The organism is Bacillus sp. SG-1 (assembly GCF_000181495.1).
Taxonomy (GTDB): domain Bacteria; phylum Bacillota; class Bacilli; order Bacillales; family Bacillaceae_B; genus Rossellomorea.
In genome coordinates this window covers 1-102,719 of record NZ_ABCF01000005.1, presented here as the reverse complement: position 1 = coordinate 102,719, position 102,719 = coordinate 1, and the positions used below count along the sequence as shown (strand labels likewise).

The 102,719-nt window shown below is 42.1% G+C and carries 94 protein-coding genes, 1 pseudogene and 5 riboswitches; of the genes and pseudogenes, 28 read left to right on the top strand and 67 right to left on the bottom strand.

What is annotated here, in order from left to right:
* From BSG1_RS06175 to BSG1_RS06155, 5 genes are all read right to left on the bottom strand, one after another.
* Positions 1 to 1,086: glycoside hydrolase family 32 protein (locus tag BSG1_RS06175; RefSeq protein ID WP_083802853.1), on the bottom strand; the 1,086-nt coding region annotated here is incomplete at its 3' end.
* Between the two features lie 285 nt (positions 1,087 to 1,371).
* The gene (locus BSG1_RS06170; RefSeq protein ID WP_006836088.1) at positions 1,372 to 2,589 is read right to left on the bottom strand and encodes a M20 family metallopeptidase; all 1,218 of its coding nucleotides are present in this window, start codon (positions 2,587 to 2,589) and stop codon (positions 1,372 to 1,374) included.
* 220 nt (positions 2,590 to 2,809) lie between these two features.
* Entirely contained in the window at positions 2,810 to 3,637 is an 828-nt protein-coding gene (locus tag BSG1_RS06165; protein WP_006836087.1) for a MetQ/NlpA family ABC transporter substrate-binding protein, read from the bottom strand.
* A gap of 15 nt (positions 3,638 to 3,652) precedes the next feature.
* Positions 3,653 to 4,303: a methionine ABC transporter permease gene (locus BSG1_RS06160; RefSeq protein WP_006836086.1), complete on the bottom strand. Its 651-nt coding sequence runs from the start codon at positions 4,301 to 4,303 to the stop codon at positions 3,653 to 3,655.
* Positions 4,293 to 5,324 carry a methionine ABC transporter ATP-binding protein gene (locus BSG1_RS06155; RefSeq protein WP_006836085.1) on the bottom strand — a complete coding sequence of 344 codons (1,032 nt, stop codon included), beginning with the start codon at positions 5,322 to 5,324 and terminating at the stop codon, positions 4,293 to 4,295. Before BSG1_RS06155 ends, BSG1_RS06160 begins: the two co-directional genes overlap by 11 nt.
* Before the next feature lie 89 nt (positions 5,325 to 5,413).
* A riboswitch (SAM riboswitch) is annotated at positions 5,414 to 5,515 on the bottom strand.
* Between the two features lie 141 nt (positions 5,516 to 5,656).
* A riboswitch (SAM riboswitch) is annotated at positions 5,657 to 5,758 on the bottom strand.
* A gap of 356 nt (positions 5,759 to 6,114) precedes the next feature.
* On the opposite strand from BSG1_RS06155, the gene BSG1_RS06150 reads away from it, so the two are divergent.
* Positions 6,115 to 6,459, top strand: coding sequence for a MerR family transcriptional regulator (locus BSG1_RS06150; RefSeq protein WP_006836084.1), 345 nt, complete (start codon positions 6,115 to 6,117; stop codon positions 6,457 to 6,459).
* Positions 6,456 to 6,920 (top strand): SRPBCC family protein, encoded by a 465-nt coding sequence (locus tag BSG1_RS06145; protein WP_006836083.1) that lies wholly within the window; start codon positions 6,456 to 6,458, stop codon positions 6,918 to 6,920. Before BSG1_RS06150 ends, BSG1_RS06145 begins: the two co-directional genes overlap by 4 nt.
* A gap of 55 nt (positions 6,921 to 6,975) precedes the next feature.
* Here BSG1_RS06145 and BSG1_RS06140 read toward each other — a convergent pair whose 3' ends face one another.
* The 3 genes from BSG1_RS06140 to sda all read right to left on the bottom strand — a co-directional run bounded on the left by BSG1_RS06140 (position 6,976) and on the right by sda (position 9,714).
* Complete coding sequence (locus tag BSG1_RS06140; protein ID WP_006836082.1) at positions 6,976 to 8,076, bottom strand: PQQ-dependent sugar dehydrogenase; 1,101 nt, start codon at positions 8,074 to 8,076, stop codon at positions 6,976 to 6,978.
* A 189-nt stretch (positions 8,077 to 8,265) separates the two neighbouring features.
* Positions 8,266 to 9,141: a Cof-type HAD-IIB family hydrolase gene (locus BSG1_RS06135; RefSeq protein WP_006836081.1), complete on the bottom strand. Its 876-nt coding sequence runs from the start codon at positions 9,139 to 9,141 to the stop codon at positions 8,266 to 8,268.
* A gap of 438 nt (positions 9,142 to 9,579) precedes the next feature.
* On the bottom strand, positions 9,580 to 9,714 hold the full coding sequence (sda, locus tag BSG1_RS20185; RefSeq protein ID WP_006836080.1) for a sporulation histidine kinase inhibitor Sda: 135 nt from the start codon (positions 9,712 to 9,714) through the stop codon (positions 9,580 to 9,582).
* Positions 9,715 to 10,058: 344 nt separating this feature from the next.
* Here sda and BSG1_RS06130 point away from each other — a divergent pair, with 344 nt between their 5' ends.
* A complete protein-coding gene (locus BSG1_RS06130) occupies positions 10,059 to 11,435 on the top strand; it encodes a YjiH family protein (RefSeq protein WP_006836079.1) in 1,377 nt (458 codons plus the stop codon).
* A gap of 250 nt (positions 11,436 to 11,685) precedes the next feature.
* Here the strand turns inward: BSG1_RS06130 and BSG1_RS06125 are convergent, their stop codons facing one another.
* From BSG1_RS06125 to BSG1_RS06115, 3 genes are all read right to left on the bottom strand, one after another.
* Positions 11,686 to 12,624 (bottom strand): L-threonine 3-dehydrogenase, encoded by a 939-nt coding sequence (locus BSG1_RS06125; RefSeq protein WP_044022495.1) that lies wholly within the window; start codon positions 12,622 to 12,624, stop codon positions 11,686 to 11,688.
* 246 nt (positions 12,625 to 12,870) lie between these two features.
* Positions 12,871 to 14,061 carry a glycine C-acetyltransferase gene (locus tag BSG1_RS06120; protein ID WP_006836077.1) on the bottom strand — a complete coding sequence of 397 codons (1,191 nt, stop codon included), beginning with the start codon at positions 14,059 to 14,061 and terminating at the stop codon, positions 12,871 to 12,873.
* 211 nt (positions 14,062 to 14,272) lie between these two features.
* Complete coding sequence (locus tag BSG1_RS06115) at positions 14,273 to 15,301, bottom strand: TIGR00341 family protein (protein WP_006836076.1); 1,029 nt, start codon at positions 15,299 to 15,301, stop codon at positions 14,273 to 14,275.
* 155 nt (positions 15,302 to 15,456) lie between these two features.
* On the opposite strand from BSG1_RS06115, the gene BSG1_RS06110 reads away from it, so the two are divergent.
* Positions 15,457 to 16,839, top strand: a complete 1,383-nt coding sequence (locus BSG1_RS06110) for a tetratricopeptide repeat protein (RefSeq protein ID WP_044022494.1) — start codon at positions 15,457 to 15,459, stop codon at positions 16,837 to 16,839.
* Between the two features lie 446 nt (positions 16,840 to 17,285).
* Here the strand turns inward: BSG1_RS06110 and BSG1_RS06105 are convergent, their stop codons facing one another.
* From BSG1_RS06105 to BSG1_RS06070, 8 genes are all read right to left on the bottom strand, one after another.
* Entirely contained in the window at positions 17,286 to 18,467 is a 1,182-nt protein-coding gene (locus tag BSG1_RS06105; RefSeq protein WP_006836074.1) for a MalY/PatB family protein, read from the bottom strand.
* Between the two features lie 203 nt (positions 18,468 to 18,670).
* Entirely contained in the window at positions 18,671 to 19,768 is a 1,098-nt protein-coding gene (locus BSG1_RS06100; RefSeq protein WP_006836073.1) for a PRK06851 family protein, read from the bottom strand.
* 254 nt (positions 19,769 to 20,022) lie between these two features.
* Positions 20,023 to 20,703: a DNA alkylation repair protein gene (locus BSG1_RS06095; RefSeq protein ID WP_044022493.1), complete on the bottom strand. Its 681-nt coding sequence runs from the start codon at positions 20,701 to 20,703 to the stop codon at positions 20,023 to 20,025.
* 135 nt (positions 20,704 to 20,838) lie between these two features.
* Positions 20,839 to 21,315 (bottom strand): DinB family protein, encoded by a 477-nt coding sequence (locus BSG1_RS06090; RefSeq protein ID WP_198008199.1) that lies wholly within the window; start codon positions 21,313 to 21,315, stop codon positions 20,839 to 20,841.
* Positions 21,316 to 21,459: 144 nt separating this feature from the next.
* On the bottom strand, positions 21,460 to 22,104 hold the full coding sequence (locus BSG1_RS06085; RefSeq protein ID WP_006836070.1) for a YczE/YyaS/YitT family protein: 645 nt from the start codon (positions 22,102 to 22,104) through the stop codon (positions 21,460 to 21,462).
* A gap of 73 nt (positions 22,105 to 22,177) precedes the next feature.
* On the bottom strand, positions 22,178 to 22,528 hold the full coding sequence (locus BSG1_RS06080; RefSeq protein WP_006836069.1) for a VOC family protein: 351 nt from the start codon (positions 22,526 to 22,528) through the stop codon (positions 22,178 to 22,180).
* The gene (locus tag BSG1_RS06075; RefSeq protein WP_006836068.1) at positions 22,525 to 23,556 is read right to left on the bottom strand and encodes an S-adenosylmethionine:tRNA ribosyltransferase-isomerase; all 1,032 of its coding nucleotides are present in this window, start codon (positions 23,554 to 23,556) and stop codon (positions 22,525 to 22,527) included. Before BSG1_RS06075 ends, BSG1_RS06080 begins: the two co-directional genes overlap by 4 nt.
* Complete coding sequence (locus BSG1_RS06070) at positions 23,556 to 24,284, bottom strand: SDR family NAD(P)-dependent oxidoreductase (protein WP_044022491.1); 729 nt, start codon at positions 24,282 to 24,284, stop codon at positions 23,556 to 23,558. Before BSG1_RS06070 ends, BSG1_RS06075 begins: the two co-directional genes overlap by 1 nt.
* 229 nt (positions 24,285 to 24,513) lie before the next feature.
* Positions 24,514 to 24,603, top strand: a riboswitch (ZMP/ZTP riboswitch).
* A 101-nt stretch (positions 24,604 to 24,704) separates the two neighbouring features.
* On the opposite strand from BSG1_RS06070, the gene BSG1_RS06065 reads away from it, so the two are divergent.
* Together BSG1_RS06065 and BSG1_RS06060 are read left to right on the top strand one after the other, a co-directional pair.
* Positions 24,705 to 25,550 carry a bifunctional 5,10-methylenetetrahydrofolate dehydrogenase/5,10-methenyltetrahydrofolate cyclohydrolase gene (locus BSG1_RS06065; RefSeq protein ID WP_006836066.1) on the top strand — a complete coding sequence of 282 codons (846 nt, stop codon included), beginning with the start codon at positions 24,705 to 24,707 and terminating at the stop codon, positions 25,548 to 25,550.
* A 428-nt stretch (positions 25,551 to 25,978) separates the two neighbouring features.
* Positions 25,979 to 27,514 (top strand): FAD-dependent oxidoreductase, encoded by a 1,536-nt coding sequence (locus tag BSG1_RS06060; protein WP_006836064.1) that lies wholly within the window; start codon positions 25,979 to 25,981, stop codon positions 27,512 to 27,514.
* A gap of 365 nt (positions 27,515 to 27,879) precedes the next feature.
* Here BSG1_RS06060 and BSG1_RS21525 read toward each other — a convergent pair whose 3' ends face one another.
* The 8 genes from BSG1_RS21525 to BSG1_RS06025 all read right to left on the bottom strand — a co-directional run bounded on the left by BSG1_RS21525 (position 27,880) and on the right by BSG1_RS06025 (position 33,665).
* Positions 27,880 to 28,014, bottom strand: a complete 135-nt coding sequence (locus tag BSG1_RS21525) for a hypothetical protein (RefSeq protein WP_006836063.1) — start codon at positions 28,012 to 28,014, stop codon at positions 27,880 to 27,882.
* A gap of 46 nt (positions 28,015 to 28,060) precedes the next feature.
* Positions 28,061 to 28,537 carry a hypothetical protein gene (locus BSG1_RS06055; protein ID WP_232214200.1) on the bottom strand — a complete coding sequence of 159 codons (477 nt, stop codon included), beginning with the start codon at positions 28,535 to 28,537 and terminating at the stop codon, positions 28,061 to 28,063.
* A 160-nt stretch (positions 28,538 to 28,697) separates the two neighbouring features.
* Positions 28,698 to 30,248 carry a polyamine aminopropyltransferase gene (locus BSG1_RS06050; protein ID WP_006836061.1) on the bottom strand — a complete coding sequence of 517 codons (1,551 nt, stop codon included), beginning with the start codon at positions 30,246 to 30,248 and terminating at the stop codon, positions 28,698 to 28,700.
* 339 nt (positions 30,249 to 30,587) lie between these two features.
* Complete coding sequence (locus tag BSG1_RS06045) at positions 30,588 to 30,983, bottom strand: DUF350 domain-containing protein (RefSeq protein ID WP_006836060.1); 396 nt, start codon at positions 30,981 to 30,983, stop codon at positions 30,588 to 30,590.
* A 24-nt stretch (positions 30,984 to 31,007) separates the two neighbouring features.
* Positions 31,008 to 31,610, bottom strand: coding sequence for a DUF4247 domain-containing protein (locus BSG1_RS06040; protein WP_044022490.1), 603 nt, complete (start codon positions 31,608 to 31,610; stop codon positions 31,008 to 31,010).
* A 292-nt stretch (positions 31,611 to 31,902) separates the two neighbouring features.
* Positions 31,903 to 32,289 carry a hypothetical protein gene (locus tag BSG1_RS06035; RefSeq protein WP_006836058.1) on the bottom strand — a complete coding sequence of 129 codons (387 nt, stop codon included), beginning with the start codon at positions 32,287 to 32,289 and terminating at the stop codon, positions 31,903 to 31,905.
* 176 nt (positions 32,290 to 32,465) lie between these two features.
* A complete protein-coding gene (locus BSG1_RS06030) occupies positions 32,466 to 33,137 on the bottom strand; it encodes a PspA/IM30 family protein (protein WP_006836057.1) in 672 nt (223 codons plus the stop codon).
* An 18-nt stretch (positions 33,138 to 33,155) separates the two neighbouring features.
* Positions 33,156 to 33,665 carry a DUF4178 domain-containing protein gene (locus BSG1_RS06025; RefSeq protein ID WP_006836056.1) on the bottom strand — a complete coding sequence of 170 codons (510 nt, stop codon included), beginning with the start codon at positions 33,663 to 33,665 and terminating at the stop codon, positions 33,156 to 33,158.
* A gap of 388 nt (positions 33,666 to 34,053) precedes the next feature.
* On the opposite strand from BSG1_RS06025, the gene BSG1_RS06020 reads away from it, so the two are divergent.
* Positions 34,054 to 34,554 (top strand): DinB family protein, encoded by a 501-nt coding sequence (locus tag BSG1_RS06020; protein ID WP_006836055.1) that lies wholly within the window; start codon positions 34,054 to 34,056, stop codon positions 34,552 to 34,554.
* A 35-nt stretch (positions 34,555 to 34,589) separates the two neighbouring features.
* On the opposite strand, the gene BSG1_RS06015 is transcribed toward BSG1_RS06020, so the two are convergent.
* Both BSG1_RS06015 and BSG1_RS06010 read right to left on the bottom strand, forming a co-directional pair.
* Complete coding sequence (locus tag BSG1_RS06015; protein ID WP_006836054.1) at positions 34,590 to 34,787, bottom strand: DUF378 domain-containing protein; 198 nt, start codon at positions 34,785 to 34,787, stop codon at positions 34,590 to 34,592.
* A 187-nt stretch (positions 34,788 to 34,974) separates the two neighbouring features.
* A complete protein-coding gene (locus tag BSG1_RS06010; RefSeq protein WP_006836053.1) occupies positions 34,975 to 35,976 on the bottom strand; it encodes a Gfo/Idh/MocA family protein in 1,002 nt (333 codons plus the stop codon).
* Positions 35,977 to 36,263: 287 nt separating this feature from the next.
* Between BSG1_RS06010 and BSG1_RS06005 the strand changes: the two genes are divergently transcribed.
* Positions 36,264 to 37,784, top strand: a complete 1,521-nt coding sequence (locus tag BSG1_RS06005; RefSeq protein WP_006836052.1) for a UDP-N-acetylmuramoyl-L-alanyl-D-glutamate--2,6-diaminopimelate ligase — start codon at positions 36,264 to 36,266, stop codon at positions 37,782 to 37,784.
* Positions 37,785 to 37,864: 80 nt separating this feature from the next.
* Here BSG1_RS06005 and BSG1_RS06000 read toward each other — a convergent pair whose 3' ends face one another.
* Positions 37,865 to 38,410, bottom strand: a complete 546-nt coding sequence (locus BSG1_RS06000; RefSeq protein WP_044022489.1) for a GNAT family N-acetyltransferase — start codon at positions 38,408 to 38,410, stop codon at positions 37,865 to 37,867.
* Positions 38,411 to 38,682: 272 nt separating this feature from the next.
* Between BSG1_RS06000 and BSG1_RS05995 the strand changes: the two genes are divergently transcribed.
* From BSG1_RS05995 to BSG1_RS20775, 3 genes are all read left to right on the top strand, one after another.
* On the top strand, positions 38,683 to 39,990 hold the full coding sequence (locus BSG1_RS05995) for an alkaline phosphatase family protein (RefSeq protein ID WP_044022488.1): 1,308 nt from the start codon (positions 38,683 to 38,685) through the stop codon (positions 39,988 to 39,990).
* 73 nt (positions 39,991 to 40,063) lie between these two features.
* Entirely contained in the window at positions 40,064 to 41,347 is a 1,284-nt protein-coding gene (locus tag BSG1_RS05990) for an MFS transporter (protein WP_156791419.1), read from the top strand.
* Between the two features lie 53 nt (positions 41,348 to 41,400).
* The gene (locus BSG1_RS20775; RefSeq protein WP_156791415.1) at positions 41,401 to 41,562 is read left to right on the top strand and encodes a hypothetical protein; all 162 of its coding nucleotides are present in this window, start codon (positions 41,401 to 41,403) and stop codon (positions 41,560 to 41,562) included.
* 240 nt (positions 41,563 to 41,802) lie between these two features.
* Here the strand turns inward: BSG1_RS20775 and msrB are convergent, their stop codons facing one another.
* The 3 genes from msrB to BSG1_RS05975 all read right to left on the bottom strand — a co-directional run bounded on the left by msrB (position 41,803) and on the right by BSG1_RS05975 (position 44,176).
* Entirely contained in the window at positions 41,803 to 42,762 is a 960-nt protein-coding gene (msrB, locus tag BSG1_RS05985; RefSeq protein ID WP_044022486.1) for a peptide-methionine (R)-S-oxide reductase MsrB, read from the bottom strand.
* 154 nt (positions 42,763 to 42,916) lie between these two features.
* Positions 42,917 to 43,333 (bottom strand): VOC family protein, encoded by a 417-nt coding sequence (locus BSG1_RS05980; RefSeq protein ID WP_006836045.1) that lies wholly within the window; start codon positions 43,331 to 43,333, stop codon positions 42,917 to 42,919.
* A gap of 33 nt (positions 43,334 to 43,366) precedes the next feature.
* Positions 43,367 to 44,176 (bottom strand): aminoglycoside N(3)-acetyltransferase, encoded by an 810-nt coding sequence (locus BSG1_RS05975; protein WP_006836044.1) that lies wholly within the window; start codon positions 44,174 to 44,176, stop codon positions 43,367 to 43,369.
* Positions 44,177 to 44,425: 249 nt separating this feature from the next.
* Between BSG1_RS05975 and BSG1_RS05970 the strand changes: the two genes are divergently transcribed.
* The 3 genes from BSG1_RS05970 to BSG1_RS05960 are packed head-to-tail and all read left to right on the top strand — an operon-like array spanning position 44,426 to position 46,949.
* Positions 44,426 to 45,307: an ABC transporter permease subunit gene (locus tag BSG1_RS05970; protein ID WP_006836043.1), complete on the top strand. Its 882-nt coding sequence runs from the start codon at positions 44,426 to 44,428 to the stop codon at positions 45,305 to 45,307.
* Entirely contained in the window at positions 45,304 to 46,341 is a 1,038-nt protein-coding gene (locus BSG1_RS05965) for an ABC transporter permease subunit (protein WP_006836042.1), read from the top strand. Before BSG1_RS05970 ends, BSG1_RS05965 begins: the two co-directional genes overlap by 4 nt.
* A complete protein-coding gene (locus tag BSG1_RS05960) occupies positions 46,335 to 46,949 on the top strand; it encodes a hypothetical protein (RefSeq protein WP_006836041.1) in 615 nt (204 codons plus the stop codon). The genes BSG1_RS05965 and BSG1_RS05960 overlap by 7 nt, the downstream gene beginning before the upstream one ends.
* A gap of 325 nt (positions 46,950 to 47,274) precedes the next feature.
* Here BSG1_RS05960 and BSG1_RS05955 read toward each other — a convergent pair whose 3' ends face one another.
* The 3 genes from BSG1_RS05955 to BSG1_RS05945 form a co-directional block, all read right to left on the bottom strand.
* Positions 47,275 to 48,207: an HD-GYP domain-containing protein gene (locus BSG1_RS05955; RefSeq protein WP_006836040.1), complete on the bottom strand. Its 933-nt coding sequence runs from the start codon at positions 48,205 to 48,207 to the stop codon at positions 47,275 to 47,277.
* Between the two features lie 89 nt (positions 48,208 to 48,296).
* Positions 48,297 to 48,995 carry a hypothetical protein gene (locus BSG1_RS05950; RefSeq protein ID WP_006836039.1) on the bottom strand — a complete coding sequence of 233 codons (699 nt, stop codon included), beginning with the start codon at positions 48,993 to 48,995 and terminating at the stop codon, positions 48,297 to 48,299.
* An 80-nt stretch (positions 48,996 to 49,075) separates the two neighbouring features.
* Positions 49,076 to 49,164, bottom strand: a riboswitch (cyclic di-GMP riboswitch).
* Between the two features lie 229 nt (positions 49,165 to 49,393).
* Entirely contained in the window at positions 49,394 to 50,098 is a 705-nt protein-coding gene (locus BSG1_RS05945) for a Dps family protein (protein ID WP_006836038.1), read from the bottom strand.
* Between the two features lie 197 nt (positions 50,099 to 50,295).
* On the opposite strand from BSG1_RS05945, the gene BSG1_RS05940 reads away from it, so the two are divergent.
* Both BSG1_RS05940 and BSG1_RS19750 read left to right on the top strand, forming a co-directional pair.
* Positions 50,296 to 51,189 (top strand): vanadium-dependent haloperoxidase, encoded by an 894-nt coding sequence (locus tag BSG1_RS05940; protein ID WP_006836037.1) that lies wholly within the window; start codon positions 50,296 to 50,298, stop codon positions 51,187 to 51,189.
* 146 nt (positions 51,190 to 51,335) lie between these two features.
* Positions 51,336 to 51,881, top strand: a complete 546-nt coding sequence (locus tag BSG1_RS19750; RefSeq protein ID WP_006836036.1) for a LysM peptidoglycan-binding domain-containing protein — start codon at positions 51,336 to 51,338, stop codon at positions 51,879 to 51,881.
* A gap of 45 nt (positions 51,882 to 51,926) precedes the next feature.
* Here the strand turns inward: BSG1_RS19750 and BSG1_RS05930 are convergent, their stop codons facing one another.
* Both BSG1_RS05930 and folE read right to left on the bottom strand, forming a co-directional pair.
* On the bottom strand, positions 51,927 to 52,694 hold the full coding sequence (locus BSG1_RS05930) for an SDR family oxidoreductase (protein ID WP_006836035.1): 768 nt from the start codon (positions 52,692 to 52,694) through the stop codon (positions 51,927 to 51,929).
* Positions 52,695 to 52,717: 23 nt separating this feature from the next.
* On the bottom strand, positions 52,718 to 53,356 hold the full coding sequence (gene folE / locus BSG1_RS05925) for a GTP cyclohydrolase I FolE (RefSeq protein WP_006836034.1): 639 nt from the start codon (positions 53,354 to 53,356) through the stop codon (positions 52,718 to 52,720).
* Between the two features lie 310 nt (positions 53,357 to 53,666).
* On the opposite strand from folE, the gene BSG1_RS05920 reads away from it, so the two are divergent.
* The 4 genes from BSG1_RS05920 to BSG1_RS05905 all read left to right on the top strand — a co-directional run bounded on the left by BSG1_RS05920 (position 53,667) and on the right by BSG1_RS05905 (position 58,435).
* Complete coding sequence (locus BSG1_RS05920; RefSeq protein WP_006836033.1) at positions 53,667 to 54,545, top strand: dimethylarginine dimethylaminohydrolase family protein; 879 nt, start codon at positions 53,667 to 53,669, stop codon at positions 54,543 to 54,545.
* A gap of 226 nt (positions 54,546 to 54,771) precedes the next feature.
* Positions 54,772 to 55,479 carry a 23S rRNA pseudouridine(2604) synthase RluF gene (rluF, locus tag BSG1_RS05915; RefSeq protein ID WP_044022485.1) on the top strand — a complete coding sequence of 236 codons (708 nt, stop codon included), beginning with the start codon at positions 54,772 to 54,774 and terminating at the stop codon, positions 55,477 to 55,479.
* A 549-nt stretch (positions 55,480 to 56,028) separates the two neighbouring features.
* Positions 56,029 to 56,811: an HAD-IIB family hydrolase gene (locus BSG1_RS05910; RefSeq protein WP_006836031.1), complete on the top strand. Its 783-nt coding sequence runs from the start codon at positions 56,029 to 56,031 to the stop codon at positions 56,809 to 56,811.
* Between the two features lie 133 nt (positions 56,812 to 56,944).
* Positions 56,945 to 58,435 (top strand): glycine betaine uptake BCCT transporter, encoded by a 1,491-nt coding sequence (locus BSG1_RS05905; RefSeq protein ID WP_006836030.1) that lies wholly within the window; start codon positions 56,945 to 56,947, stop codon positions 58,433 to 58,435.
* A gap of 373 nt (positions 58,436 to 58,808) precedes the next feature.
* On the opposite strand, the gene BSG1_RS05900 is transcribed toward BSG1_RS05905, so the two are convergent.
* The 4 genes from BSG1_RS05900 to htpX form a co-directional block, all read right to left on the bottom strand.
* Positions 58,809 to 60,362 carry a glycine betaine uptake BCCT transporter gene (locus BSG1_RS05900; protein WP_006836029.1) on the bottom strand — a complete coding sequence of 518 codons (1,554 nt, stop codon included), beginning with the start codon at positions 60,360 to 60,362 and terminating at the stop codon, positions 58,809 to 58,811.
* 656 nt (positions 60,363 to 61,018) lie between these two features.
* A complete protein-coding gene (locus BSG1_RS05895; protein ID WP_006836028.1) occupies positions 61,019 to 61,696 on the bottom strand; it encodes a YdeI/OmpD-associated family protein in 678 nt (225 codons plus the stop codon).
* A 4-nt stretch (positions 61,697 to 61,700) separates the two neighbouring features.
* Entirely contained in the window at positions 61,701 to 62,930 is a 1,230-nt protein-coding gene (locus BSG1_RS05890; RefSeq protein WP_442852153.1) for an ATP-binding protein, read from the bottom strand.
* A gap of 762 nt (positions 62,931 to 63,692) precedes the next feature.
* Positions 63,693 to 64,574, bottom strand: coding sequence for a protease HtpX (gene htpX, locus BSG1_RS05885; RefSeq protein WP_006836026.1), 882 nt, complete (start codon positions 64,572 to 64,574; stop codon positions 63,693 to 63,695).
* Positions 64,575 to 64,778: 204 nt separating this feature from the next.
* Between htpX and BSG1_RS05880 the strand changes: the two genes are divergently transcribed.
* Positions 64,779 to 65,540, top strand: coding sequence for a DUF1836 domain-containing protein (locus BSG1_RS05880; RefSeq protein ID WP_044022484.1), 762 nt, complete (start codon positions 64,779 to 64,781; stop codon positions 65,538 to 65,540).
* 77 nt (positions 65,541 to 65,617) lie between these two features.
* Here the strand turns inward: BSG1_RS05880 and BSG1_RS05875 are convergent, their stop codons facing one another.
* The 4 genes from BSG1_RS05875 to BSG1_RS05855 all read right to left on the bottom strand — a co-directional run bounded on the left by BSG1_RS05875 (position 65,618) and on the right by BSG1_RS05855 (position 69,881).
* Positions 65,618 to 66,502 (bottom strand): YitT family protein, encoded by an 885-nt coding sequence (locus BSG1_RS05875; RefSeq protein ID WP_044022500.1) that lies wholly within the window; start codon positions 66,500 to 66,502, stop codon positions 65,618 to 65,620.
* Between the two features lie 29 nt (positions 66,503 to 66,531).
* The gene (locus BSG1_RS05870; RefSeq protein WP_006836023.1) at positions 66,532 to 68,004 is read right to left on the bottom strand and encodes a potassium/proton antiporter; all 1,473 of its coding nucleotides are present in this window, start codon (positions 68,002 to 68,004) and stop codon (positions 66,532 to 66,534) included.
* A 177-nt stretch (positions 68,005 to 68,181) separates the two neighbouring features.
* A complete protein-coding gene (locus BSG1_RS05865; protein ID WP_006836022.1) occupies positions 68,182 to 68,733 on the bottom strand; it encodes a tyrosine-type recombinase/integrase in 552 nt (183 codons plus the stop codon).
* Positions 68,734 to 69,104: 371 nt separating this feature from the next.
* Positions 69,105 to 69,881 carry a TerC family protein gene (locus BSG1_RS05855; protein ID WP_006836020.1) on the bottom strand — a complete coding sequence of 259 codons (777 nt, stop codon included), beginning with the start codon at positions 69,879 to 69,881 and terminating at the stop codon, positions 69,105 to 69,107.
* Positions 69,882 to 70,279: 398 nt separating this feature from the next.
* Between BSG1_RS05855 and BSG1_RS20770 the strand changes: the two genes are divergently transcribed.
* From BSG1_RS20770 to ahpF, 3 genes are all read left to right on the top strand, one after another.
* Complete coding sequence (locus BSG1_RS20770) at positions 70,280 to 70,417, top strand: hypothetical protein (protein ID WP_006836019.1); 138 nt, start codon at positions 70,280 to 70,282, stop codon at positions 70,415 to 70,417.
* Between the two features lie 346 nt (positions 70,418 to 70,763).
* Positions 70,764 to 71,327 (top strand): alkyl hydroperoxide reductase subunit C, encoded by a 564-nt coding sequence (gene ahpC / locus BSG1_RS05850; protein ID WP_006836018.1) that lies wholly within the window; start codon positions 70,764 to 70,766, stop codon positions 71,325 to 71,327.
* Between the two features lie 13 nt (positions 71,328 to 71,340).
* Entirely contained in the window at positions 71,341 to 72,870 is a 1,530-nt protein-coding gene (gene ahpF / locus BSG1_RS05845; RefSeq protein WP_006836017.1) for an alkyl hydroperoxide reductase subunit F, read from the top strand.
* A gap of 188 nt (positions 72,871 to 73,058) precedes the next feature.
* On the opposite strand, the gene BSG1_RS05840 is transcribed toward ahpF, so the two are convergent.
* The 6 genes and pseudogenes from BSG1_RS05840 to BSG1_RS05815 form a co-directional block, all read right to left on the bottom strand.
* Positions 73,059 to 74,603: a malate:quinone oxidoreductase gene (locus BSG1_RS05840; RefSeq protein ID WP_006836016.1), complete on the bottom strand. Its 1,545-nt coding sequence runs from the start codon at positions 74,601 to 74,603 to the stop codon at positions 73,059 to 73,061.
* Positions 74,604 to 74,933: 330 nt separating this feature from the next.
* On the bottom strand, positions 74,934 to 76,364 hold the full coding sequence (locus BSG1_RS19745) for an HD-GYP domain-containing protein (protein ID WP_006836015.1): 1,431 nt from the start codon (positions 76,362 to 76,364) through the stop codon (positions 74,934 to 74,936).
* Positions 76,348 to 77,616 (bottom strand): GGDEF domain-containing protein, encoded by a 1,269-nt coding sequence (locus tag BSG1_RS05830; protein ID WP_006836014.1) that lies wholly within the window; start codon positions 77,614 to 77,616, stop codon positions 76,348 to 76,350. Before BSG1_RS05830 ends, BSG1_RS19745 begins: the two co-directional genes overlap by 17 nt.
* A gap of 112 nt (positions 77,617 to 77,728) precedes the next feature.
* Positions 77,729 to 79,207, bottom strand: coding sequence for a S8 family peptidase (locus tag BSG1_RS05825; RefSeq protein ID WP_006836013.1), 1,479 nt, complete (start codon positions 79,205 to 79,207; stop codon positions 77,729 to 77,731).
* A 157-nt stretch (positions 79,208 to 79,364) separates the two neighbouring features.
* Positions 79,365 to 79,455: riboswitch (cyclic di-GMP riboswitch) on the bottom strand.
* A gap of 402 nt (positions 79,456 to 79,857) precedes the next feature.
* Positions 79,858 to 80,535 (bottom strand): GGDEF domain-containing protein, encoded by a 678-nt coding sequence (locus tag BSG1_RS05820; RefSeq protein ID WP_006836012.1) that lies wholly within the window; start codon positions 80,533 to 80,535, stop codon positions 79,858 to 79,860.
* Between the two features lie 149 nt (positions 80,536 to 80,684).
* Positions 80,685 to 81,568: pseudogene (locus tag BSG1_RS05815) on the bottom strand (EamA family transporter).
* Positions 81,569 to 81,805: 237 nt separating this feature from the next.
* Between BSG1_RS05815 and BSG1_RS05810 the strand changes: the two are divergent.
* From BSG1_RS05810 to BSG1_RS05800, 3 genes are all read left to right on the top strand, one after another.
* Complete coding sequence (locus tag BSG1_RS05810) at positions 81,806 to 82,201, top strand: hypothetical protein (RefSeq protein WP_044022483.1); 396 nt, start codon at positions 81,806 to 81,808, stop codon at positions 82,199 to 82,201.
* A 22-nt stretch (positions 82,202 to 82,223) separates the two neighbouring features.
* Positions 82,224 to 84,071: a diguanylate cyclase gene (locus BSG1_RS19740; RefSeq protein WP_052302363.1), complete on the top strand. Its 1,848-nt coding sequence runs from the start codon at positions 82,224 to 82,226 to the stop codon at positions 84,069 to 84,071.
* 276 nt (positions 84,072 to 84,347) lie between these two features.
* Positions 84,348 to 84,893 carry a manganese efflux pump MntP gene (locus BSG1_RS05800; protein ID WP_006836006.1) on the top strand — a complete coding sequence of 182 codons (546 nt, stop codon included), beginning with the start codon at positions 84,348 to 84,350 and terminating at the stop codon, positions 84,891 to 84,893.
* 113 nt (positions 84,894 to 85,006) lie between these two features.
* Here BSG1_RS05800 and BSG1_RS05795 read toward each other — a convergent pair whose 3' ends face one another.
* From BSG1_RS05795 to BSG1_RS05775, 5 genes are all read right to left on the bottom strand, one after another.
* A complete protein-coding gene (locus tag BSG1_RS05795) occupies positions 85,007 to 86,278 on the bottom strand; it encodes a TRAP transporter large permease (protein WP_006836005.1) in 1,272 nt (423 codons plus the stop codon).
* On the bottom strand, positions 86,256 to 86,765 hold the full coding sequence (locus BSG1_RS05790; protein WP_044022482.1) for a TRAP transporter small permease: 510 nt from the start codon (positions 86,763 to 86,765) through the stop codon (positions 86,256 to 86,258). The genes BSG1_RS05795 and BSG1_RS05790 overlap by 23 nt, the downstream gene beginning before the upstream one ends.
* A 48-nt stretch (positions 86,766 to 86,813) precedes the next feature.
* Positions 86,814 to 87,845, bottom strand: coding sequence for a TRAP transporter substrate-binding protein (locus BSG1_RS05785; RefSeq protein WP_006836003.1), 1,032 nt, complete (start codon positions 87,843 to 87,845; stop codon positions 86,814 to 86,816).
* Positions 87,842 to 89,164 carry a M20 family metallo-hydrolase gene (locus tag BSG1_RS05780; protein ID WP_006836002.1) on the bottom strand — a complete coding sequence of 441 codons (1,323 nt, stop codon included), beginning with the start codon at positions 89,162 to 89,164 and terminating at the stop codon, positions 87,842 to 87,844. The genes BSG1_RS05785 and BSG1_RS05780 overlap by 4 nt, the downstream gene beginning before the upstream one ends.
* A gap of 120 nt (positions 89,165 to 89,284) precedes the next feature.
* Positions 89,285 to 91,054: a helix-turn-helix domain-containing protein gene (locus BSG1_RS05775; RefSeq protein ID WP_006836001.1), complete on the bottom strand. Its 1,770-nt coding sequence runs from the start codon at positions 91,052 to 91,054 to the stop codon at positions 89,285 to 89,287.
* Positions 91,055 to 91,191: 137 nt separating this feature from the next.
* Here BSG1_RS05775 and BSG1_RS05770 point away from each other — a divergent pair, with 137 nt between their 5' ends.
* Positions 91,192 to 91,839 (top strand): alpha/beta fold hydrolase, encoded by a 648-nt coding sequence (locus BSG1_RS05770; RefSeq protein WP_006836000.1) that lies wholly within the window; start codon positions 91,192 to 91,194, stop codon positions 91,837 to 91,839.
* Positions 91,840 to 91,964: 125 nt separating this feature from the next.
* Here BSG1_RS05770 and BSG1_RS05765 read toward each other — a convergent pair whose 3' ends face one another.
* From BSG1_RS05765 to BSG1_RS05725, 10 genes are all read right to left on the bottom strand, one after another.
* The gene (locus BSG1_RS05765; protein WP_006835999.1) at positions 91,965 to 92,828 is read right to left on the bottom strand and encodes a DegV family protein; all 864 of its coding nucleotides are present in this window, start codon (positions 92,826 to 92,828) and stop codon (positions 91,965 to 91,967) included.
* Positions 92,829 to 93,069: 241 nt separating this feature from the next.
* Positions 93,070 to 93,549, bottom strand: coding sequence for a 23S rRNA (pseudouridine(1915)-N(3))-methyltransferase RlmH (gene rlmH / locus BSG1_RS05760; RefSeq protein WP_006835998.1), 480 nt, complete (start codon positions 93,547 to 93,549; stop codon positions 93,070 to 93,072).
* 94 nt (positions 93,550 to 93,643) lie between these two features.
* Entirely contained in the window at positions 93,644 to 93,802 is a 159-nt protein-coding gene (locus BSG1_RS20175) for a CxxH/CxxC protein (RefSeq protein ID WP_083802849.1), read from the bottom strand.
* Positions 93,803 to 93,922: 120 nt separating this feature from the next.
* The gene (locus BSG1_RS05755) at positions 93,923 to 95,143 is read right to left on the bottom strand and encodes a S1C family serine protease (RefSeq protein ID WP_006835996.1); all 1,221 of its coding nucleotides are present in this window, start codon (positions 95,141 to 95,143) and stop codon (positions 93,923 to 93,925) included.
* A 204-nt stretch (positions 95,144 to 95,347) separates the two neighbouring features.
* Complete coding sequence (locus BSG1_RS05750; protein WP_006835995.1) at positions 95,348 to 96,142, bottom strand: MBL fold metallo-hydrolase; 795 nt, start codon at positions 96,140 to 96,142, stop codon at positions 95,348 to 95,350.
* Positions 96,143 to 96,147: 5 nt separating this feature from the next.
* On the bottom strand, positions 96,148 to 96,957 hold the full coding sequence (locus BSG1_RS05745; protein ID WP_044022481.1) for a two-component system regulatory protein YycI: 810 nt from the start codon (positions 96,955 to 96,957) through the stop codon (positions 96,148 to 96,150).
* The gene (locus BSG1_RS05740; protein ID WP_044022480.1) at positions 96,944 to 98,272 is read right to left on the bottom strand and encodes a YycH family regulatory protein; all 1,329 of its coding nucleotides are present in this window, start codon (positions 98,270 to 98,272) and stop codon (positions 96,944 to 96,946) included. The genes BSG1_RS05745 and BSG1_RS05740 overlap by 14 nt, the downstream gene beginning before the upstream one ends.
* Entirely contained in the window at positions 98,269 to 100,092 is a 1,824-nt protein-coding gene (gene walK, locus BSG1_RS05735) for a cell wall metabolism sensor histidine kinase WalK (RefSeq protein WP_006835992.1), read from the bottom strand. Before walK ends, BSG1_RS05740 begins: the two co-directional genes overlap by 4 nt.
* 4 nt (positions 100,093 to 100,096) lie before the next feature.
* The gene (gene yycF / locus BSG1_RS05730; protein WP_006835991.1) at positions 100,097 to 100,807 is read right to left on the bottom strand and encodes a response regulator YycF; all 711 of its coding nucleotides are present in this window, start codon (positions 100,805 to 100,807) and stop codon (positions 100,097 to 100,099) included.
* A gap of 278 nt (positions 100,808 to 101,085) precedes the next feature.
* On the bottom strand, positions 101,086 to 102,522 hold the full coding sequence (locus BSG1_RS05725; RefSeq protein ID WP_006835990.1) for a peptidoglycan DD-metalloendopeptidase family protein: 1,437 nt from the start codon (positions 102,520 to 102,522) through the stop codon (positions 101,086 to 101,088).
* Positions 102,523 to 102,719: the final 197 nt, after the last annotated feature.

Sequence of the window (102,719 nt, the reverse complement as noted above, 5' to 3'; positions counted from 1 at the left end):
GACGCTTTCTCCCTCGACCCTTATATTGCTATAGCCTTTATGATTCTTACGCCTTTTTTCCAATTCCGGAACAGGTTTTGATTTCAGTTTGCCATTTTCCAAAATCAATTCGCGCGGGATGGTCATGGCACCTGCAAACCCCTCTTCCTGTTCAGGCATGTGGCTCTCCCACATATTCATCCAGGCAATCATGATCCTTCTTCCCCAAGGGTCTTCCATTGTTTGCGGAGCGTAAAAGTCAAAGCCATGGTCAAGCAGCTCAAACTCCCCATGCTTCAGGTTGCCCGTCTCATAATCAAGCTGACCGACGACATATCCAGCCTGATGAAGATTATGATAAAGACTGCCTTCAGGCTCCATCCCCTGGGGAGACATCATGAGGATAGTTTGTCCGTCTATCTCAAAAAGGTCGGGACATTCCCACATGAAACCAAAGTTGCCTTCCCCTTTGGCTGCTACATTTACGAACTCCCAATGATAAAGGTCTTCCGAGCGGTATAGAAGTACCTGTCCTGCATGTTCCTTTGTACGTGAACCAAGGACACAGTAGTAATGATCTCCTTTTTTCCAAACCTTTGGATCCCTAAAATGATAGGGATGGATATCGCCTTCAGGAGCTGGATCTATGACCGGATTTTCAGGTACCTTTTCAAACGTAATTCCATCCTCACTGACAGCAAGGGCCTGCACCTGATAAAGATCCTTATCATGATCTGGACCTGTCCACTGATTTCCTGTATACATCAAATAGAGCTTTCCATCCTTTTCAATCGCACTTCCGGAAAAACAACCGTCTCGATCGTACTCTTCACTTGGAGCCAGTGCTATCGGGGCTTCCTCCCAATGGGCTAGATCCCTGCTCTTGAAATGCCCCCAGTACATAGGACCCCAATCCGGAGAAAACGGATGGTGCTGATAAAAAAGGTGGTACTCACCATGGTAGTAACTGAATCCGTTCGGGTCATTCATCCAATAGGCTGGCGGTGCCAGGTGGTAAGATGGCTTCCATGGGCTCTGGTTGACTTTATCGCGCATTTCCTTCACTGAGGCTGCGGCCTCTTGGATCAATTTTTGATGACGGTTCATATCATTATCCTCCTGAAATATCACTTGGTTTCCTTGAGTGTCGGGATTTTCTGACCTGCTGTAGATGCTTTTACATGTCGATCGTCTATAATCCTTCCAATCACCCTTAATCTTCTATCTTTTTCACTAGACAAACCAAAGCTCTTTTATTTATCTCTATAATAAATAAGGCTTTCTCAATAAACAAGATGACCTCTATCTGGAAGGATAGGAGGCCATCTTGAAACTACGTTATAGAAAAAAGCAGAACCCCAAGAGATTCTGCCTTCACTCAATCCACCTATATTATTTACCGTCTTGTTCCTGCTTTCTTTCCAGAAATTCTTCCTTAATAGCTGATAGGAGCTGGTGATCGGTCAACAGTTTAAGACCTGTGAGAGCAAGAGCTTTTGCCCCCTTAATCAGCGCTTCGTCTCCTTGAGGGGAGGCAGCAGCTTCCCTGAACGGTACCGTGTGACCAACCAAGTTTTCAGGACCTACTTTAATGAATGGGTGGATTGTCGGCACTACTTGGCTGATATTGCCGGCATCCGTGGAACCAAGACCTTCCCTGTCGTTCAGGTCGACCGTCTCCCCAAATTGTTCAATAGCTTCTATAAAGACACGGTCAAAAGTTTTATTCAAAAGAAGGTTATCCACTTCGTTTTGGAATGCAATGACATTCAGTTCGGCTCCTGTTGCAAGTGCTGCTCCTTCTGCCACTGCTTTAACTTTCTTCGTTACTTCATTCAGGGCCGACCTGGAAGCCGCCCTGATGAAGAATCTGGCTTTGGCATACTCAGGAATTATGTTGGGGGCATCTCCCCCGTGAGTGATGATGCCATGAATTCGGACGTCATCCGTCAGCTGTTGTCTCAGCGCATTGATCCCATTGAAAAGCTGGATGACCGCATCCAATGCATTGACTCCTTCATGCGGTGAAGCGGCCGCGTGGGCAGGCACTCCACGATATTCAAAGTCGAGCGGATCGACTGCAAGGGAGGTGGATGTCACTCTTGTTGAATTTGCTGGATGGACCATCATCGCGGCATCAACGCCTTTCAGCAAACCGTGTTTCACGAAGCTGCCTTTCGCACTGCCGTTTGGACCGCCTTCTTCTGCCGGCGTTCCAAGTACAACGACTTCTCCCCCTGTTGTATCGAGCACTTTGCTCAGGGCAATAGCAGCTCCGACACTGGTTGTACCGATAATGTTATGACCGCAGGCATGACCCAGTCCAGGGAGAGCATCATACTCGGCCAAATAGGCGATTACCGGTCCGGGAGTGCCTGATTTCTTTCTGGCCAGGAAGGATGTTTCATGACCAGCAACGGCTCTCTCTACCTCAAAACCTTCTTCTTCTAAAATACCGGAAAGAAGCTTTGATGCGAAAAATTCTTCGTTACCTATTTCCGGTTTTTGATGGATACTGTGACTTGTGGAAATGTACTTTTCCCTTTGGCTTTCAACGTTCTCGATAATTACGTTTGTTAATTCTGTATGGACCTCTGTTACTGAAGACATGATAGTTCCTCCTGTTCATTTGTTTTGGCTTGTCATGCTGGAAACTGCGAATTGGCTGATATTCGACACGCTTGGGTCGATAAACGACAAAGTTTGATCGTTATTCGACAAGGAATGGCCGATATTCGACACAGTTTGATTGTTAAACGACACGATTCTGTCGATACGCTGACTTTTTATAGGAGACTTTTAAGCTGGTCTAACCAAGATCCGGAAACGATCATTCTCCAATATGGCTTAACGGAACAAACGTCGGGATGACATTTCCCTTGTATTCTTTTTCGATGAACTCTTTTACATCGTCTTCCTGATAGATTTCAGCAAGTTTTTTAAGTGTTTCATTGTTTTTATCTTCGCTACGTACCGCAATGATATTGATATAAGGTGTTGCTGTTTCACTTTCATGGAAGATGGCATCTTTTGTAGGTGTGAATCCGGCATCGACGGCAATACCATTGTTGATGATTGAAGCCGCGACATCAGGGAGTACCCTTGGAGTCTGGCCTGCTACGACAGGAACGATTTCAAGGTTTTTCGGATTGCTTACGATTTTCTCTACTGCGCCATTTCCGTCAAATTCTTCCGGAAGGGTAATCAAGCCTGCTTCCTGAAGCAGCAGCAATGCTCTACCCATGTTGGTCGCTTCGTTCGGTACCGCAATTTTGCCGCCTTCCGGAATGTCTTCTACGGATTCATATTTTTCAGAGTAAATTCCCATCGGAGCAATGACAGTGGTGGCGATTGGTGCTAAATCCAGGTCATGCTCTTTCTTGAAAGCATTGAAGTAAGAGATTGTTTGGAATGCATTCGCATCCAGTTCACCTTCTGCAAGAGCGATATTCGGTTGAACGTAATCAGAGAAACGAACGATTTCCACTTCGATGCCTTCTTTCTCAGCTTTTTCGGAAACATAATCCCAGATTCGGTTATCCGATCCGCTTACACCGACCTTTACTTTCACTGTTTCTTCCCCGCTTGTGGAGTTGGAGCAGGCCGCCCCTGTGACTGCAAGTGCCAAGATTAATACTGCTAAAAATAGTTTCTTCATAGATGATTCCTCCTGTTATCTTCTTCTGATTTTTTTAGATGAAATGTTTCCAAGTGTTTGAAGCCCCTGGACCATAATGACCAGTATCCCGACGGTAATCAGCATGACGGTTGTGTCAAAACGCTGGTAGCCGTATGTAATCGCAAGGTCTCCAAGCCCGCCGCCGCCGACTGCTCCGGCCATTGCAGATGCACCTACTAGCCCGACGGTTGCAATCGTGAAGGCGAGAACCAATGAACTGAGGGCTTCCGGGATCAAAAATTTAATGATGATCTGCCATGGGGTAGCCCCCATGGACTCCGCTGCCTCAATGACCCCCGGTTCGACTTCCAGCAGAGAGTTCTCTATCAATCTGGCAATATATGGACCCGCATAGAATACTAACGGGACGACTGCTGCCGCCGTGCCGATCGAAGTCCCGACGATGAGTCTCGTTACCGGAATGATGGCGACCATTAGAATGATGAATGGAATGGACCTGAACACATTGATGATTCCGTTCAAGACGTTAAACACCGGCAGGTTTTCCAGCAGATGGCCTTTCCTTGTTACAACCAGCAGAATTCCCAGCGGCAAGCCGAGAAGGGCTGAGAATAACAGCGAAAAGGCGACCATTTGGATTGTTTCAATGAGCGCTTCGATTATTTGCGCCTGATCAACTAGCATTTGCTTCGACCTCCTTGATTCCGACTTTCTCTTGATTGATGTACATTAGCGCCCGGTTAATTTCACTTTCACTGCCGATGAATTCGACAATAAGGTTGCCAAACGGCACTCCTTGTAATTCTGTGATATTGCCGAACAACACATTTGTATCAATATCGAACTTCTTGGCAATTTTCGAAAGAAGCGGCTGTCCCGCAGATTCCCCGACGAAATTGATTCTGAAGATTTTTTGCAGTCCTGCATTTTTCCTGACGATTTCCTTGATCGATTCCGGCAGGGCATCGTTCATCACCGTGCTGACAAAGTTCCTTGCTGTGTTGGTTTTTGGCGTTGAAAAGACATTGAAAACCGAACCTTCTTCGATAATTTTTCCTGCTTCAATCACCGCCACCCTGTCACAAATCTCCCTGATGACTGTCATTTCATGGGTGATAATCAATACGGTTATGTTGTATTCCTTGTTGACTTTCCGAAGAAGCTGCAGTATAGAGTTAGTGGTCTGCGGATCCAGAGCGGAAGTAGCTTCATCGCAAAGCAGCATGGACGGCCTTGTAGCCAGCGCCCTTGCAATCCCGACCCTTTGTTTTTGTCCGCCCGAGAGCTGGTCTGGATAATAGTCCGCTTTATCTCCCAATCCAACAAACTCAAGTAGTTCTGTTACCCGTTCCTTGATCGCATCCTTTGGAACTTTTGCGAGCTTCAGGGGCATCGCTACATTGGCAAACACTGTCTTGGAGTTTAATAGGTTGAAGTGTTGGAAAATCATCCCGATGTTTCGTTTGACTTCCCTGATCTCTTTTGGAGTCAGTCGGGTAAGGTCCTTCCCATCGACAATTACACTTCCGGATGTCGGCTTTTCCAGCCAGTTGACACAGCGGATCAAAGAACTTTTCCCTGCACCGCTGAAGCCGATGACCCCGAATATTTCCCCTTCATTTATCTTCAAATCTATGCCGTCCAATGCTCGGACAGGCTGATCACCGCTCTCATAAACTTTTGTCAATCCTTTAAATTCAATCATTTTGCGGCTCCTTTCTTTAGATGTACTACAAAATTAAAAACCTCTCCCAGGAGTTGGAAGAGGTTTTTACACGCAGGCAAAAAGGACTCTTCTTATCTCCCAAGACATGCTTGCTGGATTTGGCACGGTACTATAAATAGTCCGCTGCCGAGGCTTCACAGGGCCAGTCCCTCTGCCTCTCTCGATAAGAATCACTTATTTTTTATATTGGTTTACTCAGATTTACTGCCAAGAAGCTACAACTATTCCTCCTTTTTGCCCTTTTTTATGAAAACAAAATAAAAAACCCTCTTCTTGAAAACGAAGAGGGCATGATTATGTAATCCGTCCTCTTCTCATCTCTCAAGCGTTGCTTGCTGGATTTGGCACGGTACTATAAATAGTCCGCTGCCGAGGCTTCATAGGGCCAGTCCCTCTGCCTCTCTTGATAAGAAGTATGGAAATTTATTCTGTTTTTTAACTTGATTTACACTTTACAACGGCATTTCAAAAGTGTCAATACATTTATTTCAAATTTTTAAATTAATTTTATGTAAGCCCTTTCTTTGTTCGAGGCGGTTTTTGGCTTATACTTCTCTATATTATGAGGCTGCTCAGAATATATGACCTGTTGAATGCGAGGATTATGTAGTATGTGCAACCATTGATTTCCTCTTCAGGCGTGCGACTCGGCTCCAATCGAACAAAATAGTAACATCACCATCAACTAACAAAGCCGAAAGAAAATTTTAAAATCATTTGACCATGTGGTGCACCCCATAGTTTATGATAAAAATGACGGAGGGGAGATATGTATAAGATTAGTGAATTTTCCGAGCTTACAGGGCTAAGTAAAGAAACCTTGCGATATTATGCTGAAATAGGATTGCTTGAACCTGCTTATATCGATCCGACCAATAACTATCGCTATTATGATGACGGGTCTTATTTCCTGGCCGTACTGCTCAGCAAACTGAGGAACTTTGGATTGACGATTCAGGAAATGCAAGGTGTGATGAACGATGAATCTTTTTTCAACCTGAAGACACTCCTGCTGCAAAAAAGACAAAATATTGTAAAGCAAATAAAAGAGTTACAGCAAAAACTAAGCGATATCGACGAATTTATAGAGTCCGGAAGGGAGGACATAGAATGATTCAATGGAAAGAAGAAGCAATCATTTCTGCAAATATCGAAAAGGTGTGGAATTTATTCCTGGAAGAAAATATGCCCAGAATCATGCCAAAGGTGATTGAAAACAAACCTGTCCACCTGACAGAGGAAGTAACAGGGTCAAAGTATCAGCAAAAATACCAAGAAGGAAAAAGGATTGAAACCTATATTGTCGAAACCCTTGGGTATGAAAACACCGACACCAGAAAATATAAACGCATAGGATTTGTCCTGGCTAAAGCTTTTGAAATTGATCTCTCCTTCACTTTTGAAAAAGTAGATGAAAGGCATACCAGATTTATTTATGAGGGGCATAACAAGGGCAAAAATTTTGTTGGACGTGCCATGTTGAAACTTGGAGGAGAAAAGAATAACAAGAAAGTCGTCGAGGATTTCCTTGAGTTAGTAAAGAAAGAAGCCGTGAAACAGGAAACTGCCGAATGAACCTTATCTCATTCGGCAGCCTCATCCCCAGGGAATTTTTCACAAAACAAACTCGCTATTCCTCACTTCGTCCGCTGTTCAATTCTGTAAGCGAGACCTTGTAAAGCTTATCATCATCCTCAGCAGGATTTCCCCGCCCATCTGTATTATTGCTGACAAAGTATAGCGTTTCGCCGTCAATATGGACGTCCCTTATCCTGCCATACCCTGAAAGGACTTCCTCGACCTTTCCTGTGTCTAAAGAAAACCGTTTTACCCCTTGACCTCTAAGCGCCGCAAAGTATAGGTAATTTTTATGAAAATCAGCTCCAGATGGCGCCCACGTCGTATCTCCCGAATGGACAACCGGGGGCTGCATTCCTTCACGTTTTTCATCTCCTGTTATCAGCGGCCAGCCGTAATTATTTCCTGCACTAATCCTATTTATTTCATCCAAGCCGGAGGGACCGTGCTCGGTACTGTAGATTTCGCCGCCCTCATTCCAGGCAAGCCCTTGCGGATTACGGTGGCCATAACTGTAAACAAAAGAATTTTCAAACGGGTTATCAACAGGAAGTGAGCCATCAAGGTTCATTCGGAGAATTTTACCGCCCAATGAGTTTAGATCTTGTGCGATTTCCTGCTCAGTGGCATCACCGGTCGTAATATAAAGCTTGTTGTCCTGCCCAATCTCCAGACGGCCGCCATGATGATATTGCCCGCTCGGAATATCATCCAGCAAAACATTTTTCTCTTCCCACACATCACCGTCAAGGTTCAATACCATTAACCGGTTATGAGGGCTGCTGCTATTTTGATATGTATAGTAGGCATATGCAGAAGGTGTCTCAGGAAAATCAGGGTGCAGAACGAAGCCAAGGAAACCCGCCTCAGGAACTTGCGCCAAAGGTTCTTTCAAGTTCACCTTCATCCGCGTGATTTTCCCGTCGGATACCTTTACAATACCTCCTGTCCGCTCATTGATATAAAAGGCATTTCCTTTCTTATTAATCGACCACGGCACTTCCAAACGATCGGCTAACACTTCAACATCAGGATTTCTGCTGCCTCCCGTTTCCTGGCTTTCAGGAGGGTGCGCAGATTCTGAAGGTGTATCAGAACAAGCAGCGAGCAGCAAGAGACATAAGATTGTCATCGTTTTGAACTGTTTTTTCACGGGAATACCCCTTCCTATACTTTAATAAGTGTTTGCCCATTAGATATATCGAGACCTGAAGAAGGCTAAGTATAAACACAATTTGCTAACATCTGCTATGCTTAAGAAAATCAAAAGAAAACACCTCCTATGTTTAGTCCAATCTCAGGAGGTGCTTGTCATATCCATTATGTACCCGTTAAAACGAGTTTAATCAACTGCTGCAGACTTCTCCTCTAAGGCTTCGTATATTGCTTTGGCGACACCATCTTCTTCATTGCTTGATGTCTTGTATCCGCAAAATGCCAGGATTTCTTCTGCTGCATTTTCCATAGCCACCGGTCTTCCGACTACTTTCATCATTGAAAGGTCGTTAAGATTATCGCCTACTGCCAAGGCATCTTCAGCGTTAAGACCTTTTTCTTCAATAAGGTTCTTTAAGGCAATGCCTTTTTGGGCATCTTCACTCGTCACTTCCAGGTTTTCACGGCCTGAAGCACTAATGGCGAGACCGCCCGCATTTTCAAGTTGGTCTTTTGCCTTTTTTAAAAGATGATCGTCAAACGAAAAGACCAGAAATTTATATACAACATTACCGTTTGAAAAGGCCTCGCTGTAATCCTCGACAACCTTGATATGGCCTTTCTCAAAACGCTCCTGTGCTGAGTCCCTGATGGCCTGCTCGGACGTCTCCGGATTGGCCGTCTTGAAAATATCAATGATGGATTGGATGCCTCTCTCAAAATCCTCCGTATATACACCTTGGTTTGTGTATAATTCATAATAAATACCAAGATCCTTCAAAATCCGCATGACTTCAAGGGCCTTCTCTTCTTCAATCGCATTCGTTTTCACCACTTGCCCTTCCTCATTGCGGACTTCGGCTCCATTCACACAGATAATCGGGCATGAAATTCCCGCTTCTTTTAGAACATATTTTGCTTCTTCATAAGATCTCCCTGTCGCAACGACCACCTGGACTCCTTTTTCCTGAGCCTCCAGAATAGCCTTACGGTTTGCTTCGCTTATTTCCTGCTTGCCGTTCAAAAGCGTCCCGTCCATGTCACTTGCAATAATTGAAATCATTCGACATTACCTTCTTTCTAAAAGGGTATTTACTCCTTAGTTGCATGACAGGAACTGTTCCTGTCTAAGGGCATTTTAACACCCAAATACTAATTTTTTGTAAAGATACACTCACGGTTATTTTACCCTTGCTCGCTTTACTTAACTAATAATCGCAAAGAATTTTATTTTATATTAGGAGTTGCCTGATTTCCGCTCCAATCAACCGTTGTTTCTATATTCCCTTAAACCTTGAGTTCTTATAAGAATCGTGATGACTTGAACGAATAACAGGGAGTAGTTGACCACGGCTGTTGATTTTCACCCAGCACACGCTTCTACCAGCAGGCGGCGGCCTTCCAGTAGTTGTTGCCATCTGTTTCAAACATTGTAGCAAAAAAACAACATTAAGATTTAACAGAGCTTCAAATAAAAAAGAAGCCCCATTAAGGCAGCTTCCTATGCTGATAACAGACCGCGTCTGTTCAATTCCTGCTTTACCATCTCTATAAAATCTTCTACAACATTCTGTTCAACTGATCGCTCATAAATTTCCAGTATTTGTTTATCCGAAAGTTTAAAAAGAGAATTCATACAGACCCACCTACTAATTCAATACTTTTTTATATGGTAGGCAATATACCCCTTTCGTCTCACCTATAAACCTATTTTCCTATTTTTTTTGAAGTTTATTTCCAAAAAAGTATCGAGGCTGCTGCTTGGCGCCCGAGAAGTAAGACTTAAATCTCTATAAAATCTGTTTGATTTATTATAAAATTTTGAATATAAGTGCTTTTGTTTCTATAATAGAAGATAGGGGAATGGGAAGGGAGGAAGTTTGCTTGGCAGCTTGGTAGCTTCATAGTTTTAAGTATTTCTAGATAGTTGAATAAATATGAATTATCATGTATTATATTACGTCGTTGAGGTGAAGTTTTATGGACAATGGAAAATCTAATGTAAAAGGTAATGTTAGCGCGGGAAATGTGCTTCTGTTTCTTTTCCCGTCGCTGTTAGGTATATTTTTATTTATGATTCCTATCCCGCAGGGTGATGGAGTGACGATTCCAATAGCGGTCCTTTCCGGGATTATCCAGGATAATATCGGTGCATTCGTTCCTTCTATTATGACTGGTTTAATCATCGTGACCGTATTGGGTTCTTTTACAGCAAAATTTTTTAAACCTGACTTTATTATGAATAATGCCTTCTTAAATAATTTATTCGCTGTAAATATGGTATGGCTTATCATTCGTCTTTTCGGCGGGATCTTTGCCGTCATGACACTGTTTCAAATCGGACCGGAATGGGTCTGGTCAGATGCTACCGGAGGGTTGCTGTTAAGCGTTGATGGATTATTGACAATCCTTTTCTCTGTTTTCCTTTTTGCCGGACTGTTTCTGCCTCTGCTGCTTAACTTTGGTTTGCTGGAGCTCTTGGGGGCACTTCTGACAAAAGTAATGCGCCCTTTATTCGGGTTGCCTGGACGCTCCTCCATTGATGCTCTGGCTTCCTGGCTTGGTGATGGAACCATCGGTGTCCTTTTGACAAACAAGCAGTATGAAGATGGTTACTATACAAAGAAAGAAGCTGCCATTATTGGAACGACATTCTCTGTTGTTTCGATTACATTCAGCCTTGTGGTCATAGCTGAAGTCGGTCTGGGGAATTACTTTTTACCTTTCTATGGAGCTGTAGTGCTGTCAGGGATTGTAGCAGCCCTGATCATGCCCCGTATCCCGCCGCTTTCCCGGAAGCCAAATACGTACTACAACGGCCAGGAAGGTCAGGATACGATGGATGTGATTCCTCAAGGGTACTCACGTTTGGGTTATGGCTTCGAACAGGCTTTGATACAAGCACGCAAAAATAACAGTTTCAAAAAATTCTTCAAAGATGGCTTCAAGAATGTACTGGATATGTGGCTCGGAGTGGCTCCGATTGTCATGGCCATCGGTACAGCTGCACTGATCATCGCCGAAAACACGCCTGTGTTCGGCTGGATCGGAACGCCGTTCATCCCGATTCTTGAATTATTGCAAGTACCCGAAGCAGCTGAAGCTTCCAAAAGCATTCTTGTCGGTTTCGCTGACATGTTCCTGCCGGCCATTTTCGGCTCCAGCATTGAAAGTGAACTGACACGCTTTGTCATTGCCAGTCTTTCCGTCACACAGTTAATTTATTTATCCGAAGTCGGCGGATTGCTGCTTGGATCGAAAATCCCCGTAGACTTTAAAGACCTGGTCATCATTTTCTTGGAAAGAACCCTAATCACTTTGCCGATTATCGTTCTTATCGGACATATTGTTTTTTAATCGATATAACTAAAACCCGCAGGTCACTGCGGGTTTTAGTTATATCGATGGAATTTTCGTTTGAGGTAATTTTATCTAGAATTAGACGCAATAATTTCTAAATCGACGCAAGATTATTTTGTCTTAAATGCAAATATTCCAGAATAGCAATTACTCTGGATTTTAACGCAATTCCACATTCTGCAGTATTTCCCACTACAAAAGCCACTAAAATAAGCGGATGCCCTATTGGCACCCGCTCATCTCATCTTTACTTTTTCAATTTTTCCAGCATATCTTCCGTCATACGGGCAAGATCATACTCTGCCTTGAAGCCCCACTCTTCGGACGCTGCTGAGGCGTCAATGGAGTTTGGCCAGCTATCGGCAATTCCTTGTCGGACTGGATCTACGTCATAGTCCAGCTTGAAATCAGGAATATGCTTTCGGATTTCAGCCGCTACCATTTCTGGCTCAATACTCATGGCAGTCACATTGAATGAATTTCTATGCTTCAACTTAGTCGGATCGGCTTCCATCAGATTGATGATGGCGTTCAGAGCATCAGGCATATACATCATGTCCATGTATGTCCCTTTATCGATGTAAGATGTATAAGAGCCATTTTCAATGGCTTTATAATAAATATCAACTGCATAATCGGTTGTGCCGCCGCCCGGTGGTGTTGCATAAGAAATCAGTCCCGGGAAACGCAAACCGCGGGTATCAACGCCGAATTTGTTGTAGTAATAGTCACAAAGCAGTTCACCGGATACTTTGTTGACACCATACATAGTTGTCGGACGCTGGATCGTGTCCTGCGGTGTATGATCCTTCGGTGTGGAAGGACCGAACGCACCAATTGAGCTCGGGGTAAAGAACTTGCAGTCAAGCTCTCTTGCCACTTCAAGCGCGTTGACAATCCCGCCCATATTCAGGTTCCAGGCTAGCAGCGGTTGCGCTTCTGCAGTTGCTGATAAAAGAGCAGCTAAATGGATTATGGTATCCACTTCATGCCTTTTAGCGATTTCCATCATTTTTTCTGCGTTCGTTACATCAAGGATTTCAAATGGACCCCCTGTTACCACTTCACAGTCGATTTCACGGATATCTGTGGCAATGACATTGTCTTTGCCATAGATACCGCGCATTTTGATGACAAGCTCTGAACCAATCTGCCCAAGAGCTCCTGTTACTAAAATCTTCTTCATCTTTTCCAACCTCCCAATAAAAAGCGTAAGCGGCCGTTCAGCGCCGTACAGATTGGAGGGCTCCCGCATGAGATAAAGGAAACACGACGAACTAGTGGGTCGATGTTGACTTATCGCAAGGAGGAAGACCGAAATCTGCTAGGCGCTGGCCGCTGGAGCTGGATTGATCCCGGGATCTAATCTTCCTCTCCAACCAACCCTTTATAAACCTTTTCTTTTTATAACTAGTACCACCGATGAATTCTCTTAGATCAGTTCCATTTCTTTGCCGACTTTTTCATAGATTGCAAGAGCCTCATCAAGCATCTCTTTTGTATGAGCTGCAGTCGGCATGTTTCTTACACGTCCTGTTCCGCGAGGCACCGTTGGGAACACGATCGATTTTGCATAGACGCCCTCCTCATTCAGGCGCTTGCTGAACTGCTGAGTCGTTTTCTCATCGCCAATGATACATGGCGTGATCGGTGTTTCACTTTTACCAATGTCGAAACCAAGTTTTTCTAAGCCTTCTTTCAGGTAATTGCTGTTTTCCCACATTTTATCCTGAAGTTCTGTGCTGTTTAAAATCAGCTCGATCGCTTTTGTTGTTGCTGCAACATCCGCTGGGGTCAACGCAGTAGAGAACAAGAAAGGTCTCGACGCCACTTTCAGCCAGTCAATCAAGTTCTGCTTACCGGCTACATAGCCTCCGATTACACCGATTGCTTTTGACAGTGTACCGATTTGGAAATCAACACGGTCAGACAATCCGAAGTGTTTAACTGTACCGGAACCTTTCCCAAGGACACCTGAACCGTGAGCATCATCCACATACGTCATGATATCGAATTCTTCAGCGATTTCGACGATTTCCGGAAGCTTCGCAACATCTCCGTCCATGGAGAAGACTCCGTCCGTGATGACCATTACCTTATTGTATTGACCAGACTCAACCGCTTCTTTTGCTTTCGCACGCAGGTCCTCCATGTCAGAGTGGTTATAACGGATGACTTTTGCACGTGAAAGGCGGCATCCGTCGATGATGGAAGCATGGTTTAATTCGTCGGAAAGGATGGCATCATGCTTGTTCATGACAGCAGAAATGGCCGCCATGTTACAGTTGAAGCCGGATTGATACGCGATGGCTGCTTCTGTTCCTTTGAATTCGGCAATTTTCCTTTCTAGCTCAAGGTGGATATCAAGAGTCCCGTTGATGGTACGCACTGCACCAGCGCCGACACCATACTTATCTACTGCTTTGATGGCTTCTTTTTTCAGTCTTTCGTCTGTTGCCAGTCCAAGGTAGTTGTTGGAAGAAAGATTGATTAAATCTCTTCCGCCGATTTTGATGATCGGGCCATTCGCACCTTCAACCGGATCGATTTCGTTGTAAAGTCCACGGTCTCTTAAGTCATTCAGGTTTTCCTGTAAAAATTGATCTAATTTTTTGCTTGTCATATCACGTAACCCTCCATATGTAATAGTGAGAATTTGTAAGCGCTTCAGAAACAAATGTACACGTCAGGTGTACATAATTTAAATTATTTAAAAGCTGTTTGCTATGATTACTACTTATATATTTTAACATGTTTACGTGTGACGGACAAAATTATTGTGCTGTAGTGTCGATTATATTGGCATCCGCGGTTCCCCGGACTTCCTTAGTTACTTAGGAGCCTACATTCGTCGAGTATGCATGGTTATTGAAAAATATCGTCACAATCAAGATTAAGAAGATAATACTGACAAATATCAAAGCGAATTTTCTGGAGTTGTTCGCCCTTTGGATTTCATCATACTTTATTGGGCGGATTCCTGAGAGGTTGAAAACGACTACCGCTGAAAGCAGAACACTGTTGATATTCACGGATAACAGCAGCAGGGACGGGAGGACATGCTCCCATAAGGCAGCCCCGATGGTGACTCCGAGGACAATGGTCGGAGGAAGCAGAGCGACTGCAACCATGACTCCGACAAGAGAACTTGGGGAGCCCCTCAAAATCGCCAGCGCTCCTGCTGCACCGGAAGCAAGTGCCAGGATTCCGTCCATGAAATCGACTCTCATGCGAGAAACAAATTCTTCACTTTCTACAGGGACCGGTAATACAAGACTCGATAGAATGGCAATGAGCAGGGAAATCCCTACTCCAGCCAGCACGGTTAACAGGGCCTGTTTTACGAGCTTGAAATCTCCAAGGATCGACCCGAAAGCCAAGGCAATGACCGGGCCGAGCAGCGGGGCAATCACCATCCCGCCAATGACGATGGCAGAGCTGTTCTTAATGATACCGATGGTCACGACTATGGATGACAGAATCACGAATAATAGATAATTCATATGAATATTGCTCATCGATTCAATCTTCACATATAACTCATGCCGGCTTGCCCGTTGGATCGACTTACGTTCATCCTCTTTCTCTTTTTTTTCGTTCTCAATCTCCTCTGCCGATTTCCGCCTGATATGGCTCTGGACAGGAAATAACGTCGCTTCGAACCCATCCACGACATTGATGATGCTCTCCAAATAGTTCAGGATCTCTTCTGAGTCACTCGTATTCACGATCATTCTGACAAGACACTTCTCTTTAGAATGATTGCGGACCACATATGATGTTGAATAAAACTTCTGCAGCTTCTCATCGACTTTGTCAAAATGCTTCTTTGGAATATATGCTTCAATCAGCTGCAATGACATATGCTCACCCTCTATCGGCAAAAACTTATTTGCAAATAGTATTGCTAAAACAAGGAAAGATTACTCTGTTTTGCGGGTGGCTTGCCTGGATACATAACGGATTGTGATTGTTTAAGGAAAGTATGTTATACTGAGGGCAAAAGGAGGCGGTAGGCATGACCACTAATAAAACCTTAATGGAACCTTGGAAGTTTACCCCTGAACGAATTGCGTTTTTCAGAGATCTCACTTTTGTAGAAGCCTTGGATTCACAGCGAGAATTACATTACCTATTTTTCTATAAAGAACAATTCCTGACATGCAAAAAAGCCTTGAAGCTTAAACGAAGCTCCTTTATCGAACAGGCTTTCAAAGAGGGAATTGTTTTTTTATGCCCACATCCACTGGCAGCCGTCCTGATGGAGAGGAACACACCATTTAAAATGTCCAGCTTCAATGACCTACATAAAAAACTGCTTAATACTATGACGAATCAGGAAACAGCCTATATTTTCCGGGCACTTGATGCCTTCTTGTCAAACGAGAAACTCTTCCGCCTGATCCGGAATCTTTATTACGAATACCGCCGGAATGGTCAATTCCTTCACGCTTATAAAATTCTTTGGATACTAGCTGAAACTTTCCCTAATCACTCCTGGGTCCGCCAGACAAGTGCCGATTTGAATTTTCGCTCCTATGAAAAACTTTATAACCAGCGCCCAATCAACCTTCTCGAAAAAGATCCGCTTTATGCTGCTTCAGAACTTTGGAAACAGAGACACGAAAAAGAAAACAACGAAGCCCTTCAACAACTTTTACTTCAGCAGAAACAAGCATTGACCACCACCGCTTTAATGATTGAAAGCTTCCTTAAGAACCCTTGCGGTGAAAATCTCCAATCCCTAACCCTATGGATACGTACACATTTCAGTGCAGACGAAGAAAGAGATATCCTATTCCAACTCGCAAAAGCATTGCCTGATAACACAGGAATCTTCCAACAGTTCCTTCAAGCATCAATTGAATCGGGAGAGTACGAGAAGGCATTGGATTTGCTTAGCCAATCTCCTGCCGGCCTCAAGTCGATCGATGCGAATCTATTATCCGGCATCATTGAAGCGGTTCAATGGCAAAAAACTGACATCCCATTAGAGAAATTAAACACTTTAATCATCTCTGTCCTGCAGGAACAGCCAGCCAAGCTGGATAAAATACTGAAATCCTGTGTCCAATCACTTCTTAAAGGGTACGATGTCCCGTTTATTGTGAAGTGGATGACTCCCCTGAAAACCCAAAATATATCGCTGCCGATCGCTGCGAAAATCAGCAAGATGCTTGCCCTCCTGGATGATCCTGAACGGCAGTCACAATTGGGCGAACACTACTATCAATTGGATAACATCGACCGTGCCATAGACTGCTTCAGCTGGGAGATGGAGCTGCGTCCTGATGATCCGCAACCTGTCAAATGGCTGTCCCGGCTGTACCAGGAAAAAGGAATGGCGAATGAAGCCAAGGCATATCAGCAGGTTTTGGTGGAAATGCAAAAAAGAGCATAACAAAAGGGCTGCTTCTTTAGAGAAGCGGCCCTTAGCTTGTTCTTCAGGAGTTTGATTATGTTATGCAAAGACTAATTGCAGTCGGTAACCCAGGAATCTTACCACTATAAGTGGTCTTACTCTTTTATAATGGTATGCTCAGCCTCTAATCTACCCATATAACCAGCATTTCCCTCTTATAATGGTATGCTTAGCCTCTAATCTATCCAACATCAACGGCTTTTCCCTTTTATAATGGGATGTTTAGCCTATAATCTATCCAACATCACTGGCTTTTCCCTCTTATGATGGTATGCTTAGCCTCTAATCTACCCAACATCAACGGCTTTCCTTCTTATGATGGTATGCTTAGCCTCTAATCTATCCAACATCACTGGCTTTTCCCTTTTATGGTGGTATGTTTATCTCCAAATTTATCTACTGGGCATTGGATTTACCCCATAAAACTACACAGAACCCGCCCCATCACGCACCTGCTTTCGCAAGACAGCTTCTTCCATTCTTCTCAAAGCCTCATTCAATCGTTCTCGTGGACAGGCGATGTTCATCCTGACAAAATTGCTGCCGCTTGAGCCGAATTTGTATCCTTCGTCAAATCTAATCTTGGCTTCTACAAGAAAGAAATCAAACAGCTCTTCTTGATTCAATCCTAGTTCTGAACAATCTAGCCAGATGAGATGTGTTGCTTCCGGCACGACCGGTTTCACGGAAGGGATGTTTTCCTTCAAATAATTGATAGCCAATTGGCGATTTTCTTCTAAGTACATCAGCAATTCATCCAGCCAGGGTTCTCCCTGTCCATATGCCGCAATTGTTCCTTCGACCCCAAAGGCGTTTGGCCGGGCCAGACCAAAGTTCTGCAGTTTTTGCTCATATTTTTCTCGCAATTGTTGGTTAGGGATCATTAGAATCGAAGTCTGCAGTCCGGCGATATTGAAGGTTTTACTTGGAGCTGCACATAGGATGCTTTTCTGTTTGATTTCCTCATTAATACTGAATAACGGAAGATGAGTGTTTCCTTCATAAGTCAGATCGCCATGCATTTCATCGGAAATGACCCAAACATTATGCTTTAGGCAAATCTTAACGACCCTCTCAAGCTCTTCTCTTGTCCAAACCCGCCCCACAGGATTATGTGGACTGCAGAGAATCAGGACCTTCGTGTTGGGGTCCTTCGCTTTTGACTCCAAATCTGTAAAATCCATCTGATAACGGCTATCTTTATATGTAAGTGTATTTTTTAAAACTGTACAGCCATGGTTTTCAATAGAGCTGTAGAACGGATAGTAAACAGGATCCTGTACGATGACAGCGTCTCCCGGTTCGGTTAAAAGTCCCAATAAGATGTTTATCCCAGGAATGATTCCCGGGCTGAATGAAATCCACTCTCTTTTAACCTCCAGACCATGTCGGTTTTTCCACCACGTAAGGATTGTCTGGAAGTATTGCTCACTAAACGTTGTATATCCGTAGATACCGTGTTTTGCCTTTTCTTTCATTGCCTCTGTGATTGCGGCTGACACTTGAAAGTCCATATCAGCAATGCACATAGGGATGATTTCTTCGTCTGAAAAGGACCATTTGACTGAGTGGGTATTATGCCTCACAATGCAATCATTCCAACTCATTGATATTCCCCCTTATTCTCCCTCTAATATTCTTATCCCCCGTTTCCCACTATACCATGAAAATAAGAACTCAATTCGATGAAATTTAAGTTCCAGCAGCAAGTCCTTTAGTGCTTTAAACCACTAAGAGGGACTGTCCCTTTTAGTGGTTTAAAGCGCTAACGCAAAAGGATAACCCGCCTTCCGGGTTATCCTTTCTTACTTTATTCTCTTTGAGATAAACCAGCCAGTTCTGCCTGGATGTTATTTTTCAGCTCTTCAACGACTTCAAAGTTCATGGCACTGATATAGTACGCTTCCAGATCATCGTGTAGTGCTTTTGCTTTTGCCAGGTAAGATGTTGCCTCTTTCATTGTATCTGAATAGCGCTTGCTGATTTCCTTAATGGACTCCGCATATTTTTCGTCAGTTCCCGGCGTGACAGCCCGTTCATACACATCGACGATTTCATCCCCATCCCGTTCTGGAAAATACTCATGGGGAGCCGTACTGTCAAAGATCGCGAAACCGAGCTCACGTACAATCACCATGTCGAGGCTGTTCGGATCAAAGCCGCAATGATAGATCTCTACATCCAGACCCCTGTCTTCCGCCGCCTGAGCGAGCTTTTTGAGCATAGTGGATTTTCCTGTCCCCGGTCTGCCTTTAATGAAGTAGCGCCTCGGCAGCTCTTCTGTCAGGTTGCCGATGAAATCACGCGGCCCCTTTGGAGTAGCGGCGCCCAAAAACCGGTGCCTTACCTCAGCCTTTTTGTTTAAGTATATATGTGAATAGAATTTCTCCATCAGCTCTGCAGTCAGCGCATCACATTTTTCAAAGCTCATATTGTCTATATAGATTTTTTCCCAATCATCGTGAATCTTCAGCGCTTTTGCAAAAGTACTATACGCTGTTTGAAAAGCCTCCGTAATTTCGGACGTCAAAGCTGTTATCTCGTCTTTATGATTTCTTAAAATCCCTGAATCCCAAGCAGCACCAAGATTAATATATTCTTCAACCACACCCGGCAGATTCGGCTCGATGACATGAGGGGCCGTTCCATCCACAATTCCTGCCTTTAAAGCGGGAATGATCAATCCGTCTATGCTATCGTTATCGGATGAACAGTGAAGATACTCGACATCCCAGCCCTTGTTATTCCAGTAGCTGCCGATTGCTTTCATCAAAGACGATTTCCCTGTTCCCGGTCCACCCTTCAAGATGAATAGGCGATCCAGCCCCTGCAGGTTGGAAGCATATAAACTGTGAAAACCCCTGGCTGTATTTCCGCCGGCATAATAATTACGAATTCTTCCGCTCACTAAAAACACTCCTTTTCGGATACTGATAAATAGGAGAACACATTCTATCTTATGCAGCAAAACCGGTTGGGTGAATGCCCAATAAGAAATATTACAAGCGGTTATTCATCGGCGTACGGAATGGGAGAGATTAATATATGTGGTTTGATTCCGGGGGCTTGACGCTCGAAGTCACATATCTTCTGCTGGAATCAGCTCTATTCCGACCATTACAAAAACAGCTTTCTCCAAGCCGAAGCTCAGTCAAGAAAAGACTATATTAACTTTTTATTCTTCAAGTACTTCAACCCTTCCCGTTTGCTCAGCGGACGAAGGTCTTCCTTTTCAATAAAATCCACCACGGTTTCCGGTGCTGTTTTCGAATACTCCCTCAGTGACCATCCTATCGCTTTTTCGATAAAAAACTCCCTGGAGGAAGAGTGCTGCTTTATATAGGAAAACAGTTTTTCTTCATCGGTATCCCCTTTGTAAGTAAGCTGGTGAAGAATCGCTGTCCGGTTCAGCCAGAAATTGTCGGAAGAAATCCATCTATCCAAATAAGCTTCTCCTTCTTCCGGGTACTTATTAATCACAAATCCTGCAAGCCGCGAAGCAATCGAGTCAATTGTGTCCCACCACGATTTCGTGACAACGAGTTCCTCCAGCAGAGAAAGATGCTCCGGCTGCAGCTTTCTTCTTTGCTTATCGAGCAATGTTATAGCCACATACTGGAACTCACGCTGAGGCTGCTCCCAAAGTGTCCTGACCGTTTCAGGAAGCTCGTTAAGGTCCGGGTTCCCATGTTCTTTAATGAGTGCACTCAACAGCGCTTTTCTCTCCGGTGTTTTGATTCCGAGAAACTCAAACTGATTCCTCATATAAGCTTCCATCGGACCTGCACTTTCTTCATTTTTATGCTGTCTGAAGAGTTCGATTACCTTTTGCGCATACGTCATTTTCAACCTCCATTTGTGACTCTGTACAGTTAAAACATATAAGTTTTTTCGTAACGGAGTCATGAATGCCATTGAAAAAACCATCCAGGCAATACAGGGGTTTCCTGCAAATCTGACATTCTCCAATATATTCCTTCATCGTTCCATCTCTCTCAAAAAATAGATATAATCCGTTGAATGTCCTGGACATCCCTGCTGGCGCAGCATGGCACTGATATTTCCCCGGTGATAAGTGCCATGATTGACAAGGTGCTGAAGAAGATCTTCCAATCTATTCGTGAACTCTTCTCCAGAGGAAGTTTGATAGTGAACCAGTCGGGTGAGATCCGGACTGTCGGCAATGAAACTCTTGATTCCCTCGTGCAAGTCTTGAAACGTCATCCGGTATTCTTTCAGTGTCAAAAGCTCTTTTCGGTCGTCTTGAAACCCCGTATTCATCCTGCCATACCACAAGCAATCGACTTCATACTGATGTTGGATTGTTTCTGCAATTGATGGAAATACACTTTTGATCTGCACTGAAAACGTGTGAGGCACCTCTTTTTCGATATAAGCAAGCAGCTTGTCTGTCGCCCATGCGTGATAGTTGAATAATTGAGCTATTTTCTCCATCCCGTTCCTCCTGTAATAGGTTTTTCTATTCTCTTCTTCAACAACGAGCGTAGTTTTACCTTCTTCTCTCATGAAATGACCAATCAAATTTCCATTGTGCAATAAAAAAAAGACACACCACCTGGGCATGCCTTTTTAAAAACTTTATATTTTGGTAGAAGCTGTTTCTGCTTCTCTTTCTCTCTCCGCCAATGTACGGAGCAGGCGCTGGCATTGAGGCAGCGATACACCGACAACCGATCCAAGAAAGAAAGCGATAATGATTGTTCCGATGCCGACAGGACCGCCTAACATCCAGCCCAGAAGGAATACGGCGACTTCAATTCCGTTTCTCACCCATTGTATCTTCCAACCGGTCTTTTCAACAATGAGGAGCATTAAGCTGTCACGGGGACCCGCACCAAAGTCGGCGGAAACATAGATTCCTATTCCGTATCCGATAATGATCGTCCCAGCCGCAAATAATATGCTTTGTATCACAATTGAAGAAGTGTCAGGAATGATAAAGTTAAAGAAATCTATAAATAATCCAATTAATAGCATGTTAAGGAAAGCGCCGATTTTAGGAAATGTCTTTGTTGCCAGACCGGTTATGAGCAAGAGGATAAGACCTGCGATAATGGACCAGGATCCGATCGTCAGCCCGAACTTTAAGAACAATCCATAGTGGAAAACATCCCATGGCCCGATGCCAAGGTCTTTCCCTTTTATTGTTAAAGTAATTCCGAATGCAAGTACCAATAGTCCGATGGTAAAGAACGCCCAGCGCAACCTGTATTGTCTGTTCATGAAATCCCATCCTATTTGTTAGTTTGCCACTCGAAATACTTTATCATAGAATGGAAGTTTAATAAACACCTCTTCACTGGGAAACGAGCTCAATCACTTCCCCATCAGGTCCTTTGTAAAAAATGACAGTCATTCCGCTGTCTAATTGATACGGACCTTCAATTGGCTGCAGTCCGCAATTTTCCAAGCGCTCTATCCACCAGGAGAGGTCCTCCACCTCCCAAGCAAAATGGAGGGAGGAAGAGCGGGCCTGGCTTTCCGGGTTCTCAATCAGCTCGACTACGACAGACCCCCGGCTCATGAAAATGATTTTTTCCTCCCCCAACATGAGGCAGCTCTGCACTTCAAACTGGAAGTACTCTTCATAGAATGGGACTGACTTCTCCAGGCTGCTTACCTCAATACCGGCGTGATGCCACTTCATGACTTCAATCTTTCTGCAAAAATTAAATTCATATCCCCGAACTCATGCCACAGATATCCTTTTTTCAATGCCTGTCTGTATGCATCAAAGAGATGGTGTTCATACGTAAATGCTGCCAGCATTTCAAGGTGGGTCGCCTCAGGTTCATGCAGGCCTGTAACAAGACCGTCGATGGCTTTCAGCTGATAGTCTTTCTGGATGTAAAGGTTCGTGATGCCTTTTGATGCGGAAACATAACCTTTTTCATCAACTGCTGTTTCCAAGGCTCTTACCACAGTCGTACCCACGGCAATCACACGCCCCTTTTTTTCCCGAACAGCGTTGATAAGCTTGGCTGTTTCCTCCGGTATATGAAACGCTTCCGGATGCTTTTGCGGATTCGGCCAGCGGTCGTTTCCATAGTAACTCAATCCGGTGTGAAGCGTCAGAAAGGCTGTCCGGACTCCTTTTTCCTTTAATTTTTCGAACATCCTCCAGGAGAAAGCCCTCCCGGCAGATGCCATTTCAACGGATCCAGGAACGGAAGCGTAGGCAGTCTGATAGACATCCAGCGTCCAGGGGGAATCAATATATTCATATCGAATCGGTTCTCCATAGCTGTAGATATAGTCGATCAGATCAACTCCTCCTATAGAAAAGTCGATAGTGACCAACGGTTTCTCATTGCCGGTCCCCGTGATAACCGCCTTCACCCCGTTTTTCAGCTCCAATTCGTCTCCTGCAGAAAACAGCCCTCCCCAAATTAGTGCCTCCCAGCGCTGGTCATCCAGCTGCCTTGACAACCTGATTTCCATTTCCCTATTGCATGCCTTCCCTTTCAGGACCGCAGGAATAGTACGGCTGTTGTTAAACACGAGAAGGTCTCCTTCTTCCATGAAGTCAGGGAGGGAGGAAAAACGTTCATGATGAATTTCTTCACCGTTCATGACCATCAAGCGGACATCATCCCTTCCCGCACCTCTTTGTTCTGCCGGAACCTTTGCGTTAAGCGACTGCGGAATTTCGAACGCATTATTGATCGCCGTCATCAGATCTCCTCCTCCCTTACATTAAAATTTTGGGCTTCAAATCTCTGACCGTTTATCTGTGATGATTCATCTGAAGCCAGATATAAGAAAACATCTACGACTTCTGCAGGATTGGCAAGCTCATAGTCACAGTCAGGAACAGCCCTATCATGCATTTCCGTATCCATCTCTCCCGGATCGACCATGTTCATTCGCACACCCGTTTCACTCAGTTCATCCGCCCATGTCTGCGTCATTCCTTCAACCGCAAATTTACTGATTCCGTATGCCCCCCACTCAGCAAATCCGGTTTTGCCCGCTTCCGAAGTCAAATTGATGACCGAACCCCCTCCGCGTGAAAGCATTCCAGGCAGGACCCGTTTTGTCATCATCAGCGTATTCATCACGTTGACTCTCAGCACGTCTTCAAACTCTTCATTTAGATAATCCAGCAGCAGGCATGGCCCCTTACCAAATACAGAAGCATTATTGATTAGCACATCGACTCGTCCGTAGACCCCTTCTGTAATTGAAACAAAGCGGTCGACATCTCTCTGGTTCGATACATCGGCTGCGACCGCCAGTACCTCTGCACCTATTCTTTCCAGGTCACGTTGTACCTCCTTCAACTTTTCCTCTCCGCGGGCACAGATCGCAAGCTTAGCCCCCTCTTTTGCAAAAGCAAACGCCAGCTCTCTCCCCAATCCTTTGGAAGCTCCTGTAATCATAACCACTTTATCTGAATTCATTTTAAAATCCCCTTTCGTTTCAGTTGTTACATTCATTATATTGGGGAGGCTGTTTAAACTAATCGGGTATTAGAGAGAGATTGCTTTCACTAATTAGCATGAGTCTGGTCTGCGACTTTTGACCGAAGCATGAAGAAGTTTTATGTTCAGTAGCTTTTCTTTAAAAACCGAACATTAATGTTGGAATTACACTTTACATTCGTGTTATACTAAGACCAACAAACATAACGACAAAAGCAGTAACTGGCGAAAACTGTGGAACCAACCACAAGGGAGCTGCTTTTCTTACGCTTAATAGCCGTTCGCCTGGGCTGAGGCTGATTTACAGAATCCACTCTGAAGGAGAGGTATGTTCTGTGAGTCAGTCTCTTTTCTTGTTCTCAAACCAAAATCAACTGACATTAACCAGGAGGGAATAAAATGATTGTGAAAGAAAAATTAATTCTGGATGGTAACCGTGTCGCAACTGCCGTAAAAGAGGATTTGAAGCCGCGAGTCGAAAAACTTAAAGAGAATGGAATCACTCCTTGTCTTGCCACTATCCTTGTCGGAGAAGATCCGTCTTCCGCCACTTATGTAAAAATGAAAGGAAATGCGTGCGAACGCCTGGGCATCCGTTCTAGAAGAATACATCTTCCAACCGACACCACAACGGAAGAATTACTGGAAACCATACAATCATTGAACGAGGATGAAGGGGTCCACGGAATCCTTCTGCAGCATCCTGTGCCCCCACAGATAGATGAACGGGCTGCATTTGAAGCGATTGCGATTGAAAAAGATGTGGATGGTGTAACGTCTTTAGGATTCGGCCAGACTTCACTCGGTTTCGGCACCTATCCTTCCTGTACCCCTGCGGCCATTCTGGCGATTATGGATCATTACGAGCTGCCTATTCAAGGAAAGCACGCTGTCGTCATCGGCCGCAGCCCTATCTTGGGAAAACCTGTTTCCATGATGCTCTTGAACCGGAATGCAACCGTGACGACCTGCCATTCATATACTGAAAACCTTGAAGAAATCGTGAAAAAGGCAGACATCGTCGTGGCGGCCGTCGGCAAGCCGAACTTCGTCAAAGGTTCCTGGATCAAAGAAGGCGCCATGGTATTGGACGCCGGTTATAACAAAGGCAATGTCGGTGACGTCGACTATGAAGAATGCCTTGAACGCGCAGATGCCATCACCCCCGTTCCCGGCGGAGTCGGTCCGGTAACCATTTCGATGCTATTGAAACAAACCGTTGAAGCGGCGGAAAAATTAATATGATTATGGGGGCTCTGCACATGTGCGGAGTCTTTTTTTATTTATCGGAAGTTGCTTGGCAGCGGGGACGGGGGACAACGCCTGACTGTTGTGCCTGACATACTTTATTTTTGAGACCAGGCAACACCTCCCAGCCCGGCCAATCGACACAATCCGGGTCGCGCCTGGCACCGAAGTATAATTTTCCTCTTTTTGAAAAGCTATTTCCGCACAAATGGTTGCTTTCGGAAAAATCCCAAGGGCCGGATTTTTCCTCTGGGTACAGGGAATTCCTTCTGAACAGAGTGGGTAGCTCTTTTCTTCCATGCTTATCCGGATATCTCGTGTGTGATGTCTATATTTTTCGAAATTCATATCAAATAGCAACAAAGTTTAAGAAAAGAGCCTTTTGGAAAGCATAGGCATATCAGCTTAATGCTAGGAGGAGTATTATGTCAGCAGAGGATAAAAATCAGGCTATGAATCAACCGCCGGAGCCCTACTGGAGGGAGTCGGTCAGCTTTACCAGCTATCCGGCACTAAGTGAGGACGCGGAGGTAGATATCGCTATTGTCGGTGGAGGTATTGCCGGCATTACAGCAGGCTATGAATTGGCCAAGCAAGGGAAAAATGTAGCCATCATTGAGGCAAACAGCATCCTCAATGGCACAACCGGCCATACGACGGCCAAAATCACCGCACAGCATGGGCTTATTTATGATGAACTCATTCAGCATTTTGGCGTCGACCTCACCAAAACGTACTATCAGGCAAATGACGATGCGCTTCAATACATAAAAAAGAACGTCAGCGACCTGAAGATCGAGTGTGATCTGACTGAAGAAGATGCCTACGTCTATGCCGTAACTGAAAAATACGACCAAAAGGTTCGGAAGGAATTCACTGCTTACAGCAAACTCGGCATTGACGGCGAGCTCGTTGAACAGCTGCCGATCAACCTCGAGATCAAATCTGCTGTCGTCATGAAAAAGCAGGCTCAGTACCATCCATTAAAATATTTGAAAGTGCTTGTTGAGGAGTTTACTAAGAACGGGGGCACCATTTATGAAAACACGACCGCCGTGGATATCCAGGAAGGAAACAATCCTGTCATTGTGACGAGAGATGGACACAAATTGACCTGCAACAATGTCCTGATCTGCTCCCACTTTCCTTTTTTTGATGGAAAGGGCTTTTATTTCACGAAAATGTACGCAAGCCGGTCCTATATACTTGGAGTTAAAGCAAAACAAGAATTCCCCGGCGGCATGTACCTAAATGCTGAAAACCCAACGCGTTCGCTTCGTTATACCGACGTAAATGGCGAAAAACTGATTCTGGTTGGCGGCGATGACCATAAAGCGGGTCAGGGTAAAGATACCGTCAAGCACTATGAAGCTTTACAGGAATATGTTGAGTCTGTTCTTGGTGTGGCTGAGATTCCTTACAGGTGGTCAGCCCAGGATTTAATCTCGGTTGATAAGGTTCCATACATCGGACAACTTACATCCAATCATAAAAATATCTTTGTGGCGACCGGTTTTAAGAAATGGGGGATGACATCAGGAACTGCGGCTGGGATGATTCTTTCGGATCTCATCATAAAAAAGGCCAGTCCGTATGAGGAAATATTCAACCCATCCCGGTTCGCAGCCGATCCGAGCATCAAACATTTTCTTCAGCAGAATGGCGATGTCGCCAAGCATCTTATTAGGGGGAAAGTAACCCCAGCTTCCAAATCACCGGATGACTTGAAGATTGGGGAAGGCGCCCATGTATCCGTCAATGGCCAAAAAGGCGGTGGCTACAAGGATGAAGAAGGCAATCTTCACCTCGTTGATACCACCTGTACTCATTTGGGCTGTGAAGTCAACTGGAATCATGGGGAACGCACTTGGGACTGCCCGTGTCATGGCTCCCGGTTTTCCATTGATGGAGATGTTTTAGAAGGGCCTGCTAAGAAGCCTTTGAAGAAATTGGGTTACTGAGGTATTTGCTTTTCCGGTTATTGGCTGGTGTTTTGTCGAATAACGCCCTTAGTTTGTCGTTTTTCGGCCGCTGCGTGTCGAATATCAGCCGCTCTTTATCGATTAACAGCCAAGCCTTGTCGAATATCGCCCATTTGAATTTTAGAGCGCACCCCGTAAGACTTTTTATCGGCGATTACTCAGTTTTATCAGCGATTTTTGAGATTTATCGGCGATTACTCAGTTTTATCAGCGATTTCCCAATTTTATCGGCGGAAACCTATAACTTATCGACCATTCTACATTTTTCGACAAATGTAACAACAAACTCAAAAAGCAGAATATCACACAAAAAGGGCACCTCATAAAGAGAGATGCCCTTTTCATTAATCCTGGAATCGGTTCTTATTCTTCTTCACGTCACCTGTCGTGAATTCGACCATTTCACTACTCGTTCGGTTTCCTTTTTTCTGGTTGTCATTACGCTGTGCGTTAGCGTTGCCAGACTTTGTGCGTCCCATGCTCATCTCTCCTTTAAATTGTTACACTTATAGTATGAAGAGAGCATCATGGAATTATGCAGGCAGGTACAGAGACGGTTTCTGTCTTGACTTGGTCGCGATAGGAGAGCAATGATTCCTGTATGATTTGGCGCGTGAAATTACTGTCAATTTCAGGAATCAGTTCTTTGGCTATGCACCAGGCATTCTCTTCAATCTGCAAGGCCAGTTTCTTTCGTTCATAGTCATCTGCTGTGTCCATTCGCTCCGCCAATGCCTCAAGCTCCTCGTCTTCCGCATGACCTAGTTCATGAGCAAAGACAACTGCAAAATATTCATAAAAGTTTTCCAGTGAAGAGAACAGCATTTTACACTGTCTCTTGATTTCGTCAATATACATCGTAATTGTATGTGTGCCCATATTGTACTTTCCGCCAGCAATCCTTTTTCCGGGAAAGTTTTTTTCCAGGATCACATTGACGCTGCTGCCCGCTCTTGCTTGTAAGGTACTTGTGATTTGCTGCAAATTGCTGTCTATTTCCAAATCCAAACACACCTTTTTTTAAAATTTTTCAGGAATAACCTGCGTTGTTGTCACACTTTATTGTATTCATTATTTAGTGGAACATGCCCTTGGACATAATGCTGTGTCTTATTACATTATCCGTTTTTGAAACAAAAAAACGTATTAGGCAGTTGGGTGCCTAATACGTCGACCATGCTCTCTCATATTTTTGAATCAAAATGGGGTTGATGAGGGTGTTCACTTCAAGCTCCACTTCATTGCCATCCTGATCGGTTATCAAAGCGTCGGTATCTTTTCCAAAAGCCCCCAAGCCTTTGAGGACTTCATCTGTTAAGAACTTTGTTTCCACCTGGAGAGTCAGTTCAGATAGTGATAGTTCATCCCGGGCAGCGAGAACGAATCCCCAATCCCCGAAACTCGGAACATCTACATGCAGGTTCTCTGTCTGTAGCCCTGCTGCTTTGATTGTTTTATCAATCGTCCAGTATACTTCGGTCGCAAACGTCGGGCTTGTACTCTGCACCATCATAGTCCCGCCGGGAGGAAGATGATTACGAAGCAGCTGGTAAAATTCAAGCGTGTAAAGCTTATTTAGTGATTCGTTATTCGGGTCAGGCAGATCAACCAAAATGACATCATAAAACTCATCCGATTTTTCCATAAAGGTAAAGGCATCTTGATTGATGACTTCCACCCTTTCATCCTCAAAGGCATGTCCATTCAATTCGGCTATCGCAGGGTTGGTACGTGCAAGCTCAATGACCCGGGGATCAAGGTCCACCAGCGTAATATGTTTGACCTCGTCATATTTCCTCAATTCCCTGATGGCAAGGCCGTCACCTCCGCCTAATATGAGGACATTCTCTTTTCTTTCAGCCGCAGACAGTGCAGGGTGAACGAGGGTTTCATGATAACGGTATTCATCCGAGGAGCTGAATTGCAGTTGACCATCCAGGAACATTCGCAGATCTCCCTGTTCCTTGGTCAAGATGATCTGTTGATAGTTGGTGTTTTCGGAGTGGACAATAGGGTCCCGGTACAGCTTTTGTTCGAATGTAAAAGCCATTTCCTCTCCCCAAAACACGCCTGACAATAAAAAGATCAGTACGAAAATGCCGGCGGCTCCATGTTTTTTTACAGATTTGATTTCGTCTCTAAAGTAAAACATGAGCCAGAGAGCGACGATGACATTTACCAATGCAACAATGAAAGCTGTTTTAACAAGCCCCAACTGCGGTCTCAGCAAAAAGACAAACAACAGTCCGCCGATCAAACCCCCGGCATAGTCTGAAAAAAGAACCCTGGCAGTACTTCGGTTCAGGGTCTCACCTATTTCATTGGCTTTCCGGATCAGGATCGGCAGTTCGACACCAGTCAATGCTCCCACAATGGCTGTCACTGCATAAAGGAAAAATGCATCCGTCCCTTCACTGAAGAAAGCTGTTATTCCGAATAAGGTGAAGATCGAAAGTCCGCCAATCAAACCGATGAGCAGTTCGATCCAAATAAATGAAACAATGAGGTGCTTTGTCACCTTCTCACTGACCGAAGCCCCGATCCCCATCCCGGTTAAGAATATCGAGATGGTCAGAGTATATTGCTTCACGCCGTCTCCGAGAATATAAGATCCGGCTGCACCAAACAAGACTTCAAAGATGATCCCGCAAATCGAGACAATCCCTGAAGCCCAATAAATTGCTTTTGTTTTTCGAATTCCGTCATTCTCCACTAATAGGTCCCCTTTATAAAGCTTTCGGGTTTTTTTATTGAAAATGCTTAGTTAAAAGTGATGTTGTTTTTATGCACGTTGCTGCCTGATTGGCGGCTACAGGGGGTATCTCCAATCAATCGTTATTTCTAAATCTGAATCCTTAAGTGATGTCTAGATGGATTCCAAAACACCTATTTAAAAATAAAGAAGGAAGATCAAAGGCTAAACTGATAATGGATCCAATCTTCCGTATTTGAACCTAAAAATAACAGCATCAGTTAACTAACAAAGCCAATGAAAAAGATCCGCCAAACTATATTGTTTAGCGGTCCAATCCATAATTACTGTGCGGCCGCTTTATGTAATCGAAGCACCTATGACGAACGCCAATCCCACGGACACGGCAAAAGTGATGATTCCTACAGCAATGTTTCCTTTTTGGAGCTGCTCTTCTACTGAGAATTTTCTAGTCAGCAGTTCAAACAGCAAGTATGCAGCCATTTGTAAGACGACACCGAAAACTCCCCATATCAATGTGTCAGTAACCGCTGAACTATGGTAAATCGAGAAAGCAAGGATAATACAAATCCCGATGATTTTACCGCTGATTGAAAGGGCCACTGCGTTATTTCCTTTCAATACCTCATCCCAATCCTTATACTTGCGGGTAAGCAGTTCAAAAATATAAAGCCCGAATAACACGATAATGATTGCTACTGCAAAGTACATAACCGTTAAAATAAATGGTTCCATCTTTTCTTCTCCCTTCTAATTTCCCTATTTGCCGGCTCCTGGACCGCCGCCTCTTACTGAGGAGGATCCGCCGCGGATCGGCGATTTATTATAGCCTTTGAATGCCCCGCCTGAGGAGCTGTAGCCGCCATAGCACAGGGCAGGATTATTGCTGCATTTCAGCCGCTGTTTCTTGCCCCAGTCATCGACATCAAGGACTTCATCCAATACCCAGAGGAGCAGCAGACCATCAAAGAAATCCGGACTGTAATTGTTTTGGACAAACTGATCATTCGCCACTTCAATCATGGTATTGGCACCATTTTGCTCATCCGCTGTCATGATGACAAACATCTGGTCATAGACGAGCACCTGCTTATTGTCTTTCTTCTCACTTACCCTCACCGGTTCCTGATGATTCTGGATTGCCTGTGCCACTTCGTCTATCGACTGATTCTCCGCTATGTATATCTCGGAATAATTGCTGTTATCTTCCGCGCTTGCTACTGTGTCGGTAAAGGTATAGTTATTATTAATAAAATCGACTACACTTTCTTTAAAAATCGATCCGCCTCCAGAATCAATACCCGGACCGCATCCTGCCAGCGTAACCATCGCAAGGATCAAGACCGCTAACGACTTCTTCATTCTCTCACCTCTTTCGTCTTGCACTTTTCTATTACTTATAAATAGGTTGTTTGCAGATTTCCTTTAGGCGGTTTACCTAACATTAGCCGGGTGACTCCCTTAAAGGACTGTAATTTTGCTTTTGCCATTTTAATGTCCTTTAGAAACCTTTTATAGGACTTTAATTTCGCTTTTGCCTTTTTAATGTCCTTTAGAAACCTTTTATAGGACTTTAATTTCGCTTCTGCCTTTTTAATGTCCTTTAGAAACCTTTTATAGGACTTTAATTTCGCTTTTGCTTTTTTAATGTCCTTTAGAAACCTTTATAGGACTTTAATTTCGCTTTTGCTTTTTTAATGTCCTTTAGAAACCTTTTATAGTACTTTAATTTCGCTTCTGCCTTTTTAATGTCCTTTAGAAACCTTTTATAGGACTTTAATTTCGCTTTTGCCTTTTTAATGTCCTTTAGAAACCTTTTATAGGACTTTAATTTCGCTTTTGCTTTTTTAATGCCCTTTAGAAACCTTTTATAGGACTTTAATTTCGCTTTTGCTTTTTTAATGTCCTTTAGAAACCTTTTATAGGACTTTAATTTCGCTTTTGCTTTTTTAATGTCCTTTAGAAACCTTTTATAGGACTTTAATTTCGCTTTTGCTTTTTTAATGTCCTTTAGAAACCTTTTATAGGACTTTAATTTCACTTTTGCCTTTTTAATGTCCTTTAGAACTTTTTTTATAGGACTTTAATTTCACTCCAGGCATAATAAAGCCTTTTGCCTTTGTTAAAGAATATTTCTTTAGTTTCAACTATCAAAAGACTCGGAAAAACCGCATAAACATCAGCAGGAACCGCGGTATTGGCGGCTCCTGCTAAACATTATTCTTTGCCCATTTGTTTCTTTAAGGCTGCCAGCTCATCGTCTATATCGTTATTCTTATCCAGGGCATCCAGTTCATCATCGAGGCTGCGGCTGGAGGATCTCATATCGTCGCTTGTTTCTGCTTCGGCTTCATATTGGAGCACCTTTTCTTCCATTCGTTCGAAGCCTTTTTTTGATTCGTCTCCGCCAATAGATGACATGGCACGATTCATTTTAGTACGCGTCTTTGCCGACTCTGCACGGGCTTTTAGGGAATCTTTTTTGAGCTTCATCTGGTTGTATTCAGCTTTCATTTCATCAAGCTTGGAGCGCAGGTTATTTGCATCCGCCTTTGCCCTTTCATAGGACTCCCGCATAGTGTCTGCCTGGTTGCTATGAGTCTTTTTATCTTCCAGGGCTCTTCTTGCCAGGTCATCGTTTGCTGCTTCCAATGCCTTGACTGCCTGCTGCTGTCTTTTCTCGACCATTTTTTCTGCATCTTCCAGCTTTCTTTGAAGCATTTTTTCATTGGCGATCTGCTTTGCCACTGCCGCCTCGGCGTCACGGATATCCGCTTCCATTTCGCGCATGAATTGGTCCAGCATTTTCACCGGATCTTCAGCTTTATCAAGCATGGCATTCAATTCAGAACCTACTACTGTCTTTACTCTTTTAAATAATTGAAACATCATTTGACCTCCTGAATATTATTTACTTGCAATGATTTTGATTTCATATTCATTGATTTCATATCCCCTGCTGACTTCGATTTCACTTCCCCAAATTTCAACGGATAGATACTTTTCTTCATCTTCATCCTCATAATCAAAGTAACGGCAATTTATACCATTCACATTTTGCCCGCGGCCGTCCCCTTTTACTCTTGCTTCACCTGACTCATCAAGAAAATAGCGGGTGCCTTCAAACTCGATTTCTTCCGGCAGGGGTTCACTCAGTTTCAGCTTCACTTTTTCATAGATACCCAGGTAGACCTGGTCATCCATCTCGGCACTGAGCCATACTGTCCGTCCTGGGCTTTCCAGCTGATAGGCAAGCCATTCAAACCCGTGATCATTATATGTAAGCTTGCTGACCACTTCATAGTCCTCCAGGTCATATGCCACAATGTCCCCGACTTCGATGGTGAAAACATTCCTGTCTTTCACTACCGGTATATCTTTCTCTTTTTTTCCAAAGAGCCTTTTTAAAATACTCATGTTTTCACCTCCGCCTTATTGATTCTTGTTCTTATTAACATATACGTAATATGGTCTGAAAAGTTTCAATCAATCACAAAATACATTTACTGTAAAAATTATAATGTCTGTTTACTAAAAGAGATCTTCTTCTAATAGTTGCCCATTTAATCGGGGCATCTAACCTGATAGTTATTAGTAAAAAACGTCTGCTCTAAAACATGATCTATTTACCTAAAGAATAATGGAACTGGCCCGCTCTTCACAATTATAATTACCAAGTGAATTAACCCACTTAAATAACTTCAAGTCCTCTGCTCGGATTCCTCTATTTTTCCATAAATAAAAGGATTTTTTTCATTATATAGAGAAGTAGGGAGGAAAAGATTATAGGGGGCTGCGATATTATATGGAGGATTTACAGCTTTTCAAACAGATGGATTTTATCCGGATGAGAACCATTGCTGCATTGGATAACACTACAGAAGAAATGGCAGACATTGTTCCGCCCGGCTTAAAAAATTCAATTCGATGGAACTTGGGACATATCTACCTTTCTCATGAAAATATCATCCACTCTTTCGTTGGGGAGAAAGGAAATATTCCCGAAGGTTTCAAGGAGTTGTTCGGCTTTAACACAAGTCCTGATCAATGGGAAACAGATGCTCCTTCCCTGTCCCAATTAAGAGAATTACTTTCCGGCCAGCCCAAAAGATTAAAGGAAACGTTCGTGGGGAGGTTATCTGAAAAAGGAGAGAAACCTTTTCAACTGACAAAAGACATCGCTTTTGAAACACTGGACGAGGTGGTTTCGTTTGCCAATTGGCATGAAGGACTCCACCAGGGCGCGATCACAACACTGAAGCGCGTCCAGGGGATTGACAATCTGTGGGAACCTGTAAATAAATAAGTAAAGCCATTCCGCTTTCGGAATGGCTTTCTTCATTAATCTTTAATTCTGCCAAAAAGTTTAATGCAGTAGATGGCTGAAAGTCCGACTAAGATATAAACGATTTTAGATAAAACAGCTGTTTGTCCACCGAAAATAGCTGCCACCAAGTCGAATTCGAATAGTCCGACAAGAAGCCAGTTCAAGCCTCCGACAATTAATAGAATCAGTGCGATTGAATCCAATGCTTTCATGATTTCCCCTCCTTAAAGAGTTATATTCTCTTTCATGCTTTACTATATGCCCACATCAAAAAATCCAAAACATTTGGATGTGCTGGTGTTGTCAAAATTTTGTTGAATAGTTGTTGAAAGTGAAGTTATAAGACGAAAGAGGAGAGGTTAACAAAAAACTGCCCCCAACGGAGACAGTAAATAATTTTTACAGCCGGACAGCGGCGCTAGTGTCCATTGACTGATAGCATGCCTGAATGGCTTGTACATTTTTAATAGTTGCTTCAGGTGAATAGGCTGGCTCACTGCCGTTCAAAATACAATCACTGAAATGGGAAACCTGGATTTCATAAGGGTTTCCTTTCAAGGTTTCGCTTCGCTCTTCGCCTTTTTCACCAATGATTTTAATTTGGACTTCTCCAGCTGGGAAGCGGTCCGGCCGGTAAGCAAATGGTACCTTGATCGTACCCTTTGTCCCTGATATTTCATATAGGTCCTTCATTGGCTGCTCAAAACTGCATTCAAAGCTCGCCGTTATTCCATTTTTAAAGCTGAGGATGCCTGCAGCTTTTGTATCGACCCCAAACCCCTCATGTCTCTCTCCTTTGACGAATACTTCGGAAGGTTCCTCGTTAAGAATGTAACGGGCGGAATGAATGCAATAACAGCCTACATCCCATATGCTTCCCCCGCCAAGTTCTTTGTTCAGGCGGATATTCTGTTTATTTTTCTCAAAATCCAGCTTAAAAGTAAAGGCTGAACGCATTTGACGGACTTCTCCTATCGCACCTTCGGCAATCAGCTCTTTTACCCTGCTATTCTGGGGATGGAACTGGTACATGAAAGCCTCCATGAACAGTACATTGTTGGAACGGCAGACATCGGCCATTTCCTTTACATCCTCAGCAGTCAACGCAGCCGGCTTCTCACAAAGCACATGCTTTCCTTTTCTCGCAGCTTTCGTTACCCATTCTTTGTGAAGTGTATTGGGAAGCGGAATATAGACTGCCTGAACTTCCTCGTCATCCAGCAGTTCCTCATAGCTTCCATAGGCCTTAGGAATTGAAAACTCCCCCGCTATTTCACCTGCCTTGCCGCTGATGCTTGCTATAGCTGAAACTTCCGTATTTTTACTAGTTTGAAGAGCCGGGATAATTGCTTTCTTTGCAATATTGGCCGTGCTTAGAATTCCCCATTTGACTATATTCACTTTTGCCCCTCCTTCGTTTATAAATGGACATATTTGTAAATATCATTACATACTACCTTGTTCTATTCCTTCCATTCTGTCAACCGCAATTCCTCCTATTTTGATGTGCTTAAAGAAATTTTTTCCAGAATATTTTTCAGAAAAGCGGGTATAGACGGATAGAAATGAACCAGAAAGTATTCGGATGCATGACAAGCTTTCATTCCACTTGTATATGCTCGCTGCTGTTACGGTCAAACTATATATGAATCAGTATAACTGACTTTCATATCAAAGGGAGAGAGCCAATGAATATTGACTTTACACAACAGGAACAGTTGGGAATCAAACGCCTCTGGGGACAAACAAAGAGAGTGATATCAAATGTAAATTATGACTCTAGAAGAGTGCAGAAAGATGCTGCGTTTGTTTGCATAAGCGGGGAAAAACATGATGGACATTCATTTCTTGAAGATGCCATTCGGAATGGAGCGGCTGTATTGGCTGGAGAGAGTGCTGAGGTACTGGAAAAAGCGGGCAGAAAGTATCCTGACAGGACTTTTATTCTCGTAGAAGACGCCAGGGCCTTTCTCGCACAGTTGTCCATTTTATTTTATAAAAGAGCTCATGAAAATCTAACGACAATCGGAGTGACGGGAACGAACGGGAAAACCACTGTCACTGCCTATGTAAAATCATTATTGACTTTACTCGGTACACCTACGGGCTCCATCGGGACAACCGGCATTATATCTTCTACAGGTACAATCAACTTGAAGAAAAGTACACCGACGACACCTGAGGCTTCCGATTTACATTACATCTTCGACCAGTTCAAAGAACGCGGTGATGAAGCGGCGGTCATGGAGGTATCCTCGGTTTCCACCGTTCAAAAACGAGTTGAGGGAATAGAATTTGACATCGCGATACATACCAACCTTTCCCCCGAACACCTGGAGTTCCATAAAACATTTGAAAACTACAAGGAAGCTAAGCTGAAGCTTTTCAAACAGGCTAAAAAAGCAGTAGTGAATATTGATGACAGCGGTATGGCAAAGGATATCCTCAAAATTCACTCTGGAGATGTTTTAACGTACAGTTTGGATAAGCGGTCTGATGCCGATGTGAAAGCATCTAATTTAAGAACTATCGGGCATGAGACATTCTTTGAGTTAAAGTTTCAGAAGGAATCCTATATCGTGAGGGCTCCGGTTATTGGAGATTATAACGTTGCTAATATCCTCGCTGCTGTATGTACAGCGTTGCATTCCGGCTATTCCATTCATCAAATACTCCTGGCCTTGACTTCAATTGAAGGGCCAGAAGGAAGATTTGAATTGCTTACCGAATATGGAAATCGGAAAATCATGCTCGACTATGCTCATACACCAGCTGCTCTGGACAACCTGCTGCGGGAAGTAAAGAAGCTGGAGTATAACCGTCTGATTGTCCTTATTACCGGTATCGGACTAAGAGATAAATCAAAGATGCCCCTCATGGCGGAAACAGTGGAAGGCAGAGCCGATGAAATAGTAGTGTCCGTCGATCACCCGGACTTCAATGATCCCGATGAAATTATCAGCAATGTCCTGGCAGGCTTTTCAAATCCTTCTGCTGATAACATTTATACAGAAAGGACCCGGGCAGAGGCAGTACTGTCCGCGCTCGCCCTCAGTAATGAGAACGACCTGGTCCTGCTGACAAGCGGTTGTATCAACGGTGCCCAGATTGTAGAAGGAAAAGAAATCCCCCATTCCGACAAAGACTTGATCAAAAGCTACTTCAATGATGACAGCGTTAATTACGATTATGGCTATATTCAGGCATGATTGCTTAACTTGCTAAACGCTCAGATAATGTTCTGAGCGTTTTTACTATATCCAGCTTAATCAACCAGCAGCTGAAGGTTCTATCTCTTAGTAATGCTGTAAACATCCATCTTAATGGTCCCGCCGTTAGAGGCCGGTTCCGTAAAAGAGGACGAATAATTAAAATGATTCCTTTTCAATAGGTATATGGATTTTTGATTTAAAGTGTTCGTACAAGCTTCAATAGTGTTTAGTCCTATTTCATTAAATCCGTAATCAAGCACTTTTACTAACGCCTCACTCATTATCCCCCTTCCGACATTTCCAGGAAATAACCCATATCCCAAGTCCGCTGTTTCTAAATCATTTGAAATATTCCAAATGGAGATGGTGCCCAAGATACTATTCGTTTTGTTGTCAGCGATGGCCCATATGACCCATTTCTTATCCTTAATTCCTGTATTCATCTTTTCAATATAAGTTTTCGCTTCAGCAATATTTGTATAAATGGGCATGTCCACATACGGGAAATTTTCTTTATTTGACTGATAAGCAAAGATAGCTTCAGCATCGTTAGATTCAAGTTGCCTTAATATTAATCTGTGCGTTTCCAATGTTGGAAACGGACTAAAACATAACCGTTTCATTGTATAAACTGCCTCTCTGATTAAATTTCAAACATGAAGAGCACCTTTCATTGTAATCCAACCCGGTTTGTTATATATGAATTATCACGAACTGGAAGGTGTATGACCGCCTGCCATGCGGAGTCCCTCACCTAAGCGGAAAACAGCTTTAAACAAAAGGAATTTGTATATACTCAGTCTAGCATATACAAAACATGTATAGTCTGTCAGGTTTTCTGTTATATTTAATACATATGTTAATTTTAAAAACATTTTGACAATTGGAGGCTTTCATGAAACGACTTACAGACCACCTGATTGTGATTTCATTTGACTGTCTTTCATCTCTAGATTTTCCTGCGATAAAAGATATGCCGAATTTTAAAGATCTTTTGGTAAAAGGTTCCCATTGCCCTAACGTAAAGTCCATTTACCCTTCCGTTACGTACCCCTGTCATGCCACTATCGTAACTGGCAACTTCCCCAATAAGCATGGGGTCATAAACAATACACACCTACAGCCCGGAAGCTCTTCTCCAGATTGGTACTGGCACAGGCATCATGTAAAGGGCACCACACTATATGATGAAGCAAAGAAAGCAGGCATGACGACTGCAGCTTTATTATGGCCGGTGACCGCTAAAGCAGAAATTGATTACAATATGCCCGAAATCTTTGCCAACCGGCCATGGCATCACCAAATTGCCGTTTCCCTTTGGAATGGAAGCACCTCTTTCCAGCTTGAAATGAACCGTCGATTTGGCCATATCCGCAACGGACTTCATCAACCGCAGCTAGATGACTTTGTTTTGGAATCAGCCGTGGAAACTATCCGCAAAAAGAAACCGAACCTGATGCTCATCCACTTTACAGACCTTGACTCCCACCGCCACTATCATGGCTTCTCTTCCGAAGAGGCGCGTCAAGCTTTAAGGCGGCATGACCAGCGGCTTGGCAGAATTACAGCGGCCCTAAGAGAAGCAGGAATTTATGAAAATTCAACAATCGTTGCACTCGGCGATCACAGTGCCCTTGATGAATCAAAGGCCATTAAACCGAATGTCCTTTTAAAAGAGGAAGGGCTGGTCAGCGTTAATTCCCAGGGCCGTGTGACTGATTGGAAAGTCTACTGCAAGAGCTGCGACGGCTCGGCATATATATATCTAAAAGATCCCAATGATCATCAAAGCCTGCAGAAAGCTGAACAAATTCTAAACAAGCTCCAAAAAGATGAAAAGAATGGTATTGAAAGGATTCTGACTGGAAAGGAAGCCGGGGAAAGAGGAGCTGATGAGACTTGTGCATTTATGATAGAAGCCTCACTGGGCTATTACATCACAGAAGGAATTCAAGGAAAGTATCTGGATGACATCACCCCAGAAGATGTGAAAACCGGCAAGTACACCTATGCCTCTCACGGATATTCACCGGAAAAACCGGATTATCACACGATTTTTATGGCTGCCGGCAAGGGAATCAAAGAGGGAGCTGTCATCCCTTCCATGCATCTTACAGATGAAGGTCCCACCTTTGCCAGACTGCTTGGTCTTCATCTGGGTGATACAGACGGCGAGGCTGTACAGGACCTTTTTCAGCTGTAAAAAGTATGTAAAGTGACGTGCACTTAATTTTTCGCCCTTCTTCAAAAAAATGAAATCGTTCGGGGAGGTTAGACTGATGAAGGCTTTCACTAAAGAAGAAAACAGCTGGATGTACTATGATTGGGCTAATTCTGCTTATACCATCATCATATCCACTGCTGTTTTTCCGTTGTTTTATAAGGCTGCGGCCACCAAAGCTGGAGTAAGCGCCTCGGATTCCACTGCCTATTTAGGATATACCATTGCCATCGCTACATTTATATTAGCCATGCTTGGCCCGATTCTCGGAACCATCGCTGACTATAAAGGCTTTAAAAAGAAGTTCTTTACCTTCTTTTTTATCCTGGGTGTGAGTTTCACTGCCCTTTTGGCTTTTATCCCCAGCGACCAGTGGCTCCTTCTGTTGATTTGCTATACCTTTGCCGCCGTCGGTTCTGCAGGGGCCAATGTATTTTATGACGCCTTCTTGACTGATGTCACAACAGATGAAAAGATGGACAGAGTTTCCTCGAGAGGCTTTGCCCTTGGGTATATCGGAAGCACCATACCTTTCTTCATCAGCATCGCCATCATCGTCCTTTCCCAAAGCGGGATCATCCCTCTTTCCACTACGCTGGCGAGTAAGATTGCCTTCCTGATCACTGCTTTATGGTGGGGACTATTTGCCATCCCGATGTTTAAGAATGTCCATCAGCGTTATTATATCGAGCCCGAACCGAAACCTGTAGTCAACAGCTTCAAGCGTCTTGGCAAAACGTTTAAGGAAATCAAGAAATATCGTCCGTTATTTTTGTTCCTTCTTGCATACTTCTTTTATATTGATGGAGTGGGAACCATCATTACGATGTCCACTGCCTATGGATCAGATCTCGGCATCTCATCCACCAGCCTGTTGATCATTTTGTTTGTCACGCAAGTCGTGGCGGCTCCATTTGCCGTTCTTTACGGAAGGCTTTCGGAGAAGTTTACTGGGAAGAAAATGCTCTATGTCGGCATTATCGTTTATATTTTTGTCTGTATCTACGCCTACTTCCTTGAAACCACCCTGGACTTCTGGATATTGGCGATGCTTGTTGCCACATCCCAAGGGGGCATCCAGGCATTGAGCCGGTCTTATTTCGCCAAGCTGGTTCCGAAGCAGAATTCGAATGAATTCTTCGGTTTTTATAATATTTTCGGGAAGTTCGCCTCGATCATGGGGCCTTTACTTGTCGGGGTGACTGCCCAGGTGACAGGCGATTCAAGCACCGGTGTTTTCAGCCTGGTCCTTCTCTTCATCATCGGAATCATCATCCTTTCCCGGGTGCCTGAGCCGAAACAGCATATAGCTGCAGTGGATATAAATCAGAAATCATAATAAATATTTAAGTTTTGACAGAGCTAATACCATGTTGCATAGGGGGAGATAGGTTGTTCATTTATGGATGCATCGTTCTGCTGGGTATATCAGCGGCAATTCTAAAAAGGTTCGGTATTCCCAATCCTTATTCCAAAGGAGTAGGTCTCACTATAGCGTTTTCCCTTTTGGCAGCCATCAGCCTCGGACAGAACTATACCCAGAGCCTTTCCTGAAGCTAACGATGGAGTAGGCATTTCAAACCAATTAGCCTATTGGATTATCGGGGAAGACGGGTGGTCTCAAGAAAAGTTTAAAACTTCATTTGAGAGATCCACTTACATTTCCCTGTTTTTGATTGCTGCATATCCAGTTGTGCTTCTCTTTGAATCAAAAGGGCGCAGAAACACTGATTAAATAGAAATGGCTCAGGGCCCTGAGCCATTTTCATATTTCCTGATAATTTCAGAGGATATCTACTTTCCAGGAAAGAGAATCTTAAAGTCCCCATATCCCTCTTTTTCAAAATTTTCAACAGGGATGAACCGCAAAGCAGCTGAGTTGATACAGTACCTTAAACCATTTTTTCCGGGGCCATCCTCAAATACATGACCCAAATGAGAATCGGCCTCCCGGCTGCGCACCTCCACCCTTGTGCTTCTGTGGCTTAAATCATACTTTTCTTTAACACTGGCAGACATGACAGGCTTGGTAAAACTCGGCCAGCCGCAGCCGCTGTCATATTGATCCTTGGAGGTGAACAGCGGTTCACCGGATACGATATCGACATAAATCCCATCACGTTTGTTATCCCAATATTCGTTTTCAAAAGGTGGCTCCGTTCCATTTTCCTGAGTCACATAATACTGCAAGGGCGTCAGCTTTTCCCTAAGATGAGAAGTATCTTTCGGCCAGTACTTTTTCAGGAAATCTCGTCTCCCCGAACCTCTTTGATACAGTTCGTACCTGAAATTATTTTTCTTGTAAAAGTCCTGATGATATTCTTCTGCGGGATAAAAAGGCTGGGCAGGCAGGATTTCGGTTACGATAGACTTGTTGAACCGCCCGCTCCCTGCAAGCTCCTCTTTCGACTTTTCCGCTTTTCTCCTTTGTTCCTCACTGTGATAATAGATTGCGGTCGTATAAGCTATCCCCTTGTCACTGAACTGGCCTTCCGCATCTGTGGGATCGATTTGCTGCCAGTACAACTCCAGAAGCTTTTCAAAAGGAAATATATCAGGATCAAAGGTGATTTGTACTGCTTCCCTGTGTCCTGTGACTCCTGAGACCACTTCTTTGTAGGATGGATTTTTTTTATCTCCGCCGATGTAGCCCGAAACAACTTCTTGAATGCCTTCCTGCTCATCAAAAGGAGAAACCATGCACCAAAAACAGCCCCCGGCAAAAGTCGCTTTTTGATATTGTGGTTGGGTCATTGAGATCTCCTCCTGTTTGTTTTTTTATGATTTTATAACAATGATGTACCTATTCCGTCCCTTTTACAGCATCATTTCTGACTTTCTCTCCAAATGATGTACCAATCGGCCCCATTCGCCAATCCCTTTAAAAAGGCCGTTTCACGTGAAACAGTCACTGAACGGTATATTTCTCTTTGAAATCAGGACTTAGCTCGCTCCAGGCGTCGAATTTATTGCCATCCATATCCCAGAAGACAAAATTTTTGCCAGCGTGGCCCCTGTCTTCAATATCGCCGACTTTCAGCTTCTTCTCTTTGAAATCTTTATGAAGATCTTTCAATGCAGACAACCCGTTGACTTCAAATGTCATTGAGAAATGCTCTTTGCCATTTTTGTCAAAGAAATTGGCTGATTGATTGTTTCCTGCCTGTACGAGGAAGAAGCTCTGGTTGGCTAAGTCCAAAATTGCCTTATCCTCATCACTATAGTTAACTTTCGCCCCAAGATTCACGGTATACCATTCAGCGGCCGAAGCGACATTCCGGACAGGAAGATATGTAGTCCCTACTCTTAACAGTTTTTCACTCATATTGGTCGCCCATCCCTTTCTATGTTCAGGTAGCTATTTGGATTGATTTTGCTGAAGCCAATTTCTCGCAAAATCAACTGCCGCCCGCTGTTTCATCAATCTACAGTCTGCATTCCCGATCACTGCGGACTTTACAGGCTGTTGTTTCTCAAATTCTTTTCCCAGTTTTTCAAAAGGATCGGAATCATACAGAATCTCTTCATAGGTGTTCCATACCCGATTGCCGTTCTCTTTCATCGCGGCTCCTTTTTGGACTTTTTCACGATGGGGAATGCTGTGTTCGGCAAAATGCAGGGACGTATTGCTGTCATGCGTGACGCCCAGTAAGAGGACGTCTCCATCCAGTTCATATATTTTAGCCAGTGGCGACCGCGGACCAAATCCTTCCTCAAGAGGTTGTTCACTCAGTATATACTCAGCATGTTTTCCCCAGGCGGTAAATGAATACATCGGATGTAAACTTCTTTTTACACCTGGGAAACTTCTAAATGTTTCTGCTATTACACCCATGCCTCTTGCAGGAGTGGTATCCGGGTCGTATGCCGGCATTTTGTCACGGATAGTCGGCCACCATGCTTCAGGAACGGGCGGTTGCTGCCACTCAGCCGGATCAGAGTTGTCAGCCGATTGAGAGGGCATAATCAGTGTTCCCTCTTTCCCTACTGCTTCCATCAATGCTGTCACCACGGAAACGGCACCTCCACAAACCCAGCCCAGTGAACTTAGAGAGGAATGGACAATCAGTGTCATTCCTTTTTCTATACCCATTCGTAGAAAATCATCCATTAAGCTGGAGGTTGTGTTCGGTGTTTGTAATTGTTGAATCGCTTTTAATTCAGTCATATTTATCCCCTTTATTCTTATCTACTAACCTTTTATCTAAAATAACATAAGGTACCCTTCCATTATATATACTTTCCAGTTATCACTCTGGCAAGTTCTGCTCTTAAAAAGCAATCGGAAAATCAGGCCTTTCTTGAAGGAATAAATTGTAAGTGTTATAGTATAAAATGAAATAATCTGAAAAATTCAAAATAGAACTGTATAAAACAACGATTCTTAATTTACTTTACATGCTTGAGGAGGCCTTTCATGAAGCAGGTCATATGGCTGCCCGTTCAGTTTCTACTCACGTGCGCAGGTCTTTTTTTATTCAGTGCTGCGGGTTCTTTGCTTTTTTACGATCATGAACTTGTTATACATATCGCCAAATATTTTCATACCTTAAAACAAATCTTCCATGATTTATTGAACCCCGGCTCTATTTTCATTACGGTCGGGCAAGACGAAAAAACCTATCCTATCTTCCCTATGCTGTTGAAACTGTTTGGGTATTCGTTCCTCCTGTTAATCACAGCATTTGCCATTGCCGTTGTTGTTTCGGCTGCCATCAGCTATCTGATTATGTTCCTTCCAAGATGGGCCTACCGGATTTGCATGAGGGTACTGGATGTATTTGATTCTCTACCGGACGTTTTGATTGTCGTCTCTTTACAATTATTCATCATTTGGCTTTTCAAACAGACGGACATCCTTTTGTTTGATATTTACAAGCTGGGTGAAGATAAAATTTATGTGCTGCCGATTGTCTGCCTGTCTGTACTGCCCATTGCTTTTCTCACCAAGCAATTTCTTTTCCAAATCAGGGAAGAAGAAGACAGGCCTTATGTTGAATATTCTTTTTCAAAAGGCTTTTCGAAGGCTTATACCCTTTGGGTCCACCTGTTCCGCAATGTCTGGATCCAATTCTATTATCATATTAAACCGATTTTTCTTTTGATGCTTTCTAATCTGCTGATCATTGAAATCCTGTTTAATATCCATGGATTTATGTATGTCATGCTGGCAACCGCCACTGCCAAGCCAAGTGCTTTCTTTATAGGGATGCTCCTGATATATATTCCATTCTTTATCATCTTCAGCATCGGCCGGATTCTTTTGACAAAAATGATTGGAGGGGAGTTTGAGGTATGAGTGTATTTAGATCATTCCGTTTTTGGATTCCATTTGTGATTATTGCTGCGATGATTATCGGAAGCTTTCTCGTGCCCGTTCTCTACCCTGATTTATCAGAGTCAGGGCCACCTTATTTAAAAGATCCTGAAACTAACAAGGTCATTGCTGCACCTCCATACTCGCCATCTGAGATGCCCCCTTTGGGAAGTGACAAGATTGGGAGAAACATTTTCCTCATGCTCATGGATGGTGCTAAATATACGCTGCTAGGTGCATTGGCCATCGCATTGCTGCGCATGGCCGGCGGGTTCATCACAGGGCTTATCTATGCATTCATGCCGAGATGGCTTCGTTCCGGATTCAAAGGCTTTTGGGATACGTTTAATTTCATTCCCCTGGCCATTGTCGGTTTCATCCTGCTTCATCCGCTTCAGCTCGCCTACGAAAACGACGCGCTGACCAGCTTCCGCTTCACTGTCATTGAAGTCATCGTGATAGCGCTCATCGTCATTCCGTCTCTCGGTATGTACGTAGGCCAGGGAATGAATGATTTTATGAAACAGGAGTTCATTGATGTCTCCAGACAAATGGGAGCCAGCCGTTTTCACTTGATCAGAAAACATTTGATGCCTCACTTCGGCCGTCATTCCATTGTATTGTTCTCTGAACAACTGTCACAAACGCTCCTTCTCTTAATCCAGCTTGGCATCCTGCATATCTGCCTTGGCGGATTAATGACTTCTAACTTTGGAATCCTGGAATTTATTCCAGTTTATTTTTCTGCTACCAATGAGTGGGCTGCAACCATTGCGATTAATATACAGCAAGTATTCATCCGACCGTATATTGTCCTGGGGCCACTCTTATTCTTCGCGCTTACCATCTTCTGTGTAAACGAAATCAGTGCAGTATTGAGATCTGTATTGATTGAAGGAAACCATATCGGCTTCAAACGCAAAAAGAAGAGCAAACTAAACCCGGCTCGTGCAAACCGCGAACCTGGCAAAGAAGATTTCACTTTCATTAACCGCAAAGAGGAAGAAGCATGTTAAAGAAGACTATTAAACTCGTACTGTTTTTATTTGTCCTGCTTCTCTTAACAGCTTGCCGGGTTGTCTGGGTAGATGAAACGCTAGAGCAGAAAAAGTCTCCGGAAGTGGCTAGAGGAAAGGAAACCATCCTCTTGGAAGCCACTGTTCAATATAACCGCAACAGGCTTGTCATCCGCGGTCAGACCAATCTTCCGGAAGGAGCCGTCATCCATTCAGGCGTGAAACAATACCCAGATGGCGCTGAGCAATTAGATGTCATCAATGGCGTTATTGAACCGCTGGATGAGTATATACTGGAGAAAACAAGCGAAACCTCGGAGGATGGCAGCTTCCTGATTGTTCTTGAACGGCCTGATACCGAAAAACAATATCAGTTATCTGTTCGATTCCTTCCAGAACTGCAGCCTGCAGCCATTCAAAATACGTATGGAAAAACAGGTGAGAACATCGGCTCCAGTGAGGGAGTATTTAAATATGAAGCAAACGGTATCACTTCCACAGGAATGGCGTTATATTCACCAATCGGTTCTTCCTTGGATGGCGGTTTCTGGTACTTAGGTAAATATAAGATGCAAGCAAATCAAAAGGATGCCATGCCGGCCCGGTAGGTAGTGACGATTAATTTAGAGAGGCTCCTGACATATGTCAGGAGTCTTTTTGGTGGTTCATGGACATTATCGTTGAAGGCTTGTGGTTCTAACGATGAGTTTGGGTATTCTATCGACGGCTTTAGATGTTCTATCATCAAGTCTGGAATTTCTATCAACAACTTACTCGATTCTATCAATGACCGCTACTTACACAGCACTATTGCCAGTCACCTGCCACCCAGAAACCCTTAACCAAGAAGTCCAAGCAATAGGCCCTGCAGAAAAGGATTTAATAGATGACATAAAAGCAAAAAACCTGCTTCCTTCTCGAGGAGCAGGTTTTTTATCCAGTATTTTCGGAGTCTTGTTTACCTACAAGGCCTTCTTCGATCAACACTTCTTCAAAAGCCTTCACAACTTGCGGGTCATAATGGGTACCCGAGAGCTTTTTTAACTCATCCAATGCAAATTGGGCATTAAAAGCCTTCCGGTATGCCCGGTCTTCAGTCATCGCATCAAACGTGTCACTGACCGCAATGATTCTTGCTTCAAGAGAGATTTCATCACCTTTTAATCCTTGAGGATACCCGGTCCCGTTCAACCTCTCATGGTGCTGCTCGATAATTGGGTGGATTTCTTCATAGTAAGTACCCTTAATCATCTCCGCTCCATCCCCAGGATGCTTTTTGATGATGGCAAACTCTTCATCTGTCAGACGTCCTGGCTTGTTGAGGATTTCTTCAGGGACGTTGATTTTTCCGATGTCGTGGAGGCTGGCTGCAATATTCAAATTATCCAATTGAGATCTATTTAGCTTGAGTTTTTTTGCAATTCTCATTGAATAATTTGCAACCCTATCACTATGCTTGAAAGTATAACGATCTTTTAGCTCAACTTGTTTTGCAATTTCATATAAAGAGTTAATCTCTTTACTGATATGAAAAAAAGTCTGCTCGGTAAAAATACAAAGCAATTTAACTTCAGATATCACTTTAAAGAAAATTGTTTCTTTTAACCCTTCTGCTGAAAAGTAATCTTCGGTTCCTAGTGTACAGTTAACACCTTGATCTTCAAAAGTTATTTCCCCTGATAGGATAAAATAGAATTCAAAGGCATCAGGATTATCACTCGGGTAAAGATACACCATTCTGCCTGCTTCAATTCGCTGTGTTATGACTTCAACACCTTGACCACGTGATATTAAACTTAGTTCTAACGGGTCAAGAACCACCTTTTCAAGTGAGGATTCTTTGGAACCTATTTTCAAACCTTCCATCTTTACACCCACTTATAAAGAAAATAAGAACAAGTCTTTTTAAACTTGTTCTAAATTTTACTAAAATTCCGTATTTTTAGCATTAAAAATTAAATGCCTACCACTCGAAGTGGATCAATCCAAACCCATCTGTCAGCAAAACGCACAAGCTTCCAGCTACACTCTGCCTGTACACCCAATTTTGCTGCTTTCTCTATTGTCTCAGCTGACATTTCCAATGTTTCGTTGAATACCTTGTCAATGACATCTTCAAGGTCTTCCGTATATTTAGCAGTCTTTTCTTCTGCCGCTTCATTCTTTTTATTTAGTTTTTCTCTCAGCTTAGCAAGCTTTTTATTTAATTTGTTTTCCTCTTTGTCTTCTGCTTCAACTAATTGAGTTGTTAATAGAGTTATTTCATTATTTAATTCCGATATCTTCAGATCAATTTTTTCTCTTTCTTTAATAATTTTCTCATCAATCTTAGCCAATTTCTTTACCAGCTTCTTGAATTTTTTTGCATCATGGCGGTTCATTTCAAGCTCTATTAAAACCTCTCCATGTTCCTCGGTGAGTTCCAGTATCTCTTTTCCTTCTTCGATTTCACGTACTTCCATTAGATATTCTTCCTGAAGCTCATCAGCCTTTTCTACCGCTTTTTCAATCTTTTTATCAATATCCCTATTTGTTTTTTCAATCATTTCCATTGCTTTTGCCTGGTCTTCAGCCTTATTTTCATTAGCTAACGCATTAGAACCTAATCCAAAAAACATAGCACTTGCGATTAACATCGAAAACAGTTTCTTCATCCAATAATCTCTCCTTTAGAGTTTTTATACTTTATCGATAGGCACAAAAAAAGCCCTATCAAAATCTAAAGGGTCCATTGTTCTGCAACTGGCTGGCATTGTATTTATGTACGTTAGCCCCTTTAGCTTTGCGTCCAATTCCTTTCGGAAGAGGTTGCCTTTATTTACTATTCTCTTGTTAATCTTAGTATATAAGGACTTAAGACCTAAGTCTAGTGAAATGATTGTAATATTCTGTCTAGTTTTGGTGAATATTAAAATATTAAAAAATTCACTTCTTAAAATTCCTTTAAGTATACAATTTGTGCAAACTAAAAACCCAATAACTGCTGAAAATCAGCATTATTGGGTCTGGAGTTACGTTTATACCTTTACAGCTATCTCATGGCACTCCATGTCTAATTCGGCAGATTATCATTCAAATGACGATTATTAGCAATATCCTGATTGCCATCTAATAAATGCGTCATACCGCGAACCAGTGAATCATCTTCAAGAAGACTCCAAAGGTGATAGCCAAGGTCTTCTCGCTTCAGTAGTACTTCTTCCAGAACCTGAACCGTTCCGAAGTCATTCAGCTCATGAGCACGTTTAATGGTCTTTCTCATCATGCCCTGGATTTTGATTTCATGTTCCAGGTCATTGCGTAAGAAATCCCTCATTGTATAACGGCCTTCCACTTCATGTTTGATATAAGAAATTTCATGTTGTGTCACAGGATGAGCAGTTGGAACGACCCCCAGCCTTGCCACCCTCTCGCCAACCTCATCAATATGCTTTTCAGTAACATCGATATGTTCATCCAGAATGTGATGGAGACTTCCAAATGACTCAGCTCCTTCCGTCAACCAGTGATGCTTTGTATATTGATGAAGCGCCACATTCAGAGCACAAAGATGCTCATCAAGCATCAACCCCATCTCCAGGCGGGTTTCATAAGGAAGGCTGATACCGCTCCCTTCTTTTCGTGCTGTTCTTGGTTCTTGTCTGAGAATCATTTCATTGGAATGTTGATTTTGATGTCCCGGCATTTTCGGATCAAAACCTGTTTTAGAAAGCTTGAATTCGTCATGCGAGAATCCCTGGTTATCATGCTGTTGCATATCTTATGACCTCTTTTCTGGAAAAATTCACTCCTTTATTGTCCTTGTTTTAAGGCTGTTTTATTCGTTAACTCATGAATATTTTTTTCAATCCTTAGCTTACTTGCCGCCCAATATAAAGTGGCGGGTGATAGCCTAGTCCCTTTTTCTGTGCAAGACATAAAATAAAGGAGAAAGACCGAGGGAGGTGAATAGAGATGTCGAACTATCTAAAGTGGTCAGAGGTCCCATATGCAGGTGAACAGTTTCCCCCTGCAGATCCTGTCACCCCTCTGGCAGGTTCCTGGCCTTTACTTTTTTTACAAGCAGACAAGAAGGGGAACTTTTTTAATCCTAGAGGGAAAAAGCTGAAGCTTCCCATTACACACCCGGAGCAAATTGACTTCGAAAGGGAATTAAAAATTGTTCAAAGAACTTTAACAACACTAACCCCCGCCCAAAAGGAAATAGCTACTTATTATGGCACGGGAGTTCCTACCAAGCAGTGGACTCCTGTCATTGATCGCTTGATTGATGCCTATAATGTAGGACCTACTCAGGCAGCAAGAATCTTGTCTATCTATCACGGAGCGATAAATGATGCTATGATCATTGCCTGGCACTTGAAATATGATTGGGATGTCGCAAGACCCGATCAATATGATGAAACACTTGAAACGCTTCTATGTACTCCACGTTTTCCCACTTATCCTTCTGGTCACGCCGTTATGTCGGGATGTTCTGAAGCTGTATTAAGTTATTTCTTTCCAGGTGAAACAAGAAAATTGCGTAAGATTGCCAATGATAATGCGGTTGGAAGACTATATGCCGGAGTCCATTTCCCTTCGGATAATGACCAGGGGGTTAATCTTGGACGGTACATTGGCAAGGTCATTACAGAAGATATTCAAAAACAAATAAATTCCGATTTCAGGCAAATAGACAAACCTTATAGACACTTTCAAGATGCAGATATTTTCCCTGTGGATTTCAAGCAGTTCATTCCTTATGACTTTGATGACTCTTGTTCTTCACTTTTGCTTAGTGATAATGCTGAAAGAACCGGGCCTGATTATACTTCCAGTGTTCCTAAGCCTTTTTTGACATTTTGATGCTAATAATGGAGGGCGCCGTCCACACAGCGGTTCTTTCCTTTTTCCATATCTTAAACGTGGACAAGCTTTTCTCCTTATTATGTTTGAGACTTTTTTTAACAGGAAGATAAATACTGTAAGACTAAAAAGGGAGGAGAAAACAGATGAAGAAAACTTCAAAGATTTTAGCCCCTGCTTTAGCCTTAGGAATGATAGCTGGAGGAGGTGCAGCTTCAGCTGCCGGTACCTCTGTCACAGTTGAAAAGGGAGACACTTTATGGGGAATTGCACAAAACCATGATAATGTGTCAGTAAACAATTTATATGATTGGAATCCCGGTCTCGATGCCCGCAGCCTGGAAATCGGTTCAGAAATCATGCTTCACGATAAACCTGAATACCCTAATGAAACTTTTCACACGGTAACTCCCGGAGAAACCCTTTGGAGCATCGCCAACCTCCATGCGGGACTAACCTTAGAAGAATTATATGAATTGAATCCTGAAGTTGATCCTTATAGCCTTGTCATCGGTTCAGATGTAAAAGTAAGCCCAAGCTCACGAGAGGTTTTCCATACAGTAAAACCTGATGAGACACTCTGGAGCATTTCAAACCTCCATGCCAATTTGACTCTCGATGATCTTTACGATTTAAACCCTGATATCGATCCTCGCAGCCTTGCCATCGGTTCCGAAGTAAGAGTCCGATAATATAAAAAACCCTGCATCACATTGGATGCAGGATTTTTCATTTCATTAGAGAATAACACCATTTCGGTTCACAACATTTATTCCGCCAGAAGCGGAGATGATACTCCCAGTGATGAGATCAGAGTTCTCATCGCATATAAACCCGATAAGACGGGAAATGTCCTCGCCTGTACCTGATCTTCCAATCGGGGTCCGGTCATCCCTAATCCCTCTTGCCTCTTCGATGGATGACTCTTTCATCTCCCCCCTGATATCTCCAGGGCAAATCATGTTGGCCGTTATACCGTGTTCAGCTTCTTCCAATGCAATGGATCTCGTTAAAGAAACCAAACCAACCTTTGCTGCACTGAAAGCTGAGCGGTATATCCAGCCAGGAGAGTGCTCAGCATCCTGGAAGCCATAATTAACGACCCGGCCGAATTTTTGTTTTCTCATGATCGGAATGGTCAATTTCAAGAAGTGAAAAACAGCTGTCAAATTACCGTTGATCATCTCCTCCCACTCCGCATCGTCATAGTCGATCAGCTTCTTGCGCTCAAAAATATACGGACCGGCATTATTGATCAGATAATCAATACGGCCAAATCGGTTCATCGTCTGCTGGATAATGTTGACGATATCTTCTTTTCTGGTGATATCACCTTGAACAAATAGGAGCTGGTCAAGATAAGGAGCCCACTCCTGCTTTAATTGTTCGACCCTCTCAAAGTCACTTCTGTAATTGACCGTGACCGAACAACCTTTATTGAGAAAATGCTCTGTTACCTTTTTTCCAAGCCCTTTGGAACCGGCAGTGATCACTGCATGTCTCATTTTTCTCACCTGCACTATCGACTTTATCTATTTAGAAGGGTTAGAAATTCCATTCTTGCATCTGCTTTATCAGCATACAATCCCCTGACTGCTGTCGTTGTCGTGGAGGCATTCGATTTCTTGATGCCACGGCCGCACATACACATATGTTTTGCTTCAATAACAACCATCGCGCCTTGAGGTTCTAGAATATCTTCAACAGCTTGGGCAATTTCATTCGTCAGCCTTTCCTGAACCTGAAAACGCTTGGCGTACCCTTCAACCATGCGGCCGATTTTGGATAACCCTGTAATCTTCTTGTCAGGGATATAGCCGACATGGGCTACACCAAAGAATGGCGCAAAATGATGTTCGCACATGGAATAGAACTCGATATCTTTCACCATCACCAGCTCTTTATGCTGAACATCGAATACTTTCTCAAGGTGCGCTTTCGGGTCTTCCCGATAACCTTCTGTGTATTCCATGAAAGCTTTCAGCACTCGGAACGGTGTTTCCTGAAGGCCATCACGGTTTGGGTCATCGCCGCAGATTTCAATCAGGCTTTTGATCCCATCCATATACTGTTGTGCTTTAATAATATCTGTATCTATATCTCCAGAAGTCCCTTTGAACAACTCCTGAAGTTTTTGAATCATGAATTGATTTTCGGTCATTAACATAATAAACCTCTCACTCTCTATTATGAAATAAAACCACAAGCAGAAAACTTACGGTTTCATGTTATACATACTATATCACAAATTAATTCATCCTTTTATACCTTGAGCACTCTTGAAAATCATTTCCAGCTCTATTTACTATTCAGCTGCCTAATCGAAATTATTTTTCCTCTTTAAAGTAACCCTTTAGCCCACTAAAAGGGACTGTCCCTCTTAGCGCGTTAAAGCGTTAAAGACAACTGAAAAAGGTAAATATTATCGGCTCGAACTGTTTATCCTAAAGATAACTTGATTGATGAGGAGAGTTCTTATGAGTACAGATTCTCAAGAGACATACAGAACCTTTTGCAACAGCGAATATGACACCCTGAAGCGAGTCATTCTTTGTGAGCCGCACTATATGACGATCAGGGATGTCATCAATGAGACGCAGAAAAAGTTCAAGGATGAAGGCATACATATAGAAAAAGCCGTCGAACAGCATGGTGAGTTTGTCAAAACATTGAGGGAAAACGGAGTAGAAGTTGCGCTATTACCTTATCATAAAAAATATCATGAGCAGGTATTTACCCGTGATATCGGCTTCACTCTTGGGCAGACAGTCTTTGTCGCCAGAATGGCCAGCCAGGCGAGAAAAGGCGAAGAAGAAGTCTTGAAGCAATGGCTCGACGATGAAGAATTGTCTTATTACAATTTAGCTGAAGACAAGATTGAAGGTGGGGATGTCATCATCGACCGAAACACCATCTATATCGGACTTAGTGACAGAACAACACAAGATTCCGTCGACCATTTGCAAAGCCTCCTTCCAAACTTCGATGTAAAGGGAATCAAATTCAAGGAAGAGTATCTGCATTTGGATTGTGTCTTCAATGTCATCTCACCGACAGAGGCTATCATCTTCCGCGATGCCATGACAGAAGAGGACATTGAATTTTTCAGCTCCCGCTACGAATTAATAGAGGTAACCAAAGACGAACAATTCACCCTCGGAACCAATGTGCTTTCCATTGGAAACAAGAAGGTTTTCAGTCTGCCGGTTAACAAAGAGGTGAATAAACAACTCCGCGACAGGGGCTATAACGTTTTAGAAGTCGATATTACTGAAATCATTAAGTCAGGGGGGTCCTTCCGTTGCTGTTCTCTTCCTATTTTAAGGGAAATCAACCACGACGCCATGGGACATTAAGAACGAAGAGCAGGTTCCTATTCACCTCTATCCAATTCACGACCAGCTGACAGTTGTAATTGAGTATTTAATTCCGCACTCCCTTCTTAAAAAGGGGGTGTTTATTTTGTTGAATTGCACAAAAGGAGGCTTTGTAGAAGATGTCTCTTAAGGCATTTCTTGAAAACATAACGTTAATTGGATATTCTTAAAGCTACAATGATATAAATGAAGGTGTGTGTTCGAATTGCGTATAAATAAATTTATCAGTGAAGCCGGGAAAGCTTCAAGACGAGGGGCAGACAGGCTGATTGAAGAAGGCCGAGTTACCATCAATGGCAAAAAAGCTAAAATCGGCGACCAGGTTGAGCCAGGTGACGATATCAGGGTAAGCGGGCAGCAAATCCGGGTAGCGCGGAATAACGTTTACCTCGCCTTGAATAAACCGGTGGGCATCACCAGTACTACGGAAAAGAATGTAAAGGGCAATATTGTGGACCTCGTGAACCACCCATTAAGAGTATTCAATATTGGCCGTCTCGATAAAGACTCAGACGGGTTGATCCTTCTGACAAACGATGGTGATATTGTCAATGAAATCCTGAGGGCGGAAAACCAGCATGAGAAAGAATATATCGTTTCCGTCGACAAGCCGATCACGCCTGAATTCTTGACTCAAATGTCCGAAGGGGTCAAAATCCTTGGGACCAAAACCCTGCCATGTAAGGTAGAGCAGCTTTCCAAATTTGATTTCAAGATCATCCTGACACAAGGCCTGAATCGCCAGATCCGCCGCATGTGTGAGGCGCTGGGCTACGAAGTGTTCAGACTTCAGCGTGTCCGCATCATGAATATCCATTTAGGGAATCTACCTGTCGGCCAATGGCGGGACCTGACAAAGAAAGAAAAGCAGCAATTATTCCGCGAACTGGATTATGAGCCAAAAGAATGGTGAGCCTTTAAAAATAAATACTATGAAGGTCATGGGCGTTTCATTTCTGTTGGGGATGTACGCAACAAAATGAACCAACCTCTCCGGCCGACAATCAAAAAAATGGTCTATTCTTTAGCGGAGTAGACCATCTTTTCGAAGACCGTTTGAAGTGTGGACCATTCTTAAGGAGAATGAACCATCTTCTCCTGGCATCCTCTAACAATAGGACTATTTCTTAACGAAACGAACCACATTCTTCGGGATTCTGTAAAAATCGGATCATTTTTCTGTGGATATAACCAATTCCTCGGAGCACCCTCGAAAATTTGGGCTATTCCTCTGAGAAATAAACCACCGCCTCAGGACACCCTATAAAACTTAGAACACTCTCCCAAGATGTCCTAGAAATCAGGACCCTCCACAGTATGAATTATTATCCACCGGCCAGCGCCAAAACTACCAAACAATAAAAACTTTCCGAATTTCCTTGCTCCAAAACTTTTTATTCTCCTAGAGGCCTACTTTTTTGGAAAATCGGGTATAGTGGTTTAGGGAAGAAAGGAGGATACTATGGCATTCTTTATGTTTGATGTGGACGGCGTCCTGACGGATGAGCATGCCCAACCGAGCGAGAAAGTTTTACATATCATCGAAAAGCTTTACCAGCAAAACGAACAGCTGGCCTTCATTACAGGCCGGTCAAGAAAGTGGCTGGCAGAAAACATTTTTTCCTCCCTCGATAAAGAGGAGGATTGGTCAAGACTGTACTGTGTTGCTGAGCATGGTGCAATCAAAGGAAAAGGACATGATATCAGCAACTGGCAGCTTGATGAAGATTTTATTATTCAAGATGAGATAAAAGACAAACTGCAAAGAATCAGCAAAAAACCTGACTACAAAGGCCTTATTGAATGGGATGAAACAAAGGAATCCATGGGCACAGTTGAGGCGGTTCACGGTGAGCCGGGAGACGAAGAGCACCTTAAAAAGACAAGACAAGCATTAAAGGTGTACGCAGAAGAAGCTAAAAAAGTCGCCGAAATGCATAACAAAAAGGTCGTTGTCTCTACTTATGGAGTCGATGTAGTCCCGCCTGACCTTTCCAAAAAGATCGGAGCACAGTGGATATTGGAGCAACATTCTGTTTCAGAAGAAACGGTTTATGTGTTTGGGGACAGCCAGGGGGATTTCATCATGGCTGAAACAGCCAGGCAATACGGTGCAAAAGATATAACGTTCTTCTGGGTGGGAGACGGTGATTCCCCTGAAAAAAAGGATGATACTATTACCATTAAAAGCGCCAGTGAGAACTTTGCAGCAGGAACAGAAATTATATTAAAAAAACTATCATAAGAAGGATAGTTATCGCCTTTCATCAGTCCGATAGCCTTTCGATACTCTGGGATTGGAAGCGCTATTCCGAATATTATGTTATAATAATAGAGTTGGATACTCTCAAACTCTAAATTTTTTTGAGAGGTGAAGTATGAGTAAAGCGACACATGTATTTTGGTATGCTTTGGCTATCTCCTTGATAGTCGTCATTTGGGGAGCTGTTGCTCCTGAGAATTTGAATAACTTTTCTTCTAATCTAACTGGCCGTATTTTAAGTGATTTTGGCTGGTTCTACTTGCTGATTGTTATCGCCATTCTTCTTTTCTGTGTTTTCCTCATGTTTTCTAAATTTGGTAAGTTAAAACTGGGAAAGAAGGATGACGAGCCCGAGTTTAGCAAAACTTCTTGGTTTGCCATGCTCTTTAGTGCCGGAATGGGGATTGGTCTTGTTTTCTGGACAACTGCAGAACCTATTTCGCACGCATTTATCAGCAGTCCTATGAGTGACGAAGGATCAAACGAAGCAATAAAAGAAGCGTTAAAATATTCCTTTTTCCACTGGGGCGTCCATGCCTGGGCAGTCTATGGAATTGTCGGACTGATTCTCGCTTATTTCAAGTTTAATAAGGGGGCTCCCGGCTTGATCAGTGCCACTCTTACTCCTTTATTCGGCGAAGAGATGATGAGAGGGGCACTTGGGAAAATCATTGACGTACTTGCTGTATTTGCAACAGTTATCGGTGTCGCTGCAACCCTGGGGTTCGGTTCTGCCCAAATCACAGGCGGACTTTCCTACTTATTTGGGACTCCGAATAACTTTACTGTTCAAATCCTTGTACTGGCCATCGCAACCGTGTTGTTCATCTGGTCTGCCTGGTCAGGAATCGGGAAAGGAATCAAATACTTAAGTAATATTAATATGGGATTAGCGCTATTTCTGCTGATTCTTCTATTCATTGTCGGACCAAGCATGTATATCCTCAATATGTTCACCGATACCCTGGGAAGATACATCTCGGATTTCTTTGATATGAGCTTCAGACTGGCTCCATTAAATGAGGATAATCGCAGCTGGATCAACGGCTGGACAATCTTCTATTGGGCTTGGTGGATCTCCTGGGCGCCATTCGTGGGAATCTTTATCGCCCGTATTTCTAAAGGACGTACAGTTCGTGAATTCCTATTCGGTGTCTTACTGCTTCCATCCGTCGTATGTTTTGTTTTCTTCGCTGTTTTCGGTGTCTCCGCTCTTGAGCTGGAACAACTTGGAACTGCGGCGATCTCTGAACTTACCCTGGAAACATCGACATTCGGTGTACTCGCAGAGTATCCATTAGGATTCTTCATGTCTGTTCTCACCATTCTTGTCATAGCAATTTTCTTTATCACTTCCGCAGATTCTGCTACCTTCGTGCTAGGTATGTTAAGCACAAACGGACAGTTGAATCCTGGTAACTCAGTGAAAATTGGATGGGGATTGATTCAATCAACCATCGCAGCAGTCGTGGTCTATTTTGGCGGAACGCAAGGTTTACAGAACATGCTGATCATCGCAGCCCTGCCATTTGCTGTTGTTATGATTTTAATGTGCGTGTCTTTCTTCAAAGACATTCAAAAAGAAGTCCGTTCACAACGTAAATAAAAATAACAGAAGAGTATCCAATCAAAGCACTGTTTCTACTATTAGGAACAGTGCTTTGTCTTGTAGACGAAGTTTAAGATATAGACCATGCCTATAAGCTTTTGTATATTTAAATTGGGTACTGCCTAGTCAAAAATTGGAGTGGTTATTAGAAATAATTGATTTCGCTGCATGCGCACAACTTCACGTGGCAGGCGGTGCGTCCCCGTTGCAGTACTCCTTCTCCATTAGCTGATTTTGATACGTAAACACTGATTTAAACAAACCCCCACTCCGCTCATAAGGTCGGGGTGGGGGTGTCTATTGTCAGAATGCAGAACCAGTTGGTTCTCGTATTCTGACTAGTTAAATACAATCCTAAAAACTGGGTTAGCTAAGGTGTAATTTTTGGTTTTCTCTCCAAATGAGAAATTTCCTCAGCTTTCTTTTCCTTCGTTTTAAAATGATTCATTTGCATGTCATATTCTTTTCCAAGCTCCTTGACCAATCCATAGCACATGACAAGCACGACAAATGTAAGCGGAAGTGCACTTACGATGATTGCTGTCTGCAGTCCTGTCAGACCACCGGACGCCATCAGCACAAGTGTGGATGCGACCAGGATAATACCCCATACCACTTTAACACTGTTAGCAGGGTTTAATTTCCCGCCTGTTGTGAGCATTCCAAGAACAAAAGTCGCTGAGTCGGCTGATGTGACGAAGAAAGTCGTAATCAGTGCCACAGTCAACACCGATAGAAGCGCTCCGAACGGTAGTTGTTGATAGGTAAAGAATAGAGCCGTTTCTAAGCTTTGGCCTGAAACATCCAAGCCCTCGGCGATCTGAAGGTTTATTCCCGTTCCGCCGAACACAGTAAACCACAAGGTACAGACAAGGGTTGGAACTAATAGGACCGCAATCGTGAACTCACGGATGGTACGTCCTTTTGATACACGCGCAATGAACATTCCCACAAATGGAGTCCACGAAATCCACCAAGCCCAATAGAACACAGTCCAGCCTTGGGTCCATGCAGCTTCATCCGCATTGAAGGGAGATAAACGCAAGCCCATTTGAACGACATTTTGCAAATAGCTGCCCATGGTGGTGGTAAACATGTTCATCAAGAATAACGTAGGACCAAGTATAAGCATGGCAATAAATAATATGACAGCTAACGACATATTGATATTACTTAATAACTTGATTCCTTTTGAAATGCCTGTAGTCGCTGAAACAATGAAAAGTACAGTAATGATCATCATAATGATGAACTGGACAAAGAAGTTGTTCGGAATTCCAATCAGATACTCCAGTCCAGCGTTAATCTGTTGAGATCCCAATCCTAATGATGCAGCAACGCCAAATAATGTTGCAAACACGGCGACAACATCAATTGTCTTACCGATTGGGCCTTTCACCTTTTCACCAATTACAGGATGAAGAGTGGCGCTCATTAATCCAGGCGCACCCCTGTTAAACTTCTGATACGCAAGTGCCAAAGCAACGATTGCATAAATCGCCCAGGCATGCAATCCCCAATGAAGCCAGGTATATCGCATTCCCGTAATTCCCGCTTGTGCCGTCCCGCCATCTCCTAAAGGTGGTGAAGAAAAGTGGGAAATTGGCTCAGAAACGCCGTAAAACAATAAACCGATTCCCATTCCGGCCGAAAATAGCATAGCAAACCAGGTCGGTCTGCTGAATTCGGGTTGTGAATCTTGTTTTCCTAATTTGATTTTTCCATATTTACTGAAAATCATAAACACGGCAAATATGAGGAAAAAGGTGGCGACCAGCTGATAAAACCAGCCGAAATTCTCTAGTACAAATCCTTTTGCTACGTCCATTGCCGATCCCAATTGTTCAGGTAACAACACCCCAATTAGGACAAAAACAACGGAAATTCCTACCGAGATCCTAAAAACGGACCTGTCCATTTGCATCAATCCTTTACTACTTTAATAAATAATCCTATGTACCTAGTACAAATATCTATTAAATCATAATCTGAACAAATAGAAAAACACCTGTAGCTTTCATATTTCGTCAAATTTCGCAATTTTCAACATAGAGATCAGTTTACCCATGTTAGATATACAAATCCTAAGAGATGGTTATGAATGCGCCTTCATTCCCCTTCACAGCTCATTAACTAGCACAATCCAGTATCCTTCTAACGCCAAGGTTTCCAATTATTCTTTTTTTGTTCTTTTCGATATGTTCCAACCTGTTATTTCTCATTTCCTCATTTTCATACTGTATCGGTTATCTGCGTATGTAACTGACCGATTGGAGGTTAGAGTTCTTCATATTCTGAGAGTAACGGACTTCGCCTAATGCTTTCGCTGCCTGTAAATGGGGAGAAGTTCACGCAAGCCAGCTCTATTTTGAGGTGAAAGATATTAAGCTAGCTTTTGAAGCGCTAACAGAAAAGGACGCAACACTTATGGATGAGCCCCATGTCCTCGCTTAAAGGGGACAGCTGAAACGTGGATAACCTTTTATATGGAAATAGAAGGTAATAAGCATCTCTGTGGAGCGAAGTGTTTGCATAACAAAAATAGAGAGGCAGGCCTTAAAGGACCTGCCTCTCTATTACTTATCTTTTCTGCTGTCTGTACAAATCCATCGACTTATATCCTTCCGCTAAGACCGCTTCCATCTGCTGCAGTCGTTTTTCCTGAGTCTCTTTTCTCTTAGCACTGTAGACATAACGGGCCCAATCCTTTTGGTAGCCGTAAGTCAAGTCATTGTAGGCCTGCAATATTTCCACGTTGTTTCTCAAATACTGCTTCAGATCCCCTATGTTCTCAATGTAGTCATCCACACACTGGCTCTTTTTGATGGCAGCTTTTTTCTTTGGAGGCTGTGCTTTCATTCCGATCACGGTAAAAACCTCATTCAAGCTGACCATCCTTGAAAACTTCAAGTTGCTTCCATGAGCGAAGCCTTCTTCATTAAAGTGGTCTTGATTATAGAGACTGTCACGCTCTATATACTGATCATAAACGGGGTTGTTTTTCTTGGGATAGGCAAAATATAAATAACCTTTATCCTTGATCAGCTGTTTATTCACAGCTTCCTTCAAAACCTCATTGAACTCCTCCAGGCTGAAAACAAACGTAAACACCAGGTCGTACTGTTCTTCCTTGACAGCCGAGTCATAAACCAGCTCTTCAAAGTCGTTAACGTCTTGCGGGATATTAAGAATGGCTTTAGATGAGAATTTGTTTAAATTTAACTTCTCAATGATACTTTTCTGCGAATTCGCGTTCATTGAATTACTCCTTTTCTTTTACTCGAGGGAAGCGAAGGGTGACAGTGGTTCCGACTCCCAATTGACTGGTAAATTGAATGGTACCATTATATTTTTCAACAATGTTATAGCAAATCATTAATCCAAGGCCGGTCCCTCTGCTTTTCAAAGAGTAGAAGGGGGTACCCAGAAGGCTGATTTCTTCCTTCGACATCCCTTGGCCTTTATCTTCCACTATGATTTCCACCCTGTCCTTTTTCTTTTCTGCTTTTACCAGAACCGTGGACCCATGTGGAGATGCTTCAATCGCATTCTTAATCAGGTTGATGAGCAGCTGCTTGAATTCAATTGAATTCGCAAATACATAACACTCTTCCTGAACTTGCAAGTCGATATGATTATCATGGAGCAGTCCGTATGATTTCAATAACTCTGTCACATCATCCAATACCACCTGCACTTCCACTCTGCTCAAATTACTTTCCTTCTCAGGTTTAGCAATTGAGAGAAACTGAGAAATCACATGTTCAGCGGTATCCAATTCGTCTATCATAAGAGAAAAGTTCCTCTTATATTGTTTATTCAATTCATTATCTTCTACATAATATTGTAAAAAACCTTTTACGACCGTAAGGGGATTCCTGATTTCATGGGCAACAGCAGCAGCCAGTTGTCCTGTTGTTTTCAGCCTCTCTGCATTCTGAACCTGTTCATAATACACGCGCTGTTTTTGAATCCGCACATTGGTTAAATAGAAAATGAAAGAGATGATCATTTGGCTGCCGATAAAATTGATAATATTGCCTATCATATCCATTTCGATATGAGCGTAGTTCTTCCCCTGGTCAACGAGATAAATATAACTAAAGGTCAAGCTGATAAGAATCCCATTCATAATTATAGAAAAATAAAATAGCTTTTTATCAAAAAACAGGATGGATATAGCTGGTATAAAGCAGAGGAAAATAAACGTCGACCATGTTTCAGGATAAATGAAAAACAGAAGATAAAAATAGGCAGTCGTCACTAATATCAGTAAGATTCTTAAAATCCGGCCCTCAAATTTTGGATACAGAAGCAAACATAGGGCCAGAAGGACAACAAGGGCTGCATGCAGCATATAGCCTGTATCAAAATTTTCCTTCCTTGGATTCGCGACCAATAACCCGGAGGCCATTAGGATAATAATCATTAAGGAAACGCCATAGTATAACTTTTTATTGAAATGAGTATAAAATTCCTTCAATCGTCTCACCGCCTAAATACCGTGATATATGTAACTATCTTACAAATCCAACCTTTAGTCAAACGCTTAAATATTCACTATTTTCTCCCTTCCTAAAAAAAGAAGGACACTCCTTTTTACAATGATGTTGTAATAAAAAAACATAATAAATCCATTAATTGAGAAAGTCACCAAGGGAAGAGGAAAGGTGCTTAAAATAAGGGGAATTTTTTCCGTTAAACTGCAGAATTTAGCTGGGAAGAGGTAAATAAGGGAAGAATCTTCCGTTAAACATGCTCAGTAACCCCATTTTCATGTTTTTTAAGTTAATAGCGGAAAACTCTTACCCTATTTGACCTATTTTTCTCGACTTTTCTTTAATAAGGGACATTTCTTCCCTTATTATATAAGCTCATGGTAAGAAAACTTTTATGGTCCTTGATTTATTGTGGAGGGTGCCAGGTATAAGATTTATCCAACTAATGAAGGGCTTGTTTTATCATTTTTCAATCAGTGTGAAATGCTAAGAACCAGTTAACCATAATGGATATAATTCGTTAAGATTTATTTATACCATTCCCATGTGAATTCCCCACGTAAATCAAAGTACTGTAATTCAGTGCTGCGATTATAGAAACAAGAGATGCTGTAAAAATCCATAAAAAAAGCATACGAATAATGGTGCAGATTCGTATGCTAAAGACTATAAATTTTTATGGTCTGTACCTCTAAAGTGAACTACTTACATTTTACCAGGGGTGTCCTTCTTTTTTAAAACATTTGCACAGATTATTATCTGCCTTCCAGTCTGCTGATGCGGTCATCCAAATCAGGATGTGTAGAGAAAATAGGGGATTTTCTTCTTCCGCTGATTTTTAATGTTGCGACGGCTGTATCCCTTTCCTCAACAACACGGTTGGAGTAAGCTTTCAGCATACGCAGGGCATGCACCATTTTATCCTTCCCGGCAAGGTCTGCCCCGCCCCTGTCAGCATGGTATTCTCTGTGACGGGAATAGGCGAAGACAACTAAGCTTCCGAGGATCGAAAAGACAATCTGGAATACGATCACGGCGATGAAATGGACGATTGGCGCCATATCTTCTTTTACAAAACGGGATGCAATCCAGGCTGCAATTCTCGCAAGGAAAACCACAAATGTATTGACGACCCCTTGCAGTAAGGTCATCGTTACCATATCACCGTTTGCAATATGTGCAACTTCGTGGGCAATGACACCTTCCACCGCATCGTCATCCATTTCACGCAACAGTCCTGTTGAAACAGCAACCAAGGAGCGCTTCTTTGATGGGCCTGTAGCAAAGGCGTTTACTTCTGGTGAATCGTAGATACCAACTTCAGGCATATGCATTAAGCCAGCCGCCTTGGACAAGCGGTGAACTTTTTCAACTACCTCTTGTTCATGAGCTGATAAAGATTTATTCGGATCCAATACCCTTACATTCATCATTTTTTTGGCCATCCAACGGGACATAGCCAGTGAAATGAATGATCCAGAGAAACCAATAATGGCACTGAATACAAGCAACGCTCCTAAGTCGATGTTGCCTTGAGGATCAATATAATTACCTGCTCCTGTGACAGAGAAGATAATGCTAATCGTTAGCAATACGAGTATATTCGTCAAAAGAAAATAGAAAATTCGTTTACCCATTGTATCTCCCTCGCTTTTTCAAGTTCAAATGAACTTGTATATGAACCTATTATACGATTTTCTCATTTGAATATCAATCTTATTCTTTCTTCAGCAAACCACTACTGTTGCCGTCCTTATGACTCTGAAGGATTGACTGAAGCCCTCTCAACCATTACGATAAAGGGACATTGGAGAAAATTTGGAAGGGCAGGAGTGAAGAACGTGGAAGCCTTCAAACTATCCAGAAAAAATATGGCCGATTTACTTTCCTCATTAAATCGCTCAACGGAGATTACACCTTTGATGGTGCTGCAGGAAGCATGGTCCTCCGCCCATGAAGAAGAAATGAAGAATGGAAAAGCATTAAAAGCATTTATCTCAACAGAAATGCCGTCCATATTTCAAAAATTTTTTAAAACAGAAAGCGTGGAATTTGGATTCTCTATTAATGAGATCGTTTCCCTGGGAAACCAGATAGAATTTACCAACCTATCACCAAGCGCTGTCCAAAATTGGGTGAAACGGGATATTAAAGAGCTGATAGGTTCACCCCAACTTGGGAGGAAGTATACAATTGACCAGGCCGCAATCCTCTTTATCGTCGAGGACCTTAAAGCCGCTTTGGACTTTGAATCAATACGAAAACTCCTGACGTTGATATTCAACAACCCCGAAGACCGGACTGATGACATGGTTAGTCCAGTAGATCTATACTCCGCCTATGCATCCGTTTTTGATAAATTGCATCACCATACAAAACCTGGCATTATAGATACCTCCCACAGGTCGCTGAATGGATGTACCGACAAAATAATTAAAGAAGAGTGCCTCGAATTAATACCTCTTTTCAACGGTTTGAGTAAAGAAAACCAAGACATCGTTCTGAATGTCCTGATAGCCTCTGCTCTTACTGTACAATCCGCTTATTATCAATCACTCGCAAAAAAATATGTTGGGGCAGCCTTGTTTTTGACAGGGCTCTAAAAAAGAGCCGTCCTGAAAGAGGCTGGGCATTTGCCCAGCCTCTTTTCTTTGTTTCCAGCAATTATAAATGTTCCTTCTTAGTGGATATCCCTCTTCTTAAACCTTCCTCCGCGGACCTCATTAATATCTGCTACTGCCAGGAACGCCGTCGGATCAAGTTCTTCGACTATGGATTTTAATTTGGCCTCCTCAAGTCTCGTCACGATGCAGAAGATGACTTTCTTATCATCCCCTGAATATCCGCCTTCTCCTTTAAGGTACGTGACACCGCGCCCCAAACGGGCAAGGATGGCATCGCCGATTTCCCGGTCTTTATCGCTGATGATCCAGGCGGATTTTGATTCGTCAAATCCATCTATAACAATATCAATTGTTTTAAAGGCGATGACATACGCTAGAACCGAATACATTGCCCTGTCCCAGCCGAGCACAAAACCACCCCAGGCAAAAATGAATACATTGAACAGCATGATGAACTCGCCAACTGAAAAAGGAAATTTTTTATTCAAAAGGATTGCGAGGATTTCACTTCCGTCCAGCGCCCCTCCAAAACGGATGACCAGCCCCACTCCTGCACCCAGTACGATTCCGCCAAACACGGTGGCAAGCAAAACATCCTGTGTAAATGCCGCGACCGTATGGAGATAGTTGGTGGCAAGCGAAAGAACCGCAATCCCGAAAACAGTCGATATGGCAAATGTCTTTCCAATCTGTTTATAGCCTAAAAAGAAAAACGGGATATTCAAAAGGAAAATGAATACACCAAGTTTTATGCCGGTGAGATTATATAGAATAATCGAGATCCCGACAATTCCCCCATCCATGATCATGTTCGGTACCAAAAATACTTCAATTCCCAAGGCCATTAATATAGCACCTAATAGAATGAAAAAGGTTCGTTTAATCACTTTCTTTGTACTTAACTTCTGATGTTTGAGTTCTGTTTGTATTTGCTGTTTTATGGATTCATCGTTCAACTTCTACTCCTCCATTATTCATTAATGTGTAGCATTTCCTTCAGTTCCCTTTTGCTGTTTCTTGAAACAAGGATATACAGGATGTCACCTTTTTGAATGACCGTTTCTCCATAAGGGGTAACCAGGTCGGCACCGCGAATGACTGCGTTGATTAAGACGTCTTTTGGAAATGAGATATCTGCAAGGCTCTTGCCAACAATCGGCATTTCCTCATTCACTTCAGCTTCCAGGATCTCCGCGTCTGCTTTTCCTATGGATATCAGTTCAAGTGAATGGGCAGGTTCCGCCTTAGTGGAACCCGTTAATCCCAGTTTTGCTGCAAACTTGGAAATGGTAGATCCTTGGATCAAGGCTGAGGTCAATACGACGAAAAAGACGACATTAAAGATCATCTGGGAATTTTCCAATCCCGCAATCAACGGAAAGGTTGCAAGGACAATCGGAACAGCACCCCGGAGGCCAGCCCATGATAGAAATATCTTCTCATTCAGCTGATAGTTCATCTTGATCATAGAAACAAAAACAGCTATCGGTCTTGCCACGAAAATTAAGATGGCAGAAAGCAATAATCCTTTTCCGACAACTTCCCAAGTAAACAACTGTGCAGGAAAGACGAGCAATCCCAGGATGACAAACATCAATATTTGCATCATCCACGCAAATCCTTCATTAAACTTAAAGATTGAATGCCTGTAGGTCAATTCTTTATTCCCTATTACCATTGCCGCCACATAAACAGCCAGTAGGCCGCTGGCATTTAAAAGGTCGGTGATACTATATGCCAACAGTGCGAATGCCATAGTGAAAACAGGATATAAACCGCTGGAGTCCAAGTTGATTCTGTTAATAAAGAAAGATCCTGCCTTTCCAATAATTATTCCGAGCAGAAGTCCTATCCCCATCTGCCAAAAGAACGAGCCGGCTAATAGGAAGTAGACGGGTTTATCAACCGTCAATAATTCTATAAAAAAGATTGTCAGGAAAACAGCCATTGGATCATTGGTTCCAGATTCAACTTCTAAGATCGAACCGAGTTTCCCCTTGACGTTCTTACCCTTCAACACAGCAAAGACAGCCGCTGCATCAGTGGACCCCACAATTGAACCAAACAGAAATCCCTCAAGCCAGGAAACCCCCAAAATCAATTTAGCAGCAACAGCCACAACGGTGGTGGTAATCAAAACACCTGCTGTAGCAAGTGATAAAGCTGGCTTCGCTACTGCTTTCACTGTAGAAATCTTTGTTTGGAGTCCTCCTTCAAAGAGGATGATAATGAGGGCAAGTACACCGATCATCTGAGTAAGCCGTGCATTATCAAAATAGATGAACCCTAAACCGTCACTTCCTGTAATCATTCCAACTAATATAAACAGAACAAGGGCCGGGACTCCCAGGCGGGTTGAAAACTTGGTGGTTATAACCCCTGCGCACAATAACAAAGCGGTCAGCAGAATAAAATAGTCTGAGTTTACCAATAATTCTTCCATATTGGTTGTGACTCTCACCTCTTTCTTGTATAGATGGCTTTTCGTATAGGTTGCTGCTTTCGGAAGATCACAAGAGGCGGATTTTCTGGGAAAGCATCTCGACTTATAAGGGTTTTCTCTGTGAATTTTGCTTATACTTTTGAAATTCAGTCAGCAACAAAGTTTTTAACGATAGTCTTATAAATTCACGTCCACTTTAATTGGACCTTCAGTGTATGGATCAATATCAATATAGTTCAGGGTGTCTGATGGTGTAGAATGATTGAAGATGTTCTGCAGGATGGATAAGGCAATTCCTTTTTTATAAGCGTGATATCCAAATGTCTTCCGTAGTGTATGGGTGCCTATTTTCCCCTCTATTCCTGCTTCCTGTGCCGCTCTATTGATAATACGGTAGGCTTGCTGGCGGGTGATGGGCTGATTGTTTTTCCTGGATCGAAACAGGTAGTCCTCTTCGTCCAATAGACAGTTGTTCAGGTAGTCTATCAATGCGTGTCTGACGATCTTATTTAAGTAAAAGGCCGTATCTGTTCCCGGCGGAGCAAAAAACTCTTCTACCGTACCTTCTTTATGGATGTCTTTCACTTTTACATAAAGCAGGTCACTTATGCGCAGCCCCGTGTTTATTCCAAATATAAAAAATAGGTAGTCTCTCTTTGAATGTTGATATAACCATTTTTTTATTTTGATAATATCTTCCACATCTCTGATTGGCTCAACAAACTCCATAGAAATCCTCCATAATGTTACTTAATATATATTATAGAGCTATTTAGTTACATGACAAAATAATATGATTTCTGCCGGACTAATAGAACTTGCAGTCAGCTGCTTCTGATGAGGCCAAAGAAAAGAGGCCGTTATACCGGCCCCTCTTTTCAAATTATGGTTTAATCTTCTTCCAGCTTTCCACATCAGCGGAAATGTGCGATCTCCTGCAGGACGTCCGATTTCAGTACTCAGCACAGCGTGACGGGCAACTGGAGAGAAAATAACTATCTTATTCGGATAGCAAGAATACAAATGAAGATCCATACAGAAATTGTTTCACGTGAAACAAGAAACGGACCCTTTAGTCAGAGTCCGTTTCTTAATGAAAATTATTCATTACCTTCTTGTGGAGATGAGTCCTTAGCAGGAGCAAACCATCCAAGCAGTGCAATCGCTATTAAGATTCCGTAGAAGGTAATCGTCCAGCCTGCACTATGAGGGAAATGGTAATCAAGTACCCCAATGTCCTCATGGGCAAGGGTAATGACAGCTAGCTTCACACCCACCCATGCCACGATCGCATAAGCTGTTGTTTCCAAAGCCGGCCGTTTCGAAAGTAACTGTACAAACCATGTGGCTGCATACTTAATTAAGACCAGTCCGGCAATACCTCCTAGGACGACGACGATGAACTTACCGGCATCCATGCCTCCAAAGTCACCAAGGCCTGAAGCAGGCAAGCCAAGAGCTAGGGCAACAGCCGCAAGGATAGAATCAATGGCAAACGCAAGGTCGGCTAAACCAATTTTACCAACTGTCGGCCAAAAGCCTTTCCCTCTTGCTTCCTCTTCTATTTCCTCTTCAATATTCTCATTTTCTTTACCGAATTTGGCGGTAATCAGGTGTTTACCTCCAAGGTAAATCAGGTAAGCAGCTCCGATGGCCTGCACCTGCCATACATTTGCGATAAATGAAATGGCGAAAAGCGCTCCAAACCGGAAAACGAACGCCATAATGATTCCGTAGCTGATTGCTTTTTTCTTCTGGTCATCCGGTAAATGTTTTGCGATAACCGCGAGAACAAGTGCGTTGTCAGCAGAAAGTAATCCTTCCAAACCAATTAAAATTAATAATGCCCAAGCATATTCAAGCCAGATCGACTCCAAAATACCTCTCCTTCCTCTAAACCAAAGTATTTGCAGTAAAGGTCTGGCTAACAATGTAAATTGCCAATAAAGCCGGAGGTTGTCCCTCGTGATGACGACATTTATTGTACAGCTACTCCCCTTTACTTCTATATAATGCTAATAAATTTTTCAAAAGTCAAAAAAGAACTGATCTATCATGGAAAATTTCTTATCTACGCTTTTTGCTCCGCTTATTTTAACCTTGGGCTCTAGTATCTATTCCTTTTTTCCGTTGTTGTTAAACTACAGGTATAGCGGCACGACCCTGAAAACAGCCTTTCCCTCGTCTCCAAAATTAGGCTCATTTCTTTTGTATACTCAGTGGGATCCAGGGAAAAATGAAGCTATCTTGAATGTCTGAATAAAGGAGAATCTTTATGGAAAAAGAAAAGGATCCTGGATGTCAGGAATTCGATTACATGAATCACTTCCTGATTGACCAGATCAACAGGATTTCAGTGCAGGATCAAGAAAAACAGATGAGGGAAGAATTAGAAAATAATGACTCCTCCTGAAGAAAAGAACCTTTTATCTTTTGGGGAGGTGTTATCTACAGGGTATAAGTGTAATGTGAATTGATTTACATTGTCACAGCAGGAAAGTATTGTTTTTTATCATTTGAGACCTTCTCTTTTGAGAAAAATACCGTTTTCTGTTATTTTAGTTGTGTGAGGAAAATCTTTCTTAATTTTTCAATAGTTTAATCACTTAACAAGGCTAAATGGCTTAAAGTCTATGACTATCATTGAAAAAATTAAGAATCAGGTTTCATTCTTGACAAAGTAAACGGTCTATATAATAATTTATATTTGATTAGAATTATTATAAAAAATTAACTATATTCAAGGAGGAAGATTTACTATGTCTCTTATCGGTTCTGAAGTAAAACCATTCACAGCACAAGCTTATAAAGATGGAGAATTCATCGAAGTAACAGAAGAAAGCCTGAAAGGGCAATGGAGCATTTTCTGCTTCTATCCTGCAGATTTCACATTCGTTTGCCCGACTGAGCTTGAAGATCTTCAAAATAACTATGATGAACTTAAATCACTAGGTGTAGAAGTTTACTCTGTTTCTACTGATACACATTTCACACATAAGGGCTGGCACGACAGCTCAGAAACAATCGGTAAAATCAAATACGCGATGATTGGTGACCCTTCTCAAAAAATCACTCGCAACTTTGAAGTACTGAACGAAGAAGAAGGTCTTGCTGACCGCGGAACATTCATCATCGATCCAGATGGTGTTATCCAAACGGTTGAAATCAATGCTGGCGGCATCGGCCGTGATGCAGATATTCTAGTAAGCAAAATCAAGGCTGCACAATATGTAAGAAAGAACCCAGGCGAAGTTTGCCCGGCAAAATGGCAAGAAGGTTCTGAAACACTTAAGCCAAGCCTTGACCTTGTAGGTAAAATCTAAGGAGTTGGATTAAATGTTACTCGATGCAGATATTAAAGCACAGTTAGCCCAATATCTTGAATTGCTGGAGGGCGACATCCTGCTTAAAGTGAGCGCCGGGTCTGATGAAACTTCCCGTGATATGCTTGAGTTAGTGGATGAACTGGCTACCATGTCATCACACATCAAAGTGGAACACGCTGAGTTAGAGCGTACCCCAAGCTTTAGTGTGAACCGTATCGGAGAAGATACCGGCGTAACCTTTGCTGGTATCCCTCTTGGACATGAGTTCACTTCATTGATCCTAGCCCTTCTGCAAGTGAGCGGAAGAGCTCCTAAAGTCGATGAGAGTGTGCTTGAACAAGTTAAGAACCTTAAAGGTGAGTATCACTTTGAATCATACATCAGCTTGAGCTGCCACAACTGTCCAGACGTAGTGCAGTCCCTTAACCTGATGAGCATTTTCAATGAAGGTATCACGCATACCATGATTGACGGTGCTGCGTTCAAAGATGAAGTAGAGAGCAAAGAGATTATGGCCGTACCGACTGTTTTCCTTAATGGAGAAGAATTCGGCAGCGGACGCATGTCACTTGAGGAAATCCTCGGCAAACTGGGAGGCGGTCCTGATGCGGCTGAGCTTTCCGGCAAAGATCCCTACGATGTCCTTGTAGTAGGCGGAGGACCTGCGGGTGCGAGTGCTGCCATTTACACAGCGCGTAAAGGCATCCGTACCGGTATTGTCGCTGAGCGCTTCGGCGGGCAAGTCATGGACACGTTAGGCATTGAGAACTTCATCAGTGTCAAACAAACAGAAGGACCTAAGCTTGTTGCCAGCCTTGAGGAGCATGTTAAAGATTATGGCATCGACGTCATGAATCTCCAGCGTGCAAAACGTCTTGAAAAGAAAGATATGATTGAGCTTGAACTGGATAACGGGGCTGTCCTTAAGAGTAAGACCCTTATCCTTTCAACTGGGGCACGCTGGCGCAAAGTCGGAGTACCTGGTGAAGAAGAGTTCAAGAACAAAGGCGTCGCTTACTGCCCTCACTGTGACGGCCCGTTATTCGAAGGAAAACACGTTGCGGTAATCGGCGGTGGAAATTCCGGTGTCGAAGCGGCAATTGACCTGGCCGGTATCGTTAAGCACGTAACAGTGATTGAATATAATTCTGAGCTGAAAGCGGACGCTGTATTACAGGACCGCCTGTACAGCCTTCCGAATGCAACAGTTATTAAAAACGCTCAAACTAAGGAGATTACAGGTACTGATAAAGTAAATGGTCTCACTTATATTGATCGTGATACAGAACAAGAACAGCACATCAACTTAGAAGGTGTCTTCGTTCAAATCGGCCTTGTCCCGAACACAGATTGGTTAGGCGATGCACTTGACCGTAACCGTATGGGTGAAATTGTAGTCGATAAGCATGGTGCTACAAGCATGCCTGGAGTATTTGCCGCAGGAGACTGTACGGACAGTGCTTATAAACAAATCATCATCTCTATGGGATCGGGTGCAACTGCAGCCCTCGGTGCATTTGACTACCTAATCCGCAATTAATAATTAAAAGCCGCTTCTGGAATTCCAGAAGCGGCTTTTTTGTCCCTATATACAAATGTTGCTTTTAATCTTTGTATCAATACCTTTTATGCAGTCCACAAGTACTCTGGAATCCAGCTTCTACAAAAAAGAATCTTCAACCTGAAAACAGATCAAAGATTCCCTATTTGTTTATGATGTTGAAATAATCAGCTTGTTACCTTTTCATTAATGGATTCTTTGTCCAGGGATTCAACTAAAGAAATTCTGTTTTCATCCAGTTTAAGTGTTTCTGCAGTGGAAGCATGGATCTCCCTGAAAAACTCTGGATTTTCCACCAGCGATACGCCATAAGATGGCACCATCTCTTTAATTTTCGGTGTCCACTTGTCCATATGCTGCGGGAAGCACTTTTCCAGCACCTCTAACATGACATGGACCGCTGTAGATGCTCCTGGAGAAGCACCTAGTAAAGCTGCGATAGACCCATCTTCAGCACTTACCACTTCCGTACCAAACTGAAGAGTCCCTTTTCCGCCTGCCTCTGTATCTTTGATGACTTGGACTCGCTGGCCAGCTACGACAATATCCCAGTCCTCATTCTTCGCATCTGGAATGAATTCTCTTAATTCATCCATGCGCTGTTCATGAGATAATGTTACCTGCTGGATCAAATATTTTGTCAATCCCATCTCTTTTGCACCTGCCGCCAGCATCGTAAGGACATTATTTGGCTTAACAGAGCTGATTAGATCCATATTTGAACCTGTTTTCAAAAACTTCGGTGAGAAACCTGCAAATGGACCAAACAGCAGGGATTTCTTGTTATCGATATACCTTGTATCAAGATGGGGAACAGACATTGGAGGTGCCCCGACCTTGGCTTTACCGTACACTTTCCCGTGATGAAGAGCGGCAATCTCAGGTTTGTTACATACTAAAAATAGGCCGCTAACCGGGAAGCCCCCGATACGCTTCGACTCTGGAATTCCTGTTTTCTGAAGTAAATGCAGACTTCCGCCTCCGCCACCGATAAAGACGAATTTAGCTGTATGATATTCAATGCGGTTATTTTCCATATCATGAACTTTCACTTCCCATGAACCATCACTGGTGCGCTTGAAATTCTCCACACTATGCTTGTAATTGACCTCTACATTCTGATTCTTCAAGTGATCGAACAGCATGCGGGTCAAAGCACCAAAGTTAACATCCGATCCGGAATCGATTTTGGTAGCCGCAATCGGTTCTTCCGATTTTCGTCCGTTCATGATGAGCGGGATCCATTCCTTCAGCTTTTCAGGATCATTCGAAAACTCCATCCCCTGAAACAGCGGGTTATTTGAAAGCGCTTTAAAACGATTTTTTAAAAAATTGACATTACTTTCCCCTTGAACCAGACTCATATGAGGAATTGGCATGATGAATTCCTGCGGGTTCTGAATCAGGTTGCTGTTAACAAGGTAGGACCAAAACTGTCTTGAAAGCTGAAACTGCTCATTGATTTTTACTGCTTTCGTGATATCGATCGATCCATCCGCTTTTTCAGATGTGTAGTTAAGCTCACATAATGCGGCATGTCCTGTACCTGCATTATTCCATTCATTCGAACTTTCTTCACCTGCACTGGCAAGCTTCTCAAAAACTTTAATTTCCCATTCCGGAGCTAATTCCTTCAATATCGACCCTAGTGTTGCACTCATGACTCCGGCACCGATTAAAATAACGTCTGTTTTCTTCTGCACGCTGCTCATGATTACTTCCTCATCCCCTATATTTGAAAAATGATCAAGGCGCTATTGCTTAAGTGTTCCATAAACATGAGCGCCACCGTTTCACATACCTATACTCTATCCATCTCAATTATATCTTATTCTATTATAATAATTTTTCAAATTAAAAAAAATACTATTGTCTGATAATTATAAACTATTTTAGGCCGCTTGTAAAAAGATGATAAATTTAAAAGTGTCTTTCTAATGATAAAAACTAAGATATACATACACAAGATTCTTACCAGTTATAAAAGGACGGTTTCACTATTCCAGGAAGCGAATAAAAAAGGACTATTTCTAGCCCTAACATTACTGAGCCCTGGTTAATATTAAATTTTGCTTTTTATTTATATTATTATATAGATAACCCCGATTAGTTTTTATTTTCCCTTTGATGAGTGATGAATCTATTAGTGTTGCGGAATTTAAAAATGCTTCATCTCCCGCCCTAGTTCTTAGCTTGAATAAAGCGTCCACGACAGTTGGATGGAAATCGGTACCTCTGCAACGGCTGAATTCAGTCATCGCTTCTTCGACTGTCCGCTCTTTCTTGTAAGATCGGCTGGAAAGTATAGCATCAAGAGTGTCTGCAACCCCTAATACGTGAGCACCCAATGGGATTTGCTTTTCTACCAGGCTTCTAGGATAGCCGGAGCCATTATATCTTTCATGGTGCATCCCTACCAACTCAGCTACCTTAGACAGCTTTGGAATGTCTGAAAGGATTTCTTCCCCTATCACAGGGTGTTTCTTCATAATTTCATACTCTTCCGAAGTGAGTCTTCCTTCTTTGAATAAGATTTCTTCAGGAATAGAAATTTTTCCTATATCGTGCAGGAGACCAGCTATCCTAATTGTCTCAATTTCTTCCTCATTAAATTTTAGCTCTGTAGCCAAAGCTACTGCATAGTTGGACACCTGCAAAGAATGACCGTAGGTATACGGATCTCTTGCGTCTATCGTAGCCGTTAAAGTCATGATAAACTCATCCAGCGTTTGGTCTAATGCTTCTGCTAATTTTTCCATATTTCTATTGCTGCTTTCCAACTCCATAATTCGTTCATTAGCATAATGAGCATTATTCCTAAAACTGTATAGAACAATACCTATTAAAATAGAAGTGGGTATAAAAGCAAATATTCCATTTTCCTTATAAAAATATCCCTGTATACCTCCGATAAAGGAAAATAAAATAAAATGGTGCAGATGCGGCATTATCATATTATTGACTAATTGCATAAAGTTCTTTTTAGTGACAAGATTTAATAAGACTAGGTTAATAGTACAGTTTACGATTAAATATATGAGGGGAATTACGAGCAGCTCAAATAGATAGCTGCTACCAGAAAGGATATGCACTTCTTTTAATGATTTATAAAACAAATAGGTGATAGTCATGGATGATAAATAAGAAAAAATATTATAGAAAACTTTAATTAGAGGTAACCTTTTCGGATATAATGAGCAAATTATACCTCCAATTAAATTAACAATAATGGCATCTGTAATACCACTTCCCGCTAATACCGAAATACTCACTACAAGAGACCATGAGATTTTCACATACTCTTTAGAATCATAAAGAATGACTGGTATTTTATACGCTTCTCCTAAAATCATTAATAAGATAAACAATGGTAAAGTAAGCATGTGCATGGATGAGGGGTCAAACCAAAGGAGTGAGAAGGAGATAGATATTGCAGCCAGTATGAATATATAGATTTTAATAGACAGTTGCATTACTCTCTCCCTTTCTATTCTCTATAGGCTTGTCAGCTAAATCTGGATGCAACTTACTATTACCATACAATTGGACCTGATTCCTTCCATTTCTTTTTGCTTCATAAAGTGCCTCGTCCGCTGACTGAATAAGAGTTTGAATATCCTCTGCGTCAGCTGGGAAACTGGCCACTCCCAGACTAATACTTAGCGGTATTTTTTCACCTTCTTCACTTAACAAGTTTATGTCTTCAATTTTCCTTCTGACATCCTCAGCATGTCGGGCGGCTTCATCCTTAGTCGTACTTGGGAGGATCATAACGAATTCTTCCCCTCCGAATCGTGCAGAGAAAAACCGGTTCTGTTGGCTATCCTTAAATACCTTACCAATGGCTGTGATCGCTTCATCCCCAGCTGCATGACCAAATTTGTTATTAACATCACGTAAATAATCCATGTCCCCAAAGATTAATGTCAAGGGTTTACCTGATTTTTTACATAATAGATAGAGCTCATTTATCTTCTCATCAAAAAACCGATAATTATAAATTCCTGTCTTCTCATCGATGTAGATCAATTGAGCTTTATTGGCATTTTGCAATAATTTTTGCAAAAATAGCACGGGGAAAATAAAGAAAAGTAATAAATAAGGGTTAAATAGATACGTTATGGCAAGTATTGAGCCGGTGATAATTAAAATCCCTTCCATAAGAATAGTATCCTTCTTAATAGCAGGGGCATGCTTCCATTTTATTCTTTCATCTAGGCTTATCAGTGTATTAATCATAACCACTTGAATAAATCCGAAAGTAATTGCTTTGATAAACAAGGCGAGTGTAAATATAAACTCAGGATTAAAGTTGAATGATAGAACTACGCTAAATAGGATTTGTGCCAACAGTCCAGAGATAATAGCATTAGAGGCATTAAAATCAGGACCAAGGAAAGGCTCTGGGTGTTTCTTTAGTAATCGGTCAACTATGTTAACAAAACAAGAAATGATGATAACCAACGCAAACTGAGGAAAGGGGAGTACAACGAGTGCAGCAAACTCAAAAACACAACCAACTCCGGCTGAAATCTTTGAATCCACGAATCGGAACAGCCCACCGTGACGTGCTACAGCCACTAATATAAGCCATATTACAAATGTCGGAATGGACTCCACTGATATTGGGTCTCTTTCGGCAATCAGATAAATGGTAGCGGCAACTGCTAATATATTACTGACCCATATGAAAGCAATTGCTTGTCTTGGATGCTTCTTCTTCACAATCCATCACCCTTTTACTTAATAGATTTTTTCGAAATCCGTTTTAAATCGACTTTTTAAATCAGGATATAATAGGAATAAACAGCGCCCCTTTTACAAGGGGCGCTTCTCATTAATACTCGAAATTATTAGCCCACGATATGTTGGCCCATGAGATGTTAGCCCACGAAATATTGGCCCATGAAATGTTAGCCCATGAAATATTGCTAAAAGAACCATTTTCATCCGCTAACGGATTTAGCAAAGGAGATATCTCATAATTTTGGGATACATTTTGAGGAATTTGACTCTTATCAAAGAATACCGCCGCATCAGCTCTAACCATTCCACCCGTTCCAGATGGCTGATATGCATATTCTCTTGTTGTGTTTTTAAGAACCCATTTTACTTGATCCGGCGTTAAATCGGGATTAACTTGCAGCATCAAGGCAACAATTCCACTTACCACTGGAGCAGACATAGAGGTACCGCCCATTCTAAAGTAAGATTTGTCGACAATATTGCCTGGTCTTATATCCCGGATTGTTCCTTTTGGCATATAGGCGACAATTTCAGAACCAGGAGCAACAACTTCTGGCTTGGAATGTCCGTCCAGTGTAGTTCCGCTCGCAGACCAACTCTTTAAAGAATCATCGACTAAGTCCTTTGTACCATTATCATCAACTGCACCAACCGTAATTACGTGAGGATCGTTTGCAGGAGCATAGCAGACTGAACAATCTGTGCCGCCTTTATTACCAGCTGACACTACCACTACAATTCCGGCTTTCCACAATAACTGAACAGCAGCATTAGTTGCACTTTCCTTATAACTTTGTTTAGTCGCTATTTGATTGGAAATATTCACAACTCGGATATTATATTTCTCATGGTTTTCATAAATCCATTGCAAACTGTCCACCAGATTCTTTTCACCGGTTCTTCCTTCATCGTCACTAATCTTTACATTCACAAGATTTACACCTGGGGCAACACCAACATATTTACCACCACTTTGACTCCCATCTCCGCCAATAATTCCGGCAACATGTGTTCCATGGCCGAAGAAATCTGACATCTGATTTGTATCAGCGAACTTCTGATTGGCAATGATTCGGCCACTAAAATCTGAACCATTTCCTTCTGCTATACCGCTATCTACAACTGCAACAGTTACACCTTTTCCTGTGTATCCTTTTGACCATACTTTTTCTGCTGAAACAGCTTCATTATAGGCATTAACTACAAGCTTACTATCCGGAACAGAAGTTGACTTAGACTTGGCTGTTTCCACTTCTGAATTCTCATTTATAAACATAACATGCGGATTAGTTGCCAACATGTGCACTTTAGCAGGAACCATTTCTACCGCCAAAGAATTAATGAACCCCCATGTCTTTAATACTGTTCCTCCCAATCTAGAAACATCGTTAGCTACACTTTCTATATTTCCTGTGCCTGCTTTAACTCCAATGATGAATTCTTTTGTACTATTTACTTTCTCAACTACACTAATCTCATTTGTTGCTTGCGCATTATTGTTGGGCAATGGCGCAATAAAGCTGCCGATAAGCAAAGAGCTTACTAAAATAGATGATACAAATTTCTTCACACTTATTTCCTCCCGTTAACAGTATTTTGTCGAAGTCATTCTTAACTCGTCTTTTCTGATGCTCCCATTCCTCCCACCTAGGTTTTTTATTCATGCAGGACCGCTGTTGTAGTCAATAAAAAAGAGGGCTATTCAGAGAATAGCCCTCTTCAAGCCATTCGGTAACCCAGCCATCTTGGATTGCTCTAGCAATCTTTAGATCTGTGGTTTTGCGTCCTTGCCTTTCAGCAAGTTTGCCTTTTCGTTAACTATTTTGATTAATTTGGAATAGTTTAAAATCACTAACTATTTAATATATATTTAATTATAGGGTTATTATTACCTATTTACAATGACTAGTTTTGTCGAAATGTGAGTAAAAAGAACTAATTCTATTAATCGTATAAATATCTTAAGATCTAAAGTAGTCGGGAGACAAACAACTAAATAGAGCTATCGTTAAATATGCCCCTGGCTGTTTTATCTCCTCTACCAATGGTGCAAAGATTCGGACGGATACGTTGATTTCCCAGCTATTACAAAAGCATTAAAAAATGGTTGGCTTGAGAAGGGGCCAAATAAGTTTAGATTTTCTACTATCCTGCTTCACCTTTTCCATTAAAAAAGAACACTACCCAAATGGAATAGTGTTCTTAATAGTACTTCCGCTTTTATAAAACTTTTTTATTCTCCTGCTTACAATGATACATGTTCCTATCTGCAATGATTAATAAGTCTTTTTGTGCGGTAGAGTCATCCGGATAAACAGACGTACCTATCGACACTGAAATATTCATACTCAGCTCTTTCGATAACTTATTTAAATCCTCTTTTATCTTATTGGATATCAGTTTACAGCTTTCCAGGTCTGTTTCCGATGAAACAATCAAAAACTCATCCCCGCCCCATCTTGCAACGATATCACTTTTTCTCTTGTTTTCTACAAGTATTTCCGAGACTCTTTGGAGAACTAAATCGCCAGTTTCATGTCCATAAGTATCATTGATTTGCTTAAAGTCATCGCAATCTATAACTGAAATGGTCAGTTTTTTATTGGAGGACTCTGTTTTGGATAAGATCTTTGGTGTTGTCGTAGAGACAAACCGCCGATTATAAAGTCCTGTTAACGTATCCTTTTCAGAGAGATATTTAGCTTTGTCGAACTGATAGCCCAACCACCAAAAAAATGGACTTAATAAAGGGATAAACACTAAGTCCCACTTGTACTGACCCTTTTCGAACATAAAAATATAGGAGGCCTCATAGTCTACCAAAAAGTAAAAAGAATGCCACGCCAATACTATCGTTATATAGATAATAATTACAGAAATTCTACCCACGTAGCTCATAATTAGAGACTCCCATTTATATTTGTTAATTAGTTAACTTAAATATAGCACAAGATTCCATTAGCAGCACAAACTATTGAACCTTAAGTGTGCCTATTTTATAACACGTAAGCCCTTGGACTAATTGAATTGAGAGTACCCAAATTAGGCTATGGCAGACTCCCTTTCCTAACAGCTTTTTGGGAGCTTCCGATTAATAAGCCAATCCCCAGCAACAATAGGAAAATCCCTACCCAGGAAGTGATACTCAAATATTCCCCTACTATGAAAACTCCTAATACTGCCGCAGTTAAGGGCTCTGCAAGTGAAAGTGTAACTGCTGTTGATGAAGACACGTGGACGAGGCCTTTAACAAAAAGAAAATACGCTGCCCCGGTCGCCATAATCCCAAGGTGAAGGCTTACACTCATCCCCTGCAGGCTCCCTACCCATGACATATCAAAGATGAATAATAATGGTGATAAACATATGGCACTAAGTGTAAAGACGACCGCAACTACGGATAAAGACGAGTGCCTATCAACCAAATCTCTGCTGACAAGAGTATAGCCAGCAAACGATAAACCCGCCCCAAGTGCCATCAATATTCCAACAGGATCTGCATGTACGGATTCTTTATTCATAAACAGCAGGAGGCAGCCTGAAATGGATAGAAAAGTAGAAATCCACCATACGGCAGCCGGACGTTTTTTCAAATACAACCATTCTATGAGACCCGATAAAATAGGGGCACTTCCAATAGCGACCACCGTCCGATCGCCACTCCCGTAATTGAAACGGCAGTGAAGAAAAGAGGTTGGTACAAAGCCATACATAGAGAAGCCAATAATGTCGACCTAATAGGCCAATTTCTAAAACTGAATTTACCTGCAATCAGAACGATTGCTGCTAAAAATCCACCTCCTACTGCCAAGCGGGCCGCCCCGATGGCGACCGGGTGGGCCGCTGCCGGTGCAAGAGCCTGCGCCGTACCTGTTGTCCCCCAAAGTATTGCGGCACATAATATCAAGAAAGGAGACCATTTTACCGTCATTTTGCTCACCTCACTTAAAAGATATCCTTTTCTCACAGTTTAATTGCTTACTATTTTTCATTTATCCGACCTCCTTCTAAAAGAGATATTATTAACTTCTTAATGAACAAGACCCCTGAAAATTCTAATGTATAGGAATTTAAAATGTTATAATATATGTAAGTATGGAAGCGATTAATTAATAATCTTCGAATAATGACTATTATAAATGTATTTTTAGAGAAAAAGGTGGAAAGCATGAAGAAATTAGCAACCTCAATACTAACTAGTATTTTATTACTGACAGCCTGTGGCACATCTTCAACTAATAACTTTGAAGTAATAGAAACCAATTCTGCTACAAAAGAAGAACAGAAACCTACCCTTCATGTAGAAACAAAACAAGAAGGCGATAAAGTGTTTCTATTGGTAGATACAGATCTTATTATTTCCAAGGAAAAGTACGGAAAAGAAAAAATTAATGGACAAGGCCATATCCATGTATATGTAAACAATGGAGAAAAGCAGGGCGTTACCAGTTTTCCTTTTGAGTTAAAGGATCTAAAAAATGGATCGAACCAAGTTAAGGTTTCATTACATAATAATGACCACACACCCTACGGGGTTTCCAAAAAAATAGAGTTTACATATTAAATAGGGATAGGCAGGAATCATCGTGCTAAATAAACTCAGCTTACAATCCAAAATCATACTGATATTCTCTGCTGTTATCATTTCTACTATGTCTATTGCCATCATCTTTAATTCCTATACGTTCAATGATTCAATGAAGAAGACGTATGTCAGTCAATTAAAAGGGATTACAACAACCATTAACGGGGGATATGAGGAGTCCCGCTCCATAGAAAATGTCCAAACAATATTTGATTATATAAAACATCGGGAGAAAAATGTCTTAAACTTAACTCTACATGTAATTAAAGAAGAGCGTCATACTATCATGGCTTCTACGGACAGAAGTTTAATAGGAACAAATTCTCCGGAAATTCTTTCATTAACGTTCGATTCGGGAGAGACGATGATTGCTCATTCAGAGCTTAGAGGCACCCCTATCGTAAGACTGGTGGCACCTCTTTTAGAAGATGGTCTGACTGTTGGGGCCATTGAGTTATACTTAGATATTTCTAAAGAAATGGCCATGATTCGTGAAAGGATCATGTTGATCACAATTGGCGGTATTATCAGCAGCCTTATATTAATCGTTTTATTATCGAGTATAATACGGCGGGTACTTGTACTACCTTTAATGGCATTACGGGAAGCAGCCGCATCTATCCAACATGGTAAAAAATATGAGGATGTAAAATTGAATGCAAGCCAGGAAATCAATGAGGTGGCATCTGCATTCAATGAGATGGTTTATGATTTAGAAGATCGTTACCAAAAGAGTGTAACGGATTCACTTACGGGCAGTTATAACAGTGCCTATTTCAAACAGAAACTGGCAGAAGTCATGAAAGATGCTCGATATTATAATCAACCTATGGCACTGCTTTTCTGCGACATTGATAATTTCAAAAAATTAAATGACCATGAAGGGCATCTTTATGGAGATAAAGTTCTAAAACAAATAGCCAAGGTCATACATGATCATGTCAGGGAGCACGATATCGTTTGCAGGTATGGTGGAGAAGAATTTGTCATTATCATGAGGGATACCGATGCCTCAACCGCAACGGCCATAGCCGAAAAAGTACGTCATATGGTTGCCCTTAATGGCCATCGAAGCATTCTAACACCCATTACGATGAGTATTGGAGTTGCTGTTTTCCCTCAAGATGCAGATGAAGAAAATATCGTTCATATCGCTGACCAAGCAATGTATACCGCCAAGAGTCTTGGAAAAAATCGAGTGGTCGCAGCTCAAGATCTATCTTCCTATAAAAAACAAGATTATGAGAGAAGAATAGATGATCAGAAATGGATACTTGATACCATTCTCTCTCTGACAAAAGCAGTAGAGTTAAAAGATTCCTATACTCACAGCCATTCGGAAATGGTCTCGAAATATGCAGGGACAGTAGCAAGCAGTATGGGCCTTACTGATGAAGAGGTGAAAAAGATCTCCATCGCAGGACTCCTGCATGATATAGGAAAAATAGGGGTTCCTGACGATATCCTGAATAAAGAAGGCCGTTTAACAGAAGAGGAATATGAAATAATGAAAACACACCCTGTATTGGGCTACAATATTCTTGCCGGTGTTGATGAATTGGAAGATACACTGCCTTATGTACTTTATCATCACGAGAGGCCTGACGGAAAGGGCTACCCCCAAGGGCTTAAATCTCCGGAAATCCCATTAGGCGCAAGGATAATAGGTGTCGTAGATGCTTTTCATTCAATGACTTCCGCTAGACCCTACCGGAAACAACCCTTATCTTTGGAATTAGCTATAGAGCAATTAAGAAAAGGGCAAGGTACACAATTTGACCATGATGTAGTCAATCACTTCATCAAAATCATTGGAGACATTGAAACACACCCCTCAACTGATAGGTAATAAAGAGAGAGCCTTTAGCACGGTTAAACATTATTAGAGTCATGTTCTTTTAACCAAGCGATTGGAGATTATATTCTTCAATTGCTTGGTTTTTTTTTGATTATGCCGGAAAAATGAAACAATACCTTTGTATTTGATAAGCAGATTAATATTTAATCGCATGATAATCACCAGAAAACCACCAAGAAACTACTCGATTTTCTTTAAGAAAGCACGCCATACTCAAGCTGTGAATAAACTGTGTTAATACTCTTTCAAAGATAAAGAGGTGTAGGCATGGATGAATTTAAATTAATCCTCCTGATAATGACTCTCGGGATTGATGCTTTATTAGTCATCATTTCATTCGGACTAGTTGGGAAAGTCAGCAAATACAAAGTGGCTGCCACTGTAGCTTTAGCTGAAGCTGTTTTATTATTAGCTGGCATGAAGCTTGGCGAGTATCTGGAGGCTTCATTCCTTGGAAGCTGGGCTCCATCAATTGGAGCTGTAATCCTTATGCTAATGGGGCTTTATAATATTCTGGATAAGGATAAAACTGAAGGGAAAAATAGAGTGTTCGGTATTGCCTTCATATTCGTCATCATAGGAGTAAGCATTGATGAATTGGCAGTGGGCGTTTCAATTGGTTTGCTGGGATTCCCGATACTCTTTGTATTAATAGTCGATATTATAAAGAGTTTTATTTATACACTAATAGGCCTGACCATTGGCTCTAAACTTAAACGTTTTCTGAATAACTGGTCAGCTGCTGATAAAATAGCAGGCAGTATTGTATTCTTGATTGGTGCCTGGACTTTTATTGAGACTTTGTTTTTTTAATGTCATGCACTTTCTCGTAACGATTCTGCAGCCTTAAGCTAATAATTATTTTATAAATATAAAAGGCTGCCGAGACTTTCTCGACAGCCTTTGGTAATCAATCAACCGTTTCCTCATTCCATCAAGCTTGGCAGCCATAGTGTGAGGCTTGGTATGAAGGTAATCAACAGGACGACAACAATTCCCGCCAGGAAATATGGCATGATATCCTTGACTGTTTTCTCAATACCGACTTTTGCAATATAACATGAAATGAACAGGGTCGCACCAACCGGGGGAGTGAACATCCCCAGGGCCAGGCTGACCAGCATGACCAGGGAAAATTGAATAGGATCCATGCCCAAGTCTGTCGCGATCGGAAAGAAAATCGGAATCAATAAGAAAAGATTCGGAACTAATTCCATGACCATTCCCGCAACCAGCATAATAACAATTAAAATTAAAAATAAGGCCCAAGATGGAAGGTCAAATGACAACAACGCTTCGGAAATCAATTTAGGAATGCCCTCTGAAATCAGAACCCATGTAAAGATCATGGAAGTACAGATCGTAATCATGACGACGCTTGTACCATAAATGGTGTCTCTCAGGGAGGACATGATATTTTTAAAATTCAAGGTTCTATACACCAGCAGTCCTACTAAAAAGGCATAAATGACCGAGATAGCAGCAGCTTCCGTCGCCGTGGCGATCCCCAGGACGATCGATCCCACCAGAATGATAGGTAAAAGCAGAGCCCAGAACGCTTTTCGGATATTGGTCAGGAATTCCCTGAGAGTCGGTTTGCTCTCCCTGGGATATCCTCTTTTTATAGACACAATCACCGTTGTTACCAGATAGATCAAACCAACTAATACACCTGGAATGATACCGGCAATGAACATTTTAGCGACCGACAGATCAGCGAGCCATGCGATGATGATCATCGTACTGCTTGGCGGGATGATGATACCGACAACAGAGCTTGATGCATTGATTGCTGCGGAGAAAGAGGCTGTGTATCCCTTTCGTTTCATCTCGGGTATCAGGACACTCCCGGTTGAAGCCGCATCCGCCACAGAGGACCCAGACACACCCGCCATTCCCATACTCGTTACAACGGATACACACCCCAAGCCGCCCGGAAGTTGTCTTACCATGGAATCAGCCACCTTGATGATTTTTTGAGCAATATCCCCTTTAATCATCAGGTTTCCGGCAAGAATGAAGAAAGGAATCGCCAGGAAAGAAAAAGATTGCGTATTTGAGAAAAACCGCTGTGCGACCATCCCGAGGGGAATTCCCTCAATCAGGATATACAGTAAAGCAGCAGCACCCATCGAGAACGCAATCGGCACCCCGAAAATAATAAGAATGAAAAAACTAGCGATCATCAACCAAATCATACATGTCCTCCTCTCTCGGTGCTTCCATTTTGTTCATGATGATCATGATTAATTGATAGGTTAGGATGATAAAAATTAAGGTAAAGGAAACCGTTACGGATGAATATAGCCAAGCCTTTGAAATCCTAAGCATCGGCAAGGGCTGGTTTACCACTGATTTGGCTATCTGATAGCTTGATAGCACCATGTAGAAAGAAAAAAACATCATGACCAACTTAGTGAGGATAAAAGTAATTTTCCTTCCGTTTCTGGACATTTTATCTCTTAAAAAATTGATGGAAAGGTGATCCTCATTCTTCGTTACAGAAATAGCTGTAATAAATATAATCCATGGAAATAATAGATTTGTTAATTCCGTAGAGAACACGAGTGGGAAGTTAAATACATAACGGCTGAGAACTTCGCCAAACACCACCATCGTTAAGAGGACCATCAGAATACTCGCAAAGACATCTATGACGTTTATGAATCGATCCAGTATCTTCACTGCTGTTGCCTCCTAGTAAAAGAGGCCCGAAATAGGCCTCTCGTTTCTTTAGTTTTTTCGGTATTCTTCTAAGAAGTTTTGGATATCATTAATGATTTCTGCACCCATTACATCTTCCATCGTTTTGTATACAGGGACTACAGCCTCCTGGAATGGCTCAAGCTCAGGATAAGTGATCTCTTTGAACGCTCCGCCCTTGGCTTGTTCGAACAATTCCTCGTCATTCTCGGCAACATATTGCCTTGCCGCTTCTGTAGCATGCTTCCCTGCATCCATGACAAGCTGCTGTGTTTCTTCATCCAAGCTTTCAAATAAGTCGTGATTCATAATGGTATAAGCGTAGTAGTACATGTGATTGGTCATTGCCAGGTAATCCTGTACCTCATCCATATTTTGATCAAAAATATGGAACAATGGGTTAAATTGTCCATCAATGACACCTTGAGACAATCCATTATAAATTTCTGTATATGCCATGGTAGAAACAGTTGCTCCCATCGCTTTGAACGTTTCAATCAAACTCTTATCATTAGGCGATCTCAATTTGACACCTACCAAGTCTTCCGGGGTATTAATAGGGCGGACGTTATTGGTTATCTGTGTAAATCCAAGGTCCAAATTCCCAACGACTTTCATTCCATGTTCTTCACCCATCTTGTTTAATTCTTCACCAATCGGACCATCCAGCACCGCATGTGCCTCATCAAATCCGTGAGTCAGGAAAGGCAGTGACAGGGCTGAATATTGCGGAATGATATTCCCAACCATATTCGCGCCTACAATTTGCATTTCAAGTGCGCCCATTTGGACAGCTTCAATCATTTCTTGAGAAGTCGCATATGTTTCATTAGGGAAAAATTCGATTGTAATGCGTCCTTCAGATTCTTTCTCAATATAATCCTTGAATGCTTGAGCAAATGTGCCCCTCGGTGTATCTTCCAAACCTGAATTCCAGCCCATCTTCCATTCATACTCCTGGCCTGCATCATTGCCTGAGGCCTCTTCGCCGCCTGAACAGCCAGATATGAACAACACCATAATAGTGAATAGAATAAATGCGGATTTCCTGAACTTTTTCAAATCGTTTCCCCCTTTAATTGTATTAAATCCTCCAGTAATGCTTTTAGTACGTGTACGGTCTGAATGCAGTCCTGCAGGGATGACCATTCACTTGGGTTATGACTGACACCATTCTTGCTTTGTGTGAATAACATTGCCATCGGTACATAGCGCCCGATGATCATGGCATCATGCCCCGCTCCGCTTGGCAGATAAAAAGGTTCGATTTGGAGCGTATTTTTGACCGCCTCGGCCGCTTTTTCCTGCATTTCTTTCTCAACCGGGACAGGGGCTATCTTATAAGTCTCTTCAATTTGAATATCTACTTGCTGCCGGTTCTTGATCCTTTCTGCGGCATCCTTGATCAGTTGAATAAGCTCATCCCTTGATTCCGCATGTATGTCACGGATATCAGCTGTCATCCGGACTTCCCCTGGTATAACATTGACTCCATTCGGCAGCACTTCGAGTTTCCCGACGGTTGCTACAGCTGTTTCACTTACCTCGCCCGCCAATTTTTCGATTTCAATTACTAACTCACTGGCTGCTATCAAAGCGTCCTTGCGATCATTCATTGGCGTGTTGCCCGCATGGCCGGCTTCACCCATAACAGAAATATTCAACCAGCAAGGACCGGCAATACCTGTAACGATGCCAACCGGCAATTGAGCTTTTTCCAATCTCTTTCCTTGCTCAATGTGAACCTCAACATAAGCTTCAATCTCCGATAGATCCCTCTTTGCCTCTACAAACCCTTCAACGTTCAAGCCGTCTCTTTTAATGACCTCTTCAAAAGGTATTCCGTTCATATCCTTTAATTGCTTTTGGAACTCGATATCCACTTCGCCCGTCATGGCCCGGCTTCCTGTCAGTCCACCGTTGAATCTCGCCCCTTCTTCATCTGTGAAAATAACGACTTCGTATGATTTATTTGGGACATATCCAGTGTCTTTCCAAGCTTGTGCGACTTCCAAAGCGGCAATTACTCCCAGCGGTCCATCGAAATGTCCTCCATCAGGCACACTGTCTACATGCGAACCTGACAGGACAGTCGAGGACTTGACCTTTCCTTCCAGTCTTCCAAAAACATTTCCCGCCCCATCTTCTTTAATCTGAAGTCCTGCTTCCTTCATCCACTCCTTTACGAGTTCTTTCGCTTTTCGCTCTTCAGGAGAAAAGGCGATTCTTCTTAAGCCGCCATTTTCGGTCAAGCCAATTTTTGAAAGCTCATCCAGCCTGCTTGCCAGTCTTTTTCCGTTTACCCCATTGCTATCCAGCGAATGATCATAATCAAGCAGCAGCTTTTGCATTATTTCCTGTCCTTCAGTTCCTACCACCATAAACGCCTTTCCCTCCTTGGAATAGATAATATACAGAATTGTAATATAATTCTGTATATTAAAAAATATCGGTAACCAACAAAATTACGGCTCACTTTTTGTTGGTTACCGACAAACTCATTATTCTTCTTGTAAAAATTCCTGTATCTGCAGTGCTAATTGCAGGGAAAATACACTTGTCCCTGCCGACCAATCCATTTTTAATATTTCCTTTATCGTGTTCAGGCGGTACTTGACCGTATTTGTGTGTACAAAGAGTTTGGCAGCGCTTGCCGCCATATTAAGATTGGATTCCAAATACGTTTTCAACGTTTCATAAAGGTTGGCATCCCTGATTTCGTCATACTCAAGGATCGGTCCCAGCATATCCTGCACGAACTCCTCAAGCTCTTCTTTATCTGTTTTCATAAAGAGTCGCTGTATCCCAAGATCATTGTAAGAAATCAATCCTTCTTTCTGTTTGGAAAGCAGGTACTCCACACACCTCTTGGTATCCCGGAAAGAAAGATGGACTTCTTGTAATGATCCCACAATCCTCCCGATCCCGGCATAGCTTGAGAGCTCCAAGCCTTCACGCAATCGATTTTGAATGCCTTCAATAAAATCATTAACATTGCGTATTAAAAGCTCCTTGCTGTCATAAGGAGACAGGACGAACATGAACACAATTTCCATATTGCGGTCCAGAACAAAGGTTTTATAACGAAATTTGGAAATCTCCCTATGGATGAGACGAGTCAACTTGCTTTTACTTTCTGTCAGTTCTTTAAAAGAAACAAGCGGCTCCTTCATCAACATCTTGCACACGACAAACTGGTGCTGCTCATACTCGGAAAAATTCATCTGTGACAAAGCAGCAATAGCATCGGGGGCATTCTGAATAAGTTTTTCCATAACATAACCAGAATACTGAAAATTATTAATCGTCATTTTCTCAATGCGATTCATTTCCAACGCGAAAATGGTCATCGCTTGATCGATGGCGAATTGATCCAGTGGGTCCAGGTTGGACGTCTTTTCTGAAAAGATAGCCACATAACCAATTTTATACCGATCCATTTTAATCGAGAAAAACGTAAGTTCAGAAATAGTTGAGCGGGGCAGAAAACATGATAAGGGCTCTTCACTTTCAATGACTTCCTGCAGAATATGTACTTCCTCTTGTAAGAATTCTTGTACATATGTTTGATATTCGGAAGAGGAAATGGCGAGCACATCAAAAAACTCATTGAAGACCACCACTTCCTGATGAACAAGCTTCGATAAAGCCAAGGTGATCTCCTCAAGACCTCCTTTGGATAGCGAGACAGATGTCAGCTTTTCATGAATTTCCTGTGTCCGCTCGGTTTGAGAAAACAACATCGCATTCTCAATTGCCACAGAGGCCTGCACAGCAAAAGTTTCCAGAAGCCGGAGTTCATTTTCATTGAATGTTAGATTCTTCTTATCATAGATATCCACTGTCAGCACACCGATACATTCCCTTTTCGTCATGATAGGTACGCAGATGGCACTATCAGGATATTGAAAATTACCCAGGGCCTTTCCGTATAACTCTCCCGTCTCACCAGAAATATTGGACATCCCATCCATCGTATCCGTCTTGGAAAGAAAGATTTTTCCTCTACCCTCCTGGAAAGTCTGACCGCTCATCCCCTCACCGGGAGAAATTCTGATTTCTTTCAAATAGGTCATATCAAATCCTGCCGAACTCTTCGGGTAAAGCTTCCCTGTTTTCTTATCATATAAGAAAAGAACACTCGCATTAGCACCGTCTATGACATTTAAAACCTCTTTATTCAACTGATCCAATACCTCTTCAAGGTTTAATGTAGATGTCAACACCCGTGTCGAATTAATCAAACTCATTAGCTTCTGTTCTGTGTTCATGGCGCCACCTCACTCAGATTTTCATTATTCATCAAGCAGTTTCCTATTATTATAACAATTAAAGCAATATCTCATTATAGGAATCTGGGAATCTAGTAGCTTTGAATTGAATTTGTCAGGAGTCCCTGTGGGTCTTAGTGGAAACTATAATTGCTGAGCCACTCGGAACACCATTTTATTCAATCCAGGGTGGAGGGATAGGTCAGAAGATTACTTATGTTGCTGTTCAGCCTGGTTTTTTAGGTCCAAAAATAGGCACTCTCTACAATGAAGCTTATAGTAGCGGTTATTCTACTGGAGGTTCAATTGTGGTGGAATTCTTATTAACTTCTTCACATCGTTCTTTAGGTGGTGTGATTATAAGTGGACTGTCCGAAGTTAATGATACACTCCTAAAAAGTAGAATTTCTTTAGGAGTTAAGCTAGCTAAGGCTGGTTTGGTTTCGCTTTTATCTTGGTCTATTTCAAGGAAAAACTCTAATAACAAGTTGTTCAAAAAGATGTTTAGTGATGCCAAACAAGGAGATTATAGAAACATTGAGCAGTATTACACATATAGTTTGCACTATAATTGCACAAGTCGTCTAGGAAATATAAACCTGCCAACACTCTTAATCTATGGTCAAAAGGATAAGCAATTTCATTCTTACGCCAATTTATTACATGATAAATTACCGGATAATGAATTGGTTCTTATTGAAAATGTAGACCACAGAATACCAACAAAAGCAGCAAATGAATTAAATGAGTTATTAGGTCAATTTGTAAGAAGACATACTCAATGATAGTACTTAGTTTTTATAAATAATCTTAACAAAAGCCTTTCCATAATAACGGAAAGGCTTTTGTTTATACTTGGTTGAGGACTGGCTAGTAACGTCTTTAAAAGTGAAATTTATTTGATCTTCCCTCACTTTTCTACAAAATACATTGAAATAGCACCTAAGCCCACATGGGTCCCAACTGATACTCCCATTTGCATAATATAAATGTCTCCAGAGAAACCAGTATCCGATTGAAGTTTAGCTTTAAGATTTTCGGCAACTTTGATATCTGATGTATAACCAACTATGATAAAGTCCGTCAATTCTTGATCATTTCTTTTCATAAACTCCTGCGTGTAATGGTTAAGTACCCTCTTTAATCCTCTTTCCTTTCCAACTATGGCCCCTTTTCCATCCTTCATAGTCATGATTGGCTTTAGCATTAAGATTTTCCCTATTAAGGCACTTGTATTAGAAAGCCTGCCACTCTTTATCAAATGATCTAAATCATCCACGGAGAGGAAATGCTTTATCTTTCTCTTATACTTTTCATTAAAAGCAACTATTTCTTCAAACGATGCTCCCTGTTCCCTCATCATCGCACTTTTCATAATAAGCCAACCGCTTCCATGACTCATACATTTTGAATCAACTACATGTATCTTAACGTTAGATTCCGGACTTTCCTCGAAGAAATAATCCTTCGCTATTATAGCTGATTGATATGAACCGCTTGTTCCACTAGACATGCATATACATAATACTTCCTTAATTCCAGCCTCAACAGCCTGCTTTATTATCTTCAAGTACTCTGCTGGGCTAGGCATCCCTGTGGTCGGAAAATCCGGCAAAGCTTCCATCATTCCATAAAATTCATCTGGTTGGATATCTACCCTGTCTCTATATATTTTTCCCTCTATATTTATGGTTAGAGGTGCCAAGCTGATATCGTACATTTGCAGTACTTCATCAGATAAATCACAGGTTGAATCAGCCATGATTTTTATCATTAATCTGCCTCCATAAACTAAATTGAAATATCATTTTTCTATTATGCACTTTTCGTATATATTGTTGCCTTCGTAAAAATCCCAAAAGCCGGATTTATACGGCATTTATCGTTAACACATACATACTGATTCATTCTACTACAATATAAGTGAATGTGCTTCACTGACAAAAATAAGGATACCGTTAATAACAGTATCCCTTCTATAACTACTTTAACAATTCCTTATTGATTTTATACCACTATTTATGATACGGTTCATTCCGATTAATCCGAAAAGCCCGATAAACCTGTTCAACCAAGAAAAGACGCATCAACTGATGGGGAAACGTCATCTTTGAAAAAGAGAGCGTCTCGTTTGCCCGCTTCATGACCTCGTCACTTAATCCAAGGGAACCTCCGATAACGAAGGTCACTTTGCTTTTGCCGTATGTAGCCAGCTTATCAAGGTTATCTGCCAAATCCTCAGATGTTCTCATTTTTCCTTCTATAGCAAGCGCAATCACATGGGCATCAGGTGAAATCTTGCTGAGAATTCGTTCTCCTTCTTTTCCCTTGACCTGGGCCATTTCTGTTTCACTTAATTCTTCAGGGGCTTTTTCATCAGAAACTTCAATAATTTCAACCTTGGCGTATGCACTCAAACGTTTTAAATATTCATCGATTCCTTGCTTGAGATATTTCTCTTTTAATTTTCCTACTGTCACAATTGAGATATTCACAATTCACACTCGCTTTGCAAACAATTTACGAACAAGTTATACACAGAAGTTATCCACATATCAACAGTCACTATCCACATATCGTATGCGAATATTAGTTCGCCACTAGATATTCTGCCTGATTATTGCAATATTCACAGGTTGTGGATAACTCCTGATTATCTGTTAATTGTTCTAATTTTGGAGCAACTTCATATTCATCCACAATAACGTCCATCGCAAGCTCTACATGCTCTTTGCAACAATAAATCATTGTTTTTTCCTCCACTCTAAACTGAATTGTATACTATTTAATTTATCCACAAGCCATCATATCATTAAAAAAGAAAGCAGGAAAGTAATGGTCCCTTTCCTGCTTTCTGAGTTATCCACACTATAGACGTGATTCATCTGTCAGCTTCATTGCCACCTCTTGAAGCTCACCATTTCTATAGATCGTCACTGTCATTTGATCGCCGACATCTTTTACATTATAAAGGTGCTTTCTTAAAGCAATAATGTCGGTAATCTTTTCTCCATCAAGCTCAACAATGACGTCAAGTTCCTGAAGTCCTGCCTGCGCTGCGGGAGAGTTAGGAACCACTTGGCGGATCATCACGCCATCTTTCACATCCTCAGGGAGATTGAGGGTTTGCTGCTGATGATAAGCCGTAATTTCATTTACGTTTTCGAGGGAGACACCCATTGCAGGGCGTTTCACTTCCCCGAATTGCTCCAGATCCTCAATGATTGGCTGTGCAGCATTGATCGGAATAGCTAATCCGATCCCTTCAACTGCTTCCTGGGCAATTTTCATGGAGTTGATTCCGATCAGCTGTCCTGCTATATTCACAAGTGCGCCCCCGCTATTTCCCGGGTTGATTGCAGCATCAGTCTGAATAACCTCGGCCTGCCAATCTTCCATGCCATCCTGGTTAATATCTACCGGGATGGTCCGTTCCAATCCAGATATTATCCCTTGAGTGACAGAACCTGAAAATGCCAGTCCAAGCGGGTTCCCGATAGCAAGTACCGGTTCGCCGGTCTTTAGCTCATCGGAATTACCGAATTCAGCTACAGACTTAATTTCACTGCCGTCAACCTCAAGAACAGCCAGATCTGTCCATACATCGCCGCCACGTAATTGTGCAGGCACCTTGGTTCCATCAGAAAGAGTTATTTCCAGCTGGTCAGCTCCTTCAATAACATGGAAGTTTGTGACTATGTATGCCTTCCCGCCAGCCTTCTTATAAATGACACCAGATCCTGTTCCAGCTTCCTGTCCGGTTTGTTCCCAAAAGCTTTGAGAGCGGATATTGCTTATCCCGACAACCGCATCTTCAGCCTTTTCAACGGCAGCTGTAACATCGCTTGTCACACTAACAGATAGATTTCTTGATTCACCATTCTGTCCATTATGATAAGCTTCATCCGTTTCTGCCAGATTGCTCCCTGGGTTATACGGCAGTACATCCCAATCATCCAGCTGCGGCAGTGCGACAATCACCAGGATAGCCCCAAGAATAATCCCAATGAGACTAGCAAGGAAATAGCCACCGCGATTTCCTTTTTGTTTCGATCTTGTATTTTCGTAATCCTGATCGTAATAGCCCATCTACTGATACACCCTTTCCTATACATCTTTTATATTTTCCTACATAGTCAAAAATATAGTCAGGTAAAATGGATTTTCGCTTTCATTTTATAAAATATTTTCAAATTTATCCACTTGGAGCCTGTTAAAACAACCAAAAAAAGATGAAAGCAACAATGCGCTTTCATCTTTTAATTCCCTGTTCAACCAGAGGCGTAAACATCATCAGACCGCTACCAGTGAGGTCGGGATTTTCGGATCGGTATCAAGCAGATCGAATTGCTCCCCAACTTTAATCCCTTTGGATTCCAATGTTTGAGAAACACTCATACGCGCCAAGTCTTTCATGTTATTATCTTTGCTGAGATGGGCGAGATAGATGCTCTTTGTCTGATCACCAAATACCTCGCTCATGGCAATGGCTGCATCCTCATTCGAAACATGTCCTACATCACTGAGGATGCGTCGTTTAATGCTCCAGGGATAACGGCACATTCTAAGCATGTCCACATCATGATTACTCTCGAACACATACGTATTTGCATTGGAAATGATGCCTTTCATACGGTCACTTACATAACCAGTATCGGTCACCAGAACCAATTTTCTTCCCTCATGATGGAAGGTATAGAACATCGGTTCAGCCGCATCATGAGAAACACCGAAGGATTCAATATCTAGGGAACCAAAGGATTGGACCTTTTCCATACCAAATTCGAATTTCTGTTCGGTCGGTACATTCCCGATCAACGGATCCATGGCTTTCCATGTTTTTTCGTTCGCATAGATAGGAAGATTATACTTTCTGGCCAGTATCCCTATACCCTTTATATGATCACTGTGTTCATGAGTCACAAGGATCCCTGTTAAATCTTTAATTTTCCGGTCAATCTTCTGAAACAAAGCTTCCATTTGCTTTCCACTCAGGCCAGCATCCACGAGGAATGAGTTCTGGTCCGTTTCAACGTAAATGGCATTCCCCGTACTGCCGCTGGCAAGTACACTAAAATGCATAGACATTTCTCTCACTCCAGTAATTCTTTTTCTGTGTTGCTAAACTCGATGATATTGCCTTCGAAGGCATTTACAAATAGATGGTCGGATTCTCCATCCTTTGTAACGGTAAAATGCCAGGCCGGTGCCATTACTTGTCTTTCAGCTTCCGGTACCAGCGTGTAAAATCCTATTTCCGGCATTCCTATACTGCTATCAGGCAGCAGCTTCTCTTTATCGTAAAGGGTCTCCACAGCCTGTATTGGAGTGATGACTGATTTTGTATCGGTAAATTCTTCAAAGTCTGTCATCAATGTCTGCGTATAAGAGACGATTTTACGATCTTCATTAAAGTAGATCACCAGCTGCCCATTAATATTTTGAAAAAGAGGTTTATCTTTATAAGTTTGATAATAGAGAACTCTCTGCTGGTCTTCATCTATACCCCAATAGGAGTATGAATCCCCATGCAGGACATTTTGGCTGATAAAATCATTGAGTTCTTCGGGCTTGAATTTCTCACTTAGCACGTATTCTCCATCTTCAAGCTTCGAGGTGATCGTTGTGGAATCAATGATCTCAACAGATTGATTCTTCAGTTCCTGAATCTCTTCTTCAGTGAAGGCTTTGGTAATGGCATTTAAATAAGGCTGTTTCTCGAATTCTTTTGAGAGGGGCAGCTCATATTCAATGTTTTCCAGTTGAAGTGAATCTTCAAGCTTGGCTTCACCAAGAAAATCATACTGACTTTCATTATACTTGTTTATGAAGAGGGTTAACAGGAAAATATCCAAAATCAAAAAGACAATGATAAAAATGGTTTTCGTTTTACTCCAATCCAAGCTGACCCCTCCCAACATCATCCGGCTGGATTCTAATCCATGCTCCTGCATACTTATAGTACCAGGCAGGCTCGAGGATTACGAAGCTTGATACATCATTTGTTAGTTTGAATCCCGGGATAATATCTTCAATTTGCTCCGGGTTGATATTGTCTTCCAGGAGTCGGTCAAGCACTTCTTGGCCTGAAGGGAGAGTAACGCTGTTTGTATCTTTCGTCATGCCTTCCAAATTTGTGTAAGGCCTGGAATACTTAAAAATATTCAACTTCCCAAGCACTACCGAGTATTCAGCCATCCCGCTTTCATTAAAAACAGGGAGGTCATGGACGAACATCCGGTAATGAACGAGCCGTTGCGGCTTGCTTACACTGAAATACTGATAAGAGGTAACTTCCTCCGGCCAGCCGCCATGGTCGTTGATAAATCCGCTTGTCTGGGTAATTAAGTCCGTAATATTCGTTTCTAATTCAACCTCTGCCTCTTCCTCAATATTTACAAAAGTGAAAGTCTTATTATTCACATTTACCCTCATTAAGCTGGAATCATCGTTGTACTCCTCACCGATATTGGTATATTCATGGCTTACAAGAGACGGCTCACTGAACAAGGCATTCACGAATCCTTCAATCGATTCAGGAGAAGTCACATACCTATAGCTATTCATATCCAAAGAGTTTTCCGGCAGGTAAATTCTCCTGCGCTCTGTCGGATCATAACTAAAGTATTCCGGGTGCTGAATGGATTTGGAGACGAAATCTTCTTTAAAGGCTTGTACAGCTGAATAGTTAATCCGGCTTTCATATACTCTCTGATCTGTATAGGAGACGAAGTAAACCGCTGCGAAATCAGCAGATTCTTCCGTAGTCTTGACGATAATGCGGTCAAAAGTATCTGCAGGCAGGTCCGTATCTCTAAACTTTAATATACTTTTATAAACATCAAAGGTTATAAGATCAGGGAAAATGATTTCAACTCTGTCTTCCCCATGCACCAATTCCTTGAATTCAGCATCAGTGAGCATCCTAGTAATATCATTCAGTCCATAGATATCCCAAGAAGACATTTGGTCCATCATGCTTTGAATCTCAAATTTCCTTTGGGTTCCATAAGTCCTGTCGTTGCGATGATAAAGGAGCTTGAAAGGGACGATGATATCCTGCATTTCCTGTTGAGCATTAATAATGACATCCTCCGTAATATTGCTTTCTCCAATCGGTTCCAAATAGGGCTGATAGGTCCACAAGTTCCAGGTTAAAAAAACACTTGAAACAACAAGCAGGGTCAAGATTATCGATTTAATTTGTTCATATTTCATAGCCATTCATCCTCTTGAGTACTGTCGTAAGGAAGTGAAAATGAAATGGTTGTCCCTTTGCCTTCCTTACTCTCCGCCCATATATTGCCGCCATGAGCTGAAATCATCTCTTTCGCAATGGCGAGTCCTAAACCAGTACCTCCCATTTGTCTGGAGCGTGCTTTATCTACACGATAAAAACGCTCAAAGATCTTGGACAGGTTATCTTGCGGGATACCTAGCCCCTGGTCGGATACACTCACGACAATCATTTTATCTTTTTCTACTACATTAAAAGCAATCAGTCCGCCCTCAGGAGAGTATTTCAACGCATTGGAGATAATATTATCAAGCACCTGAGTCAATTTATCCTTATCTATTTCCACAAAAAGTGCTGTCTTAGGCAGCTGCCTCTTAAACGTTACGTTTTGGTTTTTAGACATTTCAAAACGGTCGATGATCTGGTGGAAAAAGCCGACAAACTCAATCCACTCTTTATTGAAACGATAATCTTTGCTGTCCATTTTAGAAAGCTGAAGCAAATCGTTTACAAGGCGAATCATACGCTCTGTTTCATCCTGGGTAACACTGAGGAAACGCGGGGCAATTTCTTCATCCTGCCACGCACCCTCTGCCAGTGCTTCTAAATAGCTTCTCATTGTAGTCAAAGGGGTTCTCAACTCATGGGAAACATTCGAAACGAAGTCTCTTCGTTCCATATCAATCTTTTCCTGCTCGGTAATATCATGAAGAACAGTTATAATTCCATTTACAAATCCCGTTTCTTTTTGAATGACAGAGAAATTGGCTCTTAGAATATATGGCTGTTCTTTCGTACTGTAATCCAATATGATGGAATCCTGTTCATTTGATAGATCCTCAAATGTATAATTTTCATCCAATCCCAAGAGGGAAACAAGCGGCTGTGATAGAACTGTTTCACGTGAAACATTCAGCATTTTAGCAGCAGGATCATTAATTAAGATGACTCTGCCTTTGCGATCTGTCGCGATAACTCCATCCGTCATATAGGAAAGGACGGAAGACAGCTTCCTTCTCTCGCCCTCTGTCGTAGCCTGGGCTTCCTGCAGCCTTTTAGTTAAGTTGTTAAAAGTGATGGCAAGCTGTCCAATTTCATCGTATCCATAAACCTTAACTTTTCTGGAAAAGTTTCCTTTTGCCATGGCAAGAGCTTGTTTCCTCATATCCGATATCGGCCTTGTGACAGTTTGGCCCAGTAGAACACCAAGAATAGCGGTTATGGCAAGCGCTATGACTGTACCGGTTGAAAAGATTTCATTGATTTCTTCTAATTGCTGATAGACATTTTCTATCTTGGAAATGAGGTAGATGGCGCCGATTTCATCTTTTCCATTAATGATCGGGGAGGTATATACCCAAATGCGGTTGCCCGTCTCATTGTCGATATAGGCCTCGTCTATTTCCTTCCCCGTGGCGAAAACCCTTTTCACCATGGTGTCGGTGGCACGCTGTCCAACAGCATCGAGATTATCTTCCCTAGAAGAACCAAGGATGCGGAATTTGCTGTCAATTACCCTGACTTCGGATACATCGGAACCCCTGAAGTCTCTGAGAATCCGGTCGATATCATCCTCCAGGCTCAAGTCTTTATCCGTTCTTTCCTTTAGCATTTCTTCCTTTATATTATATTTTAAGAAGCTCACATTCTCTTCAATATTACTGGTGAAATTCGTAATCAGCTTATCTTCCAGTTCACGCACAAAATAGACACTGATGATTTGCATAGCCAGAAGGATAAGCAGGACATAAATCAAGACGAACTTTAAATGTATCGAGCGGGTGATGCCTACTTTCTTCATTTAGTTACTCCTGTTCCGGATTGCGGAGATAGTAGCCGACTCCTCTTCTTGTCACGATCCAATTCGGATGACTAGGGTTGTCCTCGATTTTTTCCCGCAGACGTCTTACCGTTACATCGACTGTTCGTACATCACCGTAATAGTCATAGCCCCAAACCGTTTGCAATAGGTGCTCACGGGTCATGACTTGTCCGATATGCTTGGCAAGGTAGTGAAGCAGCTCAAATTCACGGTGAGTCAGCTCAATCGTATCTCCCCTCTTTGAAACAATATAGGCATCAGGGTGAATCACCAATGAACCTACAGCAATTTCGTTTTTAGCTCCTTCAGCAGCCTGTTGAGCAGCACCGTGCTGGTGTCTGCGAAGATTTGCTTTGACTCTGGCAATCAGTTCCCTTGTACTGAACGGCTTCGTTACATAGTCATCCGCACCAAGCTCAAGCCCGAGGACTTTATCGATTTCTGAGTCTTTAGCCGTCAGCATGATGATCGGCATTTCATATTTCTTTCTGATTTCACGGCATACTTCCATACCATCGCGGTTTGGCAGCATGATATCAAGCAGAACTAAGTCAGGCTTAATTTCTTCTGCCATTTTGACAGCTTCGTCTCCGTCGTATGCACAATGAACTTCATAACCTTCTTTCTTCAGGTTGAACTGCAAAATATCCGCAATCGGTTTTTCATCGTCAACGACAAGTATCTTCTTATCCATAGTCCCAAGTCTCCTTTATTCTGATTATCTGTATTTAAATGAATGTGTTTCTGCTTTTATTGTGTAAAACAGCCCGGTTAATAACTTTCCGGGTTGATTCTAATTTATCATTTAATGAGCTTTAATTCATCTTTTATCCCAATTTAGAGTGGTAATGTCTTCATATTGTAATCTTTCCCTAACATTTCGTTTATAGCCTTTATCTCCCGGGGAATATAAAGAAAAGGCCCCTGAGCCGGCTGGCCAGAGGCATGAAATTATAAACTTGATTGTTAAGATTAATAGAGGCTTAAAGGATTAACCAACGCGCCATTTTTGTAGACCTCCAAATGAAGGTGTACACCTGTTGATTGGCCGGTTTGGCCCATGTTTCCGATAGAAGCACCTGCCGAGACCGTTTGCCCTGCCGAAACACTGATGCTGCTCAAGTGTGCATATACAGAACGGTACCCGTTATTGTGGTCGATGATCACTTTATTCCCATATCCGCCTGAATCCCATCCAGCAGATACTACTGTTCCGTTATCAATGGCTTTGATCGTAAGGTTGTTCGGACGGGCAATATCAATCCCTTTGTGCATTCTGCCCCAGCGCTGTCCGACTTTGGAAGAAACGTATCCTCCGTTTGTCGGCCATACGAAGCTTCCCGATCCCCTTGAAGGAGTTACTTTTGTTCCCTTGATGACGATATATTTCACAGGTTCTTTCGTAACCTTTTCTTCTTTCACCGTACGGTTGACCTGGACTCCATTTTCATCTTTCGTCAGGTACGTCATGGCCTTTTCTCCGTCCTGGCCTTCCTGTTTGACCTTGATATCGCCTTTATTCAATGAAGAATCTTCAATAACTTCTTTTTCATAGGCAATTGTCTCAACAGTAGATTGCTCTCTTTCAACCGTTACATGAACAAGCGGTTTATAAACAGTTACATTGATTTCCTGATCGATTTGAAGCAGACTGTCCTCTTCTAACCCTGGATTCAGCTCAAGCAACTTTCCTGAAGTAAGGTCATGTTTTTGGGCAATGCTTCCCAGAACATCTCCTTCTTGCACTTTGTATTTCTTTTCTTCGAGAGTTCCCTTTAACAAGAAATCGACGGCTTTATCGGCAGTCAGGACTTCTCCTGGGACCGCTTTTGTTTCTTCAAACTTAGCTTCTTCAGAGATTTCAACTGAGATCAGCTTGGAATCTTCATTGGAATCAGGCGTTCCTTCTTCAAGCTCTTTCATTTCTTCCTCTGTTACGAACCTAAGTTTCAACTTTTTCAGTGTCAGTTCTGCCTCTTGCTGGTCTTTCACGAATACTGCCGGTTTATCTCCAAATGAGATTGCAACAGCATTTGCTTTGGCTTCTACCGAGTCAGTCAGCTGTTCGATCACTGTATCATTTTTTGCGTTTGTCCTGAAAACTTGTTCAGGTATGAAAGATACCTCTTCGGCAAGTTCCAGTTCAATTGATTCGTATTTTTCTTCTTCGGCGTCAAGCTTGCTTTCAATTGCTTTTTCAACGGCTGCTTTATCTGTTACAGAGCCATAATATTCACTGCCCATGTAAACATGATAGATTGTCTTCAGTTCGGAATCACTGTTTGCATAAGCAGATCCGAATGTAATGGCAGATAATGCCATAGTAGTCATTGCTGCTCTTTTCAAAAGCTTAACTGATTTATGTATGAATGTATTTGGACTTTCTTCTTTAGTATTTCTCCAAGCCACTGGTCTTTCCTCCTAGCTAAAGACAAAGAAACCGGGTAACAATTATAATCTTAGTCTCTTTTACCTAAAAAATAAGTATTTTTGAAAATGGTACTTTACTAATCTACCATAATTCTGTTAATTAGAGAGAAACGTTTTCATAATGTAACATAATTGTATAATAAGTTACAAAATATGTATTTTATATGTAAAACTTA

Bases quoted from the DNA above. Each gene is read 5' to 3' on its own strand.
- BSG1_RS05970 (WP_006836043.1), top strand. From the start codon at position 44,426: ATGAAGCAGGTCATATGGCTGCCCGTTCAGTTTCTACTCACGTGCGCA.
- sda (WP_006836080.1), bottom strand. From the start codon at position 9,714: ATGAATTCTCTTTTTAAACTTTCGGATAAACAAATACTGGAAATTTAT.
- BSG1_RS19750 (WP_006836036.1), top strand. From the start codon at position 51,336: ATGAAGAAAACTTCAAAGATTTTAGCCCCTGCTTTAGCCTTAGGAATG.
- BSG1_RS05975 (WP_006836044.1), bottom strand. From the start codon at position 44,176: ATGACTGAATTAAAAGCGATTCAACAATTACAAACACCGAACACAACC.
- BSG1_RS06130 (WP_006836079.1), top strand. From the start codon at position 10,059: ATGGACAATGGAAAATCTAATGTAAAAGGTAATGTTAGCGCGGGAAAT.
- BSG1_RS05765 (WP_006835999.1), bottom strand. From the start codon at position 92,828: ATGATAAAAATCATGGCTGATTCAACCTGTGATTTATCTGATGAAGTA.
- BSG1_RS06000 (WP_044022489.1), bottom strand. From the start codon at position 38,410: ATGAAACGGTTATGTTTTAGTCCGTTTCCAACATTGGAAACGCACAGA.
- folE (WP_006836034.1), bottom strand. From the start codon at position 53,356: ATGTTAATGACCGAAAATCAATTCATGATTCAAAAACTTCAGGAGTTG.
- BSG1_RS05895 (WP_006836028.1), bottom strand. From the start codon at position 61,696: ATGAACGCGAATTCGCAGAAAAGTATCATTGAGAAGTTAAATTTAAAC.
- BSG1_RS05950 (WP_006836039.1), bottom strand. From the start codon at position 48,995: ATGAAGAAACTGTTTTCGATGTTAATCGCAAGTGCTATGTTTTTTGGA.
- BSG1_RS05870 (WP_006836023.1), bottom strand. From the start codon at position 68,004: ATGGAAGAATTATTGGTAAACTCAGACTATTTTATTCTGCTGACCGCT.
- BSG1_RS06170 (WP_006836088.1), bottom strand. From the start codon at position 2,589: ATGTCTTCAGTAACAGAGGTCCATACAGAATTAACAAACGTAATTATC.
- BSG1_RS06105 (WP_006836074.1), bottom strand. From the start codon at position 18,467: ATGAGTTGGAATGATTGCATTGTGAGGCATAATACCCACTCAGTCAAA.
- BSG1_RS06115 (WP_006836076.1), bottom strand. From the start codon at position 15,301: ATGTCATTGCAGCTGATTGAAGCATATATTCCAAAGAAGCATTTTGAC.
- BSG1_RS05780 (WP_006836002.1), bottom strand. From the start codon at position 89,164: ATGGTGGTAGGAACTGAAGGACAGGAAATAATGCAAAAGCTGCTGCTT.
- BSG1_RS06145 (WP_006836083.1), top strand. From the start codon at position 6,456: ATGATTCAATGGAAAGAAGAAGCAATCATTTCTGCAAATATCGAAAAG.
- BSG1_RS05905 (WP_006836030.1), top strand. From the start codon at position 56,945: ATGAGTAAAGCGACACATGTATTTTGGTATGCTTTGGCTATCTCCTTG.
- BSG1_RS19745 (WP_006836015.1), bottom strand. From the start codon at position 76,364: ATGCAACTGTCTATTAAAATCTATATATTCATACTGGCTGCAATATCT.
- BSG1_RS05930 (WP_006836035.1), bottom strand. From the start codon at position 52,694: ATGAGACATGCAGTGATCACTGCCGGTTCCAAAGGGCTTGGAAAAAAG.
- BSG1_RS06015 (WP_006836054.1), bottom strand. From the start codon at position 34,787: ATGAAAGCATTGGATTCAATCGCACTGATTCTATTAATTGTCGGAGGC.
- BSG1_RS21525 (WP_006836063.1), bottom strand. From the start codon at position 28,014: ATGGGACGCACAAAGTCTGGCAACGCTAACGCACAGCGTAATGACAAC.
- BSG1_RS06025 (WP_006836056.1), bottom strand. From the start codon at position 33,665: ATGAGTATTTTAAAAAGGCTCTTTGGAAAAAAAGAGAAAGATATACCG.
- BSG1_RS06040 (WP_044022490.1), bottom strand. From the start codon at position 31,610: ATGAAGAAGTCGTTAGCGGTCTTGATCCTTGCGATGGTTACGCTGGCA.
- yycF (WP_006835991.1), bottom strand. From the start codon at position 100,807: ATGGATAAGAAGATACTTGTCGTTGACGATGAAAAACCGATTGCGGAT.
- BSG1_RS06135 (WP_006836081.1), bottom strand. From the start codon at position 9,141: ATGATTTCAATTATTGCAAGTGACATGGACGGGACGCTTTTGAACGGC.
- BSG1_RS06030 (WP_006836057.1), bottom strand. From the start codon at position 33,137: ATGTTTCAATTATTTAAAAGAGTAAAGACAGTAGTAGGTTCTGAATTG.
- ahpF (WP_006836017.1), top strand. From the start codon at position 71,341: ATGTTACTCGATGCAGATATTAAAGCACAGTTAGCCCAATATCTTGAA.
- BSG1_RS06070 (WP_044022491.1), bottom strand. From the start codon at position 24,284: ATGAATTCAGATAAAGTGGTTATGATTACAGGAGCTTCCAAAGGATTG.
- BSG1_RS06110 (WP_044022494.1), top strand. From the start codon at position 15,457: ATGACCACTAATAAAACCTTAATGGAACCTTGGAAGTTTACCCCTGAA.
- BSG1_RS06085 (WP_006836070.1), bottom strand. From the start codon at position 22,104: ATGAACAGACAATACAGGTTGCGCTGGGCGTTCTTTACCATCGGACTA.
- ahpC (WP_006836018.1), top strand. From the start codon at position 70,764: ATGTCTCTTATCGGTTCTGAAGTAAAACCATTCACAGCACAAGCTTAT.
- BSG1_RS06095 (WP_044022493.1), bottom strand. From the start codon at position 20,703: ATGACGTATGCGCAAAAGGTAATCGAACTCTTCAGACAGCATAAAAAT.
- BSG1_RS06075 (WP_006836068.1), bottom strand. From the start codon at position 23,556: ATGACGGCGATCAATAATGCGTTCGAAATTCCGCAGTCGCTTAACGCA.
- BSG1_RS05965 (WP_006836042.1), top strand. From the start codon at position 45,304: ATGAGTGTATTTAGATCATTCCGTTTTTGGATTCCATTTGTGATTATT.
- BSG1_RS05755 (WP_006835996.1), bottom strand. From the start codon at position 95,143: ATGGGCTATTACGATCAGGATTACGAAAATACAAGATCGAAACAAAAA.
- BSG1_RS05940 (WP_006836037.1), top strand. From the start codon at position 50,296: ATGTCGAACTATCTAAAGTGGTCAGAGGTCCCATATGCAGGTGAACAG.
- BSG1_RS05910 (WP_006836031.1), top strand. From the start codon at position 56,029: ATGGCATTCTTTATGTTTGATGTGGACGGCGTCCTGACGGATGAGCAT.
- BSG1_RS06060 (WP_006836064.1), top strand. From the start codon at position 25,979: ATGTCAGCAGAGGATAAAAATCAGGCTATGAATCAACCGCCGGAGCCC.
- BSG1_RS06125 (WP_044022495.1), bottom strand. From the start codon at position 12,624: ATGAAGAAGATTTTAGTAACAGGAGCTCTTGGGCAGATTGGTTCAGAG.
- BSG1_RS05775 (WP_006836001.1), bottom strand. From the start codon at position 91,054: ATGAACACAGAACAGAAGCTAATGAGTTTGATTAATTCGACACGGGTG.
- BSG1_RS05865 (WP_006836022.1), bottom strand. From the start codon at position 68,733: ATGGAGTTTGTTGAGCCAATCAGAGATGTGGAAGATATTATCAAAATA.
- BSG1_RS05945 (WP_006836038.1), bottom strand. From the start codon at position 50,098: ATGCAACAGCATGATAACCAGGGATTCTCGCATGACGAATTCAAGCTT.
- BSG1_RS06090 (WP_198008199.1), bottom strand. From the start codon at position 21,315: ATGGAGAAAATAGCTCAATTATTCAACTATCACGCATGGGCGACAGAC.
- BSG1_RS05980 (WP_006836045.1), bottom strand. From the start codon at position 43,333: ATGAGTGAAAAACTGTTAAGAGTAGGGACTACATATCTTCCTGTCCGG.
- BSG1_RS05740 (WP_044022480.1), bottom strand. From the start codon at position 98,272: ATGAAATATGAACAAATTAAATCGATAATCTTGACCCTGCTTGTTGTT.
- BSG1_RS05955 (WP_006836040.1), bottom strand. From the start codon at position 48,207: ATGGAAGGTTTGAAAATAGGTTCCAAAGAATCCTCACTTGAAAAGGTG.
- walK (WP_006835992.1), bottom strand. From the start codon at position 100,092: ATGAAGAAAGTAGGCATCACCCGCTCGATACATTTAAAGTTCGTCTTG.
- BSG1_RS06155 (WP_006836085.1), bottom strand. From the start codon at position 5,324: ATGATTGAATTTAAAGGATTGACAAAAGTTTATGAGAGCGGTGATCAG.
- BSG1_RS06160 (WP_006836086.1), bottom strand. From the start codon at position 4,303: ATGCTAGTTGATCAGGCGCAAATAATCGAAGCGCTCATTGAAACAATC.
- htpX (WP_006836026.1), bottom strand. From the start codon at position 64,574: ATGGGTAAACGAATTTTCTATTTTCTTTTGACGAATATACTCGTATTG.
- BSG1_RS06120 (WP_006836077.1), bottom strand. From the start codon at position 14,061: ATGACAAGCAAAAAATTAGATCAATTTTTACAGGAAAACCTGAATGAC.
- BSG1_RS05810 (WP_044022483.1), top strand. From the start codon at position 81,806: ATGAAGAAATTAGCAACCTCAATACTAACTAGTATTTTATTACTGACA.
- BSG1_RS05750 (WP_006835995.1), bottom strand. From the start codon at position 96,142: ATGTCTATGCATTTTAGTGTACTTGCCAGCGGCAGTACGGGGAATGCC.
- BSG1_RS06045 (WP_006836060.1), bottom strand. From the start codon at position 30,983: ATGGAACCATTTATTTTAACGGTTATGTACTTTGCAGTAGCAATCATT.
- BSG1_RS06080 (WP_006836069.1), bottom strand. From the start codon at position 22,528: ATGAAGTGGCATCACGCCGGTATTGAGGTAAGCAGCCTGGAGAAGTCA.
- BSG1_RS06005 (WP_006836052.1), top strand. From the start codon at position 36,264: ATGAATATTGACTTTACACAACAGGAACAGTTGGGAATCAAACGCCTC.
- BSG1_RS05820 (WP_006836012.1), bottom strand. From the start codon at position 80,535: ATGAGCTACGTGGGTAGAATTTCTGTAATTATTATCTATATAACGATA.
- BSG1_RS05960 (WP_006836041.1), top strand. From the start codon at position 46,335: ATGTTAAAGAAGACTATTAAACTCGTACTGTTTTTATTTGTCCTGCTT.
- BSG1_RS20770 (WP_006836019.1), top strand. From the start codon at position 70,280: ATGGAAAAAGAAAAGGATCCTGGATGTCAGGAATTCGATTACATGAAT.
- BSG1_RS06165 (WP_006836087.1), bottom strand. From the start codon at position 3,637: ATGAAGAAACTATTTTTAGCAGTATTAATCTTGGCACTTGCAGTCACA.
- BSG1_RS05920 (WP_006836033.1), top strand. From the start codon at position 53,667: ATGAGTACAGATTCTCAAGAGACATACAGAACCTTTTGCAACAGCGAA.
- BSG1_RS06150 (WP_006836084.1), top strand. From the start codon at position 6,115: ATGTATAAGATTAGTGAATTTTCCGAGCTTACAGGGCTAAGTAAAGAA.
- BSG1_RS05795 (WP_006836005.1), bottom strand. From the start codon at position 86,278: ATGATTTGGTTGATGATCGCTAGTTTTTTCATTCTTATTATTTTCGGG.
- BSG1_RS06020 (WP_006836055.1), top strand. From the start codon at position 34,054: ATGGAGGATTTACAGCTTTTCAAACAGATGGATTTTATCCGGATGAGA.
- BSG1_RS05995 (WP_044022488.1), top strand. From the start codon at position 38,683: ATGAAACGACTTACAGACCACCTGATTGTGATTTCATTTGACTGTCTT.
- msrB (WP_044022486.1), bottom strand. From the start codon at position 42,762: ATGACCCAACCACAATATCAAAAAGCGACTTTTGCCGGGGGCTGTTTT.
- BSG1_RS05840 (WP_006836016.1), bottom strand. From the start codon at position 74,603: ATGAGCAGCGTGCAGAAGAAAACAGACGTTATTTTAATCGGTGCCGGA.
- BSG1_RS20175 (WP_083802849.1), bottom strand. From the start codon at position 93,802: ATGATTTATTGTTGCAAAGAGCATGTAGAGCTTGCGATGGACGTTATT.
- BSG1_RS05900 (WP_006836029.1), bottom strand. From the start codon at position 60,362: ATGCAAATGGACAGGTCCGTTTTTAGGATCTCGGTAGGAATTTCCGTT.
- BSG1_RS06065 (WP_006836066.1), top strand. From the start codon at position 24,705: ATGATTGTGAAAGAAAAATTAATTCTGGATGGTAACCGTGTCGCAACT.
- BSG1_RS05800 (WP_006836006.1), top strand. From the start codon at position 84,348: ATGGATGAATTTAAATTAATCCTCCTGATAATGACTCTCGGGATTGAT.